Origin of the sequence: Vibrio sp. ZOR0018 (assembly GCF_963865925.1) — a bacterium.
In the GTDB taxonomy this organism is placed as follows: domain Bacteria; phylum Pseudomonadota; class Gammaproteobacteria; order Enterobacterales; family Vibrionaceae; genus Vibrio; species Vibrio anguillarum.
Genome location: NZ_CAWMCN010000118.1, coordinates 1 through 115,343 on the forward strand (window position 1 = coordinate 1; position 115,343 = coordinate 115,343).

The 115,343-nt window shown below is 45.2% G+C and carries 116 protein-coding genes (1 of these 116 running past the window's edge); 83 read left to right on the forward strand and 33 right to left on the reverse strand.

Annotation, left to right across the window (positions count from 1 at the left end):
- From ychF to lolB, 5 genes are all read right to left on the reverse strand, one after another.
- A partial coding sequence (gene ychF, locus AACR75_RS11565) for a redox-regulated ATPase YchF (RefSeq protein WP_047687793.1) occupies window positions 1-891 on the reverse strand: 891 nt, incomplete at its 3' end.
- Between the two features lie 10 nt (window positions 892-901).
- Entirely contained in the window at window positions 902-1,492 is a 591-nt protein-coding gene (gene pth, locus AACR75_RS11570; protein WP_013856262.1) for an aminoacyl-tRNA hydrolase, read from the reverse strand.
- A gap of 149 nt (window positions 1,493-1,641) precedes the next feature.
- Window positions 1,642-2,586, reverse strand: coding sequence for a ribose-phosphate pyrophosphokinase (locus AACR75_RS11575; protein WP_010320509.1), 945 nt, complete (start codon window positions 2,584-2,586; stop codon window positions 1,642-1,644).
- 29 nt (window positions 2,587-2,615) lie between these two features.
- Entirely contained in the window at window positions 2,616-3,488 is an 873-nt protein-coding gene (gene ispE / locus AACR75_RS11580) for a 4-(cytidine 5'-diphospho)-2-C-methyl-D-erythritol kinase (RefSeq protein WP_047687794.1), read from the reverse strand.
- Window positions 3,485-4,117: a lipoprotein insertase outer membrane protein LolB gene (gene lolB, locus AACR75_RS11585; protein ID WP_047687795.1), complete on the reverse strand. Its 633-nt coding sequence runs from the start codon at window positions 4,115-4,117 to the stop codon at window positions 3,485-3,487. The genes ispE and lolB overlap by 4 nt, the downstream gene beginning before the upstream one ends.
- 161 nt (window positions 4,118-4,278) lie before the next feature.
- On the opposite strand from lolB, the gene hemA reads away from it, so the two are divergent.
- The 8 genes from hemA (at window position 4,279) to ybaK (ending at window position 12,218) form a co-directional block, all read left to right on the forward strand.
- On the forward strand, window positions 4,279-5,538 hold the full coding sequence (gene hemA, locus AACR75_RS11590) for a glutamyl-tRNA reductase (RefSeq protein ID WP_047687796.1): 1,260 nt from the start codon (window positions 4,279-4,281) through the stop codon (window positions 5,536-5,538).
- A 30-nt stretch (window positions 5,539-5,568) separates the two neighbouring features.
- Entirely contained in the window at window positions 5,569-6,657 is a 1,089-nt protein-coding gene (prfA, locus tag AACR75_RS11595) for a peptide chain release factor 1 (RefSeq protein WP_013856266.1), read from the forward strand.
- A 4-nt stretch (window positions 6,658-6,661) separates the two neighbouring features.
- Window positions 6,662-7,543: a peptide chain release factor N(5)-glutamine methyltransferase gene (gene prmC / locus AACR75_RS11600; protein ID WP_047687797.1), complete on the forward strand. Its 882-nt coding sequence runs from the start codon at window positions 6,662-6,664 to the stop codon at window positions 7,541-7,543.
- Window positions 7,528-7,911, forward strand: a complete 384-nt coding sequence (locus AACR75_RS11605) for a SirB2 family protein (RefSeq protein ID WP_013856268.1) — start codon at window positions 7,528-7,530, stop codon at window positions 7,909-7,911. The genes prmC and AACR75_RS11605 overlap by 16 nt, the downstream gene beginning before the upstream one ends.
- An 18-nt stretch (window positions 7,912-7,929) precedes the next feature.
- Window positions 7,930-8,739 (forward strand): SirB1 family protein, encoded by an 810-nt coding sequence (locus tag AACR75_RS11610; protein ID WP_017048839.1) that lies wholly within the window; start codon window positions 7,930-7,932, stop codon window positions 8,737-8,739.
- A gap of 22 nt (window positions 8,740-8,761) precedes the next feature.
- Window positions 8,762-9,613 (forward strand): 3-deoxy-8-phosphooctulonate synthase, encoded by an 852-nt coding sequence (gene kdsA / locus AACR75_RS11615; protein WP_026028071.1) that lies wholly within the window; start codon window positions 8,762-8,764, stop codon window positions 9,611-9,613.
- A 360-nt stretch (window positions 9,614-9,973) separates the two neighbouring features.
- On the forward strand, window positions 9,974-11,635 hold the full coding sequence (gene ushA / locus AACR75_RS11620; protein WP_047687798.1) for a bifunctional UDP-sugar hydrolase/5'-nucleotidase UshA: 1,662 nt from the start codon (window positions 9,974-9,976) through the stop codon (window positions 11,633-11,635).
- Window positions 11,636-11,741: 106 nt separating this feature from the next.
- Entirely contained in the window at window positions 11,742-12,218 is a 477-nt protein-coding gene (ybaK, locus tag AACR75_RS11625) for a Cys-tRNA(Pro) deacylase (RefSeq protein ID WP_047687799.1), read from the forward strand.
- 45 nt (window positions 12,219-12,263) lie between these two features.
- Here the strand turns inward: ybaK and AACR75_RS11630 are convergent, their stop codons facing one another.
- Window positions 12,264-13,523 carry a uracil-xanthine permease family protein gene (locus AACR75_RS11630; RefSeq protein WP_010320498.1) on the reverse strand — a complete coding sequence of 420 codons (1,260 nt, stop codon included), beginning with the start codon at window positions 13,521-13,523 and terminating at the stop codon, window positions 12,264-12,266.
- A gap of 189 nt (window positions 13,524-13,712) precedes the next feature.
- On the opposite strand from AACR75_RS11630, the gene AACR75_RS11635 reads away from it, so the two are divergent.
- Complete coding sequence (locus AACR75_RS11635; protein ID WP_041769128.1) at window positions 13,713-14,858, forward strand: DUF2066 domain-containing protein; 1,146 nt, start codon at window positions 13,713-13,715, stop codon at window positions 14,856-14,858.
- Between the two features lie 101 nt (window positions 14,859-14,959).
- Here the strand turns inward: AACR75_RS11635 and AACR75_RS11640 are convergent, their stop codons facing one another.
- From AACR75_RS11640 to AACR75_RS11655, 4 genes are read right to left on the reverse strand one after another with little or no spacing between them, the layout of a single operon-like run.
- Window positions 14,960-15,385, reverse strand: coding sequence for a DUF2069 domain-containing protein (locus AACR75_RS11640; protein WP_026028353.1), 426 nt, complete (start codon window positions 15,383-15,385; stop codon window positions 14,960-14,962).
- 8 nt (window positions 15,386-15,393) lie between these two features.
- Window positions 15,394-15,966 (reverse strand): NAD(P)H:quinone oxidoreductase, encoded by a 573-nt coding sequence (gene wrbA, locus AACR75_RS11645; RefSeq protein WP_013856276.1) that lies wholly within the window; start codon window positions 15,964-15,966, stop codon window positions 15,394-15,396.
- On the reverse strand, window positions 15,963-16,313 hold the full coding sequence (gene arsC, locus AACR75_RS11650) for an arsenate reductase (glutaredoxin) (protein WP_017042768.1): 351 nt from the start codon (window positions 16,311-16,313) through the stop codon (window positions 15,963-15,965). The genes wrbA and arsC overlap by 4 nt, the downstream gene beginning before the upstream one ends.
- Window positions 16,314-16,336: 23 nt before the next feature.
- Complete coding sequence (locus AACR75_RS11655; protein WP_026029005.1) at window positions 16,337-17,794, reverse strand: beta-barrel assembly-enhancing protease; 1,458 nt, start codon at window positions 17,792-17,794, stop codon at window positions 16,337-16,339.
- 194 nt (window positions 17,795-17,988) lie between these two features.
- On the opposite strand from AACR75_RS11655, the gene AACR75_RS11660 reads away from it, so the two are divergent.
- The 3 genes from AACR75_RS11660 to AACR75_RS11670 all read left to right on the forward strand — a co-directional run bounded on the left by AACR75_RS11660 (window position 17,989) and on the right by AACR75_RS11670 (window position 21,379).
- A complete protein-coding gene (locus tag AACR75_RS11660) occupies window positions 17,989-18,216 on the forward strand; it encodes a sulfurtransferase TusA family protein (protein ID WP_017042766.1) in 228 nt (75 codons plus the stop codon).
- On the forward strand, window positions 18,217-19,293 hold the full coding sequence (locus tag AACR75_RS11665; RefSeq protein ID WP_017042765.1) for an AI-2E family transporter: 1,077 nt from the start codon (window positions 18,217-18,219) through the stop codon (window positions 19,291-19,293).
- Between the two features lie 214 nt (window positions 19,294-19,507).
- On the forward strand, window positions 19,508-21,379 hold the full coding sequence (locus AACR75_RS11670; protein WP_017045754.1) for a methyl-accepting chemotaxis protein: 1,872 nt from the start codon (window positions 19,508-19,510) through the stop codon (window positions 21,377-21,379).
- An 81-nt stretch (window positions 21,380-21,460) separates the two neighbouring features.
- Here the strand turns inward: AACR75_RS11670 and bcp are convergent, their stop codons facing one another.
- A complete protein-coding gene (gene bcp, locus AACR75_RS11675) occupies window positions 21,461-21,928 on the reverse strand; it encodes a thioredoxin-dependent thiol peroxidase (protein ID WP_013856283.1) in 468 nt (155 codons plus the stop codon).
- Window positions 21,929-21,941: 13 nt separating this feature from the next.
- The gene (locus AACR75_RS11680; RefSeq protein ID WP_013856284.1) at window positions 21,942-22,484 is read right to left on the reverse strand and encodes a glycine cleavage system protein R; all 543 of its coding nucleotides are present in this window, start codon (window positions 22,482-22,484) and stop codon (window positions 21,942-21,944) included.
- Between the two features lie 282 nt (window positions 22,485-22,766).
- Here AACR75_RS11680 and dapA point away from each other — a divergent pair, with 282 nt between their 5' ends.
- Together dapA and bamC are read left to right on the forward strand one after the other, a co-directional pair.
- Window positions 22,767-23,645 carry a 4-hydroxy-tetrahydrodipicolinate synthase gene (dapA, locus tag AACR75_RS11685; RefSeq protein ID WP_026028067.1) on the forward strand — a complete coding sequence of 293 codons (879 nt, stop codon included), beginning with the start codon at window positions 22,767-22,769 and terminating at the stop codon, window positions 23,643-23,645.
- A gap of 51 nt (window positions 23,646-23,696) precedes the next feature.
- Window positions 23,697-24,716 (forward strand): outer membrane protein assembly factor BamC, encoded by a 1,020-nt coding sequence (bamC, locus tag AACR75_RS11690; RefSeq protein ID WP_017045751.1) that lies wholly within the window; start codon window positions 23,697-23,699, stop codon window positions 24,714-24,716.
- Between the two features lie 43 nt (window positions 24,717-24,759).
- Here bamC and AACR75_RS11695 read toward each other — a convergent pair whose 3' ends face one another.
- The 4 genes from AACR75_RS11695 to AACR75_RS11710 are packed head-to-tail and all read right to left on the reverse strand — an operon-like array spanning window position 24,760 to window position 27,125.
- Window positions 24,760-24,939, reverse strand: coding sequence for a DUF2897 family protein (locus AACR75_RS11695; RefSeq protein WP_170906945.1), 180 nt, complete (start codon window positions 24,937-24,939; stop codon window positions 24,760-24,762).
- 1 nt (window position 24,940) lies between these two features.
- Complete coding sequence (locus tag AACR75_RS11700; protein ID WP_019281605.1) at window positions 24,941-25,624, reverse strand: M15 family metallopeptidase; 684 nt, start codon at window positions 25,622-25,624, stop codon at window positions 24,941-24,943.
- Between the two features lie 3 nt (window positions 25,625-25,627).
- Complete coding sequence (gene dapE / locus AACR75_RS11705; RefSeq protein WP_017045749.1) at window positions 25,628-26,761, reverse strand: succinyl-diaminopimelate desuccinylase; 1,134 nt, start codon at window positions 26,759-26,761, stop codon at window positions 25,628-25,630.
- 16 nt (window positions 26,762-26,777) lie between these two features.
- Entirely contained in the window at window positions 26,778-27,125 is a 348-nt protein-coding gene (locus AACR75_RS11710) for an ArsC family reductase (RefSeq protein WP_017047857.1), read from the reverse strand.
- 203 nt (window positions 27,126-27,328) lie between these two features.
- Between AACR75_RS11710 and AACR75_RS11715 the strand changes: the two genes are divergently transcribed.
- Entirely contained in the window at window positions 27,329-27,616 is a 288-nt protein-coding gene (locus tag AACR75_RS11715; RefSeq protein WP_010318729.1) for a winged helix-turn-helix domain-containing protein, read from the forward strand.
- A 21-nt stretch (window positions 27,617-27,637) separates the two neighbouring features.
- On the opposite strand, the gene AACR75_RS11720 is transcribed toward AACR75_RS11715, so the two are convergent.
- Both AACR75_RS11720 and AACR75_RS11725 read right to left on the reverse strand, forming a co-directional pair.
- Window positions 27,638-27,991 (reverse strand): DUF4156 domain-containing protein, encoded by a 354-nt coding sequence (locus AACR75_RS11720; RefSeq protein WP_017047856.1) that lies wholly within the window; start codon window positions 27,989-27,991, stop codon window positions 27,638-27,640.
- A 4-nt stretch (window positions 27,992-27,995) separates the two neighbouring features.
- Window positions 27,996-28,337 (reverse strand): DUF2956 domain-containing protein, encoded by a 342-nt coding sequence (locus tag AACR75_RS11725; RefSeq protein ID WP_017045746.1) that lies wholly within the window; start codon window positions 28,335-28,337, stop codon window positions 27,996-27,998.
- A gap of 179 nt (window positions 28,338-28,516) precedes the next feature.
- Here AACR75_RS11725 and AACR75_RS11730 point away from each other — a divergent pair, with 179 nt between their 5' ends.
- The 27 genes from AACR75_RS11730 to flhB all read left to right on the forward strand — a co-directional run bounded on the left by AACR75_RS11730 (window position 28,517) and on the right by flhB (window position 54,636).
- Complete coding sequence (locus AACR75_RS11730) at window positions 28,517-28,984, forward strand: DUF2919 domain-containing protein (RefSeq protein WP_081989639.1); 468 nt, start codon at window positions 28,517-28,519, stop codon at window positions 28,982-28,984.
- Window positions 28,985-29,050: 66 nt separating this feature from the next.
- Complete coding sequence (locus AACR75_RS11735; RefSeq protein ID WP_047687801.1) at window positions 29,051-29,953, forward strand: Dyp-type peroxidase; 903 nt, start codon at window positions 29,051-29,053, stop codon at window positions 29,951-29,953.
- Window positions 29,954-30,078: 125 nt separating this feature from the next.
- A complete protein-coding gene (locus AACR75_RS11740; RefSeq protein WP_047687802.1) occupies window positions 30,079-31,212 on the forward strand; it encodes a flagellin in 1,134 nt (377 codons plus the stop codon).
- 243 nt (window positions 31,213-31,455) lie between these two features.
- Window positions 31,456-32,589, forward strand: a complete 1,134-nt coding sequence (locus tag AACR75_RS11745) for a flagellin (protein WP_013856299.1) — start codon at window positions 31,456-31,458, stop codon at window positions 32,587-32,589.
- Between the two features lie 286 nt (window positions 32,590-32,875).
- Complete coding sequence (locus tag AACR75_RS11750; protein ID WP_047687803.1) at window positions 32,876-34,006, forward strand: flagellin; 1,131 nt, start codon at window positions 32,876-32,878, stop codon at window positions 34,004-34,006.
- Between the two features lie 74 nt (window positions 34,007-34,080).
- Complete coding sequence (flaG, locus tag AACR75_RS11755; RefSeq protein ID WP_013856302.1) at window positions 34,081-34,509, forward strand: flagellar protein FlaG; 429 nt, start codon at window positions 34,081-34,083, stop codon at window positions 34,507-34,509.
- A 22-nt stretch (window positions 34,510-34,531) separates the two neighbouring features.
- Window positions 34,532-36,532 carry a flagellar filament capping protein FliD gene (gene fliD / locus AACR75_RS11760; RefSeq protein ID WP_047687804.1) on the forward strand — a complete coding sequence of 667 codons (2,001 nt, stop codon included), beginning with the start codon at window positions 34,532-34,534 and terminating at the stop codon, window positions 36,530-36,532.
- A gap of 1 nt (window position 36,533) precedes the next feature.
- Window positions 36,534-36,839, forward strand: coding sequence for a flagellar protein FliT (locus tag AACR75_RS11765; RefSeq protein WP_013856304.1), 306 nt, complete (start codon window positions 36,534-36,536; stop codon window positions 36,837-36,839).
- 10 nt (window positions 36,840-36,849) lie between these two features.
- A complete protein-coding gene (gene fliS / locus AACR75_RS11770; protein ID WP_010318718.1) occupies window positions 36,850-37,260 on the forward strand; it encodes a flagellar export chaperone FliS in 411 nt (136 codons plus the stop codon).
- 248 nt (window positions 37,261-37,508) lie between these two features.
- Window positions 37,509-38,975 (forward strand): sigma-54 dependent transcriptional regulator, encoded by a 1,467-nt coding sequence (locus AACR75_RS11775; protein WP_017045739.1) that lies wholly within the window; start codon window positions 37,509-37,511, stop codon window positions 38,973-38,975.
- Window positions 38,976-39,104: 129 nt separating this feature from the next.
- Window positions 39,105-40,163 carry a sensor histidine kinase gene (locus AACR75_RS11780; protein WP_047687805.1) on the forward strand — a complete coding sequence of 353 codons (1,059 nt, stop codon included), beginning with the start codon at window positions 39,105-39,107 and terminating at the stop codon, window positions 40,161-40,163.
- Window positions 40,163-41,572 carry a sigma-54-dependent transcriptional regulator gene (locus tag AACR75_RS11785; RefSeq protein ID WP_026028065.1) on the forward strand — a complete coding sequence of 470 codons (1,410 nt, stop codon included), beginning with the start codon at window positions 40,163-40,165 and terminating at the stop codon, window positions 41,570-41,572. The genes AACR75_RS11780 and AACR75_RS11785 overlap by 1 nt, the downstream gene beginning before the upstream one ends.
- An 84-nt stretch (window positions 41,573-41,656) precedes the next feature.
- The gene (gene fliE / locus AACR75_RS11790) at window positions 41,657-41,968 is read left to right on the forward strand and encodes a flagellar hook-basal body complex protein FliE (protein WP_026028064.1); all 312 of its coding nucleotides are present in this window, start codon (window positions 41,657-41,659) and stop codon (window positions 41,966-41,968) included.
- A gap of 14 nt (window positions 41,969-41,982) precedes the next feature.
- Window positions 41,983-43,725, forward strand: coding sequence for a flagellar basal-body MS-ring/collar protein FliF (fliF, locus tag AACR75_RS11795; RefSeq protein WP_019281597.1), 1,743 nt, complete (start codon window positions 41,983-41,985; stop codon window positions 43,723-43,725).
- Window positions 43,718-44,767, forward strand: coding sequence for a flagellar motor switch protein FliG (gene fliG / locus AACR75_RS11800; protein WP_013856310.1), 1,050 nt, complete (start codon window positions 43,718-43,720; stop codon window positions 44,765-44,767). The genes fliF and fliG overlap by 8 nt, the downstream gene beginning before the upstream one ends.
- Window positions 44,768-44,797: 30 nt before the next feature.
- The gene (gene fliH / locus AACR75_RS11805; RefSeq protein ID WP_047687806.1) at window positions 44,798-45,601 is read left to right on the forward strand and encodes a flagellar assembly protein FliH; all 804 of its coding nucleotides are present in this window, start codon (window positions 44,798-44,800) and stop codon (window positions 45,599-45,601) included.
- Window positions 45,601-46,923: a flagellar protein export ATPase FliI gene (gene fliI, locus AACR75_RS11810; RefSeq protein ID WP_013856312.1), complete on the forward strand. Its 1,323-nt coding sequence runs from the start codon at window positions 45,601-45,603 to the stop codon at window positions 46,921-46,923. Before fliH ends, fliI begins: the two co-directional genes overlap by 1 nt.
- A gap of 3 nt (window positions 46,924-46,926) precedes the next feature.
- A complete protein-coding gene (gene fliJ, locus AACR75_RS11815; RefSeq protein ID WP_010318709.1) occupies window positions 46,927-47,379 on the forward strand; it encodes a flagellar export protein FliJ in 453 nt (150 codons plus the stop codon).
- Window positions 47,380-47,551: 172 nt separating this feature from the next.
- Window positions 47,552-49,105 carry a flagellar hook-length control protein FliK gene (locus AACR75_RS11820; protein WP_047687807.1) on the forward strand — a complete coding sequence of 518 codons (1,554 nt, stop codon included), beginning with the start codon at window positions 47,552-47,554 and terminating at the stop codon, window positions 49,103-49,105.
- A 33-nt stretch (window positions 49,106-49,138) separates the two neighbouring features.
- Window positions 49,139-49,636, forward strand: coding sequence for a flagellar basal body-associated protein FliL (gene fliL / locus AACR75_RS11825; RefSeq protein WP_013856316.1), 498 nt, complete (start codon window positions 49,139-49,141; stop codon window positions 49,634-49,636).
- 7 nt (window positions 49,637-49,643) lie between these two features.
- Window positions 49,644-50,696, forward strand: coding sequence for a flagellar motor switch protein FliM (fliM, locus tag AACR75_RS11830; protein WP_013856317.1), 1,053 nt, complete (start codon window positions 49,644-49,646; stop codon window positions 50,694-50,696).
- 17 nt (window positions 50,697-50,713) lie between these two features.
- On the forward strand, window positions 50,714-51,124 hold the full coding sequence (gene fliN / locus AACR75_RS11835; protein ID WP_010318705.1) for a flagellar motor switch protein FliN: 411 nt from the start codon (window positions 50,714-50,716) through the stop codon (window positions 51,122-51,124).
- 33 nt (window positions 51,125-51,157) lie between these two features.
- The gene (gene fliO, locus AACR75_RS11840) at window positions 51,158-51,538 is read left to right on the forward strand and encodes a flagellar biosynthetic protein FliO (protein ID WP_013856319.1); all 381 of its coding nucleotides are present in this window, start codon (window positions 51,158-51,160) and stop codon (window positions 51,536-51,538) included.
- Between the two features lie 46 nt (window positions 51,539-51,584).
- The gene (gene fliP / locus AACR75_RS11845) at window positions 51,585-52,424 is read left to right on the forward strand and encodes a flagellar type III secretion system pore protein FliP (RefSeq protein ID WP_017048873.1); all 840 of its coding nucleotides are present in this window, start codon (window positions 51,585-51,587) and stop codon (window positions 52,422-52,424) included.
- Window positions 52,425-52,435: 11 nt separating this feature from the next.
- A complete protein-coding gene (fliQ, locus tag AACR75_RS11850; RefSeq protein ID WP_013856321.1) occupies window positions 52,436-52,705 on the forward strand; it encodes a flagellar biosynthesis protein FliQ in 270 nt (89 codons plus the stop codon).
- An 8-nt stretch (window positions 52,706-52,713) separates the two neighbouring features.
- Complete coding sequence (gene fliR, locus AACR75_RS11855; protein ID WP_013856322.1) at window positions 52,714-53,496, forward strand: flagellar biosynthetic protein FliR; 783 nt, start codon at window positions 52,714-52,716, stop codon at window positions 53,494-53,496.
- Window positions 53,497-53,505: 9 nt separating this feature from the next.
- Complete coding sequence (gene flhB / locus AACR75_RS11860) at window positions 53,506-54,636, forward strand: flagellar biosynthesis protein FlhB (RefSeq protein ID WP_013856323.1); 1,131 nt, start codon at window positions 53,506-53,508, stop codon at window positions 54,634-54,636.
- 56 nt (window positions 54,637-54,692) lie between these two features.
- Here flhB and smrB read toward each other — a convergent pair whose 3' ends face one another.
- Entirely contained in the window at window positions 54,693-55,223 is a 531-nt protein-coding gene (smrB, locus tag AACR75_RS11865; protein ID WP_013856324.1) for an endonuclease SmrB, read from the reverse strand.
- A 63-nt stretch (window positions 55,224-55,286) separates the two neighbouring features.
- Between smrB and prmB the strand changes: the two genes are divergently transcribed.
- Together prmB and aroC are read left to right on the forward strand one after the other, a co-directional pair.
- A complete protein-coding gene (gene prmB, locus AACR75_RS11870; protein ID WP_013856325.1) occupies window positions 55,287-56,219 on the forward strand; it encodes a 50S ribosomal protein L3 N(5)-glutamine methyltransferase in 933 nt (310 codons plus the stop codon).
- 184 nt (window positions 56,220-56,403) lie between these two features.
- Window positions 56,404-57,489, forward strand: a complete 1,086-nt coding sequence (gene aroC / locus AACR75_RS11875) for a chorismate synthase (protein WP_026028357.1) — start codon at window positions 56,404-56,406, stop codon at window positions 57,487-57,489.
- A 151-nt stretch (window positions 57,490-57,640) separates the two neighbouring features.
- Here the strand turns inward: aroC and AACR75_RS11880 are convergent, their stop codons facing one another.
- Window positions 57,641-58,264, reverse strand: a complete 624-nt coding sequence (locus tag AACR75_RS11880) for a trimeric intracellular cation channel family protein (protein WP_026027295.1) — start codon at window positions 58,262-58,264, stop codon at window positions 57,641-57,643.
- A 234-nt stretch (window positions 58,265-58,498) separates the two neighbouring features.
- Between AACR75_RS11880 and AACR75_RS11885 the strand changes: the two genes are divergently transcribed.
- The 3 genes from AACR75_RS11885 to AACR75_RS11895 all read left to right on the forward strand — a co-directional run bounded on the left by AACR75_RS11885 (window position 58,499) and on the right by AACR75_RS11895 (window position 59,967).
- Window positions 58,499-59,029, forward strand: a complete 531-nt coding sequence (locus AACR75_RS11885) for an elongation factor P hydroxylase (RefSeq protein ID WP_017045732.1) — start codon at window positions 58,499-58,501, stop codon at window positions 59,027-59,029.
- Window positions 59,030-59,061: 32 nt separating this feature from the next.
- Window positions 59,062-59,325: a YfcL family protein gene (locus tag AACR75_RS11890; RefSeq protein WP_013856329.1), complete on the forward strand. Its 264-nt coding sequence runs from the start codon at window positions 59,062-59,064 to the stop codon at window positions 59,323-59,325.
- A gap of 117 nt (window positions 59,326-59,442) precedes the next feature.
- Window positions 59,443-59,967: an NADPH-dependent FMN reductase gene (locus tag AACR75_RS11895; protein ID WP_026028358.1), complete on the forward strand. Its 525-nt coding sequence runs from the start codon at window positions 59,443-59,445 to the stop codon at window positions 59,965-59,967.
- Between the two features lie 114 nt (window positions 59,968-60,081).
- Here AACR75_RS11895 and mnmC read toward each other — a convergent pair whose 3' ends face one another.
- The gene (mnmC, locus tag AACR75_RS11900) at window positions 60,082-62,109 is read right to left on the reverse strand and encodes a bifunctional tRNA (5-methylaminomethyl-2-thiouridine)(34)-methyltransferase MnmD/FAD-dependent 5-carboxymethylaminomethyl-2-thiouridine(34) oxidoreductase MnmC (protein ID WP_017050946.1); all 2,028 of its coding nucleotides are present in this window, start codon (window positions 62,107-62,109) and stop codon (window positions 60,082-60,084) included.
- 127 nt (window positions 62,110-62,236) lie between these two features.
- On the opposite strand from mnmC, the gene fabB reads away from it, so the two are divergent.
- The 3 genes from fabB to AACR75_RS11915 all read left to right on the forward strand — a co-directional run bounded on the left by fabB (window position 62,237) and on the right by AACR75_RS11915 (window position 65,817).
- Window positions 62,237-63,448 (forward strand): beta-ketoacyl-ACP synthase I, encoded by a 1,212-nt coding sequence (gene fabB / locus AACR75_RS11905; RefSeq protein WP_013856332.1) that lies wholly within the window; start codon window positions 62,237-62,239, stop codon window positions 63,446-63,448.
- Between the two features lie 226 nt (window positions 63,449-63,674).
- The gene (locus AACR75_RS11910) at window positions 63,675-64,820 is read left to right on the forward strand and encodes a 4-phosphoerythronate dehydrogenase (RefSeq protein ID WP_047687809.1); all 1,146 of its coding nucleotides are present in this window, start codon (window positions 63,675-63,677) and stop codon (window positions 64,818-64,820) included.
- Window positions 64,804-65,817 carry an aspartate-semialdehyde dehydrogenase gene (locus tag AACR75_RS11915; protein ID WP_013856334.1) on the forward strand — a complete coding sequence of 338 codons (1,014 nt, stop codon included), beginning with the start codon at window positions 64,804-64,806 and terminating at the stop codon, window positions 65,815-65,817. Before AACR75_RS11910 ends, AACR75_RS11915 begins: the two co-directional genes overlap by 17 nt.
- Before the next feature lie 115 nt (window positions 65,818-65,932).
- Here the strand turns inward: AACR75_RS11915 and fcrX are convergent, their stop codons facing one another.
- Window positions 65,933-66,382 carry a ferric iron uptake transcriptional regulator FcrX gene (fcrX, locus tag AACR75_RS11920; RefSeq protein ID WP_010318689.1) on the reverse strand — a complete coding sequence of 150 codons (450 nt, stop codon included), beginning with the start codon at window positions 66,380-66,382 and terminating at the stop codon, window positions 65,933-65,935.
- Window positions 66,383-66,596: 214 nt separating this feature from the next.
- On the opposite strand from fcrX, the gene AACR75_RS11925 reads away from it, so the two are divergent.
- On the forward strand, window positions 66,597-67,115 hold the full coding sequence (locus AACR75_RS11925) for a DUF4442 domain-containing protein (RefSeq protein ID WP_010318688.1): 519 nt from the start codon (window positions 66,597-66,599) through the stop codon (window positions 67,113-67,115).
- On the opposite strand, the gene AACR75_RS11930 is transcribed toward AACR75_RS11925, so the two are convergent.
- Window positions 67,112-67,996 carry a LysR family transcriptional regulator gene (locus AACR75_RS11930; protein ID WP_026028359.1) on the reverse strand — a complete coding sequence of 295 codons (885 nt, stop codon included), beginning with the start codon at window positions 67,994-67,996 and terminating at the stop codon, window positions 67,112-67,114. The two genes, AACR75_RS11925 and AACR75_RS11930, sit on opposite strands and share 4 nt — an antisense overlap.
- Window positions 67,997-68,112: 116 nt before the next feature.
- Between AACR75_RS11930 and AACR75_RS11935 the strand changes: the two genes are divergently transcribed.
- Window positions 68,113-68,559: a CidA/LrgA family protein gene (locus tag AACR75_RS11935; RefSeq protein ID WP_013856338.1), complete on the forward strand. Its 447-nt coding sequence runs from the start codon at window positions 68,113-68,115 to the stop codon at window positions 68,557-68,559.
- Window positions 68,556-69,257, forward strand: a complete 702-nt coding sequence (locus AACR75_RS11940; RefSeq protein ID WP_017048877.1) for an LrgB family protein — start codon at window positions 68,556-68,558, stop codon at window positions 69,255-69,257. The genes AACR75_RS11935 and AACR75_RS11940 overlap by 4 nt, the downstream gene beginning before the upstream one ends.
- 66 nt (window positions 69,258-69,323) lie before the next feature.
- On the opposite strand, the gene fldA is transcribed toward AACR75_RS11940, so the two are convergent.
- The 3 genes from fldA to AACR75_RS11955 form a co-directional block, all read right to left on the reverse strand.
- On the reverse strand, window positions 69,324-69,857 hold the full coding sequence (gene fldA, locus AACR75_RS11945) for a flavodoxin FldA (RefSeq protein ID WP_013856340.1): 534 nt from the start codon (window positions 69,855-69,857) through the stop codon (window positions 69,324-69,326).
- A 48-nt stretch (window positions 69,858-69,905) separates the two neighbouring features.
- On the reverse strand, window positions 69,906-70,127 hold the full coding sequence (locus tag AACR75_RS11950) for a DUF2788 domain-containing protein (protein WP_010318683.1): 222 nt from the start codon (window positions 70,125-70,127) through the stop codon (window positions 69,906-69,908).
- Between the two features lie 108 nt (window positions 70,128-70,235).
- A complete protein-coding gene (locus AACR75_RS11955) occupies window positions 70,236-71,006 on the reverse strand; it encodes an alpha/beta fold hydrolase (RefSeq protein WP_017045728.1) in 771 nt (256 codons plus the stop codon).
- Between the two features lie 92 nt (window positions 71,007-71,098).
- Here AACR75_RS11955 and seqA point away from each other — a divergent pair, with 92 nt between their 5' ends.
- Together seqA and pgm are read left to right on the forward strand one after the other, a co-directional pair.
- Window positions 71,099-71,644 carry a replication initiation negative regulator SeqA gene (seqA, locus tag AACR75_RS11960; RefSeq protein ID WP_010318681.1) on the forward strand — a complete coding sequence of 182 codons (546 nt, stop codon included), beginning with the start codon at window positions 71,099-71,101 and terminating at the stop codon, window positions 71,642-71,644.
- 110 nt (window positions 71,645-71,754) lie between these two features.
- Window positions 71,755-73,401, forward strand: a complete 1,647-nt coding sequence (pgm, locus tag AACR75_RS11965; RefSeq protein WP_026028060.1) for a phosphoglucomutase (alpha-D-glucose-1,6-bisphosphate-dependent) — start codon at window positions 71,755-71,757, stop codon at window positions 73,399-73,401.
- A 66-nt stretch (window positions 73,402-73,467) separates the two neighbouring features.
- Here the strand turns inward: pgm and AACR75_RS11970 are convergent, their stop codons facing one another.
- Complete coding sequence (locus AACR75_RS11970) at window positions 73,468-74,226, reverse strand: DUF1853 family protein (protein ID WP_047687810.1); 759 nt, start codon at window positions 74,224-74,226, stop codon at window positions 73,468-73,470.
- Between the two features lie 86 nt (window positions 74,227-74,312).
- Between AACR75_RS11970 and AACR75_RS11975 the strand changes: the two genes are divergently transcribed.
- Window positions 74,313-75,068, forward strand: coding sequence for a Nif3-like dinuclear metal center hexameric protein (locus tag AACR75_RS11975; RefSeq protein WP_017042720.1), 756 nt, complete (start codon window positions 74,313-74,315; stop codon window positions 75,066-75,068).
- Between the two features lie 85 nt (window positions 75,069-75,153).
- Here AACR75_RS11975 and AACR75_RS11980 read toward each other — a convergent pair whose 3' ends face one another.
- Window positions 75,154-76,443 (reverse strand): citrate synthase, encoded by a 1,290-nt coding sequence (locus tag AACR75_RS11980; protein ID WP_017042719.1) that lies wholly within the window; start codon window positions 76,441-76,443, stop codon window positions 75,154-75,156.
- A 396-nt stretch (window positions 76,444-76,839) separates the two neighbouring features.
- On the opposite strand from AACR75_RS11980, the gene sdhC reads away from it, so the two are divergent.
- From sdhC to sucD, 8 genes are all read left to right on the forward strand, one after another.
- Window positions 76,840-77,232, forward strand: coding sequence for a succinate dehydrogenase cytochrome b556 subunit (sdhC, locus tag AACR75_RS11985; protein WP_010318676.1), 393 nt, complete (start codon window positions 76,840-76,842; stop codon window positions 77,230-77,232).
- Window positions 77,226-77,573, forward strand: a complete 348-nt coding sequence (gene sdhD / locus AACR75_RS11990) for a succinate dehydrogenase, hydrophobic membrane anchor protein (protein WP_010318675.1) — start codon at window positions 77,226-77,228, stop codon at window positions 77,571-77,573. The genes sdhC and sdhD overlap by 7 nt, the downstream gene beginning before the upstream one ends.
- On the forward strand, window positions 77,574-79,340 hold the full coding sequence (gene sdhA / locus AACR75_RS11995) for a succinate dehydrogenase flavoprotein subunit (RefSeq protein ID WP_013856347.1): 1,767 nt from the start codon (window positions 77,574-77,576) through the stop codon (window positions 79,338-79,340).
- Between the two features lie 15 nt (window positions 79,341-79,355).
- The gene (locus tag AACR75_RS12000) at window positions 79,356-80,069 is read left to right on the forward strand and encodes a succinate dehydrogenase iron-sulfur subunit (protein WP_013856348.1); all 714 of its coding nucleotides are present in this window, start codon (window positions 79,356-79,358) and stop codon (window positions 80,067-80,069) included.
- An 89-nt stretch (window positions 80,070-80,158) separates the two neighbouring features.
- Window positions 80,159-82,969 (forward strand): 2-oxoglutarate dehydrogenase E1 component, encoded by a 2,811-nt coding sequence (gene sucA, locus AACR75_RS12005; protein ID WP_017042518.1) that lies wholly within the window; start codon window positions 80,159-80,161, stop codon window positions 82,967-82,969.
- A 30-nt stretch (window positions 82,970-82,999) separates the two neighbouring features.
- Window positions 83,000-84,208, forward strand: coding sequence for a 2-oxoglutarate dehydrogenase complex dihydrolipoyllysine-residue succinyltransferase (odhB, locus tag AACR75_RS12010; protein ID WP_013856350.1), 1,209 nt, complete (start codon window positions 83,000-83,002; stop codon window positions 84,206-84,208).
- A gap of 201 nt (window positions 84,209-84,409) precedes the next feature.
- Window positions 84,410-85,576 carry an ADP-forming succinate--CoA ligase subunit beta gene (gene sucC, locus AACR75_RS12015; RefSeq protein WP_047687811.1) on the forward strand — a complete coding sequence of 389 codons (1,167 nt, stop codon included), beginning with the start codon at window positions 84,410-84,412 and terminating at the stop codon, window positions 85,574-85,576.
- On the forward strand, window positions 85,576-86,448 hold the full coding sequence (sucD, locus tag AACR75_RS12020) for a succinate--CoA ligase subunit alpha (RefSeq protein WP_013856352.1): 873 nt from the start codon (window positions 85,576-85,578) through the stop codon (window positions 86,446-86,448). Before sucC ends, sucD begins: the two co-directional genes overlap by 1 nt.
- Before the next feature lie 77 nt (window positions 86,449-86,525).
- Here sucD and znuB read toward each other — a convergent pair whose 3' ends face one another.
- The gene (gene znuB / locus AACR75_RS12025) at window positions 86,526-87,305 is read right to left on the reverse strand and encodes a zinc ABC transporter permease subunit ZnuB (protein ID WP_026027242.1); all 780 of its coding nucleotides are present in this window, start codon (window positions 87,303-87,305) and stop codon (window positions 86,526-86,528) included.
- Window positions 87,298-88,080, reverse strand: a complete 783-nt coding sequence (znuC, locus tag AACR75_RS12030) for a zinc ABC transporter ATP-binding protein ZnuC (protein WP_013856354.1) — start codon at window positions 88,078-88,080, stop codon at window positions 87,298-87,300. Before znuC ends, znuB begins: the two co-directional genes overlap by 8 nt.
- Window positions 88,081-88,164: 84 nt before the next feature.
- On the opposite strand from znuC, the gene znuA reads away from it, so the two are divergent.
- The 5 genes from znuA to AACR75_RS12055 all read left to right on the forward strand — a co-directional run bounded on the left by znuA (window position 88,165) and on the right by AACR75_RS12055 (window position 96,115).
- Window positions 88,165-89,043 (forward strand): zinc ABC transporter substrate-binding protein ZnuA, encoded by an 879-nt coding sequence (znuA, locus tag AACR75_RS12035; protein WP_047687812.1) that lies wholly within the window; start codon window positions 88,165-88,167, stop codon window positions 89,041-89,043.
- 172 nt (window positions 89,044-89,215) lie between these two features.
- Window positions 89,216-92,578, forward strand: coding sequence for an AraC family transcriptional regulator (locus AACR75_RS12040; protein ID WP_047687813.1), 3,363 nt, complete (start codon window positions 89,216-89,218; stop codon window positions 92,576-92,578).
- A gap of 809 nt (window positions 92,579-93,387) precedes the next feature.
- Window positions 93,388-93,615 (forward strand): FeoA family protein, encoded by a 228-nt coding sequence (locus AACR75_RS12045; protein ID WP_013856356.1) that lies wholly within the window; start codon window positions 93,388-93,390, stop codon window positions 93,613-93,615.
- Window positions 93,615-95,888, forward strand: coding sequence for a Fe(2+) transporter permease subunit FeoB (gene feoB / locus AACR75_RS12050; protein ID WP_047687814.1), 2,274 nt, complete (start codon window positions 93,615-93,617; stop codon window positions 95,886-95,888). The genes AACR75_RS12045 and feoB overlap by 1 nt, the downstream gene beginning before the upstream one ends.
- Window positions 95,885-96,115, forward strand: a complete 231-nt coding sequence (locus AACR75_RS12055; protein WP_047687815.1) for a FeoC-like transcriptional regulator — start codon at window positions 95,885-95,887, stop codon at window positions 96,113-96,115. Before feoB ends, AACR75_RS12055 begins: the two co-directional genes overlap by 4 nt.
- 96 nt (window positions 96,116-96,211) lie before the next feature.
- Here AACR75_RS12055 and AACR75_RS12060 read toward each other — a convergent pair whose 3' ends face one another.
- Window positions 96,212-96,640: an HIT family protein gene (locus AACR75_RS12060; RefSeq protein ID WP_013856359.1), complete on the reverse strand. Its 429-nt coding sequence runs from the start codon at window positions 96,638-96,640 to the stop codon at window positions 96,212-96,214.
- Between the two features lie 83 nt (window positions 96,641-96,723).
- Window positions 96,724-98,460 (reverse strand): arginine--tRNA ligase, encoded by a 1,737-nt coding sequence (gene argS, locus AACR75_RS12065; RefSeq protein ID WP_047687816.1) that lies wholly within the window; start codon window positions 98,458-98,460, stop codon window positions 96,724-96,726.
- Between the two features lie 205 nt (window positions 98,461-98,665).
- On the opposite strand from argS, the gene AACR75_RS12070 reads away from it, so the two are divergent.
- Entirely contained in the window at window positions 98,666-99,262 is a 597-nt protein-coding gene (locus AACR75_RS12070; protein ID WP_047687817.1) for a VOC family protein, read from the forward strand.
- Window positions 99,263-99,288: 26 nt separating this feature from the next.
- Here the strand turns inward: AACR75_RS12070 and AACR75_RS12075 are convergent, their stop codons facing one another.
- Complete coding sequence (locus AACR75_RS12075) at window positions 99,289-102,066, reverse strand: insulinase family protein (RefSeq protein ID WP_047687818.1); 2,778 nt, start codon at window positions 102,064-102,066, stop codon at window positions 99,289-99,291.
- Window positions 102,067-102,280: 214 nt separating this feature from the next.
- Between AACR75_RS12075 and sixA the strand changes: the two genes are divergently transcribed.
- From sixA to AACR75_RS12140, 13 genes are all read left to right on the forward strand, one after another.
- Window positions 102,281-102,745 (forward strand): phosphohistidine phosphatase SixA, encoded by a 465-nt coding sequence (gene sixA, locus AACR75_RS12080; RefSeq protein ID WP_013856363.1) that lies wholly within the window; start codon window positions 102,281-102,283, stop codon window positions 102,743-102,745.
- A 181-nt stretch (window positions 102,746-102,926) separates the two neighbouring features.
- Window positions 102,927-105,020, forward strand: a complete 2,094-nt coding sequence (gene flhA, locus AACR75_RS12085) for a flagellar biosynthesis protein FlhA (RefSeq protein WP_013856364.1) — start codon at window positions 102,927-102,929, stop codon at window positions 105,018-105,020.
- 52 nt (window positions 105,021-105,072) lie between these two features.
- The gene (gene flhF / locus AACR75_RS12090; protein WP_017042531.1) at window positions 105,073-106,560 is read left to right on the forward strand and encodes a flagellar biosynthesis protein FlhF; all 1,488 of its coding nucleotides are present in this window, start codon (window positions 105,073-105,075) and stop codon (window positions 106,558-106,560) included.
- Window positions 106,561-106,573: 13 nt separating this feature from the next.
- Window positions 106,574-107,461, forward strand: coding sequence for a MinD/ParA family protein (locus tag AACR75_RS12095; RefSeq protein WP_010318888.1), 888 nt, complete (start codon window positions 106,574-106,576; stop codon window positions 107,459-107,461).
- Entirely contained in the window at window positions 107,454-108,188 is a 735-nt protein-coding gene (locus tag AACR75_RS12100; RefSeq protein WP_010318887.1) for an RNA polymerase sigma factor FliA, read from the forward strand. Before AACR75_RS12095 ends, AACR75_RS12100 begins: the two co-directional genes overlap by 8 nt.
- A gap of 44 nt (window positions 108,189-108,232) precedes the next feature.
- The gene (gene cheY / locus AACR75_RS12105; protein ID WP_033197405.1) at window positions 108,233-108,601 is read left to right on the forward strand and encodes a chemotaxis response regulator CheY; all 369 of its coding nucleotides are present in this window, start codon (window positions 108,233-108,235) and stop codon (window positions 108,599-108,601) included.
- A gap of 57 nt (window positions 108,602-108,658) precedes the next feature.
- A complete protein-coding gene (locus tag AACR75_RS12110) occupies window positions 108,659-109,375 on the forward strand; it encodes a protein phosphatase CheZ (protein ID WP_017045236.1) in 717 nt (238 codons plus the stop codon).
- Between the two features lie 9 nt (window positions 109,376-109,384).
- A complete protein-coding gene (locus tag AACR75_RS12115) occupies window positions 109,385-111,679 on the forward strand; it encodes a chemotaxis protein CheA (RefSeq protein WP_017048523.1) in 2,295 nt (764 codons plus the stop codon).
- A gap of 25 nt (window positions 111,680-111,704) precedes the next feature.
- A complete protein-coding gene (locus AACR75_RS12120) occupies window positions 111,705-112,820 on the forward strand; it encodes a protein-glutamate methylesterase/protein-glutamine glutaminase (RefSeq protein ID WP_017045237.1) in 1,116 nt (371 codons plus the stop codon).
- Between the two features lie 10 nt (window positions 112,821-112,830).
- Window positions 112,831-113,607: a ParA family protein gene (locus AACR75_RS12125; protein WP_026027244.1), complete on the forward strand. Its 777-nt coding sequence runs from the start codon at window positions 112,831-112,833 to the stop codon at window positions 113,605-113,607.
- A complete protein-coding gene (locus AACR75_RS12130) occupies window positions 113,597-114,586 on the forward strand; it encodes a chemotaxis protein CheW (protein ID WP_013856371.1) in 990 nt (329 codons plus the stop codon). The genes AACR75_RS12125 and AACR75_RS12130 overlap by 11 nt, the downstream gene beginning before the upstream one ends.
- Before the next feature lie 40 nt (window positions 114,587-114,626).
- Window positions 114,627-115,121: a chemotaxis protein CheW gene (locus AACR75_RS12135; RefSeq protein ID WP_013856372.1), complete on the forward strand. Its 495-nt coding sequence runs from the start codon at window positions 114,627-114,629 to the stop codon at window positions 115,119-115,121.
- Window positions 115,097-115,343: the 5' end (the start) of a DUF2802 domain-containing protein gene (locus AACR75_RS12140; protein ID WP_081989641.1), read on the forward strand. Its footprint extends 278 nt past the window's final position; 247 of the gene's 525 nt are visible here — the first part of the coding sequence; it begins with the start codon at window positions 115,097-115,099; the stop codon falls past the right edge of the window. The genes AACR75_RS12135 and AACR75_RS12140 overlap by 25 nt, the downstream gene beginning before the upstream one ends.

Consider the following 115,343-nt stretch of genomic DNA (forward strand, 5'->3'; position numbering starts at 1 on the left):
GACCGGAATCGTCCAGGCACGCACTTCTTTTACGCCTGCGGTGAAGTAGGTTTGCAGCGTTAGCAGTTCGTAACCGGTACGAATCACGCGGTTTAGACCGGGTTCTTCAATGCCTAAATCGGCTAAAAACTCGGCGCGATCTTCTTCTTCAAGTTCAGATAGTTCAGCTTCAATGGCTGCGCAAACAGCAACCACAGAATTGTTCTCTTTTTCTGCAAACTCTCTGACAGCATCAAGGTACGGATTATTTTCAAAGCCATCTTCGCTCACGTTGGCGATATACATGGTTGGTTTCAACGTTAAGAAGTTGAGATAATCTACGGCGGCTAGCTCTTCTTTTGAGAGTTCAACCGTGCGAGCCATACCACCTTCCGTTAATACAGGGAGTAGCTTCTCTAATACGGTGATTTCAAATTTAGCGTCTTTATCGCCACCTTTGGCACGTTTTGCTTGACGTTGAATGGCGCGTTCACAGCTATCAAGGTCGGCAAGGGCAAGCTCTAGATTGATTACTTCAATATCTTCAATTGGCGATACTTTGCCTGCTACGTGAACGATATTTTCGTTCTCGAAGCAGCGAACAACGTGACCAATCGCATCTGTTTCACGGATATTTGCAAGGAATTTGTTGCCTAAACCTTCACCTTTTGACGCGCCAGCCACTAGGCCTGCGATATCGACAAATTCCATTGTCGTCGGAAGGATACGTTGAGGGTTTACAATTTCTGCTAACGCATCGAGACGAAGGTCTGGAACAGGAACAACACCCGTGTTTGGTTCGATAGTGCAAAACGGGAAGTTTGCTGCTTCGATGCCCGCTTTAGTTAGTGCATTAAATAATGTTGATTTACCCACATTTGGTAAACCCACGATGCCACATTTAAAACCCATGACTGTAACCTTATTCAGCTTTGAACGTATGTAAGCGATTTTGTGCTTTAGTTAGACCATCTTTTAGTAAAATGTCGAAGCAACGAACCGATTCGTCAACCGCGGCATCTAGGCACTCTTGCTCTTTGGCGGGTGCTTTACCTAAAACATAGCCTGCTACTTTATCTTTGTGCCCCGGATGGCCGATACCAATCCGCAGGCGGTAGAATTCTTTGTTATTGCCGAGTTTGCTGATGGTGTCTTTAAGGCCATTATGCCCGCCATGACCACCGCCCATTTTGAACTTAGCTACCCCGGGAGGTAAGTCTAGTTCATCATGTGCCACCATGATCTCTTCTGGTTTTATCTGGTAAAACTTGGCGATGGCCGCCACGGCTTTACCGGATAAATTCATAAAAGTTGTTGGGATCAATAAACGCAGATCTTCACCATTAACCACGATACGTCCGGTGAAACCGAAGAATTTGGCTTCGTTTTTCAAGGTGACGTTATGAACTCGGGCTAATTCTTCTACTACCCAAGCGCCGGCATTGTGCCTCGTTTTGGCGTATTCAGGGCCAGGATTCGCTAGCCCGACAAGAAGTTTGATTGGTTGGCTCAAGGTTAGGATCTCTTTGCAATATCAAAAGCGCGGTATGATAGCACACAAAAGGGAAAGGGTGCGAGGCGCTAAAATAACAAAGGAAAAAGCACCTCATTTTTCAATGAAGTGCTTTAAAAGCATTTAAAAATCAGTAAATAAACTGAGTTTTAATTAAACATGGCAGAAATAGACTCTTCGTTGCTAATGCGACGAATCGCTTCAGCAAGCATGCTAGACAAGGTTAATTGTGTCACTTTGCCGGTTGCCGCCATCTCTTTAGATAGGGTGATCGAGTCTGTGACGATAACTTGGTCTAGTACTGAGTTTTTGATATTTTTCGCTGCGTTACCTGAGAATACCGCGTGCGTTGCGTAAGCAAACACACGTTTTGCACCACGTTCTTTCAACGCTTCAGCGGCTTTACACAAAGTGCCGCCAGTGTCGATCATGTCATCGACGATCACACAATCGCGACCATCAACATCGCCAATCAGGTTCATAACTTCAGACACGTTGGCGCGTGGACGACGTTTATCAACGATTGCGATGTCGATATCACCTAATGCTTTTGCAGTCGCACGAGCACGAACCACGCCACCAAGGTCAGGTGAAACCACAACAGGATCTTCTAACCCACGCGCTTTCATATCTTCAAGCAACACCGGCGTACCAAAGATGTTATCTACTGGGACGTCAAAGAAGCCTTGGATCTGTTCTGCGTGAAGGTCGATGGTCAAAACGCGGTCAACACCAACGTTTGAAAGGAAATCTGCAACAACTTTTGCAGTAATCGGTACACGAGCAGAGCGCACTCGGCGGTCTTGACGGGCATAACCAAAATATGGGATGACAGCAGTAATACGGCCTGCTGAAGCACGGCGCATTGCATCAATCATCACTACTAATTCCATTAAGTTGTCATTAGTAGGAGCACAAGTAGATTGAATAATAAATACATCGCTACCACGAACATTTTCGTTGATTTGCACTGCAACTTCACCGTCGGAGAAACGAGAAACAGTAGCATCACCAAGAGAGATGTATAGACGTTCAGCAATACGTTGGGCTAGTTCAGGTGTGGCGTTACCAGCAAATAGCTTCATATCAGGCACGGTGGAAACCTCAGGGTTGCGTCCAGTTTTTAAATAGGTCGGGTGTTGGCGAATTGGTATTCAGCCAGAGTCTTTTTCAGTGGCGAAATGTTACACCCTAAGGCGACAAACGCGAAGACTGTGTCAGGGAGCTTGGCAAGGACAGCTTCCGCTTCTACTTTGCTAGAAAATTCGGCAAAAACGCAAGATCCCGTCCCAGTCAATCTTGACGGCGCGTATTGTAGCAGCCATGAAAGTTGCTTATCAACCTCTGGGTACAGCATTCGGACAATTTTTTCGCAATCGTTTTCGTAAGGGTGTTCGAGAAGCGTTGCTAGCGCTCGTTTTGGCGTGTTCCTTATCAATTGGGGATGAGTGAAAATATCTTTCGTTGCAATGCTCACATTAGGCCGAACCACCAAATACCATTTTTGCTTTGGTTCGGTTTGGGTCAGTTTTTCACCTACGCCTTCAGCAAATGCGGCAAAGCCATGGACAAAAACGGGAACATCCGCCCCGAGTGTTAAACCGATCGTGGCGAGTTCTTGCTGTGATAGATTGGTTTGCCATAAGTAGTTCAGTGCAACAAGCACGGTTGCAGCATTGGAAGAGCCGCCACCGATGCCACCGCCCATTGGCAAAACTTTATTTAATTCAATGCTCGCGCCATAGCGGCATCCACTTGCCTTTTGTAAGGCGATGGCCGCTTTCCAAATCAAGTTGTCTTGTAGCGCAACGCCAGCAATGGCTGGTGTGAGAGTTATTTCGCCAGACTGATTGGCGGTAATGGTTAACTCATCACCAAAATCGAGAAATTGAAACAGTGTCTGTAATTCATGATATCCGTCGGCTCTTTGCCCGGTGATATACAGAAAAAGGTTGAGCTTAGCGGGTGATGGCCAGTGGGTTGGGGTGCAAATCATGGCGTTAAGGTCCACTTTGAAATGACGAGGTTTAATGAAACTTGATCTTGAGTCAGCTTCAGTTTGGTCGGAAGTGGCACTGAAGTGGAAGAAGCGGATGTTGAGACGAAGGGATAAGCTTGGTAGTTCAAATATTCCAAGTGCCAGCGGCTAAGCCCTAGCTGTTTATCTAACGATGCCAACAAATTATTTTGATTCAATTGAAAACCATCCGCCTCGGTTGGCAACCCAAGCAGCCAATCTTGTAGCTGCTCAATGGGGATCGATAACCCAGTTAACTCGTAAACTAAAGCATCCGCATTCTGCGCATCGATAATTTGATCATCATACGTTTTGACCTGGGCGCCCTGAGGCGAGATGGAGAGATTTAAAACGGTCTGCCCTAAAAATGTTGAGAGACGAAGCTGGCTATGGTCGGCGTTTTTTTGCCAATGAAAATTGAGGGATTGGCGCTGTTGTGGTGATATATAGCCGAGTTTTCCGCTGGCTTGGTACTCGCGGATCGTTTGCAATTGCTGTTGGTGTTGCTGCCAGCCGACGCTCTCGACCCTTGTTGAGGGTAAGTTTGTGCAACCAAAGAGTGTTAGCAGAGTGAGGAGAGTTAAAATCAGTCTATTCGCGCGTGTCATATCTGCCCATTATTTACACAGTGAAGGCCGTAAAAACGCCTCACTATATCATTGATATCACGAAGTCGGGAAAACAAATCCCTGTTGCCCTTTCATTAAAACAGGGCATCAAGTAAAATTCGGCTCCTATTTACATTTCCTGAACCGAGAAACCTCTATAGATGTCCTTGCTTGCTATTGGAATAAATCACAATACAGCGTCGGTAGAACTGCGAGAGAAAGTGGCGTTTGGTCCTGATAAATTATCAGAAGCCTTGCGACAACTTGCGTCCAGTTCCAGCGTTCAAGGTAGCGTTATTGTCTCTACCTGTAATCGCACGGAAATTTATTGTGATGTAAAATCATCGAGCAAAAGTAAGTTAATCGATTGGTTGTCTCAGTTCCATCATGTGAATCCTGAAGATCTTAAACCGAGTTTGTATGTACACGAAGAACAAGCCGCTATTCGTCATTTGATGCGAGTGGCTTGTGGTCTGGATTCACTGGTATTGGGTGAGCCGCAAATTTTAGGGCAGGTGAAGCAAGCCTATGCGGATGCTCGCGAGCATAACGCGGCTGATTCAGCGATTGAAAAACTGTTTCAAAAAGCATTCTCGGTAGCTAAACGTGTGCGCACCGAAACCGAAATAGGCGGCAGTGCGGTCTCGGTGGCTTATGCTGCTTGTACGTTGGCAAAGCAGATCTTTGAATCACTCTCGGATTCAACGGTAATGTTGGTTGGGGCGGGTGAAACCATCGAACTGGTTGCGAAGCATTTAGCAAGTCATCAATGTAAACGTATGATAGTCGCCAACCGAACCCGCGAGCGAGCGATGGGGCTCGCACAGCAGTTTGACGCTGAAGTGATTGCACTCAATGAGATACCTGACTATCTCGCTCACGCGGATATCGTCATCAGTTCAACCGCCAGCCCACTGCCGATTATTGGCAAAGGGATGGTAGAAAGTGCGATTAAAGTGCGCCGCCATCAACCCATGTTACTGATTGATATTGCCGTGCCTCGTGATATTGAATCGCAGGTCGGGGATTTAAACGATGCCTATCTGTATACGGTTGATGATCTTCAGTCGATTGTAGACAGCAATATGGAACAGCGTAAAGTTGAAGCCATTCAAGCTGAAGCGATTGTCAGTGAAGAGAGCGCTGCCTTTATGAGCTGGATGCGCTCCTTGCAAGCAGTAGACAGCATCCGAGAATACCGTCAATCGGCCAACGAAATTCGTCAAGAATTGCTCAGCAAAAGCTTGCAGGCACTGGCTGCAGGGGGCGATCCTGAAAAAGTGTTACTTGAGTTAAGTAACAAACTCACCAATCGATTGATCCACACACCAACCCGAGCATTGCAAAGCGCTGCCGAGTTAGGTGAACCGGCTAAATTGGCCGTGATTAGACAAAGTTTGGGTCTTGACGACCCTCGATAATATCCGTCACTCCGAATTAAAGAAGAAACTATGAAAGCGTCGATTTTAGTTAAGCTTGAATCCCTTGTTGAGCGTTACGAAGAGGTTCAGCGCCTGCTTGGCGAGCCTACCGTAATTAGTGATCAAAACAAATTCCGTACTTTGTCAAAAGAGTACTCTCAGCTTGAGGAAGTCACTAAATGCTTCCAAGCTTACCAACAAGCGCAAGAGGATTTGGTTGCCGCGGAAGAGATGACCAAAGAAGAAGACGCCGAGATGCGTGAGATGGCTCAAGAGGAAATCAAAATAGCCAAAGCGACAATTGAACGTCTCACTGATGAATTGCAAATTCTGCTGCTACCAAAAGATCCGAACGATGATCGCAACTGCTTCTTAGAAATTCGTGCAGGGGCGGGCGGTGATGAGGCGGGCATTTTTGCTGGCGATCTGTTCCGTATGTACAGCCGTTATGCTGAGAAAATGAGCTGGCGTATCGAAATTATGTCCGCTAGTTATGCTGAGCATGGCGGCTATAAAGAAGTGATTGCTAAAGTGAGTGGTGATGGCGCTTACGGTGTGCTTAAGTTTGAATCAGGCGGTCACCGCGTACAGCGTGTTCCGGCCACGGAATCTCAAGGTCGTGTGCATACTTCCGCTTGTACCGTCGCGATCATGCCCGAAATTCCTGAAGCCGAAATTCCAGAAATTAAAGCTAGCGATCTGAAAATTGACACTTTCCGCTCATCGGGCGCGGGTGGTCAGCACGTAAACACCACCGACTCTGCGATCCGTATTACCCACTTACCAACAGGCACGGTAGTTGAGTGTCAGGACGAGCGTTCACAGCACAAAAACAAAGCCAAAGCGATGGCCGTATTGGCCGCTCGTATTGCACAAGCGGAAGAAGCGAAGCGCGCAGCCGAAGTGTCCGATACTCGTCGTAACCTACTGGGTTCTGGTGATCGTAGCGACCGTATTCGTACTTACAACTATCCGCAAGGTCGCGTTTCCGATCATCGTATTAACTTAACCATTTATCGTCTTAATGAAGTGATGGAAGGGGATCTGCAAAGCTTGATTGATCCAATCATTCAAGAATATCAAGCAGACCAACTTGCCGCTCTTGCCGATCAACACTGATCCCATGACGTTATCTCGTATTGATGATGCGTTGAAAGCCGCGATTGCTCAACTCCAAGAAGGCGGCAGTGATTCGCCTTCTGTGGATGCAGCGGTGCTGCTTTGCCATGTACTGGATAAACCACGTTCTTATCTGCTGACTTGGCCTGAAAAGACCTTAAGCGAAATGCAGTCGCGGCAATTTTGCTCGCTGATTACGCGTCGAGTGACGGGGGAGCCTGTGGCCTATTTGGTTGGGGAACGTGAGTTTTGGTCGCTGCCACTGAAAGTTTCGCCTTCGACATTAATTCCTCGGCCGGATACTGAACGCTTGGTTGAAATTGCGTTAGAAAAAAGCCAGCAGACGCAAGGGGATATTTTGGACTTAGGCACAGGAACTGGCGCAATCGCATTAGCGCTAGCGTCCGAGCTACCTGAACGTCATGTGGTTGGTATCGACTTGCGCCCAGAAGCGCAAGCCTTAGCGTTGGAAAACGCGCAGCGTTTAACTATTACCAATGTCACATTTTTACAAGGCAGTTGGTTTGAACCTTTAAAGCTCGGTACAAAGTTTGCTTTAATTGTCTCCAATCCACCGTATATTGAAGAAAATGATCCCCATCTCACGCAGGGGGATGTACGTTTTGAGCCTTTAAGTGCGCTGGTGGCCAAAGACAAAGGCTTGGCTGACATTAAACACATTGCAGAGAATGCGCGTCACTATTTGCAGCAACAAGGCTGGCTGCTGTTTGAACATGGTTATGATCAAGGGGCGGCAGTCAGAGCGTTATTTGAGTCACTCGGCTATCACCATGTAGTGACAGAAAAGGATTATGCGGGTAATGACCGAGTGACACTGGGTCAATATTCGCACTCAGAAGAGAGAGCATCATGTACGAAGGATTAAAACATTTTCATCTACTGACCATTGCGATCAGTGCACTATTGTTGTCGGTACGTTATGCCTTGATGATGATGGATTCCAAATGGCTGCAACACCCTTTTTTGAAACGTTTTCCTCATATTAACGATTCGCTGTTGTTGTTATCGGGTATCGCGTTGATTGTGATGTCTGGTTTTATCCCATTTACCCCAGCCGCACCTTGGTTAACTGAGAAGCTGACTTGTGTGATGGCGTACATTGCGCTGGGCTTCTTTGCGCTCAAACTGGGTAGGAATAAGCTGTTGCGTACCTTTGCTTTTTTGGGCGCATTAGGTTGGCTTGCTATGGCGGGAAAAATCGCCATCGTAAAAACGGCTATGTTTTTAGGCTAACAGCATCCGAGCGGCATTATGTTTGAATGGTTCGATGAAGATTTTGATGCAATGGAATTGGTGGAAGGGGCGCTGATCTTAAACAAGGCCGTCAATCCTGAAACTGAGGATGAATGGGCACGCCAAGAGTTGGCCCGTTTGCTTACACAAGCAAAACACGAGTTAGCTAATGAACAGGATGAAAAACAGCGTTTCGAAGCGTTGTTGCATCTGTTTTACCAACAATGGGGTTTTCGCGGTGACAGAGAGGCTTATTTTGATTCACGTAATGCCTTCATCGATAAAGTATTGCAGCACCGCAAAGGTATTCCCGTCAGTTTAGGTGCGCTGTTGCTCTATTTTGCGCGCAAGCTAGGCTTTCCTTTACAAGGTATTACCTTTCCCACACAGTTTTTATTGCAGTTGCATTGGTGCGATGAATCACCGATTTATATTAACCCTTTTACTGGTGAAACCGTCTCATTACATATACTGCAAGCGTGGTTAGTTGGGCATAAAGGGGTCTTGTCTAAGCTGAAATCGAGTCATTTGGAAGTGACAGATAATCCGACGGTGATCGGTCGTTGGCTGGCACTACTAAAGAGCGCACTATTAAGAGAAGAGCGTTATACCTTAGCGCTGCGTTGTACTGATTTAGCGCTGACTTTTGTTCCTGATGATCCGTATGAGATCCGCGATCGCGGCTTTATCTATCAGCAACTGGATTGTCACCAAATTGCCTTATCCGATTATCAATACTTTATTGATCATTGTCCGAATGATCCGGCGGCTGAGTTATTAAAAAATCAAGTTAATGCATTAAGCTTTGAAGCTATTACGCTGCATTAACCGCTAAATGAGAGAGAATAAAATGGAACAAAAAATCGTCCACGTGGGTGATATTCCCGTTGCCAACGACAAACCGTTTACTCTGTTTGCTGGAATGAACGTCCTTGAATCCCGTGATTTAGCGATGCAAATCTGTGAGCATTACGTGAAAGTGACCGATAAACTCGGTATCCCTTATGTGTTTAAAGCTTCTTTTGATAAAGCCAACCGCAGCTCTGTTCACTCTTATCGTGGCCCTGGCTTGGAAGAGGGAATGAAAATTTTCCAAGAGCTAAAAGAGACCTTTGGCGTCAAAATCATCACTGACGTGCACACGGAAGCTCAAGCTCAGCCTGTGTCTGAGGTGGTTGATGTGATTCAACTGCCAGCGTTTCTTGCTCGTCAAACTGACCTTGTCGAAGCGATGGCGAAAACAGGTGCAGTGATCAACGTGAAAAAACCACAATTTATGAGCCCTGGCCAAGTGGGCAATATCGTGGAAAAATTTGCAGAGTGCGGCAACGACAAAGTGATTTTGTGTGAACGTGGTGCTTGCCATGGCTATGATAATCTGGTCGTTGATATGTTGGGTTTTGGTGTGATGAAAAAAGTATCAAACGGCAGCCCAATTATTTTTGATGTGACCCATTCACTGCAAATGCGCGACCCTTCTGGCGCAGCTTCTGGTGGGCGTCGTGAACAGACAGTTGAGTTAGCAAAATCAGGTCTTGCTGCCGGGATTGCGGGCCTTTTTATTGAAGCGCATCCAAACCCAGATAAAGCGCGTTGCGATGGTCCATCGGCACTGCCTTTGGATAAACTTGAACCTTTCCTTGCACAAATGAAAGCGTTAGATGATTTGATCAAGAGCTTTGCTCATATCGATATCCGCTGATTTTTTGTTGGATCTATCACTCATGATTTGGCCACCGCAAGGTGGTCAAATTTTATCGAATGTTTCCCAAACCTGTTTATCTTGTCTAAGTGCTCACTTTTCCTTATTTTTTCGTGTTTAGGAAAGAAAACGATTGCCTGTGATCCATTAAAATTTCACGTGTAACCTGTGGCAACCGTTACATTTTTGAATTGATTTTATAGTGATCAATTCTACATAAATATGAAATCAATCTGTCACCTTTGAGATGTTAATTTAAACTGGGTCAAGTTTATTGGTATGGCTTGATTTTGTGTTTGCAACGTTGACCATGACCTCCCCCTCACAAGCAGTGGATTTTTCAAGTTCAAAGGTATGATAATGAAACAACGTCTTATTCTAAAAACAGCGCTCAGCGCGGCCATTCTTACAGCCCTTGTGGGTTGCGCAACTCAACCCACTCATGAGTGGAAAGAAGATACGACTTATAAACTCACCGTGTTGCACACTAATGACCACCACGGTCGTTTCTGGCAAAACAAATATGGCGAGTATGGTATGGCGGCACGTAAAACGCTGATCGACGATCTTCGCTCTGATATTGAAGCTGAAGGCGGCAGCGTACTGCTTCTTTCTGGTGGCGATATTAATACCGGAGTTCCTGAATCTGATCTGCAAGATGCAGAGCCTGATTTTAAAGGCATGAGCAAGATTGGTTATGATGCGATGGCGTTAGGTAACCATGAATTCGATAACCCGCTCGAGGTGCTGTTTAAGCAAAAAGAGTGGGCGAATTTCCCAATGCTGTCGGCCAACATTTACGATAAAGCGACCGGAAAACGTCTATTCCAAGCCTACCAAATGTTTGATAAACAGGGCGTGAAAATAGCGGTTATCGGTTTAACGACTGAAGATACCGCTAAAATCGGCAACCCTGAATACATTGGTGGTATTGAGTTTAGAGATCCAAAAGAAGAAGCGAAAAAACTGATCGCAGAAATTGAGAAAACGGAAAAGCCGGACCTTATTTTTGCCGTTACCCACATGGGCCATTATGAAAATGGTCAACGTGGTGTGAATGCACCAGGTGATGTTGCGCTTGCACGATACTTGGATGAAGGTTCTCTCGATATGATCGTCGGCGGCCACTCTCAAGAGCCTGTCTGCATGGAAGGCCCTAACGTGGTGAAGAAAAACTTCCATCCGGGAGATGAATGTAAGCCTGATATGCAAAACGGTACTTATATAGTGCAAGCGCATGAATGGGGTAAGTATGTTGGCCGTGCGGATTACGAATTCCGTAATGGTGAACTGAACATGGTGAGCTACAATCTGATCCCTGTAAACCTGAAGAAAAAGGTGAACGTGAATGGCGAGAGTAAGCGCGTACTGATTCAAGATCAAATCGCTGAAGATTCAGAAATGCTTAACTTTTTGCGCCCATATCAAGAACAAGGTCAAGCGAAACTGAATGTAGTCATTGCACAAAGTAATGGTAAGTTAGAAGGGGATCGCAACGTTGTGCGTTTCCAACAAACCAATTTAGGTCGTTTGATTGCACTTTCTCATATGGAACGCGCAAAAGCCGACTTTGCGGTGATGAATTCTGGCGGCGTGCGTGATTCGATTGATGCAGGAAAAATCACTTATAAAGATGTGCTCAAAGTACAACCTTTTGCCAATATTCTCACTTATACCGATATGACCGGGGCTGAAGTGTTGGATTACCTCAATGAAGTGGCGACCAAACCTGTTGATTCTGGCGCTTATGTACAATTCGCGGGGATTTCGATGACAGTGGCCAATGGTAAGGTATCGAACGTCTTTATTGGTGATAAGCAGCTCCGTTTGGACGAAACGTATCGCTTCACCGTGCCTAGCTACAATGCAGCAGGTGGTGATGGTTATCCAAAAATCTCCGATCATCCAGGTTATGTGAATACGGGGTTTGTGGACGCGGAAGTATTGAAAGATTACCTCGAAGCACACAGTCCAATTGATGTGAACCAATATGCGCCAGCGGGCGAAATTGTCTATAAGTGATAGTGCGATAAAGAGTTTGACTCATTGTGATCAATCATTTTAACTAAAGGCGGTGCTTAGGCATCGCTTTTTTATTGGCACTAACGGTTACTTTGAGATAAGCACGATGACACCTGCGATTGATTTGGCGAAAAAGAAAAAAATCCCTCACACTCTCCATCAATATCAACATGATCCTAATCACAGCAGTTATGGTTTAGAAGCGGCTGAGGTTTTGGGACAAGATCCGAAAAAAGTGTTTAAAACACTGCTGTTTTGCTTAAATGGCGAGCCGAAAAATCTCGCTGTCGCGATTATTCCAGTTGATCAAAAACTAAATTTAAAGCGTGCGGCCAAAGCGGCTAAGTCGAAAAAAGCGGAAATGGCTAATCCAGACATAGCGCAAAAAACCACAGGTTATGTGGTGGGGGGCATTAGCCCACTTGGGCAGAAAAAAGCACTACCGACCTTCATTCATCTCAGCGCAGCAGATCAAGCGACTATCTGTGTCAGTGCAGGTAAGCGCGGTTTAGAGATTGAATTGGCACCGAGCGATCTTGCGTTATTAACGCGAGGTGAGTTTGTTGAATTGTGTCAAGAATAGAGAATGAAAATCCGGCCTCGATTGAGGCCGGATTGACTGGCAAAATTAGTTCTTCAGTTTGATCTCTTCTTCCATCTGGGCGTTATCCACCACATGGTTTTCTCCTAAGTCATTAGGAAGGATCAAGTTTAGAATAATGGCTACGATACCGCATAAGCTGACACCTTGTAGGCTAAACTCTCCGATACCAAAGGCCATGCCGCCGATACCAAACACTAATGTCACTGCCACAATCACTAAGTTGCGAGACTTGTGAAGATCGACATGATTTTTAATCAGTGTGTTTAGGCCAACCGTTGCAATTGAACCGAACAGCAAAATCATAATGCCGCCCATTACTGGGATTGGAATGGTTTGCAGTAGCGCGCCCAGCTTACCAACCAATGCTAATACAATCGCGGTGATCGCAGCCCAAGTCATGATTACTGGATTAAAGGCTTTCGTCAGCATTACGGCGCCCGTCACTTCGCTGTATGTGGTATTCGGTGGCGCGCCCAGCATCGAGGCTGCGATGGTGGCAACACCGTCACCCGCAATGGTGCGATGTAGCCCAGGTTTCTTGATGTAATCTTTTCCAGTGACGTTTGAGATCGCGAGCATATCGCCCACGTGTTCGACTGCCGGAGCAATTGCAACCGGGATCATGAACAAGATCGCGTTGATGTTGAACTCAGGGAAAGTGAAGTTCGGCATTGACAGCCAAGCCGCTTGCGTAACAGGAGTAAAATCCACTACACCAAAATAGAGGCCCAAAAGATAGCCTGCAAAAATACCGCCGCAGATCGGCAACAGTTTGAGAAAACCTTTGGCAAAAACGCTAATCGTGATGGTGGTTAACAGTGAAACGCAAGAGATCCACATCGCTACATCTGAGCTAATCAGTTGTACCGAACCATCTCCAGTTTTACCTAGCGCCATGTTTACAGCAACAGGCGCAAGGCCTAAGCCAATCACCATGATCACCGGGCCAACGACCACAGGAGGTAAAATTTTGTGGATGATTTCTACGCCACGGACTTTGATGATCGCTCCCAGTAGTATGTAGACAAAACCAGCGGCCACTAAACCGCCCATCGTCGAGGCGACGCCCCAAGTTTGGATGCCAAACATAATCGGTGCAATAAAGGCAAAGGAAGAAGCAAGAAAGATGGGGACAGAGCGGCGAGTAATAAGTTGGAATAAAAGGGTACCGACACCGGCGCCAAATAGTGCAACGTTAGGATCAAGCCCAGTTAACAGCGGGACAAGAACCAGCGCACCAAATGCGACGAAGAGCATCTGTGCGCCTTGGATGGCATTTTTCATCATGATTTCCCTGAAGCAAAATAAAAATTCGCGGGATTCTATCACTTTTGCAAACGATTGCCATTGAAACTAGATCAAATAAAGTCACAAATGTTGATGAAATTATCACCGAACTCTGCCGTGGATTCCTTGCCGCGGACCGGATAGTTGCTTATCATCGACGTTCACAAAACAGATCATAGGAACAGTATGCGCTATTTAGCTATGTTGGTGATGAGCTTACTCACTCTCCCTGCTTATGCCTTAACCAAGGTCGACTTATACCATACCGAAGTCGTGATTGATCAACAGCAAGACAATGCCGACGCGAATGCTCGTATCAAAGGGATGAGCGAAGTGATTGTTCGAGCTTCGGGTGATAGGAATGCGGTGAACAATGAGGTGATTAAAAAAGCCTTAAGGCAGAATTCGCAATATTTAGCGCAAATCAGTTATGGTCAAAATGGGGCGCAATCTTCGATTGTTATGGGGTTTAGCGCACCGCATATCCGCACATTATTAACTCAAGCTCAATTACCATTTTGGCCTGAAAACCGAGCTAATGTTTTAGTCTGGTTGATTGAAGAGTCAGGTTATGACCGCAGTATCGCTTGGGAACATTCTGACACGAGTACGCTAAAACAGCTTAAAGGCGCGACTCAAACTCGCGGTTTGCCTATCACAGTGCCTGTGGGTGATTTTGATGATATTACCGGTGTGGAAGTATCGGATTTGTGGGGCGGTTTCGTACAGCCTATCAGTATGGCTAGCCAACGTTATCCAACCGATGCTGTATTGGTGGTCAGAGTGCAAAGTAATGGTGTGCGTTGGAGTTTGTATGATCAACCCGCCGCTCAAATGGCACAAGCCACGAAAGCGCCACTGTCTGGTCAAGCGTCTGGTGACGATGCCATTGAACAAATGGTCGATCAATTGAGTGATTACTATGCAAGAAAGAGCTCGGTTATCGTGGCCAGTGAATCCTCTTCTTCGCTGCTTGCTCGTTTTAGCCCGATTGATGATGCAATGGATTTCTTTACCTTGGAGAATAAGTTGAAGCGCTTAAGTTCTGTTGCTTCTTTGGACATTCTCAAGATTCAAGGTGAGGAAATCACTTTCGAAGTGCATTTGTTGGCTTCAGAGTCCGAGTTTGAGCAAGAAGTGCTACGCATGGGCAAAGTCGCTAAAATTGATGACCCACAGCCAGAGAGTGTGCCAACACAGCTTACCCCAGCAGCAGAGGTTGATGATTCTGCTGTGGAGTCAGGCTCTTTGCAAGTCACACCTGAACCGTCATTATCTCAGGCCATCACTGAACCAGTGAAGCGAGTGCTCTCTTTTGAGTGGCAAGCGTAAAGTACTCAGTCACCCCTTGAACAAATGCTGAGATAATCAAAAAGAGCCCATCAGGGCTCTTTTTGCATGAGAAGAATAGGCAATCCTGTCATGGATTGACTCTATGGTTGATTATCGTGGGTAAAATTGGCTTTCTCTTGCTTTTCGACTTCAGATAGACGCTTGAGTTTCAGTCCGAGCTCTTTACCGCGATGGCGAGCATACAAGGTATTACCGACAAAAGCGGCAAATGTCAGTAGCAGTTCTACTACCGCTAACCAGCGCTCCCCTCCATCAACATAAATCAGCGTTAACGCGTGTAGAAAGTAGAGCATTAAAACAAAGTTGGCCCAGGCGTGAGTGTAGGGTTTTCCGGCCAAAATTCCCGGTAATGGTAAAAGCAGTGGGATAACCCATGCAATGGCCAATGCAACATGATTAAGATGAGGGTGAGGAGAGAGCGAGAATTGCCATAAAACCACCCATATAATTAGGGATAAGTTACTCAGTAAAGCTAGCCATCGGTACTGCTTGGTGTTTGGCATCATTTCTGCCGTCATAATCTGTCCTTTAATCGGCTGGCTAGCATTGCCAGCCGTTTTCCTAAATTTTTAGCCAGTTCACTTTCGTGCGTAGTGAGTTGTGGCGAGTGTGTTGCGACATGGCTTGCACCATATGGCGTGCCTCCAGAGGTTGTGGTATGCAGTGTAGGCTCTGAATAAGGGATGCCAACGATTAGCATGCCATGATGCATCAGTGGCAGCATCATACTCTGTTGCGTACTCTCTTGGCCGCCATGCAAAGAGGATGAAGAAGTAAACACGCAAGCGGGTTTATCAATTAATGCGCCGCTAATCCATAGAGGGGTCGTTTGGTCCCAAAAGTGCTTCAGTGGCGCGGCCATATTGCCAAACCAGACTGGGCTGCCAAAAGCCAAACCATCACATTGCTTTAACTCATCCAGAGTCAGGTAGGGATCGGTCGTTTGCTCTGCATGATTGTCTAGCGCCGGAACGGTGCGCAAGAGCGCTGTCGCGCCTTGTGCTTCAATTCCGCGTGCGATTTGCCTTGCCAGTGCTTGCGTTGAACCGTGCCTACTGTAATAAAGTACGACGACTTTAATACTCATAAAATCTCAAGTACTTGCTCTGGTGGACGGCCGTGGCGCGCTTTACCATTGGCGACAACAATGGGACGCTCAATCAACTTAGGGTGCGCGGCCATGGCTGAAAATAGTTGATCATCAGTAAGTGCATCATCACTTAGGCCAAGTTCTTTATAGAGATCTTCTTTGGTGCGCATCATATCACGAACCTGTTGTAGCCCGAGTTGAGCGTACAAGGTTTTCAACTGTTCGATGGTTGGCGCTTGGTCTAAATATTTGATGATCTGTGGCTTTAACTGGCGGTCTTCCAGCAGTGCCAGAGTTTCACGACTTTTTGAGCATTTAGGGTTGTGATAAATCACGACTGACATAACTTCTCCTCGTTGTATTGTGATTATTGGAGTGATAAGAATCGGTCTCGTTGCACCATCAATTGGTCAATGCGTGCATCGTAGCGAGCTTGTTCTAAGCTGCCAAGTTCGGCGAGTTGACTTGCTTGAGTGTAATATTGAATTGCTTTATTCCAATTGGCTTTGAGCGCTAGAAGCTCCGCCCGCGCAGCAAGATCTTCTTGGCTATTGCCAATGCCGATATTCGCTTCTGATAGCAAATGCCAGCCGTTGGTATCATTAGGGTTGTCATGGGTGTAGCGCTGCAATACCCGAATGGCATCAGACAATTTATCTTGTTTTAATAAGCTGTTGGCGTAGTTAATTGTTAAGGTTGGATTGTTCGGTTTCTGTTTAAGCGCCTTCTCGAGCAAGGTTTGGGCTTTGGCCGCTTGATTTAGAGCGATATCGAGATCGGCCATCGCATCAAGATAGAAATTGTTTGTTGGGTCTTGTGCAACCAGCTTTGATAAAATCGCCTCTGATTTATCAAATTGCTTGCTATCGAGATAAACCAAGGCTTTGCCATATTGGAAGGCTGGCGCGAGAGCTGCACTCTCTTTTTTCTCCGCACGCTTAAACCAATCAAGAGCGGCTTCATTATCAATCCCAGCATAGCGAGCAACAATTCGTGAGCGTGCTAAATGGTAATCCAATGAAGGTTGAAGGCGCATAGGCGGGTAGTGTTGGGCACGCTCACGGCTGTCGGTAATACGATCTTCTGGCAGCGGATGGGTTAGTAACATCGGTGGCGGTTTACTAGCGTAACGATATTCATCAGCGAGGCGGCCAAAAAACCTTGGCATGGCTTGGGCATCAAACCCCGCTTTGGCTAGCGTTGCAATACCAAATCGGTCAGCCTCTTTTTCATTACTGCGCGTATAGTTTATTTGGCTTTGCATACTGCCTGCGGTGGTGGCGGTAATGGCGGCAATGCCCACTTCAGGTGCCGCAATAGCCAGTAACAAAGAGCCTGCCAATGCGGCGATTGTTGCTGGTGAGCGTCTGGCTTGGTCTTCCATACTGCGTGCTAAATGGCGCTGCGTGACGTGGGCAATTTCGTGCGAAAGAACCGAAGCGAGTTCGCTTTCTGTTTGTGCATGCAAAAACAACCCAGAGTGCAACGCAACATAACCGCCAAAGAAGGCAAACGCATTGATATTGCGATCGCGGATCATAAAAAAGGTGAACGGCGTTTTTACATCGTTGGCATTGGCAACCAATTTATGCCCTAGGCTATCGATGTACTCGTTGATCACCGGATCATTGACGATAGGCTGGCTGTTACGCAGCATGCGCATATAAGCATCACCATAAATAAGCTCTTGATCAATCGTCAAGGTCGAACCTGCTACTGTCCCAATGTCCGGTAGCTCGATGGTGTCGGCATAGCTCAAGGAAGGGGCGTTTATCGCCACAGTAATACAGAGGCAAAGTAAGGATCGAGCGCGTTTAAACTTCATATTTGTCAGTGATATTCCGTGATCTTCTTGTCTGTATGACATTGAATGTGTGAATTGGTTTCCAACTCAAAATAACGGCCAAAAATTGTAGAGAGAGAAGAGTAAGCCAGCCGGTGTTTGAGTATCGATAAACACTGGCATGCCAGTCAAAACTCGATACAATGGCAGGCCTATATTAAGCATTGAGCAGAAGAATGGAACCAAATATTCTGGATTTACGCCAGCAGCGTTGTCCGATGGCTTTATTACTTGCGAAGCGTCACACTGTTCAATTGGTTTTGGGTGAGGTATTAGACATTTGGCTTAACGACGTCAGCTCAGGACAGGATATAGAAAAATATTTGTCTGCTCATGGCTTTCGTTGCCAGTGGAACACGTCACCCGGCTATTTTTGGCTAAAAGTAATTAAGGAACTCGATTAAATGTTTGAAATGGTAACTCGTTGGTATCAAAGACGCTTTTCTGATCCTCATGCCGTTAGTCTGGTTGCTATTCTGTTTTTTGGTTTTGTAACGATATATTTCTTCGGCCATTTGATTGCGCCGCTGCTTGTGGCCATTGTGCTGGCGTATTTACTTGAGTGGCCAGTAATGCAATTGCGCCGTTTTGGGCTTCCTAGGTCCGTTTCCGTAATTTTGGTGATTTTGCTGTTTGTCGGTTTGATGCTGCTGGCTATCTTTGGTTTAGTCCCAACCATTTGGAAACAGGTTGGTAATTTAATCAATGACATTCCTAACATGTATGCAGGGTTGCAAAGCTTCATTTTGAGTATTCCTGAACGTTACCCTGAACTCGATAACTTACAGATTGTTGAGTCGGTGATAAGCAATGCGAAGAACCAGGCTTTAGGTATGGGGGAAAGTGTCGTTAAAGGGTCACTTGCTTCTCTTGTGAGTTTGGCCACCTTGGGTGTCTATCTCATTTTAGTGCCGTTGCTGGTCTTCTTTTTATTGAAAGATAAGAATGAAATGCTGCGAATGACCAGTGGGTTATTGCCACGTAACCGTAAACTCGCGGCTAAAGTATGGCAAGAGATGAACCAACAAATCTCAAACTACATCCGTGGAAAAGTGTTAGAAATACTGATTGTTGGTAGTATCAGTTACGTCACTTTCGCCATTCTTGATTTACGTTATTCGGTGTTGCTTGCTGTGGCTGTGGGTCTATCGGTTTTGATCCCTTATATTGGCGCGGCCGCTGTGACGGTGCCAGTTGCCATCGTCGGTCTCTTCCAATGGGGCATGACTCCTCCGTTTTACACATTATTAATTGCTTATGGCATCATCCAAGCTTTGGATGGCAACGTATTGGTTCCCGTTCTATTTTCTGAAGCCGTTAATCTACATCCCGTTGCTATCATTGTCGCGGTGTTAGTCTTTGGTGGGCTATGGGGGTTTTGGGGCGTATTTTTTGCAATTCCTCTTGCCACTCTAGTAAAAGCAGTATGGCATGCTTTGCCCAGCACTGATGAACCTGTTGTTGAGGCTGAATCACCCTAAAATCACTGAATTATAAATAAAAAATAGAGAGTAAACAGAATCTCTAAGGAAGCCTAAACCGTAATCGTTTTGGGCTTTTTTTTTGCCAAATAGTAAATATTGATTAGACTGAACTAAGTGGATGTGTAAAAAAGCTATAGATTTTTTGTAACTTGGCGATAACTAACTATAACCACAAAAATGATAATTAATTTGGCATCAATGAGGGATACTTATGAAGTTTAGCCAAAAAATAGTTGCAGCTTCTTCTGCACTTCTGCTTGTTACCGTCTCGCTTATTTCTATTCAGCAACTGAGCATTGTGCGCTCGGAAATAGAATCCCTAGTTACAAAAAGTCTGAATGAAATGGAAGCAGGGGTTAAAAACACCATTGTTTCTGAAATGGAAAGCAAAAAATCCTTAGCTCAGTCAATGACAGAGGTGATTGAGCTTGATCCGCTCAACCGGGATTACGTTAAAAACATTCTTGAAAAACCGAAGTTGAAAAAAAGCTTTTTAGCCATAGGGTTAGGGTATGAATCCGATGGTAAAGTGGTGGAGAATGATGACGGTTGGGAGCCAAGCGCCGATTACGATCCTCGCAAGCGCCCTTGGTTTGTGGATGCTAAAGCATCGAAAAAACTTATCGTTACAGCGCCGTATGTCGATATTTCTACCAAAAATGTGATCATTTCTATTGGTACGCCTATTTACGATCAAGGCCGATTCTCTGGTGCCATGTTCTACGATATGGAATTGACGGGTTTAGCTGAATTGGTGAACTCTATTAATTTATTCGATGCGGGTTACCTCTTTATTGTTTCAGGTGACGGAGCGACGATTGCTCACCCTGATACCAAAAATAATGGTGAGAAGTTATCGACTTATTTACCGCAAGTGACTCTGAAAGAGGGGGACCAACAGATTGAAATTGATGGTACCCGTTATCTCGTCAGCTTCACTCATATTCCAAGTGAGAACTGGTACATCGGTGCGATTGTTGATGAATCCATCGCCTTCAATGCGATTGGCGTATTACGCAATAGCTCTATTATCTATACGTTAATTGGGCTTGTGTTGAGTGTGATTGGCTTGACGCTACTGATTAAAGTGTTAATGCGTCCATTAGGTGTGCTCAATGAAGCGATTCAAGATGTCGCCTCAGGGCAGGGGGATTTAACCAAACGCTTGGATACCAATACGGACCAAGAGTTTGCTCAACTCGCATCAGGGTTTAATACCTTTACCGAGACGCTGCAAAAGCAGATCACGCAATCAAAAGCGATTGGTGAAGAGATCATGCGTGGCACAGAGCTCACGGTGCAAGGTGCTCATGAGTCAGCAGAAGCGATGCGCACTCAGTTACAAGAGTTAGAGCAACTAGCCACTGCAATGCACGAAATGGCAGTGACATCGACAGAAGTCGCCAATAATGCGCAAGGTGCAGCAGCAGCGGCGAAAGAAGCCGATGAAGCAACGCAAGATGGTTCCAGTGTGGTCAGTGAAACGACATTGTCGATCGACAATTTATCGGCCCGCATTGACCAAGCGGTGGAAGAGGTGAAAGGCCTAGAGTCCGCGACGGCAAATATTGAAACTATTTTGAAAGTGATTAATGACATTGCTGATCAAACTAACTTGCTTGCCTTAAACGCGGCGATTGAAGCGGCTCGAGCGGGTGAATCTGGCCGTGGTTTTGCCGTTGTTGCTGATGAAGTGCGTACACTAGCTCAGCGCACTCAGCAATCGACCACCGAAATTCGCAGTATGATTGAGCAATTACAAGCAGGAGCGAGTTCGGTTTCTTCGGCTATGAATGAAAGTAAAACGACGGCTGTTGATGCGGTGAATAAAGCGAAAACGGCAAATTCGGCATTGAACCGTATTCGTGATGCGATACAAGTGATTTCGGACATGAATATCCAAATTGCATCTGCGGCAGAAGAGCAAAGCCTTGTGGCTGAAGAGATCAACACCAATACAGTGAAGATTAAAGATTTGTCGACGCAAGTGGCACAATCTGCTGAAGAAGCCAATATCGCAATGCAGGTTCAAACGGAAAACGTTCGTGAGCAAGATGCTCTGCTCAATAAGTTCATTGTGTAATTACACATCAACTTTTGATTAGCCGTGTTACAAAAATGCCAGTATTAAGAACTGGCATTTTTTATTTCAGTCGAGTTTTGATTATTGGGCGTTTAGATAATCAAGTACCACTTCATGGTGATCTTTGGTTTTGAATTTATCAAAAACCTGTTCAATGATACCTTGCTCGTTGATTAAAAAGCTAATCCGGTGTAGGCCATCATAAACTTTGCCCATGAACTTCTTCTCACCCCATACGCCAAACTGCTCAGCAACCACGTGGTCTTCATCGGATAATAAAGTAAAGTTTAAGTGATCACGTTCAATGAACTTACCTAAACGCTTCACGGGATCGGTGCTGACTCCGAGTACCACTACGTTGTGAGCATCGAGTTCCGCTTTTACATCTCGAAGGCCTTGAGCCTGAACAGTACAACCTGGTGTCATGGCTTTAGGATAAAAGTAGAACAACACCTTTTTCCCTGAGAAATCAGCAAGGGAAACGGTATTTCCATCTTGATCTAAAAGTGAAAAAGCAGGTGCTGGCGTGCCTGCAGTAAGCGTTTTCATTATTCTTCCTTTTTTATTGACTGTTTTTTATAAAGTTGAGCGAACCTTGTACATCCAGTGTCTTGCATAAACTGTCAAATTCTTCTTGTAGTTGCATTAAGTTACACCCTGAATCGACACTGGCGGTAATGGCAATATGAAATTGGTCGTGATCAAGATGTAACTTCGATTTATGAATCGTCTGCGCACTCAGTGAAGCCATACCAATATTACGATTGGCAAAAAATTGAGTGAATTTCTCTGTTAGGCCAATTTTGTCTTCAGACTCAACAAACACTTCAACCGTATAGGCATTATCTTGATAATCATGCGGTGATGTACGTTTCATGATGGTGATGAGATCATGTTGTTGGCCTAATAAAGGTAAGGTTGTCTCTACTCGGGTGATGTGGTTTGTATTGCCAGAGACCAGCATGATGAGCGTGAACTCTTTGCCAAACAAAGCAATTCGGCTATCGATGATATTGCAGCCTGATTGCGTAACTAAACGTACCACTTCATTACAGATACCAGGGCGGTCTGTCCCTACAGCAGTGATCACTAGATGCTGAGTCATAATATCGCTTCACTTTTATCGTTTTGGGCATGTTATCACAGTTAAATTATAGAGGAACGGTGGTGGAATAGCTTTTTAAGAACTCCGTCTTGAAAATAACGTGTTGTTGACATCGACATATTCAGATCCGCTATAAAGTTTGCCCTTAATTGATGTTGTTTGTTAAACCTCTAACATCTGATAAATATTCATCCAAATGGGCTGATTAAGCGAATTTAATCCCTTGTGTTTTTCAATCGCCTTACAGTACCATGCAGAAAGTAACAAATTAGGGAGATGGACATGTTTTCAGGAAGTATCGTAGCGCTCATTACACCGTTTAATCATGATGGTGAGGTTGATTTTGTTAGTTTGAAGAAGCTGGTGGACTTTCACGTGACAGCCGGAACTGACGCCATTGTTGCCGTCGGAACAACGGGTGAATCTGCCACGCTAACCGTTGAAGAGCATGTCAAAGTTGTCGCAAAAACCGTCGAATTTGCCGAAGGACGTATTCCTGTGATTGCGGGAACGGGTGCGAATGCTACTCATGAGGCGGTAACGTTTAGCCGTTTATTAAATAACACAGGTATTGCTGGCTGTTTAAGTGTGACTCCTTATTACAATAAACCAACCCAAGAAGGTTTATTTCAACACTACAAAGCAATTTCTCAAGAGACTGATATCCCTCAGATTCTCTATAATGTACCAGGCCGTACAGCGGTGGATTTGCGTCCTGAAACCGTCGCTCGCCTTGCTGAAATTAAAACGATTGTCGCTTTGAAAGATGCAACGGGTGATTTGAGCCGAGTGGCTCTTCATCGTGAGCTTTGTGGAAAAGACTTTATTTTATTAAGTGGCGATGACGCGACAGGTTTGGAGTTTGTTAAATTAGGTGGACAAGGTGTTATTTCGGTGACGAATAATATTGCCGCTAAAGATATGGCGCAGATGATGCACTTAGCATTAGAAGGCCGATTCGACGAGGCTGAGCTTATTAATCAACGTTTAATGCCTTTGCATAAAGGTCTATTTGTTGAGTCGAGCCCGATCCCAGTGAAATGGGCTGCTCACAAAATGGGATTGATTACAAATGGTGATCTACGTCTACCTTTGACTGAACTGTCTGAACCTGTACGTTCAACGGTTGCCCAAGCCATGACCGAAGCTTGTATCTTCTAAATCGATTCAATATTGTGCCGAGGCTTTTTCCTCGGCAGTCTAGGAGTTTGAATGAAATTTACTCATCAGCTAGTTATCAGTTCACTAGCTGTTTTTGTTTTAAGCGCATGTGCTGGTAACGCTTCTCAGCGTCGCCAAGCAAAAGATGATTTTGCTTATTTAGAAACCCCGGCTCTAAAAGAGTGGCAACTTCCTGAAGGAGCAACTCCGCAGTTTTACCCTAATTACCAGATCCCTGAAGGTGACTTCCAAGGTGGCATTGGCCGTACTGTGGATATTCGTCCTCCTCAACAAGTCTTAGAATTGATCCCAGGCGCGCGTGCCGAGCGCCAAAATGGCGAAGTGACATTATGGATGATCAAGCAAGATGAAGCCGATAAGGTGTGGCAAACCGCGTTAGCCATGCTTAAAGAGCGAAACATTGGTATCGCTGCACAAAGTGAAAACCAGATTGATACTGATTGGGTGACTTGGGTTTCCGAAGATGAAGAAGTTGAGATTGGTAGCCGCTACCAAATCTCACGGGTGATGGCGAATAATCGTTTTGGCTTTAAGATTTCATTGACTGGTTGGCGTGAAGGTGGCAAAGAGATGCCAGTGAGTGCTACTAATAAAGAGCGTTATAATGCGTTCATGACCAATTTGGTCACGGCTCGTTACGATACCGATCTACGTCAAGAAGCAGCACGTAAAGCTCAACAGTTGGTTAAACAGATCCCCATTACGATGGGCAGTGACCGTAGTGGTTTCCCTGTAATTATTGCTCGTACCTCTTACGATGTTCTGTGGCAACGTTTGCCTAATCTTATGCCGCAGATCGGTTTTACGCTCGAAGAGCGCAACCAATCTCAAGGTACAATAAAAGCGAAATACTCCGCGCCAGATGACGCCTTTTGGCAAGACATTGGCGTGAAACCTATCTCGCTAAAAAGTGGAACTTACACCTTCTTGTTAGGTGATTTAGGTAACCGTACCTCGATCAACGTGACCAATTCAGCCGGCAAGCCGGTGGAAGAAGAACTACTGAAAGATATGGTACCTGTACTGTCGGCGATTGCCGAGCGTCAGTAATTGTGATGACGAATCCATGAAAAATAAAGGGACGAAAGTCCCTTTATTTTTGCTCTGAATCTGAGTCTTCGTGCTTATCAAGTTCGTTGAGTTTATCCAGATCACTCTTCTTCCCTTTCAAGCCAAATTTCATGTTAGCCGTGTATTTCAGCGCGGCAATATTACCGATAAACACCGCTAAGATTACAATAGTGATAACCCAAGGGTTGGTAATGAATTCCATATCAGGACTCCGGTTGGCTGATGTTAACAATGTACTGAGTGTAGATCCGATCTAAGTTCTCTTGTACCGTCGACACACCTAGGAGCGGCATGTTTTCAAGCTGTGTCGCCAATATGCTTGGCGTCAACAGGTTAAGACAGTCTTTAGCCGCTGTTTTGTGGCTAATATGCCAAGGTTCAAACGCAACACCGCCTTTCTTTCCTTGGTAGGGGAAGAAAAAACCAAACTTAGGTAAATGCTCTTTCATCCATTGATAAAAAGGAGCTTGGTGGCCTGAGAGATATTCCCACGGTTCAAGCTTGAGTGTGACACCTGTCGGTAATGCTTTGCGATCAAAAACATCAAAGTCACACCCCCAATGGTGGCGGCTGCTACCGGGCAGCGCTGACCAGCGCAAAATCGTGAATATCTTTTGTTCTTCGCTTAACTGAGCAGGGTTTACCGGTTGACTGTTATTATCAAGTAATTCGGCTTGCCCTGACATTTTCCGATTCCAGATGTTCAACTGGCGTTCAAAATCACGAAACCCACTGGCGATATGGAAATCAAAACCAGCGTCGTCAGCCGCTTGCTTTAGAGCGAGCAAATCTTGGATCACCCCGGGGTGAACCAAGAAAGATTTCTGCCCAATCAGCACTGATGTTAAATGGGAGTCGGTTTGTCCGGTCAACTGCTCTGGAGTCATGGGTTACACCAATAAATTCTCTAGGGTTTTTTGGTACATATCCGTTAGTTTCTCTAAATCGGCAATCTTAACGCACTCGTTAACTTTATGAATTGTCGCGTTAACAGGACCAAGTTCGACCACTTGTGCGCCCATCTGGGCAATAAAGCGTCCATCAGATGTGCCCCCTGTCGTCAATAGCTCTGGGGATTTGTGGTTCACCTCATCGACGGCTTTAACGACGGCAGTCAGTAATGAGCCCGTATCGGTCAAGAAAGGTTGGCCGCTTAATGTCCAGCGTAATTCATAATCCAATCCATGGGCATCTAAGATAGAATGCACGCGGCGCTTGATCTCTTCATCGGTTAACTCGGTACTGAAACGGAAGTTAAACTGCACGTCAAACTCACCGGGGATGACGTTTGATGCTCCCGTGCCAGCTTGCAAGTTTGGAATTTGGAAGCTGGTCGGTGGGAAATAAGCGTTCCCTTCATCCCATTTTATTGCCGCAAGTTCGGCTAACGCAGGCAAGGCTTGGTGAATCGGGTTATTAGCAAGGTGAGGATAAGCAACGTGTCCTTGAATCCCTTTAATCTGTAGATCGCCTGTAATTGAGCCACGACGGCCATTTTTTATCACATCGCCCACATTTAATGTACTCGATGGCTCACCGACGATACACATATCAATTGGCTCATTACGCGCCATTAACGTATCGACTACGCGAGTGGTGCCATTGATGAATGGCCCTTCTTCATCTGAAGTGATCAAAAAGGCAATCGAACCTTGATGGTTAGGGTGCTGTTCAATAAAGCGCTCGACAGCGACAACCATGCAAGCAAGCGAGCCTTTCATATCTGCCGCCCCGCGCCCATGTAAATAACCATCAATTACAGTCGGTTCAAACGGCGCTGTATGCCACTGCGCTAAAGGGCCTGCGGGAACGACATCCGTATGGCCAGCAAAGGCAAAAAGAGGCGATTGAGTGCCGCGGCGAGCCCAAAAATTAGTGGTATCTTCAAAGACCATTGTTTCCACTTCAAACCCTAGCGCTTGTAAGCGTTTAATCATCAGGTCTTGGCAACCTGCATCCTCAGGAGTTACTGATTGGCGACTAATGAGATCTTTTGCGAGCGCCAGTACAGGGCTGTCTGTCATCCTTGAAATCCTTGTATTAAGAGAAAATAGCAGCGTATTGCTGAGCATTGAAACCGAGATGGTAATGGGTATCGACCAATAAGATAGGTCGTTTGATCATAGCTGGTTGTTCAACCAACAAAGTCACAACACTGTGAGCATCTAACGACTCTTTTTGTGACGGCGTGAGCTGACGAAAGGTTGTACCGCGTTTATTGAGTACATTTTCCCAACCAAGTGCTTGGCAAAACTGAGCCACGAGCTCGGCATCAATACCTTGTTTACGGTAGTCATGAAATTGGTAATCCACCCCCGCAGCTTCCAACCATTTCCGTGCTTTTTTAATGGTGTCGCAGTTGGGAATGCCATACATGGTGATCGTCATAAAAATCCTTGTTGAGGCGTATTATTTTTTTAATGGTCAAATCCTATCAGGAAGCGCTGTGGCTTACAAAATAGAGATGCTTTTATTTCGTTGTTTAAAAAAAATGTGTTTCAGTTGCTTACGATTGGAAAGTTATTGATCGAACGCAACACTCTAAATGTGAAAACAGAAATAATGAAGCGGCACAGTAATAGGAGGTGTCAATGGAACTGAGTCCTGTTTTTGCAAGGCGACTGTATTTAGCTTTGTTAGTAGAAAGCCTTGAAAGACCAAACGTGCCCAAACTCATCGAAAAAACGGGGTGGCCTCGCCGTACGATTCAGGATGTCCTGAAAGCACTGCCAGGAATAGGGATTGAACTGATGTTTGTTCAAGATGGAAGGCGTCACAATGATGGTTACTATCAACTCTCTGATTGGGGGCCATTTGATAGTCAATGGGTATTAGATCGTCGCTGTGATATTGCGACTAGCCTTGGATTTAGTGCATAAGCCAGCATTTGCTGGCTTTTTTTATGGTGTTTTCATATCCACATTGGGTAAGCAACGATAAACAGTACCGAAAATCGTGACAGAGGTTTTGAAATAATTGGAGTAGTCGAGCGTTACTGTATCGCCTCCCAGTTGATGAGCGTGAGTTTTTAGCTCGTTTACCGCCCTTCGAATCAATTTGTCATTGGGAATGAGCCAAGAGCTGAACCAGTAACCTTCACTGCCTGTTACATCCCCTAACCAGTCACACTGACCAGCATCAAATCCGGCATCAGTACGAATCTGAATGCGATCTGCATCGTTTGGGAGTGGGCTGTGTGATGAGCTACAGCCTATCATTAGCGCTGCCAGCAATAATATAGACAGTCTTTTCATCAGTTTAACCTTTCAGAACTAGATAAGAGATAAAACCAAGCCAGCTCACGATCAGCAGTGCCCAAGGTAACCATGAGGTCGATACCAAGCTTGATGAAGTTTCAATGTGTGCGGGTTCTTCTTCCGTATTTTGTGCGGTTTTCTTTAGCTGCAATGCTCTTTTTTTAGCTTTATCTGCCTGTCGGCTTTTCTCTTTTTGCTGCTTTTTATACAAGGCTATGCCTTTCTCAATGCCTTGAGCGATCAGCTTGGTTTGTTCTTTCGTTTGCCCCTGCTTTTGAGTGGCTAAGGCGACTTTCATGGCTTGTTGCTGAGTTTGTTCTGAGGGAATAATCGTTTTATTCATAACGTTTACAAGCGGCTATAGACAGGCGCTCACCCTATCACGTATCGTCATCCTTCACTATTGAGATTGATCACTATGCGTGATGTTCAAGTTAGAAACTGGTCAAGAGCAAAAGATCTGGCTAGCTATTTGAAATCGATTCGCTAAAGTAAAAACGTTTTTTTAAAAGAGCGAAGGTATTGATGCGTTATGCGTTAGAGCGATACGACCAACATGGTTTTCTTAAAGCCCCTAAACTTATCTGGCTTGGTTGGTTATTTTTGGCAAAAGCTTGGATTGTTTTCGTGGTGGCAGGAGCAAGCCGAGATAATGGTACGACGATTTTAACCATTGTTTACCCAGACCATTCGATGCTTTATTTGGGGTTGATTATAGGGTTGCCAAGTATCATTCTGATGTGGCTTATCAGCTTACGTGCTCCTGAACGATCGTGGCTAAACCGCATCGTCAGCATGGGAAAACCGCTGACGTTACTTATGGTTATCTTGCAATTTATACAAACGCTTTATCATATCTATTTAGAGCACGGCGTTTTTAATTGGGCCAATGCAAGCACACTGTTGGTGCTGTTATGGTTTGGTCTATATCTACTGAAGAGTAAAAGTGTGCGTGATTGTTTTTCTATCCCGCTCATAGACAAGGCGTGATCCCAATCAAGGTCGCCCCAAAAAACTGAATTACACTGAGCAAAAATAAGTAAGTGAGGATATTTTATGACACAACCTCAAACCGCGATTCTGCCTGAAGCAGGTCCGTTTGCACTGTTTAGCCTTTTAAAAGTAAAGCAAAATCCGGCGCATGTTTTAGCGCAATTAAAAGCATTGCCCGCTTTAGTCAATGAGATAAATCAACATCAACCCGGCGCTGAATTAACCGTGTCGGTCGCGTTTACTCGCACCTTTTGGCAGCGTTTAAACCAAAGCATACCACAAGAGCTGATTGATTTTCCTGAGCTTGGTAAAGGCGAAACCATAGCACCAAGTACCGAGGTGGATGTGTTGATTCACTGCCATTCTCAGCGTCATGACTTGCTGTTTTATGTGTTGCGTAAATGGATGGAACCCGTGGCAGAGTTGGTTGAAATGGTGGATGAAACCTACTCATTTCGTTACTTAGATGCGCGAGATATGACGGACTTTATCGATGGCACTGAAAACCCTAAAGCCGAAAAACGTCAAGAAGTTGCACTGATTGCTGATGGTGAATTTGCTGGCGGCAGCTATGTGATGTTGCAGCGTTTTGTGCATAACCTTCCAGCTTGGAATCGCTTAAATGTGGCGGCGCAAGAAAAAGTGATTGGGCGCACTAAGCCTGATTCGATTGAGCTTGATAATGTACCTGCAGCGTCTCACGTTGGCCGTGTCGATATCAAAGAAGAGGGGAAAGGGCTAAAAATTGTTCGTCATAGCTTACCTTACGGTACGGTGAGTGGTGAGCACGGTTTACTATTCATTGCTTATTGCCATACGCTGCATAACTTTAAAGTGATGTTGGAAAGTATGTATGGTGTGGCGGATAGTAAAACAGATCAACTGCTGCGCTTTACCAAGGCCGTAACGGGTGCGTACTTTTTTGCCCCTTCAGCTGAGATGCTGCAACGTCTTGAACTAAAGTAAGTTTCAATACTGACCTACTATCGGACCGAGCCTTGTGCTCGGTTTTTCTTTTTTAAGCATTTTATGTAAAGAAAAGCGTCTACTGTCCGATAAAGAGATCATTCATTCTATGGCATGGGTCTGTTATGGCAATTACCGTTAATACCAATGTTTCTGCTTTGATTGCGCAGCGCAACTTAGGCTCAGCAAGCGAAATGTTGAATCAATCTTTGGAGCGTCTTGCTTCCGGGAAGCGTATTAATAGTGCCAAAGATGATGCTGCGGGTTTACAAATTTCGAATCGCCTTGAGTCGCAAATGAGGGGCTTAGATGTCGCTGTACGCAATGCTAATGATGGCATTTCAATCATGCAGACTGCTGAAGGTGCAATGCAAGAGACCACCAGCCTGCTTCAGCGTATGCGAGATCTCTCTTTGCAGTCGGCGAATGGCGCGAACAGTAAAGCGGATAGGCAAGCTTTACAGGAAGAAATGAGCGCCTTGAACGATGAATTAAACCGAATTGCTGAAACCACCTCTTTTGGTGGTCGTAAGTTACTGAATGGTTCGTTTGGGCAATCCTCATTTCAGATAGGGGCGAGCTCTGGCGAAGCAGTGCAAGTTTCGTTAAAAAATATGCGTTCAGACAGTTTGGATATGGGGGGCTTTAGCTATGTTGCGGCAGGCATGGCGGATAGCCAGTGGCGGGTGACACAAGATAATCGGCAGCTCACCATGAGCTATACCGATGCCAAGGGAAAACAGCACAACATTCAAATCCAAGCAAAAGTAGGGGACGATATTGAAGAGTTGGCAACCTACATCAATGGGCAAACCGATAAAGTATCGGCGTCAGTCAACGACAAAGGACAGCTACAGCTGTTCATGGCGGGTAAAGAAACCTCTGGGACTATTGATTTTAAAGGTAGCTTAGCCAATCAGTTGCAAATGAATGTGACGGGATATGAAGCAGTAGACACTCTTGATATTACCGAAGTCGGTGGTGCGCAGCGGGCGGTTGCCATCATTGATACCGCAATGCAGTACGTTGATAGCCATCGCTCTGAGTTAGGCGCGTTGCAAAACCGTTTTAACCACGCCATCAACAACCTCGACAACGTACACGAAAACCTCGCTTCTTCAAACAGTCGAATTAAAGATACGGACTATGCGAAAGAGACCACCCAAATGGTAAAACAGCAAATCCTACAACAAGTCAGTACCTCTATTCTTGCGCAAGCCAAAAAACAGCCAAACCTAGCATTGGCCTTACTTCGCTAGCGATAAAAAGCAACACTTATCGACTTTTAATAACAAATCTTTAGCGAAATTATTACCTTTTTGGTGGGTTTTTGACCTCTTGTCCTGTTTTTTACACTAAACACATTTTTTTTAAGAAAATCGAAAAAAAATCCTCAAGCTTTGGAAAATACCGCCGCTATAAAAAGTAACTTTGAGAGAACTATTTGGTTTTCCGAGACGTCGGAAACCGGAAACATCGGAAAATCAATTGGAGTAATCACCATGGCAGTTAATGTAAATACCAACGTATCAGCGATGACAGCACAGCGTTACCTAAACGGCGCTAGCAATGCACAACAAACATCAATGGAACGCCTATCTTCTGGCTTTAAAATCAACAGCGCAAAAGATGATGCGGCAGGCCTACAAATCTCTAACCGTTTGAATGTTCAGAGCCGCGGTCTTGACGTAGCAGTACGTAATGCGAATGACGGTATTTCTATTGCACAAACCGCTGAGGGTGCGATGAATGAAACGACCAACATTTTGCAACGTATGCGTGACTTGTCACTGCAATCAGCTAACGGTTCAAACTCAAAAGCAGACCGTGTAGCGATTCAAGAAGAAGTCACCGCTCTGAATGACGAGTTAAACCGTATCGCAGAAACCACATCATTTGGTGGTAACAAATTACTTAACGGTACTTTTGAAACTAAGTCATTCCAAATCGGTGCGGATAACGGTGAAGCCGTCATGCTTAGCCTAAACAACATGCGTAGTGACAATGCTATGATGGGCGGCACAAGCTACCAAGCGGCGAACGGCAAAGATAAAGATTGGTCAGTTCAAGCCGGCAGCAACGATCTACAAATCACACTGAAAGATACTTCAGGTACAGATCAGACTATCAATATCTCAGCTAAAGAAGGCGATGATATTGAAGAGTTGGCGACTTACATCAACGGCCAAACTGATATGGTGAAAGCATCAGTTGATGATGAAGGAAAACTACAAGTCTTCGCTGGCAGTAATAAAGTAGAAGGCCCTGTAACATTCGCAGGCGGTCTTGCTGGTGAGCTCGGCATGCAAGCTGGTCAAGCTGTTACCGTAGATGTCATTGATGTGACCTCTGTGGGTGGCGCTCAAGAATCGGTTGCCATTGTTGATGCTGCACTGCAATTTGTAGATAGCCATCGCGCACAATTAGGTGCATTCCAAAATCGCTTTAGCCATGCAATCAGCAACTTAGATAACATTAACGAAAACGTGAGTGCTTCTAAGAGCCGTATTAAAGATACTGACTTTGCCAAAGAAACAACAGCGCTTACTAAGTCGCAAATTCTTTCTCAAGCATCAAGCTCAGTGCTGGCTCAAGCAAAACAAGCGCCACAAGCGGCACTTAGCTTACTTGGCTAAAAGAGCCCAATAGCTCAAGAGTTATCCTTAATGAAAATCCAGCCTCGGCTGGATTTTTTTTGCTTAGTGGCAAAGTGGAAAAAGTGTTAGTCGATGCAGCATTATCTTTCTTACTTTTTGACGCTAATCACATTTCTCATGCTCGCTGCATAAATTTTAAAAAAAGGCTTATTTTTTTCTAAAGGATATAAATCTTTCGCCGTTAAAGGATACGAGAGAAATGAGGTGTACCGACGTGAGGTGAGAGACACGGAAGTACATCAACACAATGCCTAAGGAGATCAATATGGCAATTAATGTAAGCACTAACGTGTCTGCAATGACCGCACAGCGTTATTTAAATAACGCCGCTGATGGTACGCAGAAATCGATGGAGCGTCTGTCATCGGGCTATAAAATCAATAGCGCGCGTGATGATGCAGCGGGTCTACAAATCTCAAACCGTTTAACGTCACAAAGCCGTGGCTTAGATATGGCGGTAAGAAACGCAAATGATGGTATTTCCATTGCACAAACCGCAGAGGGTGCAATGAATGAAACCACCAATATCTTGCAACGTATGCGAGATCTTTCTTTGCAATCAGCAAACGGTTCTAACTCAAGTTCAGAACGCCAAGCGATCCAAGAGGAAGTCTCAGCACTCAATGATGAATTAAACCGTATTGCTGAAACAACCTCGTTTGGTGGTAATAAACTGCTAAATGGTTCGTTTGGTAATAAATCTTTCCAAATTGGTGCCGATTCTGGTGAAGCTGTGATGCTTTCCATGAGCGACATGCGTTCTGACACAAAAGCGATGGGCGGTAAGAGCTATGTCGCGACAAATGGCAAAGCGCCTGACTGGTCAGTCACCAATGCGACGGATCTGACTCTGAGCTATACTGATAAACAAGGAGAAGCTCGCGAAGTCACCATTAACGCTAAAGTGGGTGATGACTTAGAAGAAGTCGCTACTTACATTAATGGCCAAAATGGTGACATCAAAGCTTCAGTCGGTGATGAAGGTAAACTGCAACTGTTTGCCGCCAATCAAAAAGTCTCAAGCGATGTCACTATTGGTGGTGGACTGGGTACTGAAATTGGTTTTGCTGCAGGTAAAGACGTAACCGTCAAAGACATCAATGTCACAACGGTTGGCGGCTCCCAGGAAGCTGTAGCTTTGATTGATGGTGCACTAAAGGCCGTTGATAGCCAACGTGCCTCGTTAGGTGCATTCCAGAACCGTTTCGGTCATGCCATCAGTAACCTTGATAACATCAACGAGAACGTCAACGCTTCTCGTAGTCGAATTAAGGATACTGATTATGCCCGTGAAACAACCCAAATGACGAAGTCGCAGATTTTGCAGCAAGCGAGTACGTCAGTTTTGGCACAGGCGAAGCAGTCACCATCTGCAGCTCTTAGTCTATTGGGTTAACCGATAGGCGAATGGAGCTTTGTGGGGAAAGCAGTGTTTTCACTGCCAACCTATGAGGTGGAAGGGAGATTGTTATGGAAATACCATCCTACACATCGAACATCCAGCCTTACGGCTCGCAAAGTGGCATTAAATTTGCTTCAGAAAACGATGGCGCGACACGCGCTTCCTCGAAACAAAATGAGGTGAATCGTACTGAACAGTTAAGAAATAGGCAAAACCAAAGCGTTGAAGCGGCAATCGAGCTTGCACAGCAACGAGAGCAGATCAACAAATCGGAAAGAGCCAAGATGGTAGAGCAGATGAATGAATTTATCTCATCTATCAACAAAGACTTAGCGTTTAGAGTCGATGAAGAATCAGGACGGGATGTTGTGACGATTTATGAAGCCAGTACTGGTGACATTATTCGTCAGATCCCGAACGAGGAAATGCTAGAGGTTTTGCGACGCCTTGCCAGACAAAAAGACCACAGTACAGGTTTATTGGTTGCTAAGGTGTAATCGTAGTTTTTGAGGTGATTTAATGAGCTTAGGCCCGATGGGTATGAATACTGGCATGGATATCAATTCCTTGGTCAGCAAAATTGTCAATGCAGAGCGCGTTCCTAAGCAGCAACGTATTGATAATGAGCTTGGCCAAATTGATGCCAGTATCAGTGCCTACGGCCGGCTCAAAGAGTCGCTGGATACGATGAAAAATCTTATGACGAATTTTCGTCAGGAGAAGGCTTTCGCTTTGCGAAAAGTCGATACTACTGATGAAAATGTCGTCTCCGCGACAGCCACCACTGACGCAATAGCAGGTAAATATGCTATCGATGTGTTGCAGCTTGCACAGAGCCATAAAGTTGCCTCGGATGTTTTAGAGAAAGAGGCAAAGTTTGGTCCTGGTAAGCTGCAGATTTCACTTGGTGATCAGAAGTTTGATGTTGATGTCCAAGCCAATTCAAAATTGATTGATATCGTTCGCGGTATTAACAGCACTAAAACCAATCCCGGAGTTCGTGCTTCGGTAATCAATGATGTTGAAGGGCCACGTTTGATTGTGGCCTCTAATCTATCTGGAAAAGATCATGACATTAAAATTAATGCTCAGTCTGATGCCGGAAATCCGCTCAAAAATCTAGAGTACAAAACGCTGGAAGAACGCGTTAAAGATTTAGAAAAAGCACGCGCTGCAGCGCAACAAATCATTGCACCACTCACGCCAGCTCAACAAGCTATCGCTGCAAAAGTCGCCGAGAAAATAGGTGCGGCGGCACGCGAAGTTGACCAAAGTATGGCGAGTGGTGTTCAAGAAGTCGCCGGGCAAGTAGCTGCCGACGGTAAAGTCGCTAATGCTGCCGGTGAATTAACCGACGCCGCCGTCAAAGCTGCTGCTGCCGCCGGTGTTGCTGCCAATAAATATCTGAAACCGCAAGATCGTATTCCAGGGTGGACTGAAACCGCCTCTGGCACCTTGCTCGATTCCTACTATGAACCTGAGCCAGAGCTTGATGCAACTGCGTTAGAAAAAGCGCCAGATGTGCCCGGTTGGACCAATACCGCTTCTGGTACTTTGGTTGACTCCTATGTCACCCCCAAAGAAGCGCAAGCCAAGCTTGAACAGCAATTAGCAGCTGAAAAAGCCGCGGTTGCGGCGGCGGTGCGTAGTGGTGAACTGACGCCAGAGCAAGCCAAGCAGAAAGAGCGTGAAAAGCTTGACCCGCAAGAGCGTGAGTATTTAGATAAAGTGGACAAAGCAGATGCTGAGCTTAGAGCGGCACAAGCATCGTTTGACGCCTATCAAGGTATGACTCAAGTACAAGCAGGCCAAGATTCCGTGGTGGTTTTGGACGGTGTGGCGACCCTTTCTAGCAACAACAACGTGATTGAAGATGCGATTGAAGGGGTTGATTTGACCCTTAAAGGGCAAACGGCCAAAGGCAAACCACCGGCTGAAATTGGCATCGAATATGACCGCAAAACCGTGCGCGATGATATTGAACAATTTGTCGCGGCGTATAATCAGTTTTATCAGGTCTCTAAAGAACTTGGAGGCGTTGACCCTCGGACTGGCCAAGCTGGGCCACTGGCGGGTGACAGTATTGTGCGCAGTGCAGACTCTCGCCTACGTAGTGTTTTTTCGACTAGAATTGAGCAGGCTCCAGAAGAGATCAAAAGTCTGATTGAGTTTGGTATTACCACCACACGCCAAGGGACACTTGAAATTAACTACGACATGCTAGATCGCCAACTCAATAACAACTTTAATAAGCTAGGTGAGTTCTTTGGTGGAAACCAAGGATTTGCCAAACGGGTTGAAGATGCTATTCAGAGCATGACGGGGGTGACAGGGTCGATTCGCACACGCGAAAAAAGCTTAGTAGAACGCAACTACCGTGTGGTGGACGACCAAGCGGCACTTGATCGCCGCATGGACAGTTTGGAGAAGCGAACGCATTCTAAGTTTTCAGCAATGCAAGACGCGACCAGTAAAATGCAGAACCAATTAGCTGGTATGATGAATGCGTTAGGCGGCTGATATGGAACAGCAACTCGACCTTTTAAGTGATCTAGATCACCAAATAAGAGCAATGCTTGTCATTGATGAAATTAATACTGAAGAAATCAATCATCTTGTCGATAAAAGGGAACGGATATTGCAAAACTTACTGACGCATGCGTCAGAAAATCCACAGTTTGCAATGTCGAGCCAATGGCGAGAGGCTATTGATGAAACTAAACATCTTGTTGAACTGATGCAGTCAAAAACGGTCGAGATCGGTAGAACGCTCCAAAAATACCGACACGGTAATAAATCCGTTCAGCAATACAAAAAGTTTTTATAAGAGGAAGACTATGCGCGGTTCTTTACAGGCATACAAAAAGGTATCAGTGGATAGCCAGCTCAGTGCGGCCTCGCCGCATAAAGTCGTACAAATGTTGATGGCGGGTGCCATTGAACGCCTTATTCAAGCAAAAGCAGCAATGCTACAGGGGAATATTCCAAGTAAGGGTGAACGCCTTGGTAAAGCATTGGATATCATTATTAGCTTACGCAGTTGCTTATCGATGAGTGATGGCGGGGATATTGCAAAAAATTTAGATCAGCTTTATGAATTTATGATCACTCAGATCACCGAAGCGAATCATCAAAATGACCCGCAACCACTGGATGATGTGATCGACATCATTCGAGAAATTAAATCAGCATGGGATCAAATCCCTCCTGAATACCACAATCTAACGGCAAGCGAAGTGGGCATATAAGTTATTTATAAAACTTTAGGCACTTATTTTTTAAAGTTTTAACTGATGTCACACCAGCTCATTGCTTGGTTGCCTTATTTTTTTTATTCCATAGAATAGAAGCCATTACTAGCCTAATGGCTTTTTTTGTTGCTGAATTCCACAAATTGTCTATCGTTTAATCAAGTGATTATAGAAAAACAAAACTGAATAACGATTTTCAGAAGTGCGGCCACAATTTCTCTGATTTAAGGCAAATATTCTCACCTATGCAAGGTTTAGCAAAACTGCTTGTGATAGAAGACGATCCGCAGATCCGTCTCAATCTAAGTAACATTTTAGAATTTGTTGGAGAGCACTGCGAGGCGATCGAGTCATCCCAAATCAAGGATATTGATTGTTCAAGATTGTGGGGGGGCTGCATTATTGGATCGCTAAAAAGTGAGCAGTTAACTGATGAGATAGCTCAGTGGTTGACTAAGGCCAATTATATTCCACTTCTAATGGCAAACAAGCAGCCATATTCATTGGAAGAATTTACTCAATACGTCGGTGAACTTGAGTCACCTCTTAATTATCCTCAACTGAGTGACGCATTACGACATTGCAAAGAATTTTTAGGACGCAAAGGCGTGCAAGTTCCCTCTACATCGCGTAAGAATACCTTATTTCGTAGCCTTGTAGGCCAAAGTCATGGTATCCAAGAAGTTCGCCATTTGATTGAGCAAGTCTCAGGCACAGAAGCCAATGTGTTGATCTTAGGTGAATCTGGAACGGGCAAAGAAGTGGTTGCGCGTAACATCCATTATCATTCTGCACGCCGCAACGGTCCGTTTGTGCCGATTAACTGTGGTGCGATTCCGGCTGATTTACTTGAAAGTGAATTATTTGGTCATGAAAAAGGGGCGTTTACCGGAGCGATAACCGCGCGTAAAGGTCGTTTTGAGCTTGCCGAAGGCGGTACTTTATTTCTCGATGAGATCGGTGATATGCCGATGTCGATGCAGGTAAAGTTGTTGCGTGTGTTACAAGAACGCTGCTTTGAACGTGTGGGCGGTAACACCACCATTAAAGTGAATGTGCGTGTGGTGTCAGCGACTCACCGCAATTTAGAAAACATGATTGATGATGAATCATTTCGTGAAGATCTTTACTATCGACTCAATGTTTTCCCAATTGAAATGCCAGCGCTAAAAGATCGCAAAGACGACATCCCATTGCTGTTACAAGAACTCATGACACGTATGGAAGCGGAAGGTGGACAGCCATTTTGTTTTACCCCGCGAGCAGTCAATTCGTTAATGGAACACAATTGGCCGGGCAATGTTCGTGAGCTAGCGAATTTAGTTGAGCGGATGATCATTCTCTATCCAAATAGTCTCGTCGACGTCAATCATTTACCAACTAAATACCGCTATAGTGATATTCCAGAATTCCAACCAGAGCACAGCTCCTATGGTTCTGTTGAAGACCAAGAACGTGATGTGCTGGCGGGTATTTTCTCTGAAAACTTCAGTTTTGAAGACGTCGAAGAGATGCACGAAAATCTCAACGCACCGCAGTCATTGCCTCCTGAAGGTGTGAATTTGAAAGAGCTATTGGCGGACTTGGAAGTCAATATGATCAACCAAGCCCTTGAAGCTCAAGGCGGAGTGGTAGCGCGTGCCGCTGATATGCTGGGTATGCGCCGTACGACCTTGGTTGAAAAAATGCGTAAATACAATATGCAACGGTGATTCAAAAACAGCATGGGTAAAGTTTAGTCAATATATTGGCAATGGATTAATTCTTTGATTTTAAAGAAAAATAGCCTGGCATGTATTTTGCGTGTTAGGCTATTGTTGTTTTATAGGTAGAATTTCGACATGCAGTCTCCTGACACACCCATTAATCAATCTCACTTAGATTCTGTAGAGGATCAAGTTGAGCGCTATAAACAGGTTCTTGATGTGATGCCTGCTGGCGTCATTTTGCTCGATACTCAAGGCGTAGTCAGAGAGGCTAACCCTGAAGCTCAGCGGTTATTGCAAGTCCCATTGGCAGGTGAAAAATGGTATTCCGTCATTCAAAGTGCTTTTGCGCCGAGAGAAGATGATGGGCATGAAATCTCGCTGCGCAATGGTCGTAAAGTTAGATTAGCCATTTCAGCATCAGCAACAGGCCAATTGATATTAATCACCGATTTAACCGAAACTCGGTTACTTCAATCACGCATCAGTGATTTACAGCGCTTATCCTCACTCGGTCGAATGGTGGCGTCTTTGGCACACCAAGTTCGCACACCGTTATCCAGCGCTATGCTCTATGCCTCAAATTTAGGTGCGCCTAACTTGCCAAACGCTACAAGAGAGCGTTTTCAGTCTAAGCTGATGGATAGGCTTCATGATCTTGAAAAACAAGTCAATGATATGTTGTTGTTTGCCAAAGGTGGTGACAATAAAGTCATTCAGCCGTTTACAGTGACAGACTTGGTCAGCGAATTTGTTCCCATGGTGGAAACGGCATTAAAAAATAGCGCAATTGATTATCATCAGGAAGTGGAACAAGAAGGGATTGTGGTGTTAGGCAATGCAAATGCCATTGCCTCTGCACTGAGTAACTTAGTGATGAACGCAATACAAATTGCGGGTAAGGCGTCGCAAATTGATGTCTTTTTTCGCCCGGTAAATGGTGAGCTGAAAATCTCGGTACAAGACAGTGGCCCGGGAGTCCCTGCTGCGCTGCAAAGTAAAATTATGGAACCGTTTTTTACCACTCGCTCACAAGGAACGGGGTTAGGGTTAGCGGTGGTACAAATGGTCTGCCGCGCCCATGATGGGCGATTGGAATTAATTTCAGAAGAAGGGGAGGGTGCTTGCTTTACTATGTGCATTCCACTCGAGCGTCATGCCCCTTCTTCACCAACAGAGACTGGAGAAGGATGATGGCTCAAAGCAAAGTCTTAATCGTTGAAGATGATGAAGGTCTACGCGAAGCGTTAGTCGATACTTTGGCGCTGGCCGGTTATGAATGGCTGGAAGCTGATTGCGCCGAAGATGCACTGATTAAACTCAAAGCACATCCTGTTGATATTGTTGTCTCTGACGTTCAAATGGCTGGCATGGGTGGCCTTGCACTGCTGCGCAACATCAAACAGCATTGGCCCAATTTACCCGTGTTGCTGATGACGGCGTACGCCAATATTGAAGATGCGGTCTCGGCGATGAAAGAGGGCGCCATTGATTACATGGCAAAACCCTTTGCCCCCGAAGTGCTACTCAACATGGTTAGCCGTTACGCGCCAGTGAAATCGGATGATAATGGTGATGCGGTTGTTGCCGATGAGAAAAGCCTGCGCTTATTGTCACTTGCCGACAAAGTGGCAAAAACCGATGCTAACGTCATGATTTTGGGCCCAAGCGGCTCTGGAAAAGAGGTCATGTCTCGCTACATTCATAACTCATCTCCGCGTAAAGATGGGCCATTTGTGGCGATCAACTGCGCCGCCATTCCAGACAACATGCTCGAAGCCACCTTATTTGGTTATGAAAAAGGGGCATTTACAGGAGCGGTACAAGCTTGTCCGGGTAAATTTGAACAAGCACAAGGTGGGACCATTTTACTCGATGAGATCAGCGAGATGGATCTGAACCTACAAGCAAAACTGCTGCGTGTACTCCAAGAGCGTGAAGTGGAACGCTTGGGGGGGCGTAAAAGCATTAAGCTTGATGTCCGCGTATTGGCGACCAGCAACCGCGACCTAAAGCAGTATGTGCAGGAAGGCAATTTCCGTGATGATTTATATTATCGCCTCAACGTCTTTCCAATCTCATGGCCAGCGCTACGTGACCGCAAAGGGGATATTGAACCGCTGGCTCACCACCTTGTAGAGCGTCACTGCACTAAACTTGGTTTACCTGTGCCTCGTATCGCGCCGCAAGCCATTAACAAGTTGCTTAGTTACGCTTGGCCGGGCAACGTCCGTGAACTTGATAACGTCGTGCAACGCGCGCTGATTTTGAGCGAGCAAGGAGACATTGCAAGTGAACATATCTTGTTGGAAGGGGTTGATTGGCAAGATGCTAGCAGCCTGCAACAAGTTGTAGAGCGCAGCGATATTGCCACACCAGAGATTAAGCCTGTAGCACAAGCCGAAGTGAACAAGTTGTTTAATAACAATGGCGCTGCATTGGGTGATGAGCTGAGAGATCAAGAGTACACCATTATCATGGATACTTTAGTCGAGTGCCAAGGCCGCCGTAAAGAGATGGCTGACAAGCTCGGAATTAGCCCTAGGACACTGCGTTATAAATTAGCGAAAATGCGTGATGCAGGAATTGATATCCCGAATTAACCCCAAAGTGGGTGATGGCATATAAATTGCTGCATCACAGAAAGAAGCAGCACAGCAGTCAAAGATTTGGCGTTAGAGGTAGCAATGAGACTTGATGGTTTAAACAGCGAAATGCAAACAATGATGTTGGAAGCAACCAATGCTCGTCCTACGGCAACTGGACAAAGTGTGAGTGCTGATTTTGGCGACATGCTTTCCAAAGCCATTAATAACGTGAACAGTTTGCAAAAGACCTCAGGTAATTTACAAACCCGCTTTGATCGGGGAGATGAAAATGTCTCACTATCGGATGTGATGATTGCTCGTAATAAGTCGAGTGTAGCCTTTGAAGCGACGATTCAAGTTCGGAATAAACTTGTCGACGCCTACAAAGAACTCATGAATATGCCCGTATAAATTAGGTAGCCGCCGTGGCAGAAGATAAGCAAACAACCGATCTTACCGTGACCAGTGGTTCTGACCACGCTTTAATGGCGAGCTCAGATCTAGACATGGACACGCAAAACCCAGATCTTGAAGAGAAGAGTTCATCCAAAAGTGATTTTGCGATGGGCGACTTGGACTTGTTGCGCCAGGTGGTGTTAGTCCTCTCTATTTCCATCTGTGTGGCACTGATTGTCATGTTGTTCTTTTGGGTTCGAGAACCTGAAATGCGCCCGCTTGGCGCTTATGAAACCGAAGAACTTATTCCTGTCCTCGATTATCTTGATCAGCAGAAACTGACCTACAAATTAGATGGTAATACTATCTTAGTGCCATCCAGTGAATACAACAGCTTAAAACTCAACCTCGTCCGTGCAGGGTTAAATCAAAACAAGCAAGCGGGCGATGAAATCTTGATGCAAGACATGGGCTTTGGTGTTTCTCAGCGCCTTGAGCAAGAGCGCCTTAAACTTAGCCGTGAACGTCAGCTTGCCAAAGCGATTGAAGAGATGAAGCTCGTCAACAAAGCTCGTGTGTTATTGGCACTGCCTAAGCAAAGCGTATTTGTTCGTCATAACCAAGATGCTTCTGCCTCCGTATTTCTTACCTTACGAACTGGCGCGAACCTCAAACAAGAAGAGGTCGACTCTATTGTCGATATGGTCGCCAGTGCCGTGCCAGGGATGAAACCCAATCGAATTACCGTGACTGATCAACATGGTCGGCTGCTCAGCTCAGGCTCTCAAGATCCTGTGTCGTCAGCCCGTCGTAAAGAACAAGAACTTGAACGCAAGCAAGAAGAGGCGCTACGTGAAAAAATTGATTCGGTATTAATCCCTATTCTAGGTTTTGGTAATTACACCGCCCAAGTGGATATCCAACTGGATTTCAGTGCCATTGAACAAACGCGTAAACGCTTTGACCCGAATACGCCAGCGACACGCAGCGAATATACGCTTGAAGACTATAACAACGGCAATGTGGTGGCTGGCGTTCCAGGTGCATTAAGTAATCAGCCACCTGCGGATGCTTCGATCCCACAAGACGTCGCGCAGATGAAAGATGGCTCGGTACTTGGGCAAGGTTCGGTCCATAAAGAAGCCACGCGCAATTTTGAACTCGATACCACCATCAGTCATGAACGCAAACAATCGGGTGTGGTGAATCGTCAAACCGTTGCGGTGGCGATTAAAAACCGACCATCGGTTAACCCAGAGACTGGCGAAGTCACCTATACTCCCTTGAGCGAAAGTGAAATTAGCGCCGTGCGACAAGTATTGATTGGGACGGTTGGCTTTGATGAAAACCGTGGCGATTTGTTGAATGTCTTGAGCATGCAATTTGCCGTGCCTGAAGTTGAGTCAATGGTTGATGTCCCTATTTGGGAGCATCCAAACTTCAATGATTGGGTACGCTGGTTTGCTAGTGCCTTGGTTATTGTGGTTGTGGTGCTGGTGCTGGTTCGCCCTGCGCTGAAAAAACTGCTCAACCCTGCTGCGGATGATGATGATCCAATGTACGGACCTGATGGTTTACCGATTGGTGCTGATGGTGAAACCAGTTTAATTGGCAGTGGTATTGACGGCGGTGATCTCTTTGAGTTTGGTTCCGGTATTGATTTGCCAAACTTACACAAGGATGAGGATGTACTGAAAGCGGTGCGTGCTCTAGTGGCCAATGAGCCTGAACTTGCGGCTCAAGTAGTGAAGAATTGGATGCAAAATGCCTGATAATAAAAATAAGAGTGGAACAGAAGTGACAGAATCATCGGTTGATATTTCAACAATTTCTGGTGATGAAAAAGCGGCTATTTTGTTGTTGAGCTTAAACGAAGAGGACGCCGCTGGCATCATCCGCCATCTTGAACCTAAGCAGGTACAACGAGTCGGTAGCGCGATGGCGAAGGCGAAAGAGCTTAGCCAAGAGAAAGTGGGCGCGGTGCATCGTGCTTTCCTCGAAGATATTCAGAAATACACCAATATCGGTATGGGCAGCGAAGACTTTATGCGTAACGCGCTTATCGCTGCATTAGGTGCCGATAAAGCCAATAACTTGGTCGATCAAATTTTGCTTGGCACGGGTTCAAAAGGGTTGGATTCATTGAAATGGATGGACCCACGACAAGTGGCGAGCATCATTGTTAATGAACACCCACAAATCCAAACCATTGTTTTATCGTATTTAGAACCGGATCAATCGGCTGAAATTTTGGCGCAGTTTGCTGAACGTGACCGTTTAGACTTATTAATGCGCATTGCCAACCTTGAAGAAGTACAACCTTCGGCATTGGCTGAGTTGAATGAAATCATGGAGAAACAATTTGCCGGTCAAGCGGGCGCGCAAGCGGCGAAAATTGGTGGCTTGAAAGCCGCGGCTGATATCATGAACTACCTCGATAACAATATCGAAGGCATCCTCATGGATCAGATGCGTGAGCAAGATGAAGACATGGCAACACAGATCCAAGATCTGATGTTCGTGTTCGAGAACTTAGTCGAAGTGGACGACCAAGGCATTCAAAAATTGCTGCGTGATGTACCGCAAGATGTACTGCAAAAAGCACTTAAAGGTGCTGATGACGCATTGCGTGAGAAGATCTTCAAAAACATGTCAAAACGTGCAGCTGAGATGATGAAAGATGATCTGGAAGCCATGCCTCCGATTAAAGTATCAGATGTCGAAGCGGCGCAAAAAGAGATTCTGGCGATTGCACGTCGTATGGCCGACAGTGGCGAAATTATGCTGTCTGGCGGCGCAGACGAATTCTTATAATCTAACCCTGACTCAACAATAGGTAGCATTATGTCTGGAGAAAGAAAACGCGGCTTTTTACGTTTAGATGCAGACGCTAATATTGAACAAGCCAAAAAGTGGGGGTTGCCGGACTACGGCGCAGAGATCAATAAAAAAGCCAAAGAAACGGCAATGAACTACGACCCCGGTTGGATGCCAAGTTTTGATGAGCCTGTGGTTGAAGAGCCGCTGCAACTCAGCGAAGAAGAGATTGGCCAGATCAAACAAGGGGCTTATCAAGAAGGTTTGCACCAAGGCCAAGAAGCCGGATTCAAACAAGGTTATGAAAAAGGTAAAGAAGAAGGGCTGATTGCAGGACACCAAGAAGGTGTTGAGCAAGGCAAAACCGAGGGTGTCGCTGAAGGGCAAACCCTCATCCAGCAGCAGGTTGATATTTTCGTTGGTCTTGCCAATCAATTTGCTCAACCGCTAGAGTTGATGAATGCCCAAGTCGAAAAACAGCTGGTCGATATGGTTTTAACCTTGGTCAAAGAAGTCGTTCACGTTGAGGTACAAACCAACCCGCAAGTGATCTTAGATACCGTCAAATCGTCGGTTGAGTCCCTGCCTGTATCTGGTCATGCCATCACATTAAAACTCCATCCAGAAGATGTTGACGTGATTCATTCTGCTTATGGCGAAAAAGAGCTGGATTTCCGAAACTGGACATTGGTCAAAGAACCGGCATTAAATCGCGGTGACGTCCAGATTGAAGCAGGTGAATCGAGTGTGAATTATCGAATGGAAGATCGCATTCGTAGCGTGTTGAAAAGTTTTTGTGGCACCAATCGTCACCAACAAGGTGATCAATAGTGTTGTCTCTTGCCGATCGCCTTAGTCAATATAAAACCGAAGGGTTAACCTGCCGCCCAATGGCATCGGGCAAACTGGTCCGTGTGGTTGGTTTAACCCTTGAGGCTACCGGTTGTAAAGCCCCTATTGGTAGCTTATGTAAAGTAGAAACCATGTCCGGAGAAATGGAAGCGGAAGTGGTTGGCTTTTCTGGCGATAACCTCTATCTGATGCCCAGCGAACAGATAACAGGCGTACTGCCCGGAGCTAAAGTTACCCCAATGACAGGGGACGCTGGCCTACCAGTCGGGATGGAGCTGCTTGGACGGGTGATTGATGGTGTCGGTAATCCACTCGATGGGCTGGGGCCTATTTATACCGAAAAGCGCGCATCGTTTAATGCTGACCCCATCAATCCATTAGCTCGCAAACCCATAACAGAACCTCTGGACGTTGGCCTAAAAGCGATCAACGGTTTACTGACGGTGGGTAAAGGGCAGCGGATTGGTTTATTTGCCGGTTCTGGTGTCGGTAAGTCGGTAACGCTTGGCATGATGACTCGTGGCACAACCGCTCAAGTGGTGGTGGTGGGGCTGATTGGTGAACGTGGCCGCGAAGTAAAAGAGTTTATAGAAGAGATTTTAGGCGTTGATGGACGTCAACGTTCAGTGGTGGTAGCCGCGCCTGCGGACTCCTCACCGTTGATGCGTTTAAAAGGCTGTCAAACCGCGTTAGCGATTGCGGAATACTTTCGTGATCAAGGGTTAGATGTATTGCTACTCATGGACTCGTTGACTCGTTTTGCCCAAGCGCAACGTGAAATTGCGTTATCTGTGGGTGAGCCGCCAGCCACAAAAGGTTATCCGCCATCGGTGTTTGCTAAACTGCCCGCCTTGGTTGAACGAGCGGGAAATGGCGGTCCTCACCAAGGATCGATTACCGCTTTCTTTACCGTGCTCACCGAAGGGGATGATCTACAAGACCCGATCGCTGATGCATCGCGAGCCATTCTTGATGGTCACATTGTTTTATCACGTGAAATGGCCGATGCCGGACATTACCCAGCGATTGATGTAGAGAAATCGGTCAGCCGTGTCATGCCACAAATCACCACCGATGAACATCTGTTGATGTCGAAAGCGGTGCGTCAAATACTCTCCATCTGCCGGAAAAATCAAGATCTCGTCTCTATCGGTGCTTACAAGCCGGGGACGGACCCTGCGATTGACAGTGCATTTACGCTAAAACCTAGACTGGATGAATATTTGCAGCAAGGGATGAAGGATTCGGTTCCTTACGACATGTGCGTCAATATGCTCAAGCACGTTTTACAAGTGGGGTAATCGATGGATAACGCACTCGAGTTTTTGCTTGACCAAGCCAAAGACAAAGAGGAAAAAGCCGTGATGGCGTTATCTAAATCGCGTGATGAGTTAGAGAGTTATTACAAGCAGTTAGCGCAGATTGAACAATACCGACTGGATTATTGTCAGCAGCTTATGGAGCGCGGCATGTCGGGTTTGACGGCGAGCCAATATGGACACTTAAACCGATTTCTTACCCAGTTAGATGAAACCCTTGTCAAACAAAGAGATGCAGAACAACACTTCAAAAATCAGGTAGAGAACTGCCAAGAGCATTGGATGGAAGTGAGAAAACAGCGACGCTCTTACGAATGGCTCATTGAAAAAAAACAGATAGAAGCGCAACGTCTGCAAGATAAACGAGAGCAGAAGCAGATGGATGAGTTTTCTACACTGCTCTTTAGTCGGCAACGTTCTAATCAACACAAGTTTTAAGCAACATAAGTTTTAATCAAAATAAGTTTTAAGTCACTGACGCCTCAAGTCGTCAACGTGTCCAATAAGATGGGTGTCATACTTTCTTATCGATATTGAAGGCTTGGCTCATTTCTTGCTTCTGACTAATCACGGAGTTCATTAGGTTAATCCACTGCGCCATCGTCAAAAAATGATGAAACATGGCTTACTGGCCAATAATGAATCCGCGTCATCCTCTGTTTTTAGTGCGAGCATCATGGATATGAATGTAAATATTACAACACCATCCGACACCTCTAAAATGGCCAGCGTGAGTAAAGCAGGCTCTGATGCGGTGAGTGAAGGTTCTGAATCTCAAGGTTTTTTTGAAAAACTGACCGCCCTCATTATGGGTCGTAGCACTGAATCTTCGGCAGAAACTGACTTTAAGGCGCTTGATGAGGGAGCTGTGCTCACCGATGACGTTGCAGCCCAAAGTAGCGATGCCTTGTTAGATAAAGAACTTGGTGAGGCATTGAGTGAAGAGGCCGATGTTGATACCGCGCAAACAAAATCACCCCCTTCAGCAGAGGTTGATGACTCCGCTCTTCAGCAGAAAACAGCACAAGTGATGAGCGATGGCGATGAAATCCTTGGCCGTTTAAATAGCGCCAATCAAGCACTTGCTGACCAAAACGGCAAAACCTTGCCACAAAACACTCATCCGGTAGACGTGCAAATCGACGACAACGCAGGTGACTCCTCGGATCAAGTGGAGCAAAAAGCGCCAGCGGCTGCGCAAATATCAGCACAGGATGCATTCGCTAAACCCACTACTGAACCAGTAGCACTGACGTCAGTGAATGAGCAAGCTCCATTATCTGATCAGCACATCACGGAACAAGATGCAGAGCGTGTGCTGCCTATTCAGCAGGGCAAAGAGCGTTTGATGGCTGCGGAAGGGTCACCTACGGCATCAAGCTTAAGCGCAGAGACTGAAGAGAATGGTGAACTCATCCTGCCGGAATCAGTCCGAAAATTCATTCAGCCGCCTCAAGATACAAAGTCAGTGCAAGCAAGCGCTTTGTCGCAAGCGATAGAAGATGAGGCCACGATACCAGCTGCAACCCATGCAGAATTGCCACTCAACCCCGCGTTATTCAAAGCCGGATTAGGCGCGAAAGCGTTATCGAGTGTGAATGATGCAGGGTCGGCTCAAGAGCAAAAAGAGGGTACATTAGCGCAGCAGCTTTCGAGTGCTTTGGGGCAACATGGTTTGAACGCGACGCAGAGCCGTGCTGACAACTTGCAAGCCGCGCAACAGCCTCCTTTGTTGCTTAACCGAGAAATGGCCAGTGAGCAAATGGCGGAACGGCTGCAAATGATGATGTCGAAAAACCTTAAACATGTCGATATTCGCTTAGATCCACCGGAATTGGGGCGTTTACAAATTCGTATGAATATGAATGGTGATCATACGACGGTTCATTTTACGGTCGCTAACCATCAAGCACGTGATGTGATTGAACAATCTATGCCAAGGCTACGAGAAATGTTGGCACAACAAGGTGTGCAGTTGGGTGAGACCTCTGTCCAACAACAGAGCGCTGGTCAGCAACAAGCGCGCTACACTGCCGACGGGGATGCCCAATCTGGTCAATTGGCGCGCAACGGAAGCTATTTAGACGAAGAAAACCTTGATACAGACGTCAAACTTGATTTGAATGTCGCATCAAAGCGTGATGGAATCAGTTATTACGCTTAAACTAATATTAAAAATAACGACATAGAGAACATTATGGCCGATGAAGAGTTAGGCGCGGAAGCCCCCAAAGGGAAGAAAAAACTGCTGATTATCATTATTGCTGCCGTAGTGTTACTGCTTGGTGGTGGTGCAGCTTTCTTTTTGATGAGCGGAGATGAGGGTGAAGCCACGAGTGAGCAAGCCCCCGCAGCGCAGCAAGCTTTGCCAACGGATCCTGTGGCTTACGTTAATATTGCACAGCCGTTTGTGTTTAACGTCACAGGTGATAAGAAAGATCGTTTGGTGCAAATCAAAGTGCAGTTGATGGTGCGAGGTTCAGAAAACGAAAGCCTTGCACGTTACCATTCACCTTTAGTGGAAAGCTCTTTACTGGCCACTTTTGCGTCTGCCACTGTGGAACAGCTTCGTAGCCCTACCGGGCGAATTGAGCTGAGAGATAAGGCGACCGATGACATTAAAGCGGCACTCACTAAAGCGGTTGGGCAACCTGTGATCGAAAAAGTGTTGTTTACTGATTTTGTAATGCAGTAGGTGAGAAGTGACTGATTTATTAAGCCAAGACGAAATTGATGCCCTGCTTCATGGTGTAGACAGTGTTGATGAGGCGGAAGACGATGACGATGTTGCCGATAAATCGGCGATTAACTTTGACTTCTCTTCACAAGACCGTATCGTCCGTGGGCGCATGCCTACGCTGGAGCTTATCAACGAACGTTTTGCTCGTCACATGCGTATTAGTTTGTTCAACATGCTGCGTAAAACGGCTGAAGTGTCGATCAACGGCGTACAGATGATGAAGTTTGGTGAATACCAAAATACGCTTTATGTTCCGACTAGTTTGAACATGGTGCGTTTTCGTCCGTTAAAAGGGACCGCGTTGGTCACGATGGAAGCGCGTTTAGTCTTCATTTTGGTGGAAAACTTTTTTGGTGGCGATGGCCGTTTCCACGCTCGAATTGAAGGGCGCGAATTTACGCCAACAGAACGACGTGTCATTCAATTACTGTTAAAAATTGTTTTCGGTGACTACAAAGAGGCTTGGTCACCGGTGATGGGCGTTGAGTTTGAATATTTGGATTCAGAAGTGAACCCAAGTATGGCTAACATCGTCAGCCCAACGGAAGTGATCGTAGTGAGCTCGTTTCATATCGAAGTCGATGGCGGCGGCGGCGATTTCCACGTGGTCATGCCTTATTCGATGGTTGAACCCATTCGTGAGTTACTCGATGCGGGTGTCCAGTCGGATAAAATGGAAACCGATGTGCGTTGGAGTTCTGCACTGCGCGAAGAGATCATGGATGTACCCGTCAATTTCCGAGTCAATTTATTAGAACAAGACATTTCATTGCGTGACTTAATGGATCTACAAGTAGGCGATATCATCCCAATTAAAATGCCCAAAAACGCAACGATGTTTGTTGAAGAGCTGCCTACTTACCGAGTGAAAATGGGCCGCTCTGGTGAAAAACTGGCGGTTCAAGTCTCTGAAAAAATTAAACGCCCTGATGTAGTAAAAACGGATCTCGCCTTTTTAGGCAAAGACATCATGTCTGAATTTGAAGATGATGACGAAGAAGATAACGAAGAATAATAGAGTAGGTAACGAAGATGGAACCAAGTGACGACCAAAGATTGGCAGACGAATGGGCAGCCGCATTAGGGGAAGACCCCTCCGCGCCTAGTATTGATGTAGATGAAATTCTGGCCGCGCCTCTTGATGAATTGAAAGACACTTCGCCACCGATCACCGAAGATGAGCGCCGCAAACTTGATACGATCATGGACATTCCGGTGACCATTTCGATGGAAGTGGGACGTTCGAAGATCAGCATTCGTAACTTACTGCAATTGAACCAAGGCTCGGTGGTTGAGCTTGATCGCATCGCGGGTGAGTCATTGGATGTGATGGTGAACGGCACCTTGATTGCTCATGGAGAAGTGGTAGTGGTTAACGATAAATTCGGTATTCGTTTAACCGATGTAATCAGCCAGACTGAGCGTATTAAAAAGCTGCGTTAGCATAACGTCAGTTTACGAAAAAGAAGTATTTGGATGAAAAAACTGATCGGTTTATTGCTCTGTTCAAGCCAGGCGATGGCAGCGCCGAATGATCACTTAGATTTAGCGACCACTTTCGGGTCGCTTTTGTTCGTTATTGCGCTAATTCTCTTTTTGGCTTGGGTGTTAAAACGCATGCGAGTGCCCACGTTCGGTAATCAAAAAGGGCTGAGCATTGTACGTCAACTGCCGGTGGGTACTAAAGAGCGTATCGTTATTGTGCAAGCGGGAGAAGAACAATTTCTCGTCGGAGTCACGTCACAATCCGTCCAATTGATCGCCAAATTAGATGCCCCACTCAAACAGGAGGAGGCTGAGGTCAGTCCGTTTGCCGGTCAACTGACTCAGCTGCTAAAGAAAAATGACAAGAAATAGTCGCACGGCCTCATTGGGTTACCTTGGTCATCTATGGCATCTTTCTATGTTGCTGGTGGCATTATTGTTTACCCCGTTTGCGTTTTCAGAGCAAGAGTTAGCCACGCCAATTCCTTCCAGCGCCGTAGGCGCAGAAACGGTGACAGTAACGGCGATGAATAAAGACAGTGGCGCCTCTAAAACGATAGCCGCTGGTAGCGTCAGTGGTGGTGGCGGTATTCCAGCATTTACCATGACGACCAATCCAGATGGCAGTCAAGATTACTCGATCAATCTACAAATTTTAGCCTTGATGACCATGTTGGGTTTTTTGCCTGCCATGGTCATTTTGATGACTTCCTTTACACGTATCGTGATTGTGATGTCGATCTTGCGCCAGGCAATGGGCCTGCAACAAACGCCGTCAAACCAAGTAATCATCGGCATCGCTATTTTTCTCACTTTTTTCATTATGTCACCAGTCATCAACGCCATTAATGAGCAAGCTGTGCAGCCATATCTCAATGAGCAGATGACGGCGCGTCAAGCGTTTGATACGGCTCAAGAGCCACTAAAAGCCTTCATGCTGAAACAGACGCGAGTCAAAGATTTAGAAACCTTTGTTGAGATATCGGGCTCTGACGCAACCAACCCTGAAGAGGTCTCGATGGCGGTGCTGATCCCTGCGTTCATCACCTCGGAGCTAAAAACAGCGTTTCAAATCGGCTTTATGCTATTTTTACCCTTTTTAATCATTGATTTAGTGGTGGCGTCTGTTTTGATGGCGATGGGTATGATGATGCTTTCGCCGATGATCGTCTCGCTGCCTTTTAAACTCATGCTGTTTGTACTAGTGGATGGATGGAACTTGATCCTCTCAACGCTAGCCGGCAGTTTTGCTTTATAGCGAGGGCGCGAATGACTCCTGAAGTCTTTGTTGAGCTGTTTCGAGACGCACTGTGGATGGTGCTTATCATGGTGTGCGCCATCATCATCCCGAGTTTGTTGATTGGTTTAGTGGTCGCCATTTTCCAAGCCGCGACCTCAATTAACGAACAGACGTTGAGCTTTTTACCGCGTCTCATTGTGACGTTACTGGCACTGATGTTCTTTGCCCATTGGATGACGCAGATGTTGATGGAGTATTTCTTCTCTATCGTTGAACGGCTACCACAGGTGCTGTACTAGGAGCTTGAATGGAGTACCCAACAAGCCTCGTTTTAGAGTGGATTGCTAGCTATTTTTGGCCCTACACTCGTATTTCCGCCATGCTGATGGTGATGTCAGTCACTGGGGCCCGCTTTGTTCCGACCCGAGTGCGGCTCTACTTAGGTTTAGCTATTACCTTCGCCGTGATGCCCGCGATTCCTGCCGTTTCAGAGACCGTTGAACTACTTTCATTTAAAGGTTTTTTGACCACCTTTGAGCAGATTATTATTGGCGTTGCAATGGGCATGATCACCCAGTTTATAATCCAAACCTTTGTTATGCTTGGCCAAATATTGGGTATGCAAGCCAGCTTAGGTTTTGCTTCAATGGTCGACCCCGTAAACGGGCAGAACACCCCTTTGCTTGGTCAATTGTTTATGTTTTTAGCGACCTTGTTCTTCTTAGCAACCGATGGTCATTTAAAGATGATCCAACTGGTGGTATTCAGTTTCAAAACCTTGCCTATTGGCGATGGGGCATTAACGACCGTGGATTTTCGTGAGCTCGCATTGTGGCTGGGAATTATGTTTAAAGTGGCGTTGAGTATGTCTCTTTCTGGCATCATTGCGCTATTAACCGTCAACTTATCATTTGGTGTGATGACTCGTGCAGCCCCTCAGCTCAACATTTTCTCGTTGGGTTTTGCGTTTGCACTTTTGGTCGGCTTGCTACTCTGTTGGTATATTTTAGGCGGCCTGTATAGTCATTACGAACTATTCTGGTTAGAAGGCGAGCAACAAATTTGTCGCCTTATCCGTATGAACTGTTAGGAGGCGCGTTTGGCAGAGTCAGACGGTCAAGAACGTACCGAAGACGCCACGCCCAAGCGATTGGACGAGGCGCGAAAAAAAGGTCAAGTCGCTCGTTCAAAAGAGTTAGCGTCCGTTTCGGTACTGGTAGTGGGTGCGATTGCATTGATGTGGTTTGGCGAATCGTTAGCCCGAGCCTTGTACGCTTTGATGGGTCGAATCTTCAACTTAAGCCGAGAAGAAGTGTTTGATCTCGGAAAGTTGTTTGATATTGCGGCTGGTTCTCTTGCGACCCTGATATTGCCACTCTCGCTTATCTTAATCACGTTATTTATTGCTGCATTAATTGGCGCGGCTGGCATTGGTGGAATTAACTTTTCTGTCGAAGCTGCGATGCCAAAGCCCTCCAAAATGAACCCGCTCAGTGGCTTAAAACGTATGTTCGGTTTGCAAAGTTGGGTTGAGTTATTTAAGTCCATTTTAAAAGTACTGCTTGTTTCTGGCGTTGCTTTTTATCTGATCAATGCATCGAAAGAAGATCTATTTCAACTGAGCATGGATGTCTATCCACAAAATATTTTCCATGCGCTCGATATTTTGCTCAACTTCGTGTTGCTGATCAGTTGTTCTTTATTGGTCGTGGTCGCTATCGATATCCCATTCCAAATCTGGCAGCACGCTGACCAATTAAAAATGACCAAGCAAGAAGTAAAAGACGAATACAAAGATACGGAAGGAAAACCTGAGGTTAAAGGCCGAATTCGGATGTTGCAGCGTGAAGCGGCCCAGCGGCGGATGATGGCGGAAGTGCCACAAGCGGATGTAATCATCACCAACCCAGAACACTTCTCAGTTGCGCTGCGCTATAAACAAAATACGGATAAAGCACCGATTGTGGTGGCTAAAGGCGTCGATCACATGGCGATGAAAATTCGTGAAGTAGCACGTGCGCATGATATACACATCATCCCCGCACCGCCTTTGGCTCGAGCGCTTTATCACACAACCGATCTTGAGCAGGAGATCCCCGACGGGCTTTTCGTGGCGGTTGCGCAGGTACTGGCTTATGTCTTTCAGCTTAAGCAGTATCGTAAACGCGGTGGCCAAAGACCCAAACTCGATGAAAATAACATGCCGATTCCACCGGATTTACGACATTAATCCTCATCGTTATGCTGGAGCAAAAGCGTTAATGCTGAAGTTAGCGTCAGTTTAAATCACTTATCAGGAATAGAAAGCAGCACCAATACCGCGCCATGCCCGCCAAATTCAAGGGGGGCTTGATGAAACGCCATCACATCAGGATGTTGAGCGAGCCAGAGAGGAACTTTTTGTTTGAGAATGTGTTTACCAATCCCATGTTGGACACAAGCGCAGTGAATATTTTCCTTCACACAATAAGCAACCATCGCCCCGAGTTCTCGTTTCGCTTCTTGCTGCGTCATGCCGTGCATATCCAAAAATACATCCGGCACATAGACGCCACGTCTTAACCGTTTAACTTCATATTTCGACACATCATCACGAGCATAGCGTGTCGGGCCTTCATCGCTGAGTTTTGGTATAAACTCATCGGAAAAATAAAATTCGGTATCGCTGGCTTCCCGCGCAATACGGCGGATTTCTTTTTGTTTGGGGTTTCTGTTTGGCGGCTGGATTATGGTATCCTGTCGCAACTTTTTAACGCCCTTTACTGCATCCCGAAACAAGTCGAAAGCGTCATCGTGTTCGGTCTCTTTTTGGCTCATTGGGTTTGGTCATTTTCTAACAGATCGATATTGGCAGTATTGTAGCGCTTTTCGGAGGCAATTTTGGATAAGATTTTTGTAGAAGAGGCGGTTTCTGAACTTCACACGCTTCAAGATATGATTCGTTGGACGGTCAGTCGTTTTAATGCCGCCAACTTATTTTATGGTCATGGGACCGATAATGCGTGGGATGAAGCCGTTCAGCTAATCCTACCGACACTCTATCTTCCGATTGATGTTCCTCCGCATGTACTGAATTCTCGTTTAACAGGCAGCGAACGTCTGCGTATTGTTGAACGGGTGATTAAGCGCATTAATGAACGTACTCCTATCGCCTATTTAACCAATAAAGCCTGGTTCTGTGGCCTTGAGTTTTATGTGGATGAGCGAGTACTGGTGCCACGTTCACCGATTGGCGAATTGATTGAAGCGCAGTTCCAACCTTGGTTGATCGACGAGCCTGTACGCATTATGGATTTGTGTACTGGCAGCGGTTGCATCGCCATTGCGTGCGCCCACGCTTTCCCTGATGCTGAAGTGGATGCGATTGATATCTCAACCGACGCACTGCAAGTGGCAGAGCAAAATATTCAAGATCACGGTATGGAGCAACAAGTTTTCCCGATCCGTTCCGATCTATTCCGTGATTTGCCAAAAGAGAAATATGACCTAATCGTGTCGAATCCACCGTATGTGGATCAAGAAGATATGAATAGTTTGCCCAAAGAGTTCAAACACGAACCAGAACTCGGCTTAGCCGCCGGTACCGATGGTTTGAAATTGGTGCGTCGTATTTTGGCCAATGCGGCGGGGTACCTCACTGATAACGGTATTTTGATCTGTGAAGTGGGCAATTCGATGGTGCATATGATGAACCAATATGACCACATTCCGTTTACTTGGCTTGAGTTTGAAAATGGTGGGCATGGCGTATTCATGCTGACTCGCCAGCAGTTGGTTGATTGCGCTAGCGACTTTGCGCTTTATATCGACTAATGCCGTACGCACAATAAAAACGCCAGCCACAGTGCTGGCGTTTTTTTATCCATTAGAAAAATACACATTGCTTTATTTTGGGGCTTTACATCATTTCGTAATAAAGCCACTATGAATCCACGAACAATAGAATGAAGCGGTGATAGGGAGCATGTCGCTCTGTGTCATCAATATTGAGGAAGTAATGGCAGGAAACAGTATCGGACAACATTTTCGGGTGATGACATTCGGAGAAAGTCACGGTATCGCACTAGGATGTATCGTCGACGGATGCCCTCCGGGCTTAGAAATTACAGAAGCTGACTTACAGATAGACCTAGATCGTCGCCGTCCTGGCACATCTCGCTATACAACGCAGCGCCGTGAAGCGGATGAAGTCAAAATTCTTTCTGGTGTATTTGAGGGGAAAACCACAGGTACATCGATTGGTCTATTAATTGAAAATACCGACCAACGTTCAACCGATTATTCAGACATTAAAGACAAGTTTCGCCCCGGTCATGCCGATTATACCTACCATCAAAAATATGGCATTCGCGACTATCGTGGTGGTGGCCGTTCATCAGCACGTGAGACAGCGATGCGAGTGGCAGCGGGAGCCATTGCGAAGAAATATCTCAAACAAGAATTTGGGGTTGAAATTCGCGCTTACTTGTCACAAATGGGTGATGTTTGTATCGATAAAGTGGATTGGAATGAAATTGAGAATAACGCCTTTTTCTGTCCAGATGCAGACAAAGTGGCGGCATTCGACCAACTGATCCGTGATTTGAAAAAAGAAGGTGATTCGATCGGTGCAAAGATTCAAGTTGTCGCGACCAACCTACCTGTTGGTTTAGGTGAGCCGGTATTTGATCGTCTAGATGCGGATATTGCACATGCTTTGATGAGCATTAATGCGGTGAAAGGGGTAGAGATTGGTGACGGTTTTGATGTCGTGCAGCAAAAAGGCAGCCAGCATCGAGATCCTCTAACACCGAACGGCTTTCGCTCAAATCATGCTGGCGGTATTTTAGGCGGTATTTCGACTGGACAAGATATTGTTGCCAGTATTGCACTTAAACCCACGTCAAGTATTACAGTACCTGGCGATACCATTACTCGCACGGGTGAACCCACACAACTTATCACTAAAGGTCGCCATGATCCTTGCGTTGGTATTCGCGCTGTGCCCATTGCCGAAGCAATGCTGGCGATTGTGTTGATGGACCACTTACTTCGTCATCGCGGGCAGAATTTTGCGGTTCAAACAGAAACGCCTAAAATCTAATCCAGCATAACCGAATTAAAATGAAAAGCGCCCTTCTTGTTAGGGCGCTTTTGTTTTAATCAATTTTCTGTTTGGCTAATTTCCGCGGCTGAATGAATTTTTTATCGAAACAAGTCAGCTAACTAACCAAATATCTAACATCGGATTATGGCTAATGAATCTGATTTTCAGCATCAAGCTGGAAAGAAGGCAAACGCCATTTAAAACGCACTGCCGCCATACGCAATAAATAACCCACAATAAGCGTTACTATCGTGCTGGTGACATCATTGATGCCGAATGCGAGTAAGGTTAAATAAAGCCCTGAAGCGACTAATGAAACCGAAGCGTAGAGTTCTTCATGCAGTACCAGTGGCGTTTGTCTGCAGATTAAATCGCGTAATAACCCACCAAACACCCCAGTGACCAATGCAGAAACCATACAAATGCCGGGATGCAAACCCATGCCCATTGCGACTTTTGTGCCTATGATACTGAACACAATTAGCCCCAATGCATCTAAACGAATGAACAACCCTTTGAGTTTGATTACCCATTTAGCTAAGCCTGTGGTGAGAACGCCTGCGATACAGGTAATGGCTAAAAACTCCGGATTCTTCACCCAACCTAGCGGATAATGGCCGAGTAAAATATCCCTCACCGTACCGCCTCCAATCGCAGTGGCACTCGCTACTAACATCACACCGAACCAATCCATTTTTCGACGGCCTGCACTCAATGCGCCAGTCATCGCTTCGGCAGTAATACCAATAATATATAAAACACTGAGCAACATAATGCGGTACTCCGACAGCACTTCCTTAGGTATATAAGAACCGAGAAAGCGGTTGAACTTAAAAATGGAGGCGCAAGTGTAGTAGTAAAGTCAGGCGATGGCGAATGAGATTTTATGCCAAGAAACCGTTTGACCGATTAATAAAACTAATGAAATGGGGCGATTGAATGGCTTTACCTGACTACAGAAAAATAAGAGAATGCGTTGAGAAATTTTTGCCTGCATGACTGAGTGATGACACATCAATACCAAGACTTGATCTCCCTGTTCAATGACACTTTTTTTGAGCCATTCAATACGCGTTTAGAGCTCGGTGGTGATGAGCCGATTTACTTGCCTGCTGATGCGCAAATTAATCATCACCGCATCATTTTCGCACGGGGATTCTTTGCCTCGGCACTGCACGAAATCGCGCATTGGTGCGTCGCCGGCCCTGAACGGCGATTGATGGAAGATTTTGGCTATTGGTATCAACCAGACGGGCGAACCGCGCAAGTCCAAGCCGAATTTGAAAAAGTAGAGGTGCGCCCTCAAGCGTATGAGTGGATTTTATCGGTCAGTGCTGGCTTTCCTTTTACTGTGAGTTGTGACAACCTACACGGCGATTTTGAACCAGACCGTATCGCCTTTATGACTCAGGTACATCGTGAGGTAGTCGCTATCTTACAGGTTGGGCTTCCACCCCGAGTGAAGATGCTGTCAGATGCATTACGTGCTTTTTATGGTACGACAGAATTAAGGCTAGAGCACTTTATTATCAGGTAACTAGCTAAATAATAAGAGAAAATGAGAGTTGTATGATTATTGGATTTGAAGAAAAACTGCTGGAAATGATTGATGCACGTATTGCGACGGCATCGGACGATGAATTGTTTGCGGGTGGTTATTTGCGAGGTCATATTTCTTTGTCTGCAGCCGCGTGTGAAGATGAAGGAATTGACGATCTATCTCTGTTTAAAGCACGAATTGAGCAAAGCCTAGAGCAAGCGCGCACAGAGCTTACGCCTGCAGACCGTGTGATTGTGTTCGATTTATGGACCGAGCTTCACAACCAAGCTTAAGATGAGCACACTTAACTCATTCGAATTCTTTGAATGAGTCCGTAAAATTTTTATGGTTGTTGTTAATTTGTGCGATCGCTATGCTTAAGCCATATTCGAACACACAAGGGCAACACCATGAAAGTCATCGCATTTGGAGCATCAAACAGCTCAACTTCAATCAATAAAGCATTGGCCACTTACACCGCTCACCTCATCGAAGGTGCAGACGTGGTGGTGCTTGATATCAACAACTATACCGTTCCTATGTTTAGCGAAGATCTTGAAAAAGAGCTTGGTCAAGCCGAAGGCGCTCAAGCTTTTCTGCGTGATCTTGCTCAAGCGGATGCGTTTGTTATCTCTTTTGCTGAGCATAATGGCCACTACCCAGCGGCGTACAAAAATTTATTTGACTGGGCAACACGCATTGACCGTGAACTATTCAAAGGTAAACCTGCTGTTTACCTAGCCAGCTCTCCAGGTCCTGGTGGCGCGCAATCGGTTTTGGCGGCGGCAAATAATTCTGCTCCTTATTTTGGTGGTAATGTAAAAGCGTCTGTCTCGGTACCGAGTTTTTATGACAATTTTGACTTGGCTACGGGTCAAGTGACTAACCCAGAAGTGGCGGCACAATTGAAAGACGCGATTGCGAAGCTCGTATAGCTTTCTTGTCTCGTTTTAAGTTCGTCTCACCTTAAGTCTCACGCCTTTTCGCGTGAAAAAGTGAGCATTAAAAAAGCCTTGCTGGATAAGTAAGGCTTTTTTCTATGACGGGTTTTATCGAGGAGTACGTTCGGTGATGGCTTTGCCTTTTTTGAGTTTTCTCACCCACATTCGACTTGGATGAAGCGTTTCGAGTACATCAACAGCAAGTGGTAGCGGATCGCCATTCATTTGTGAAGCCAGCAACTCAGCCATTAATGGCGCAGAACTTAGTCCTCGCGATCCTAGCCCGAGCATGCAGTACAAATGAGGATAGTGAGCCACAGATGGAGTCTGTTGCGGATCTTGTGACGGTAACGGCTGGTAGTCGATCTTGATCTGTTCAAAGTTGCCCACATTCCCGACAAACGGCAAATGATCGCGGCTGACACAGCGAACGCCTTGGCGAGATTGATTGCTAGATGTATCGACTTGCTGTGTCCAGTTTTGGTCGTTAATACAACGGGTTAAGTGTTGTCCATTCTCTTGCTGCGCCGCCGCATCGAATGCTTGGTTGATTTGACTTCGGTCATAGCTTGCGCCAATGCAGTGCTGTTGAGTGTTGGGGTTGTGCGGTGTCATATAGCCGTCGTAACACAACACGCTGCTCAGCTTTTGCAATGTTTCTGAGGTTGGAATATGGCTTACTTGTCCTTTCACTTTGCCAAGTGGCAACGCTTGTGTTTGCTCGAAATGGTCAAATTGATGACCGTTTGCAATGACCACACACTGATGGTGCTTTTCGTTACCATTAATACTTAATGTCCACTGCCGCTGTATTTCATCCCAGTGCAAAGACTCCACCTCGTGATTGAAATAGGCGTTGAATCGCTCACTTTGGCTTAATTGGTCAAACAGGCCTTGTGTCAGTTGAGCAGGGCAAAGCCATCCTCCGAGTGGGTAATGTAAGCTGACCATGTCAGTCGGTAAGCCGACGTTTTGTAACGTTGCTTGTTGATCGCAGTAGTGCATTAGCTGAGGGTTAAATTTCCCTTCAAGCATCGCCATCTGTTTTTGGGTCGATTTTTCATCCCACATCAATTGGGTCACACCACACCAATCATGATCAAAAGGGACGGTTTGCGCCATTTGCTCAACAAATTGCCGAGCAAACAGAAAAGCGGACGCAAAAACACGCGATACACCACTGTGGTTTTTATTCAGCAGTGGGTAAACCGCACCTTGTCGGTTACCTGAAGCACCTTGAGCGGCCTGAGGATCGGCGCAATACAGGCTGACATTGATACCGCGGCGATTGAGCATTTTAGCTAATGTGGCACTAGCAATGCCGCCGCCGATGATCGCCACGTCGGTAACATTGGTTGTCGGCGCAATCGCAAACCAAGGTTTTATATTGCTGTACGGCGTTTTGTGTTCCAGTTGACCAGCAATCATCTCTCTTTTGGTGCCAAAGCCTTTCACTTTTTTCATCGAAAAGCCTGCTTCTATCAATCCGCGTCGTACAAAACCTGCGGCGGTAAAAGTGGCGCACGTGGCTTTGTGTTTCGCCAGTTTGGCCATATTCTCAAACAGTGTTTGATTCCACATTTCAGGGTTTTTACTGGGAGCAAAACCATCCAAAAACCATGCGTCTACCACGCCTTGCTCAGTCGTGGGAACTTGCGGCATACACTCTTTGATGTCACCGAACCAAAGATCAAGGGTAATGGCGCCATCATCAAGAACAATGCGATGACATTCTGGTACTGCAATCGGGTAGTGTTGTTGAAGCTTTTTCGCATAAGTCGCTAATTCAGGCCACGCTTGGTGCGCTGTTATCAAGTCGTGTTTATTGAGCGGATATTTTTCAAAACTGATAAAATGCAGCGCTTGCAATGGCGCATTTGGGTTTTGTTGCCTAAACGCATCAAATTCTTGCCATACAGCGAGAAAATTTAACCCAGTGCCAAACCCCGTTTCGGCAATGACGAATCGTTTTTGGTCATATTGGTGCCATCTTTGTGGTATATGATTTTGGGAAAGAAACACGTAACGCGTCTCTTCTAGGCCGTTAACGTTGGAAAAGTAAACGTCATCGAATTGGTCGGAAACGGGTGTGCCCGCTTCATTCCAACCCAGTGTTGCGTTGGTTATGCTGGTCATAATGGTGTAATTCTGTGAAATCGGGCGATATATAGCTCGAGATTGTACGAATTTCTGGGAAAGCTGACCACTTTTGTTATTCTTCTTAGTTATTATCTAAGCGAATTTTGAATTATAGGAATGTCACATGAAACGAGTCGTAATCACCGGTATGGGTATTGTTTCAAGTATCGGTAACAACGTCGAAGAAGTTTTAGCGTCTCTAAAAGCAGGCAAATCAGGTATTACCGCTTCTGAGCAGTTCAAAGAGAACGGTTTACGCTCTCAAGTGTGGGGTAGCCTGAAAATGAACCCTGCTGACCATATTGATCGCAAACAGATGCGTTTTATGGGTGATGCGGCCGCGTTTGCATACCTATCAATGGAACAAGCGATTGCCGATTCAGGTTTAGCACCAGAGCAGGTCTCTAATGACCGCACTGGTATTGTGGCTGGTTCTGGCGGTGCGTCGTCGTATAACCAAGTTATTGCTGTCGACACATTGCGCACAAAAGGCGTGAAGCGCGTTGGTCCTTACATGGTTCCACGTACTATGTCTTCGACTGTTTCAGCCTGTCTTGCTACGCCATTTAAAATCCGTGGCGTCAACTACACCATGAGCTCCGCTTGTGCGACGTCGGCTCACTGTATTGGTCACGCAATGGAACTTATCCAATTGGGTAAGCAAGATGTTGTGTTTGCAGGTGGTGGTGAAGAGCTCGATTGGTCTTTAACTATGATGTTTGATGCAATGGGTGCGTTGTCAACTAAGTACAACGAAACACCAGAAAAAGCGTCACGTACTTACGATGCTGACCGCGATGGTTTCGTGATTTCAGGCGGCGGCGGCATGGTTGTGGTTGAAGAGCTTGAGCATGCACTGGCTCGCGGCGCAAAAATTTACGGTGAAATCGTCGGTTACGGTGCGACATCCGATGGCTACGACATGGTGGCTCCATCAGGTGAAGGCGCTGTGCGTTGCATGAAGATGGCAATGCAAGCGGTAGATAGTGTGGATTATGTCAATACACATGGTACTTCCACACCTGTCGGTGATGTAAAAGAGTTGGGTGCCATTCAAGAAGTGTTCGCTGGCAACAGCCCAGCTATCTCGGCAACAAAAGCAATGACTGGCCACGCATTGGGTGCGGCAGGTGTGCATGAAGCCATCTACTCTACCTTGATGCTTCACCACGGCTTTATCGCGCCAAGCATCAACATTGACAATTTAGATCCAGCGGCTGATGGCCTTGATATTGTGACCGAAATGCGCGAGCAAGAGCTAACCACTGTGATGTCTAACAGCTTTGGTTTTGGCGGTACGAACGCGACGCTAGTGATCAAAAAGTATCAAGGCTAATGAGTCTACACACCTCTAATAAAAAGGTTTCCAGAGCGGGTCAGCTTAGCTGATCGAACAGACGCAGACTCTGTCCCATGGAGAGCGGGACGGGATCCTTTTGTTCTGGGTTTTTGCCCGGTTTCCGTGAGGAGCCGGGCATTTTTATGGAAAGCGGGATTTCTTCTCGACAGTCTGTGCGCTTTTCTGCACAATTCCTTCAATTTCGAAAATTGTGAACTCCGCTATGAAAATCCTTATTGATGAAAACATGCCTTATGCTGAATCGTTATTTAGCCAGCTTGGTGAGGTGGTGTTGAAACCCGGTAGAAGCTTAACAGCTGATGATCTTATCGACGTTGACGCCTTGATGATTCGTTCTGTTACGAAAGTAAATCAAGCACTATTAGCGAAAGCCAATAAATTAAAGTTTGTTGGTACAGCGACGGCAGGTATGGACCACGTTGATCAAGCGCTTTTGGCTGAAAGAGGCATCTTTTTTACTGCCGCACCGGGGTGTAATAAGGTGGGAGTGGCTGAGTATGTTTTCAGTGTATTGATGGTGTTAGCACAGCAGCATGGTTTTTCTGCCTTAGAGAAAACCGTTGGCATTATTGGTGCTGGTCAAGTCGGCAGCTATTTAGCCGAGTGTTTAGCGGGGATTGGCATTAATGTGCTGCTCAACGATCCCCCAAAACAAGCACAAGGTGATTGCCGCGAGTTTACTCATCTTGATGTTTTACTTGATAAAGCGGATGTCATTACGCTGCATACACTAATTACTAAAAGTGGTGAATGGCCGACTCATCACTTGATTGATGAAGTTCGACTTGCCCAGTTGCGCAGTGATCAGATCTTGATCAATGCGGCTCGTGGCCCTGTGGTGGATAACCAAGCGCTGAAACAACGCCTACAGAAAAATGATGGTTTTATTGCCGCTTTAGACGTGTTTGAATTTGAACCTGAAGTGGATATGGAACTGCTGCCTTTGCTCGCCTTTGCGACGCCACATGTGGCTGGCTATGGGTTAGAAGGTAAAGCCCGAGGCACGACCATGATTTTCAATAGTTTTTGTGAGTATCTTGGCGATGACCATTGCGCGAATGCCAGTAGTTTATTACCCGAGATTCCCATTGCCAAAGTGTATTTATCACGCGGTTGGGATGAGGAAACATTACACAGTTTAACCCAATTGATTTATGACGTACGCAAAGATGACGCCTTGTTTCGCCGTGAAATTGGCAAACCAGGTGCTTTTGATCAAATGCGTAAACTTTATTGGGATAGAAGAGAATATAGCGCGATGACTGTCGTCGGTAGTGAGTCGTGTGATCTCACTCCCTTAGCTAAATTAGGTTTTAAAACAGAGGTAACAAATGAGCCAAGAATTTAATATCGCTATTTTAGGAGCAACCGGCGCGGTTGGTGAAACCATGCTTGAAGTGCTCAAAGATCGCAAATTCCCCGTTGGTGAACTTTACCTACTTGCCAGTGAGCGTAGTGAAGGTAAATTCTACCGCTTCAATGGTAAGACCATACAAGTACAAAATGTTGAAGATTTCGATTGGTCACAAGTTCAGATTGCACTGTTTTCCGCTGGTGGTGAATTGTCCGCAAAATGGGCACCTATTGCCACAGAAGAAGGCGTGGTAGTCATCGATAACACCTCACATTTCCGCTATGAGTACGATATCCCACTTGTTGTGCCTGAAGTGAACCCTGAAGCGATTGCGGATTTCCGTAACCGCAATATTATTGCGAACCCAAACTGCTCAACCATCCAAATGTTGGTGGCGTTAAAGCCGATTCACGACGCTGTGGGTATCGAGCGAATTAACGTATCAACTTATCAGTCCGTTTCAGGAGCTGGGAAGTCAGGCATTGATGAGTTGGCGGGACAAACCGCAAGGCTGTTAAACGGTGTTTCGGCCGATCCTGATGTGTTTAGCCAGCAAATTGCGTTTAACTGCATCCCACAAATCGACCAGTTTATGGATAATGGCTACACCAAGGAAGAGATGAAAATGGTGTGGGAAACGCAAAAAATATTCAATGACTCAACCATTATGGTCAACCCAACTTGTGTACGCGTGCCAGTTTTTTACGGCCATGCTGAGTCACTGCATATTGAAACACGCTTACCGATTGATGCTGAGCAAGTTATTGAGTTATTAGAGAAAACTGAAGGTATTGAAGTATTCAGCGGGAATGATTTCCCCACGCAAGTTCGCGATGCGGGAGGGAAGGATACGGTTCTTGTAGGGCGTATTCGCAACGATATCAGTCACCACAGTGGCATTAACATGTGGGTAGTGGCAGATAACGTGAGAAAAGGCGCTGCAACAAATGCGGTACAAATTGCGGAAGTGTTGATTCGAGATTATTTCTAATTCATACCTAGTAAAAAGGAGTGGCTTACCACTCCTTTCTCTCTACACAAAAAAGCCGAGTGATTGATTCACCCGGCTTTTTTATTATCGTCCAGCTCAAGGCTGAGAATGATGGCTATCTTTTTGACTTGTGCGCGTTAGGGTTCTGCTTGCAACTGCCGTCGGCACATTTACCATATAGATAAAGGCTGTGATTGGTGAGCTGTACATTATATTGCTCAGCAATCTCTCTTTGGCGTTGTTCGATCACCTCATCTGAAAACTCAATCACTTCACCACAATCTAAGCACACTAAGTGGTCGTGGTGGTGTTGTGTTGAAAGTTCAAAAACGGATTTTCCACCTTCAAAATGGTGACGAGTGACAATACCCGCATCATCAAATTGGTTTAATACTCGATAAACAGTCGCGAGACCGATTTCTTCACCAAGATCAATCAATTTCTTATACAGTTCTTCAGCGCTGATATGTTGGCATTCAGGCTGCTGTAGCACTTCTAAAATTTTTAGCCTAGGAAGGGTAACTTTAAGACCTGCATCCTTGAGCGCTTGGTTATTATCTGACATACACTTTCCTGTTGATGATCTGCAGCAGTTAACAGAATTCATAATTGCGATCATTATAGGGGAGTCACTGCTAACAATAAACCACGAAGTTCAAAGGGTTACTTTATATTTGTCACAAAGCCGCGCAATATCACTGATATAACAGCTCTTACCAGTTACAATTGCGTAACATTTATTAGTGATTGAGTCGATAGGTTTAAAAGGTGAGCACGGAATGAATCACTCTTTAGCAAGATTTTATAAGCCAAATATTGTTAAGTGGGCGTTAAATAGCTGGCCTCCTTTTTGGGGCGCTGGTATCCACATTGATGAAATTAGTAGCGACTTCCGTCAGGTGAAAATGCGCTTAAAGCTGCGGTGGTGGAACAAAAATGCCAATCGCACTCAGTATGGTGGCAGCATTTTCTCTCTTACTGACCCTGTTTACTCTTTGATGTTAATGGGGATTTTGGGTGAGCAATATTATGTATGGGACAAAGAGGCCAGCATCAACTTTATCAAACCGGGCCATTCTGATTTGTATGCGGAGTTTCTGATAACGCAAGACCAACTGGATTCAATCTTAGTGAGCACGGCCAATGGGGATAAATGCTTTCCGGAATTTGTTATCCATGTTAAGGATGCCAAAGGCGAAGTGGTCTCTGAAGTGCAACGTAAATTGTACGTGCGCAAAAAACCTAAATACAGAGAAGAGAGTGATGCAGACAAAATGGTTACTTTTTGTGACCGCTAAGGCTGTTCATTCTGCATTTGGCACAGCTCAATCCAAGCTTCGGCGGTGCGAGAAACGTACCGTTCCGCGTGCCATATTAATCCTAAGTGCCAATCAATACTGGGTGTCATCGGTTTGACTAAGACGCCTTCTCCTTGAATTCGTCGACAAAGTGGTTCGGGTAGAAAAGCAACGCCTACGCCACTTTTGACCAACGCGACTAAAAAATCCCATTGGCTACTGCGCGCTGCAACTTGTGGTGTAAATCCGTGTTGTAGGCAGAATGAGTGGATGTAGTCACTCAGCGTAAAATCATGGGTATAGAGGTAAAATGGCTCATTTTGTAGTTGCTCCCAACCGATGGCTTCTTGCTGCTTCCAAGGAGATGAATCGGGGAGTACGGCGCAAATGGGGTAACTGTCTAAGGAGAGTGACCGCAGATTGTCAATCGGATGAGGCGAAAGCATGGTGACGGCTACGTCAATTTCGCCATTGAGAATAGCTTGCTCTATTTTACGTCCGCCATACTCAACGATGGTGAGCTCTACATGAGGGTAGGTTTGACGGTATTGGCGGATCAGACCTGCGTAAAGGTGTCCAACCATTGGTGGAATACCGAGATGCAGTTGTCCCCGCTTTACCTGATTGAGATCGACCAATTCGGCTTCTAACTGAGACATCTGCGCTAAGATCTCTAGCGCTCTTTGATAGACAACCTCTCCTGCATCGGTAAGCCAGAAACGTCGACCTTCACGATGTAATAGTGGCTGTTCAATTTCCTGCTCTAGACTGCGGATCATCTTACTGATGGTGGGTTGGGTGACGAACAGTTGCTCGGATGCGCGGGTAAAGCTTTGTTGATTGACCAATTCAACAAAATAGCGCAGTGCTTTAATATCCATAATATCTCCTTTTATCATTCCATTTTGGCATGAAAATGATAATAAAAAGTCATTTTACGATGGTTTTATGGCTTAATATAATGTGACTAATTTCACAAAACGGCATTAGTCTCATCATGCAAAGAATAAGAAACAGCCAAAGAGTAAAAAACAATCTGCAAACAGTGGTACAAGTTGTTGCGCTATCAATGATCTGGTTTTTGGCGGATTTTCTAGTCAGCACTTTTCATATTCCTTTACCAGCAAATTTAACTGGCATGCTATTGCTGTTAACTTTAGTGATTATGCGAGTTGTAAAAGTTGATTGGCTGCGCAAGGGAGCAACTTGGTTATTGGCGGAAATGCTGTTGTTCTTTGTACCAGCGGTCATTGCGGTCGTTAACTATCAAGAGTTAATGCAACAGCAAGGGTTACGAATTATGGCGGTACTTGTCATCAGTACCATCATGGTCATTGCTATTACTGCTTGGACCGTTGATAAAATGTATCGTTTAGAGCTGATACTAGCGCGTAGAAAAAGCAACCGGGCAATACGCCTAACTAAAGTGGAGCGTTCATCATGAGCTCACTACTTACCTCAACGCTGCTTGGTGTATTTTGCTTGCTGTTAACCTTGGCCTTTTACTATGGCAGCAAGTGCCTTTATCAACGTAAACGTTCTATTTTCTTAATGCCGCTGCTATTGGCCCCTATATTGTTAGTGGCTGTTGTGATGATCTTTCACATCCCTTACCAAACCTATATGGCAGAATCTCATTGGTTATTGTGGCTACTTGGTCCGGCGACAGTGGCTTTTGCTATTCCTGTCTATGACAACCGATTGTTGATCAAGCGCCACTGGCTCTCTCTATCCGTGGGAGTGATCGTATCGGTTGTGGTGGCTGTGGGGAGCACGGTTTTGTTGGCTCGTTGGTTTGAATTACCCGATATGCTTCAGCGCAGTTTAGCGATGCGCTCGATTACCACGCCTTTTGCTGTTGAGGCGACGAAGTCAATTGGTGGGCAAAGTGATCTGACTGCTCTGTTTGTGGTACTTACTGGGGTGATAGGCATGGCGGTAGGTGAAGTGGTGTTAGCGTTATTATCCATTCGCTCTGGGCTTGGTAAAGGAGCCAGTCTTGGCGCTTCCGCGCACGGTGCAGGAACGGCAAAAGCGTATCAAATTGGCAATGCTGAAGGGGTAGTGTCGAGTGTGGTGATGATGATTGCGGGCATGGTCACTGTGTTGCTTGCTCCATTTATCGGTCTTCTACTTTGGTAAAGCAAAGTGCTTGAACATGGACCAATAAAAAATCCCCTCGCAAGGGGATTTTTTATGTTTAAGAGATTAGCCTTCAAGTTCGGCTAAACACATCTCTTCATAAATCTGCTTAACCCATGTGCTGACGCGCTGTTCAGTCAACTCTGGTTGACGATCTTCATCGATGCATAAACCAATAAAGTGGCTATTGTCACCCGCAACCAAGGCTTTAGAGGCTTCGAATTCATAACCTTCAGTTGGCCAGTGGCCAATAATCGTTGCACCTTTGCTTTCGATAATGTCACGCACTGTACCCATCGCGTCACAGAAGTATTCAGCGTAGTCTTCTTGATCGCCGCAACCGAAAATAGCAACTAATTTCGTCGAGAAGTCGATCGCTTCTAACTCTGGGAAAAAATCATCCCAATCACACTGCGCTTCACCGTAGTACCAAGTAGGGATACCCAGTAACAATAAGTCAAAATTATCAATGTCTTCTTTGCTGCTTTTCGCAATATCTTGAACGTGAACGAGCTGCTTACCCAGTTGCTTTTGAATCATTTTCGCAACGGCTTCAGTATTACCGGTATCGCTACCAAAGAAGAGGCCTACACTTGCCATAGAATCATTACCTTTAATTTGTCATTTTCTGGCGGATGAGCGTGTTCTTTACCCCAGTCCGGTGCCTTCCCAACTGAGTTGGATAAGTCCTTTAAGGATAAAACCAGCACAACCTAAAAACAGAACTAGCCATACAATACGGCGCCCAAATGGCGGTACATTACCTTGCTTAAGGACATCTTTTATTGCCATACCGATAAGGAAAAATATAGACGCAAAAAGAAGATCGAGTCCAATCGACTCAAGCATGTTCATGTAGTCGTACAGCATGGGTATCCTTTATGCCAATTTGCTTGAGCGCACTATAACACTGTTATTCGTCAAAGTTAATGCGCGCATTGGTACCTATTTCACACTTGTTGTTTCACAGTAAAGCGGCTAGCTGCCAATGAACTTCCTGATCGCTCGTAAAACTTCAACGGGCTTTTCTGCGTGTAGCCAGTGCCCTGTGTTGGCGATGACGTGCGCTTTCGCTTGGCTAAACTGCTGCTGGATCATTTCTTGGTGTTCCGCTAGTAGATAGTCAGAGTTGCTGCCTTTAACCAATAAGGTTGGAACAGAGCTGCAAGGGATTGGTTCCCAGCCTAAAATATTCCAGTAATTTTTTTCAATGGCGGGAACATTAAAACGCCAGCTCATTACACCATCTTCTCGTTTAAATAACGATTTACTGAGAAATTGTCGTACGCCTTCTAGCTCAATATGTTGCGCTAAAATGGCCATGACCTCTGCTCGCGAGGTAGGCTGCTGCGCAATAACCGCGTTGAGCCCCGCCAGTACGTTATCATGTTTCCGATGCTGATAGCTGACGGGTGCCATATCTAAAACCACCAGTTTGGCGACTTTGGATGAGGCGATGTCAGCCAGCTTCATGGCAACTTTACCGCCCATTGAATGACCAATCAGCGTGACAGAATCACAAGCTAACTCTTCGAGTAAACTAGCAACATCGAATGCCATGCTCGCGTAATCATGTTCCTCACTGTGAAATGATTGACCGTGATTACGCAAGTCAATACTCAATACTTGGTGATCGGCTTTTAGGTCTCTTGCAAGTAAACCTAGGTTGTCTAAATTGCCGAATAAACCATGGATCAAAACAACGGTGTGACCTTCACCTTCGAGTTTGTAATTAAGAAGTGCTGACATTTTATCTTATTAGTGATTGGTTTAACGTAGAGTATCAGTGAAGATCTCGCTATAATCCCTCAGAGTTTAAACATTGAGATTGTGAAAAGCGAATGAAAACAATTGAGGTTGATGAGGATCTATACCGTTATATTGCCAGCCAAACCCAACATATTGGAGAAAGCGCGTCGGATATTTTACGCCGTTTGCTCAATGTTGACGGTAAAGTGTCTGCAGCAGCGGTCGTGACGCAAGTAAGTACCGAGCCCAAGGGCATTGTTGTGAGTAAAGATGCCGTACAAGAGATACAGATTGATAGCGTAAAAGAGATGCGTTCTTTGCTCATTTCTGATGAATTTGCGGCTTTGAAAAAAGCAATTGATCGTTTTATGTTGGTGCTTTCAACCTTATACCGTATCGATCCAGTAAGTTTTGCTGAAGCGACCTTAGTGAAAGGACGTAAGCGTGTGTATTTTGCTGACAACGAGCAAACCTTGCTTGCTAGTGGGCAGACAACCAAGCCAAGAGCGATTCCAAACACACCATTTTGGGTCATTACCAATAACAATACTAGCCGCAAACAACAGATGATCGAGCAGCTGATGGTATTGATGAATTTCCCGAGTGACATTATTGAGAAAGTGACGCACTCAATCTGATTTGTGCCCATTCATAGATAAAAATCTGATTCAAGCCTCATACTGCGGACCACTAAGTCCGTATCATGAGGCTTTTTATTTCGTTGTTATTTTAAGAAAGGATGTCAAAAATGGCTATGCACCCACGCGCCGGACAAAAAGCACGGCAGGAAGACTTACATAATATCCCTGCGCTCGTTGCAAACTACTTTTTACTTCAACCTGATGCGGCTAACCCAGACCATAAAGTGCAATTTGGTACTTCGGGGCATCGTGGTTGCGCGGATAAATCGACATTTAACGAAAACCACATTCTTGCTATTGCTCAAGCGGTAGCAGAAGTGCGCGCTCAGCAAGGAACCACTGGGCCGATTTTTGTCGGAAAAGACACGCACGCACTCTCTGAGCCTGCTTTTTCTAGTGTACTTGAAGTACTGATCGCTAATGAAATTGAAGTGATCGTTCAACAGGATAATGGCTATACGCCAACGCCGGGTATTTCACACGCAATCTTGACTCATAACTTGAAGCACGCGCAAAAAGCTGATGGCATTGTGATCACGCCTTCTCATAATCCACCACAAGATGGCGGTATTAAATACAATCCTACCCATGGCGGCCCTGCTGAAGGGGAAATCACCCAAGCGATTGAAAACCGTGCCAATGAGATCATTGCAGAAGGCATGCAAGGCGTGAAGCGTCTGCCTATTATGTCGGCAAAGCAATCGCCGCTGTTTAAACAAGTTGATCTTGTGAAACCTTATATTGATGACTTAGTGAATGTGATTGATATGGAGGCCATCCAAAAAGCCAATCTAAAACTGGGTGTTGATCCGCTCGGTGGCAGTGGTATTGATTATTGGCGTCAAATTGGCAAAGCGTATCAGCTTGATTTAACACTGGTGAGCGAAGCGGTGGATCCGACATTCCAATTTATGTCACTCGATAAAGATGGTGTAGTGCGTATGGACTGTTCTTCTCCTTATGCAATGGCGGGGTTATTAGCGTTAAAAGATCAGTATGATCTCGCGTTTGGTAATGACCCTGACTACGACCGCCACGGCATTGTCACTCCGAAAGGTTTGATGAACCCAAACCATTTCTTAGCCGTATGCATCGATTATCTGTATCGTCACCGCAAGCAATGGCGTAAAGAAGTAGCTGTTGGTAAAACGTTAGTATCAAGTGCATTGATTGACCGTGTGGTCGCCGATCTTGGCCGTGAGCTGTGTGAAGTACCTGTCGGCTTTAAGTGGTTTGTTGATGGCTTATACAGTGGTCACTTCGGTTTTGGTGGTGAAGAGAGCGCAGGTGCGTCATTCCTGCGTAAAGACGGAACGCCTTGGTCAACGGATAAAGACGGTATTATTCTTTGCTTACTGGCGGCGGAAATCACCGCTGTCACAGGTAAAAATCCGCAGCAATATTATGAAGATCTGGCCGCGAAACATGGAGAGTCTAAATATAGTCGTATTCAAGCTGTCGCAAATGGCCCACAAAAAGCAGTGCTGAGCAAATTATCACCAGAGATGGTCTCTGCGCAAACATTAGCGGGAGATGAGATCACAGCCCGCTTGACGCATGCTCCCGGCAATGGCGCAGCCATCGGTGGATTAAAAGTGACCACTGATTATGGCTGGTTTGCTGCTCGTCCATCAGGCACAGAAGATATTTATAAGATCTATTGTGAAAGTTTTAAGGGCGATGAGCACCTCAAGCAAATCGAAGCGGAAGCGCAACAGATTGTTAATCAAGTCTTTGCCGACGCTGGTTTGTAAGCAAACTTATCAATTAAAATAGGCGGCCAGAGGCCGCCTATTTTATTTAGTCGTCTATTATCTTGCTTAAAGCTGAGGCCAACTGTCGGGAACGATGAACCAGAACTTTCCGCTGTCACTTTGGCAATGCACAAAACCATGCTCTTCATTTGCTGTGTAACGCGTGCAGTTTTTACCTTTCCCGCTAATCCATTGAGGCTTTTCCAGTAAGAATAATGCTTCATCTATTTGATGTGACTGGCTTTGATAACACCAAAAACCAGCAATTTGTGACAGATTGAGTTTATAACCTAGGCATTCACTAGGAACAGGCTCATCGTGAAAAGGGTTTACATACAAGCGCCCTTGCATTAGTAAATGACGGCTAACGTCACGCCAAAGTGGGTAAGCCGCACTAAATTGGGCTGATTGGGAAAGGGTCAATTGGTGGTTCAACATATGTTCAAGTTTGAGATCTAATCGATCTTGAGCATTGGGACCATACCACAGCCCTTGATGTAGCAGGTAAAACTTCACTGCGACTTCCCAATGCTCATAACGCTGACTGCGTTTATTTTTGATGACAAAATCTAGCGAACCTAGTGTACTTCCTGCTTCGTTCAATTGAATTTCTTCAGAAACGGCGGAATAAGTGGGGTTTAGCGTAAACAATAAAGAACATAAATGCTGGTAGAGAAAGCCTAATCTAGGGTTCCCTCTGTATTCTTCTTTCAATATCGGAACATTGGGTAAAAAAGGAGTACGCGCCGCGACCACACCCTCTCCTTGGAAAAGAGTAGGGGTTGTCGACACCCAGTGTGCCAGTGTGTTGAGGTCCATTGTCATTAATTGTTCTCGTCCTTATTTTTCGACATTCTAGCTTGAAATTGTTATAACCACGCTAATGATAAAACTCAATTTTGGAATGAAAGATGGATAATTTAAAACTTGAAGCTCTGCTCAATCAAAAGCTTAATCCTCAATTGATTAAAGACTATTGCCCTAATGGATTGCAAGTTGAAGGTCGCACTGAAATCAAAAAGATTGTGACGGGTGTGACGGCCTCGCAAGCGCTGATTGAACAAGCAATTGAACGAAATGCTGACGCTTTATTAGTGCATCATGGTTATTTTTGGAAAAGTGAGCCTGAGTCCATCCGTGGAATGAAAGGCCACCGGATCCGAGCTTTGATACGAAATGATATAAATTTATACGCATATCACTTGCCGTTAGACATCCATCCAGAATTAGGTAATAACAAATTGCTAGCTGATTTGTTGGGGATTCATGTTGATGGCGGATTAGAAGGGCACCCGCAGTCGGTCGCCATGTTCGGCCATTTTGAACAAGCGTTGACAGCCGATGAGCTCAGTCAACGAATCGAGCAAGCTTTACAACGACGGCCACTGCACGTAGCTCCGAGCTCAAACAGAATCATCAAAACGGTGGGTTGGTGTACTGGTGGTGGGCAAGATTTCGTCGATCTAGCGGCGCAGCACGGATTAGATGCGTTCATCTCTGGTGAAATATCAGAGCGGACTACCTACTCAGCAAGAGAGCAAAATATTCATTATTTTTCTGCAGGGCACCATGCCACAGAGCGTTATGGTGTGAAGGCACTGGGAGAATGGTTAGCGAGCGAATATGGCTTTGAGGTTGAGTTTATCGATATCAATAACCCTGTGTAGTGGGCTTGTTTCTGATCAATGTATCAAATGAAAAAAGAGCGAGTGGGAACTCGCTCTTTTCTATTAGGTACTATGACTGGGTTTGCTATTCGCGTTCGTGTAACGGTTTAAAGTTACGCATTTTTTGACCAGTGTAAAGTTGGCGAGGACGGCCAATTTTATTATCTGGATCACTGTGCATTTCATTCCAGTGGGCAATCCAACCGATAGTGCGAGACATTGCGAAGATAACGGTAAACATAGAGATTGGAATACCGATAGCCTTCAGAATAATACCTGAGTAGAAATCCACGTTAGGGTAGAGTTTTTTCTCAACAAAGTATTCGTCAGAAAGCGCGATGCGCTCAAGTTCCATCGCCACATCCAATAGTGGGTCCTGAATATTCAGCTCTTTGAGCACTTCATGACAAGCCTCACGCATTACCGTCGCTCTTGGGTCGTAGTTTTTATAAACTCGGTGACCAAAACCCATCAAGCGGAATGGATCATCCTTATCTTTTGCTCTGACGACATACTCAGGAATGTTATCAACGTTGCCTATCTCTTCTAGCATACGCAGACAGGCTTCGTTAGCACCCCCATGAGCAGGCCCCCACAACGAGGCAATGCCAGCCGCAATACAGGCAAACGGGTTAGCACCAGAAGAACCGGCAAGGCGAACCGTTGAGGTTGACGCGTTTTGTTCATGATCGGCATGCAGTGTGAAAATTTTATCCATCGCGCGTGCAACCACAGGATTCACTTCATACTCTTCACACGGCGTTGCAAACATCATGTGTAGGAAGTTCTCGGCATAGCTTAAGTCATTACGCGGGTAGATAAATGGTTGGCCGACAGAATACTTGTAGCACATCGCCGCCAATGTTGGCATTTTTGAGAGTAGGCGGTAAGCCGCTATTTCTCGGTGTATATCATTATTAATATCAAGTGAATCATGGTAGAACGCAGCAAGCGCTCCAACCACACCACACATTACAGCCATTGGGTGAGCGTCACGGCGGAAACCGTGGAAGAAACTTGCGATTTGCTCATGAACCATAGTGTGACGCGTCACTGTATGTTTAAACTCTTCATATTGCTTACGATTAGGGGCTTCACCGTAAAGAAGAATATAACAAACTTCCAAGTAATCAGCGTTATTGGCTAATTGATCAATAGGGAAGCCGCGGTGCAGTAACACCCCTTTTTCGCCATCGATATAAGTGATTTGAGATTCACAAGATGCAGTGGCAAGAAAACCAGGGTCAAAAGTGAAGTATCCGTTGGCTCCTAGTTTACGAACGTCGATTACTTGTGGGCCTACAGTCCCATCCATAATCGGCAGCTCGATTGGCGCTTTACCTTCAATATGAAGGGTCGCTTTCTTATCTGCCATAACAATCTCCTTTGTTTATTATTTAATCCGTCCAGGATGTTTGTGTGACATTTTTTTACGTGTGTTCTTAATTAAAGTCAATTTTTCTCGTCTGATGTGTGCACTTGTTTTGATTTTTTATACATATAAAGTTAAAAATCTGTTCTGTGTAGCAAAAATTGTTACATCAATTGTATTAGAATGTTGCGAGCCGTATAGTGGCACTGAAAATTTTGGTGAACACCTTATAAATAAAAGGCTAGAAACTGTATTTCAGTATTGCATTCTGTCTTTGTTGTTAACGGAATTATTACATTTAACTGCGCGATATCGGGCTTTTTATGTTAAAATAGTGTTAACTTTTATGGGTTTTACAACCAAAATTCATTTATAACTATAAATGCTCAATGGAGCTGAGTGAGCAAGCCCGTGAAAGAAAGAAAGTCAAGACCTGTTAATTTAGATTTACAGACCATTCACTTTCCGATCAGTGCGATTGCATCCATCCTACACCGAGTGTCTGGGGTGATGATGTTCGTTGCGGTCGGAATTTTGCTGTGGTTACTCTCCCTCTCGTTAAGTTCTCCGGTAGGTTTTATGGAAGCCAGCAACATTGTTAATGGCTTTTTCGCAAAATTTATTTTATGGGGAATTTTAACAGCGCTGTCTTACCACATTGCAGGTGGTATACGCCATTTGCTGATGGACCTGGGCCACTTTGAAGAGTTGGAGTCAGGGGCTATGAGTGCCAAAGTCGCCTTCATCGCAACAGCAGTGCTTTCAGTTTTAGCGGGAGTATTGGTATGGTAAAACATGTTTCTTCTTTTGGTCGTAACGGAGTGCATGATTATCTGCTGATCCGTGCTTCTGCGATCATTATGACTCTTTATACTATCTACCTAGTCAGCTTCTGTGCTTTCTCTGGTGATATCTCCTATGTTTCATGGACACAGTTTTTTGGTGGAACCTTTACCAAAGTCTTCACAATGCTGGCGTTAGTCTCTGTCCTTATCCATGGTTGGATCGGTTTATGGCAAGTATTAACGGATTACATTAAGTGTTCTAAATTGCGTGGTGGCCTGCAATTGGTCGTTATCGCAGTGCTCTTTGGATACTTCTTCTCTGGCTTATTTGTATTGTGGGGTGCGTAAGTGACTATTCCAGTTCGTGAATTTGATGCCGTAGTGATCGGCGCTGGTGGTGCTGGCATGCGTGCAGCACTGCAAATTTCAGAGCAAGGTTTATCCTGTGCTCTGCTTTCTAAAGTTTTTCCAACACGTTCTCACACGGTTTCGGCTCAAGGTGGTATTACCGTTGCGTTAGGCAACGCGCATGAGGACCACTGGGAACAACATATGTATGACACGGTGAAGGGCTCCGACTATATCGGTGACCAAGATGCTATCGAGTACATGTGTAAGAATGGTCCAGAGTCGGTGATTGAACTAGAGAAAATGGGTTTGCCTTTTTCTCGTTTTGACAATGGCACCATTTATCAGCGCCCATTTGGTGGTCAATCCAAAAATTTTGGCGGTGAACAAGCGGCTCGAACCGCTGCTGCCGCTGACCGTACTGGTCACGCACTACTTCATACCTTGTATCAACAAAACATTAAATATAAGACCACTATTTTCTCTGAGTGGTACGCACTTGATTTAGTGAAAAATGAAGAGGGTGCAGTACTTGGCTGTACCGCCTTGTGTATGGAAACAGGCGAAGTTTGTTATTTCAAATCTAAAGCCACAGTATTAGCGACTGGCGGAGCTGGCCGTATCTATGCTTCAACCACCAACGCGCACATCAATACGGGTGATGGCGTGGGCATGGCTATCCGCGCTGGCGTCCCGATGCAAGATATCGAAATGTGGCAATTCCACCCAACAGGGATTGCTGGTGCTGGCGTTCTTGTGACGGAAGGGTGTCGTGGTGAAGGTGGCTATCTTTTAAATAAAGATGGTGAACGTTTCATGGAACGTTATGCACCAAACGCGAAGGATTTGGCTGGTCGCGATGTAGTAGCCCGCTCAATGATGATTGAGATCCGTGAAGGTCGTGGTTGCGATGGTCCATGGGGTCCGCATATCAAGCTTAAACTGGATCACCTTGGCAAAGAAACTCTGGAATCTCGTCTGCCGGGCGTATGTGAGTTGTCACGTACGTTTGCTCACGTCGATCCAGTTAAAGAACCGATTCCAGTGATCCCAACTTGCCACTACATGATGGGAGGAGTACCGACTCAAGTTTCAGGTCAGGCGATTAAGCAAGATGCTAAAGGCGCTGATGTGGAAGTTCAAGGTTTGTTTGCGTGTGGTGAAATTGCATCAGTATCGGTGCATGGCGCGAACCGTTTGGGTGGTAACTCTCTACTGGATTTAGTGGTCTTTGGCCGAGCAACAGGCTTGCATTTGGGCGAAACGTTGAAAAAGCAAGCGGACGCAAAACCTGCCACAGAAGCGGACATTGAAAAATCGCTAGAACGTTACAACCGCTGGGAAAACAGTACAGGTGGTGAAGATCCCGCGCAAATTCGTAAAGATCTGCAACGTTGTATGCAAAATAACTTCTCGGTGTTCCGTGAAGGTGAAGCGATGGCTAAAGGTCTTGAAGAGCTTAAAGTGATTCGTGAACGTTTGAAGAACGCACATCTTTCAGACAAGTCAACCGAGTTCAACACTCAACGGATCGAGTGTTTAGAGCTGGAAAACTTGATGGAAACAGCATTTGCTACCGCGGTTGCTGCAAATTATCGTACCGAAAGCCGTGGAGCCCACGCTCGCTTTGACTATCCTGAACGCGATGATGCTAATTGGTTATGCCATTCAATTTACAACCCTGAGACTGAAAGCATGTCGAAGCGTAGCGTAAATATGGAACCAATTTATCGTGAAGCGTTTCCGCCTAAAGCGCGCACATACTAAGGAGAAGGCACTATTATGAAATTGAAATTCTCTTTGTATCGCTATAATCCGGATGTCGATCAAAAGCCTTACATGAAGGATTATCTGCTTGAAGTCGAAGAGGGCTCTGACATGATGTTGTTGGATGCACTCATTTTGCTGAAAGAGCAAGATCCCACCATTGCTTTTCGTCGCTCGTGCCGTGAAGGGGTGTGTGGATCTGACGGTTTGAACATGAATGGTAAAAATGGATTAGCGTGTATCACTCCATTATCTGCGCTTTTGGCCAAAGGCACGATCGTTATTCGACCTCTGCCGGGGCTACCAGTCGTCCGTGATTTAATTGTCGATATGGCCCAGTTTTATGAAAATTACGAGAAAGTTAAACCTTATCTTGTGACTGACGGAAACTTGCCTCCGGCTCGTGAGAACTTGCAATCACCAGAAGAGCGAGCGCATTTAGACGGTTTATATGAGTGCATTATGTGCGCTTGCTGCACAACTTCATGCCCTTCTTTCTGGTGGAACCCGGATAAGTTTATCGGCCCAGCAGGTTTGTTGGCGGCTTATCGTTGGCTAATTGACAGCCGAGATACCGCAACAGATGAACGTTTATCTAATCTTGATGATGCTTTTAGCGTTTTTCGTTGCCATGGCATCATGAATTGTGTAAGTGTTTGTCCTAAGGGATTAAATCCGACGAAAGCCATTGGACATATCAAATCAATGCTTGTGAACCGTTCGGTTTAAAATGAATGAAAATTGCAGGTCTTCGGACCTGCCTTTTATAGCTCGGCATAGACCGAAGCAAACGTGAAAACTACTGGTTAAGGGAAAATATGCACAACGGCGTGATGAAGGCATGGCTCGAGTCTTCACACTTGGCTGGCGCCAATGCAACTTACGTAGAGGACCTCTACGAACTGTATCTAAGTGATCCTGATCTGGTAAGTGAGGAGTGGAAACGTGTTTTTGACGGCTTGCCTGCGCAAGCTGACAATGTGGTTGAACAGCCACATTCACGTGTCCGTGACTACTTCCGACGACTCGCGAAAGAAACAAAGCATTACAATGTCCAAGTTAGTGATCCAGATGTCGATGCTAAGCAAGTAAGAGTCTTGCAGCTGATTAATGCTTACCGTTTTCGCGGTCATGAAGCGGCTCAACTCGACCCCCTAGGTTTATGGCAACGCCCATTAGTGGCAGAATTAGACCCAGCGTTCCACAATCTTAACGAAGGTGACTTCGAAGAAACTTTCAATGTCGGCTCTTTTGCTATCGGGCAAGAGACAATGAAATTGAAAGACATTTATCAAGCCCTCAACAAAACCTATTGCGGTTCCATCGGTGCAGAATACATGCACATTATCGACACTGAACAAAAGCGTTGGATACAACAACGTCTTGAATCAGTCGTTGGTCAACCTTCTTTCAGCAAAGAAGAAAAACGAATTTTCCTCGAAGAATTGACAGCCGCAGAAGGCCTTGAGCGTTATTTAGGCGCGAAATTCCCCGGTGCTAAGCGTTTTTCTTTGGAAGGTGGTGACGCGCTCATCCCAATGATGAAAGAGTTGATCCGTCATGCTGGTAGCACAGGTATGCGTGAAGTTGTGATTGGTATGGCGCACCGTGGTCGTCTTAACATGCTCGTCAACGTCTTGGGTAAAAAACCTCAAGATCTGTTCGACGAGTTTGCAGGTAAGCATGGTGAAAGCTGGGGAACGGGTGATGTTAAATATCACCAAGGTTTCTCTGCTGACTTTGCGACACCCGGCGGTGATGTGCATCTAGCCTTAGCATTTAACCCTTCGCATCTTGAAATTGTTAACCCAGTCGTAATTGGTTCAGTTCGTGCTCGACAAGATCGATTGGGAGATGAAGACGGTTCGACAGTGCTACCTATTTCGATTCATGGTGACTCTGCTATCGCTGGCCAAGGTGTCGTTGCCGAGACATTTAACATGTCTCAAGCGCGTGGCTATTGCGTGGGAGGGACGGTACGTATTGTTATTAACAACCAAGTTGGTTTTACCACGTCAAACCCTCGTGATACACGCTCGACTATGTATTGTACTGACATCGCTAAGATGGTTCAGGCCCCCATTTTCCACGTCAATTCTGATGATCCAGAAGCAGTTGCTTTCGTCACCCGCATTGCACTCGATTATCGTAATGAATTTAAGCGTGATGTCGTCATTGATCTGGTTTGTTATCGCCGTCACGGCCATAACGAAGCCGACGAGCCAAACGCAACTCAACCGCTGATGTATCAAAAGATCAAAAAGCATCCTACGCCGCGTAAGCTTTATGCCGATGTTTTGATAGAGCGTGGTGAGTTTGATATTGAGATTGCCACACAGTTAGTCAACGAATATCGTGATGCTCTGGATCATGGTGAAGTCGTGGTGAAAGAGTGGCGTCCAATGGCACTGCATTCTGTTGATTGGTCACCGTATATTGGCCATGAATGGGATATGCCATGGAATAGTAAAGTTGACCTTGAGCGTTTAAAAGAGCTGGGTAACCGAATTTGTCAGTATCCAGAAAGCCATAAACTGCAAAGTCGTGTGGATAAAATCTATACCGACCGACAAGCGATGGTTAATGGAGAGAAGCTTCTCGATTGGGGTATGGCTGAAACGCTGGCTTATGCAACCTTAGTTGATGATGGAAAGCGAATCCGCATTTCGGGGCAAGACTCTGGGCGTGGAACCTTCTTCCACCGTCACTCGGTATTGCATAACCAAAGTGACGCAAGTACCTATATTCCATTGGCGAATATCCATGATAAACAGGGTCCTTTTGAAGTATTGGATTCGGTTTTGTCGGAAGAAGCAGTGCTAGCTTTTGAATATGGCTACGCGACAGCGGAGCCGAGTGGTTTGACGATTTGGGAAGCTCAGTTTGGTGATTTCGCCAATGGAGCTCAAGTCGTGATTGACCAGTTCATCTCTTCCGGTGAACAAAAATGGGCGCGTTTGTGTGGTTTAACCATGTTGCTACCTCATGGTTATGAAGGACAAGGCCCGGAGCACTCATCAGCACGCCTAGAGCGTTATTTGCAACTGTGCGCCGAACAAAACATGCAAGTGGTGGTTCCCTCTACGCCAGCGCAGGTATACCACATGCTGCGTCGTCAGGTCGTTCGTCCAATGCGTCGACCATTGATCGTTATGTCACCAAAATCGTTGTTGCGTCACCCACTATGTATCTCAACACTGGAAGACTTGGCTGACGGATCGTTTTTGCCGGCTATCGGCGAAGTTGACGATCTCAACCCAGCGAATGTCAAACGTGTTGTGTTCTGCTCTGGTAAGGTTTACTACGACCTGCTTGAACAGCGCCGCAATAACGAACAAGGTGATGTTGCTATCGTCCGTATTGAACAGCTATATCCATTCCCGAAAGAAGAAGTGGAAGCGGTTATCGCTCAATACACTAATGTTGTTGACTATGTATGGTGCCAAGAAGAGCCTCAAAACCAAGGTGCTTGGTACAGTAGCCAACATAACTTCCGTTCTGCCATTCCAGCCGGTGCTGATCTGAAATACGCAGGTCGCCCTGCATCAGCATCACCAGCCGTTGGTTATATGTCGGTACACTTGAAACAACAAAAAGCGTTGGTTGAAGACGCTCTGACCCTAGCTTAACGAACTAGAAGTAAAAGGAAGACACAGATTATGACAATTGAAATTCTGGTTCCAGATCTACCTGAATCAGTGGCTGATGCAACAGTCGCGACATGGCATAAAAAGCCAGGTGAAGCCGTCGCTCGTGATGAAGTACTCGTTGAGATTGAAACTGATAAAGTAATTCTTGAAGTGCCAGCGCCTGAGGCGGGTGTTCTCGAGGCCATTATCGAGCAAGAAGGTGCGACGGTGCTTTCGAAACAGTTATTGGCGAAATTGAAACCCGGTGCCGTTGCAGGTGAACCGACGAAAGATACCACCAACGATACAGAGCCGTCTCCTGATAAACGCCACAAAGCCACACTGACAGACGAAACGAATGATGCGCTTAGCCCTGCGGTACGCCGTTTACTCGCCGAGCATGGTTTGGAAGCAAGCCAAGTGAAAGGCTCTGGTGTGGGTGGGCGTATCACGCGTGAAGATATTGATGCTCATCTAGCGGCTGCAAAATCAGCGTCAGCAGTTGCTTCAAGTCAACCTGAGCCTGTCGTTGCGATGGCGCGCAGTGAAAAACGTGTACCGATGACGCGTTTGCGTAAACGTGTTGCGGAGCGTCTGCTTGAGGCAAAAAATAGCACGGCGATGTTGACGACGTTTAATGAAGTTAACATGAAGCCTATCATGGATCTTCGTAAGCAATATCAAGGTCTGTTTGAAGAGAAACACGGTATTCGTTTAGGCTTTATGTCTTTCTACGTAAAAGCAGTAACAGAAGCGTTAAAACGTTATCCAGAAGTGAATGCATCTATTGATGGCCAAGATATTGTGTATCACAGCTATTTTGATATTAGCATGGCAGTTTCAACGCCTCGTGGCTTAGTGACTCCGGTTCTTAAAGATTGCGATACGCTAAGCCTTGCCGAAATTGAGAAGGGCATCAAAGAGCTTGCACTCAAAGGAAGAGATGGCAAATTGACGGTTGAAGAACTGACTGGCGGTAATTTCACGATTACGAATGGCGGTGTGTTTGGATCGTTAATGTCAACACCGATCATTAATCCGCCGCAAGCGGCCATATTGGGTATGCACAAAATCCAAGACCGCCCAATGGCTGTGGATGGCAAAGTGGAAATTTTACCAATGATGTACCTAGCACTTTCTTATGACCACCGTTTGGTGGATGGCCGTGAGTCAGTTGGTTTCCTTGTGACAGTAAAAGAGCTACTTGAAGATCCAGCACGTCTGCTACTGGACGTGTAACCTCACTGAACGTTGTTCAGTGAATTTAAGGCTAGGCAGGCTCACGTCTAGCCTTCATTTAAGCAAAAGGCTACAAGCTATCCTCTTGGATAAATTGCAGCCGCTTAATTTGAGAAGCACCCTACAGATATATGGCGCAGCATAGCTGCCGCTTTATGGAAATAATAAATCCCTTAAGGGATAAACAAACGGAAGAACATAATGAACTTGCATGAATATCAAGCCAAACAGCTGTTTGCAGAATTCGGTTTGCCTGTACCGGAAGGTTATGCCTGTGATACTCCACAAGAAGCTTTTGAAGCGGCGGGTCGGATTAGTACAGCGAAGAAAGTTGTTAAGTGTCAAGTGCATGCTGGTGGTCGCGGTAAAGCGGGTGGCGTTGAGTTGCACGACACTAAAGATGGTGTCAAAGAGTTTGCTCAAAAATGGCTAGGTAAAAATCTGGTTACTTATCAAACGGACGTAAATGGTCAGCCAGTATCAAAAATTTTGGTCGAAGAAGCCTCTAATATCGCGAATGAGCTTTACTTAGGCGCAGTCGTCGATCGTGCGACTCGTCGTGTCGTGTTCATGGCCTCAACAGAAGGCGGCGTGGAAATTGAAAAAGTAGCGGAGGAGACTCCTGAGCTGATTCATAAAGCCGCGATTGATCCTTTGGTTGGTCCGCAAGCCTACCAAGGCCGAGAACTTGCTTTCAAACTTGGCTTGGAAGGTGACCAAATTAAGCAATTTGTGAAGATCTTTCTAGGTCTTGGCGCTATGTTTACCCAGTATGATCTTGCATTGCTAGAAATCAACCCATTAGTTGTCACCGCTGAAGGGAACTTGTTGTGCCTTGATGGCAAGATCAACATCGACTCAAACGCACTTTATCGTCAACCTAAACTTCGCGAAATGCACGATCTCTCACAAGAAGATGAGCGCGAAGCTCATGCTGCTCAGTGGGAACTGAACTATGTTGCTCTTGATGGCAATGTTGGCTGCATGGTGAACGGTGCTGGTCTTGCAATGGGAACGATGGACATCGTTAACCTTCATGGCGGCAAACCTGCAAACTTCCTTGATGTTGGTGGTGGTGCAACCAAAGAGCGTGTTGCTGAAGCGTTCAAAATCATTTTGTCTGATGACAACGTGAAAGCAGTATTGGTGAATATTTTCGGCGGTATCGTACGTTGCGATATGATTGCAGAAGGCATTATCGGTGCGGTGAAAGAAGTTGGTGTAACGGTTCCCGTAGTCGTGCGTTTGGAAGGTACAAATGCGGAATTAGGACGCGGAGTACTTGCAAATTCTGGTCTTGATATCATTGCAGCTGAGTCGTTAACGGACGCAGCTCAGAAAGTTGTTGCTGCGGCGGAGGGTAAATAATGTCGGTACTTATTAATAAAGACACCAAAGTAATCTGCCAAGGTTTCACTGGTGGTCAGGGAACTTTCCACTCCGAACAGGCGATTGCCTACGGTACACAAATGGTCGGTGGGGTTTCTCCGGGTAAAGGTGGTCAAACTCACCTTGGTCTGCCTGTATTTAATACGGTGCGTGACGCAGTGAAAGCAACGGGTGCAACGGCAACCGTTATTTATGTACCTGCACCATTTTGTAAAGACGCTATTTTAGAAGCAATTGACGCTGGTATTGAACTTATTGTGACGATCACGGAAGGTATACCGACTACCGATATGATTGACGTAAAAGTGAAGCTTGAAGAGACTGGTGTGCGCATGATTGGCCCGAACTGTCCGGGTGTGATTACACCGGATGCGTGTAAGATCGGCATCATGCCAGGCCACATTCATAAGAAAGGAAAAGTGGGTATTGTTTCACGTTCAGGAACGCTAACTTATGAAGCCGTTAAGCAAACAACAGATGAAGGCTTTGGTCAGTCAACGTGTGTTGGTATTGGCGGTGACCCAATCCCGGGCTCTAACTTCATTGATATCTTGAAACTATTCCAAGACGATCCTGAAACTGAAGCGATTGTGATGATTGGCGAGATCGGTGGTACAGCCGAAGAAGAAGCTGCGGCATTCATTAAAGAGAATGTCACGAAACCGGTGGTGTCTTATATTGCTGGTGTGACCGCGCCTCCGGGTAAACGGATGGGCCATGCTGGCGCTATCATTTCTGGTGGTAAAGGAACAGCTGATGAGAAATTTGCAGCGCTTGAAGCCGCGGGTGTGAAAACTGTCAAAAGCCTTGCTGATATCGGAAAAGCATTGCGTGAAGTGACGGGTTGGTAATCACGCCTCCCTCAGTTTGAAGACAAACCCCGAACCTTGTTTCGGGGTTTTTACTTTAGATTCAATAGGTTTTGATACTAGCGTTTTACAAGTTGACTGCACATAAACATCGTTGTAGCCGTCACGACAACCGAAGGGCCTGCAGGTGTGTCAAAATGCCACGAGAGGATTAGCCCGCCCAGCACAGCTAAAGCGCCGACCAAAGAAGCCAATATTGCCATCTGCTCTGGGGTTTTTGTGAGTCGCCTAGCGGTCGCTGCGGGAATAATCAGCAGCGATGTCATAATCAGAGCACCAACAAATTTCATTCCTAGTGCAATCACCACCCCAATCAATAGCATCAGCAGCAAACGCATTAAATCAACGTTGATGCCTTCAACAAACGCAAGTTCTTCGTTCACTGTAGTTGAAAGTAATGGCCGCCAAAAAAGAAATAGCAGTGCACTTACTGCAATTGCTCCTCCCCAAATGAAGGCTAAATCGGTAAAGTTCACTGCCAATAAATCGCCAAAGAGATAGCTCATTAAATCGATGCGAACGTTATCAAGGAAGCTTACTGCAATGAGACCAATAGATAACGAGCTGTGAGCGAGAATGCCGAGCAAAGTGTCTGTCGCCACAAGCTGCTGTTTCTGCATAGTAACCAAAATGATTGCAAGCCCAAGACAGCAAACGAGCAACGCAAGATAAAGGTTGATATCAAGCAAAAAGCCTAGCGCCAATCCCATCAGCGAGGCGTGTGCGAGGGTATCGCCAAAATAAGCCATTTTTCGCCAAACCACGAATGACCCAAGGGGACCTGCGATAACGGCAATACCAAGGCCTGCTAATATTGATGGAAGAAGAAATTCAATCATGATGGTGACCGTGTGAATGATTTGAACAGCAAGTTGCATCTCCTTTCACAGGTTGGCCTGCTAAGTCGTGATGATGCTGATGTTTGTGATGGTAAAAAGCTAAGGCTTCGCGATTGCGCGTACCAAATAAAGCGATATAGCTTGGGTGTTGAGTAATCGTTGCAGGTGAACCGAAACAGCAAACATGGTGATGAAGACAGATAACATCATCCGTTTTTGCCATCACCAGATGCAAATCGTGAGAGACCATGAAGACACCACAGCCGAAACGATGTCGTATGGCATCGATAAGATCATACAGATCAATTTGCCCTTGCACGTCAACACCTTGGGCTGGTTCATCAAGAATTAGAATATCTGGGCGCTGTAGCAATGCACGGGCGATAAGAATCCGTTGCGTTTCACCACCGGACAGCTTATGCATATCATAATCAAGAAGATGCTCGGCCCCGACTAGTCTGAGTGCGTCTAGCAACTCTTGTTGACTAAAACGTCCGGCCAAACTTAAAAATCGTTTAACGGGGAGTGGTAACGCGTCATTAAGTTTTAACTTTTGAGGAACATAACCAATTTTAAGGTTTTTTACGCGCGTCATCGTTCCGCTATGGACGGGCTGTAGCCCGAGCAATACTTTAACGAGCGTCGACTTGCCCGCACCATTAGGACCTATCAGTGTGGTAATCTTCCCTTTTTCTAGGTTGATACTGACATTGTCCAAAACACGGCGGTTGTTGAATTCGACACAAATGCCTTGCAGCTGAATTAAGTTGGACATGAATGGAACTTATTTGCAATTCGGAAGTGTTATAATGTAACATTTCGTTCCCTTTAACGCTATATACCGAATGGAAAAACCATCATGTTGCGTCAGATTATGCTCCTTCTTTGCTTAATAACATTATCGCCTTTGGCGTGGTCTACGGTCATTTTGACCAGCATCAAGCCGATTCAGATGATTACATATGAATTGACTCTCGATGTGAATGAACCAGAAGTACTACTGGGGGCAAATACCTCACCGCATGACTATGCGTTGCGCCCTTCTGATGTTAAAAAAGTCAGAGCGGCGGATTTAGTGATTTGGTATGGAAAAGACCTTGAGCCATTCTTAAGTAAGACATTAGCGAGTCACCACAACGTTTTGACCATCAGCCAAATTGATGGCCTGACACTGAGAGAGCTCAGTGGCGAACAACACGATCATGATGGGCATCACCATGGTATGTATGACCCACATTTTTGGCTTGGAACAGATCAAGCCAAGCAAGTGGCAGCGGCGATTACCGCAAGTTTAGTGAAAAGTGATAGCGCTAATGCCGAGCAGTATAAAGTAAACTTAGTCCGCTTTTTGGCTCAATTAGACTCGACTCATCAAGCAATCATGCAGAAGATGAGCAAAATTAGTGATAAAGGATATTATGTTTTTCATGATGCATATGGTTATTTTGAACAGCAATATCATTTGAATAACCTCGGCCATTTTACCGTTAGTCCTGACAGAAAGCCGGGTGCTAAAACCCTAATCACCATTAAAAATTCAATCATTAATAATGAAGCGAAATGCGTGTTTTCAGAACCTCAGTTTACCCCGGCGGTGATTGATACTGTGACTCGTGGCACTAAGGTTAAAACGGGAGTACTTGATCCATTAGGCGCAGATATCAAAGTGAAAAGTGGCAGCTATTTTGAGCTGTTAAATCAGCTGAGCAACAATTTTTACACTTGTTTGTCTCAATAGATGTACGCTGTATTGTATGTTGTACGATCTGCACTGAAATCTAGGATAAAGATTCACAGATTGTCGCTTTCTTAGCTTCAAAAAGCCTTATCTTTGGTTAGAATGTTTTGATAATTATCGCCACGAAAAAACAGTTTGCAATTTGGCGTGATATTGATTGAGGCCCTGTCTGTTGAAAGGAAAGAACGACTATTTTAAACCTTTGCTCTGGATCTTGGGTTTTCTGACGCTTTTATTAGCGCAGGGGACACAAGCTCTAGACAAAGCACCTTCTATCTTCTATCCATTGCCAGCTCAGGCTCAAGGGAAAATTTTTGCCGCACAAAATTTGTTTTTAGGTGAAGAAGGGGGAATTTGGATACACGATGTGCATGGCAAAGTGGTTTTCTTTGATGGACAAAACATCCTTCCCCGGCGTGGCTCAGTGCTTTCACAAGAGAGCGAAAATATTACCTATCTTAATAACGCTTTTTGGACGTTCATTGATAATGAACTTTATCGAACTTATCCCGCACAAGATCGCGAATTAGTATTTAGCTTAACGCCTGGAATCATCATAAAAAAAATAGGTTCGTCAGGTAATTTCATCTGGTTAGCCGATGAGACGCACTTTTATACATACCATGCGCAAACCCACAAGTTAGTTACTTATTCTTTTAAAGAAATGTATCAATTAAATCAAGCAAGTCGATTAATCGTTAATGATGCGAAGTTTGTGCTTTCTAAATGGGTATTAGCCACTAATGCTGGAGTCTATCTATCAGATGGAGAGAGTTTTTCTCACGTGCTCAGCTCTGGTAAAAACTTCATTGAGAAACTCTATTTTTCCGAGAAACGTAGAGAGCTTGTGATTGGAATGCTCAATGGTGGGCTGATTATTGATGTCGAGGACCCAAAGCGCCAGCAAAAGTTGGTTGGAGATTCCCATGTATTATCTGTTGCTGAGACAGATCAAGAGTATTGGATTGGTACTGAAGACGGATTATTTGTTCATTCATTTTTGACAGGTAAAACCGTCAAGTTAGAAAGTAATGACCAAGACAATAATGGGTTACCAGGCAATAAAATTTATTCATTGGTCAATGACTTACAAGGTGGAATTTGGATCGCAACGGATAAAGGCATTCGTTACTTTTCTCTGTTTGGACAAAAATTTAAGCGCCATTCCATTGCACCGCTCAACAATAATTCCATAACAAAAATTGTGACAAGGTCAGATAATAAAGGGTATTTGTTTTTAACTCGACAAGGGTTATACCAAGTCGATGCTGAAGATTGGCAAGAGCCTAAACTTATTTTCCCAGGAGAAGTGCATGATTTCGCTCAAATAGATGATCACTCTTTATGGATAGCTACACATACAGGCATCGTTATTTATCACTTGCAGACAAAAAAGATGATAGAAACGAGCGTTTTACCTCTGAAGCTGCGTTCGAATGATACTAAACATCTTGAATTTGATCATGAAGGACTGTTGTGGGGAGCAACAGGTAACCATTTGTGGTCATATCAGTTGGCCGATAACTCGCTAACCGATTTCGGTTCTGAATGGTTTGTTGATGCATTTTTACCTGCAAAAATAATAAAACTTAAGTCAACTCGGCGAGGGGTATTTATCGGCACTGACCATGGTGTTTATCTTTTTGACAAAGGCAAAATTGTTTTTCTCCGAGCGACTAGTCATTATGGACAAAGCATTGATATATTTGAGAGTAGCAAGGGCGATGTTTGGTTTGCTAGTGCTTATGGCGTCTTTGTTTTGGCACATGATCGTAGTGATATTCGATCTATTGATATGGTTGAAGAGAATATTAGCCCCAAATGTTTAACTGAAACGGGCAACGGTATTTGGCTGACTTCCTCACAAGGAATCTCGCTCTATAATCCTATGGGTGAGATGGTAAAGCATTTTGGTGATCCACACGGATTGATGAATAATGAATTTAAAAGTGGAGTTTGCGAATCAAGTATTATCAATAACCAACAGCAGTTGCTGCTAGGTTCCCGTTTTGGCTTAGTGACAGCATGGTCCTCTGAACTCACGGTTGCTACCCCTCCTAATACCAATATTATCTTTAGCCAAGTGAATGTCGATCACATTCCTGTCATGTTCGGTCGTGGTCGTTTTCAGACACTAGAATTGGAATATGGAAGTTCGATAAGCTTTTTATTTGGTGCATTGCCAGAATCGAGAGCCTTATCATTGGAGTATCGTATTGCAGGGGATAAGGAGTGGCAGAGATTAGAAAGCGCTCAGTTGACACTTGATCACCTGTTACCTGGACACTATCGTTTGCTGGTGAGAAATTACAGTCCAAATCCGCAAAACAGTATGATAAACAGTCTATCATTTATTGTGGATAACCCGTGGTATTGGTCTTCATGGGCTATTGTTCTTTACCTTTGCCTTTCTATAGGCCTTATTGCTTTTGCTTCATGGTGGCGTTCTCGTTGGGTTACCAAAGTAAACCGAAAGTTAAAAGCTCAGGTGGCCTTGAAAACGGATCAACTACGGCATCAAAGCAAAATTGTTTTGACTAATAACCAGCAGTTGCGCAAGCAATTACAAATTCGCCATATCGTTGTTGAACAGATGTTAGATTCTATTACTCCTACATTAAATCAGCTGATTTATCGCTCCCAACTCCATCAACTCGCGCGACTTGAGTCTTTAGCTTTAAAAGTAAAACGTGAACTGGCGTTACTTCGTAACGTAAGAAATGATAAAACAGCGACTCAGTTGCTCTACGACCTATCGATAATCTTGAACTCTTGTGTGGACGGATGGCGTGAAGAGTTCGCGAAAGCGAATATTTCGTTGGCGGTGAACAATGAGCTTAAACAAGCTTATATTGAATCTGCCCATTTTAACCTAGACATCATTTTCAATACGCTACTGTCTGATGCGGTAAAACGTCTTTACAGAAATCAAGAGCTACAAATTCATTGTTATGAAAGGGAGAAAAGACTGTTTATTGTGATGATTGACTGTGGCGATCAGGTGCAATCTATCAATAGTGATAAGCGTATCTCTGGTTTTGAACTAGAGGAAATGCAACTGTTAGTACAGCGCAGTGGTGGGGAAATACATATTTTTTCATCGCCAGAACGAAATTTAGTTGAGCTTTCTTGGCCATCAGTTGAGCTTGTGAGTGATGCACCTGAAATGATCGTCGTAGAGGAGCATTCAGAGGACAAGTTTATTGATGTAACGGAAAAAGAGTGGCTTAAAAAAGTCGAAAAATTGGCACACAATCACTATTCAGATCCTGAATTTAGTACCTCTAGTGCGGCCAAATCACTCTTCGTATCGGAGCGTAGTTTGCAGCGTCGTTTTAAAGCGATCACCAATAAAACATTCAAAGAGTATCTAAATGAGATCCGCTTAGAGAAAGCGTGCCAATATTTGCTCGCAGGAGGAAAAGTCGCCCAAGTCGCTTTTGATTGTGGGTTTAATGATCCGTCTTATTTCAGCCAAAGATTTAAACATCACTTCGGTTTATCGCCAACCCAATTTGTTGATGATAACGAGTAATACCGCCCCTGATAATAGTGATAACTTTCCTACTTGAAGACTTGAAGACTTGAAGACTTGAAGACTTGAAGACTTGAAGTTGCAGCGATGTTCGCGACATTCAGTCACCCTAATCACAAAGCTTATTCAGGTGTGTGGAGATGAACTCACTTTCCGCCGACCTGCAATCAAGCTGTATCTCCCTTCTTGATTAGATTGGCTGCTGTGTTAGCTACGCATATTTGTCTATGCTTGCGTAGATACACTCATTAATACTCAAAGTCGTAATATCAATTTATTTTGGGAATAGCACTTACTCAATAAACAGGCTGGGTCGGTGATTGTGTTGCGGTAAAGATGAGATGAGTAGAAAAAAAAGATCGTGGTATAGCCGGGGGGACTATACCACGGGTGTCAATGACACCTTCGCTTGCTGCCGGAGTGATACGAGTAACACCCGTACCACCTCTGGAATTTGTATCTAAGGAGTAATTCCTTTCGATGGATTTACTATATGGCAAAGGACTTATTTCATTTATAAAATTAACGACAACCTAGTATAAGAAAAACGACAAAATACATAATTAACATTAACTGATTGATTTTAATGGTTTATTTTGGCTTTTCCTGTTTTTGTTTATTTTTTTATGTTGAGCTCATTTGTGCCTGATAATTTTTTAACGTTTTTAACGTCAGTTTATTTACCGAAAACAACGTGATGGATTTATGCAATCTTTGATTTCACGCAATAAAATAGAGGGTTAGCGCGTGTATCATTCGCCTGTTAATAAAAATATTTCTCATTACCACTACCATTGAGAGCAAGATAGATGAAATTATCTCAATTAAATGAAGGGGATAGTGCGAGCATTGTCGCGTTCAATCAACTTCCAAATGACATTCGTAAAAAATTGATGGTGATGGGCTTGCTGCCTCTAACTACTGTTACGTTAATCAGAAGAGCTCCTATGGGAGATCCACTTCAACTTGAAGTGAGAGGCGTCTCTTTAGCGGTACGTGAAAATATAGCCGCTTGTATTGAAGTGGAGAGAGCGTAGTGCGATATCAAATTCTAACCGTTGGTAACCCTAATAGTGGCAAAACAACGTTATTTAATGGGCTGACTGGTTCTAAGCAACAAGTCGGTAACTGGGCTGGTGTTACAGTTGAGAAAAAAACGGGTCGCTACACTCATTCTGGAGATGAATTCATACTAACGGATTTGCCGGGCATCTACGCACTTGACAGCGGGAATGACAGTAACAGCATTGACGAATCCATTGCCTCTAGAGCGGTTCTTACACATCCTGCTGATTTAATCATTAACGTTGTGGACGTGACGTGTTTGGAGCGCAGTCTCTATATGACGCTTCAATTGAGAGAGCTCGGGCGTCCAATGATTGTGGTTTTGAATAAAATGGACGCTTTAAAAAGAGAGCGTCAAAGCCTAGACATTCAACAACTTGAGAAAGTTCTAGGTTGCCCCGTTTTTATGCTTTCGGCTACCAGTAAAGAGCAGGTGAGTCGATTCAAAGAAAAGCTGCATAAAGTACTGCTGCAAGGCGTAGCTCTTAAAGAACTGCTATTGGATTACGGTAGTGCATTTGAACAATCGATCGGAAAATTAGCCACTATTTTTCAACATAAGCAAGTGGCACCTCGCGCATTGGCTATTCGTGCTTTAGAAAATGATCTTTTGGTGATTAATGGATTACCAGAAGTGCAGCGTGAGCTTATCCAGAAAGAGCAATTGCAAAGTGGTTTGGATATTGATCTGCATGTCGCTGATACCAAATACACATTTTTGCATGAACAGTGCCAGCAGATCCGCAAAACAGAAGGGAAACTAAGCCACAGTTTTACACAAAAAGCGGATAAGCTGATTTTAAATAAATGGGTGGGTGTACCGTTTTTCTTTGTGGTTATGTACTTAATGTTTATGTTCTCGATCAATATTGGGAGCGCTTTCATTGATTTCTTCGACATTGGCGTCGGGGCGTTATTGGTTGATGGTGGGCACCACTTACTGGATGATCATTTGCCTATTTGGCTAGTGACATTATTAGCCGATGGCCTTGGCGGAGGTATTCAAACCGTCGCCACATTTATCCCAGTTATCGCTTGTTTGTACTTATTTTTAGCTGTACTCGAAAGTTCAGGCTATATGTCTCGCGCGGCTTTTGTTTTAGATAAAGTGATGCAGAAGATAGGCCTACCGGGTAAAGCGTTTGTTCCGCTTGTTTTAGGATTTGGTTGTAACGTTCCCGCGATTATGGCGACCCGAACTCTAGATCAAGAACGTGAACGTAAATTAGCGGCATCGATGGCACCCTTTATGTCATGTGGTGCACGTTTGCCAGTGTATGCGCTATTTGCTGCGGCGTTTTTCCCTGAAAGCGGTCAAAATGTAGTTTTTGCTCTTTATTTATTGGGCATTTTAGCCGCAGTGTTCACTGGTTTGGTTTTGAAGCATACGCTCTATCCGGGTTCAAGTGACAGCCTAGTGATGGAGATGCCAGATTACGAGATCCCAACGGTACAAAACGTCATGATCAAAACATGGCAGAAATTAAAACGTTTTGTTCTCGGTGCAGGGAAAACGATTGTCATCGTCGTTATGATCTTAAGCTTCCTCAATTCAGTTGGTACTGATGGTAGCTTTGGTAATGAAGATAGTGACAACTCCGTGTTATCAAAAGTGGCTCAAGTGGTTACTCCGGTATTTGCTCCTATTGGTATCAATCAAGATAACTGGCCAGCGACAGTGGGTATCATCACGGGTATTTTTGCAAAAGAAGCGGTAGTCGGAACATTAAACAATTTATATACCTCTGCTGAAGGTGATGAAAGTGAATATGACCTAATGGCGAGCCTACAAGAAGCGGTTATGTCTATTCCAGAAAACCTAACGGGATTAAGCTTCTCTGATCCGCTCGGTATCGAAGTCGGAGACTTGACAGACAGTAGCGCAGTGGCTGAAGAGCAAGCCGTAGATGCCTCAATCTTTGGTAATTTGAAACAGCACTTTGTCACTGGTCATGCCGCATTTGCCTACCTTCTCTTCATTTTGCTTTACACGCCTTGCGTTGCAGCCATGGGGGCTTATGTTCGTGAGTTTGGGGCAAATTACGCTCGTTTTATCGCAGTATGGACGATGGGGCTTGCGTATGGTGGCGCCGCGCTTTATTACCAAGCGACAAGGATCACCGAAACCCCTGTCGAAAGTTTAACGTGGATTATTGCCATTGTTATGGCGAGTTTGTTGACCTTTAAAATGCTTAAGCGAAAAGGACTCCAGCAGAAAACGGTGCTTGAGGTACAAGTGGCATGATATTAAATGAGTTAAAGCGCTACATTGAAGATAATGGGATCGTTAGCCGCTCGGCGATTGCGAAAAAGTTTTCGCTCAGTGAGGACGGCGTTGACGCTATGTTAGCCGTGTGGATACGAAAAGGTGTGTTGTCGCGCACTATCGATACCAACAAGGCTAACCGCGTAACAAGAGTGCGTTATGGGCTTAACCGAAATAACGGGCTGTCTTTGACTGTCGTACTTTAGTCATAATTGATGCTAGGCATTCTGTCTGATAAACGAAAGCCGCTGATGTCAGCGGCTTTCAAACTTTTACCTAATATATGGTGTGAGAGACGACGTTTATCCTTTTCTAAAAATAGAACTCAGTGATAGAACATTTTGGATTCTGGTTAAGATCGCTTGCTGTTCTTGTTCGGCTCTCACTATCCCTTGAGTATTGCCCCAGATAGGCCCAGGCCATGCTATGTCATTTTTAAATCGAGCAACATGGTGAATATGGAGCTGAGGAACCATGTTACCCAGCGCACCTAAATTGAGTTTATCTGGACAAAACGTGGCTTCAAGAGCTTGGCTAACGGCTTGAGATTCGCATAAAAATTGTTGCTGTTCCTGCATTGGTAGATGATGCAGCTCTTTCAAATTGGCACGTTTAGGCACCAGAATAATCCAAGGTACGGCATTATCTTTATGGAGTAAGGCTAAGCAAAGAGGAAATTCACCAATGACGGAAGTGTCTTTGGCCAGTTGCGGGTGGAGTTCAAAATTCATGTCAATCTCACTTGCACGGATGTTATCACCGATAAAAGAAAAGGCTGACCATGGTCAACCCTTTCATTCACTCATAGCTGTCGTTACATACGTTCTAATGTATTAATACCGAGTAGCGACAAACCTTGCTTGATGGTTTTTGCTGTCAACGCAGCCAGTTTTAGGCGGCTTTGTTTCACACTTTCATCTTCAGCGACTAAGATTGGGCATGCTTCATAGAAGCTAGAGAATTGGCCAGCTAATTCAAATAGGTAGCTACACATAATGTGAGGTTGGCCTTCGCGGGCAACAGCTTGTACCGCTTCTTCAAACTGCAGAAGTTTCGCAATCAAAGCTTTTTCTTTCTCTTGTGTGACTTTAATTTCACCTGTCAGGTTATCCATCGATACGCCTGCTTTAGCAAAAATTGACGCAACACGTGTGTAGGCATACTGCATGTAAGGTGCAGTGTTACCTTCAAATGCCAACATGTTGTCCCAGTCAAACACGTAATCGGTAGTACGGTGCTTAGAAAGATCAGCGTATTTCACTGCGGCCATCGCGACAGTATTGGCAATGTTGGCTTTTTCTGCGGCGTCTAAATCAGGGTTTTTGGACTCAATTAATTTAGCGGCACGCTCTTGAGCTTCATCGAGAAGATCGGCCAGACGAACAGTACCGCCAGCACGAGTTTTGAAGGGGCGGCCATCTTTGCCTAGCATCATACCAAAGGCGTGGTGCTCAAGAGTCACTTCGTCAGGTACATAGCCCGCTTTGCGGACAATCGTCCATGCTTGCATTAGGTGCTGATGTTGACGCGAGTCGATAAAGTACAGCACACGGTCCGCACCCAAGGTTTCATAACGGTATTTTGCACACGCGATATCGGTTGTGGTGTATAAGAAGCCGCCATCACGTTTTTGGATGATAACGCCCATCGGCTCGCCATCTTTATTTTTGTATTCTTCAAGAAAAACGACTTGTGCGCCATCATCTTCTTGCGCCAAACCTTTTTCTTTTAAATCGGCTACGATGCCGGGCAACATGTCGTTGTACATGCTTTCGCCCATCACATCATCGCGCGTGAGCGAAACATTCAAACGATCATAGTTACGCTGGTTTTGGATCATGGTGATGTCCACCAATTTTTTCCACATTTGAGCGCAGAATTCGTCACCGCTTTGTAGTTTGACCACATAATTTCGTGCTTTAGCGGCAAACACTTCATCTTCGTCGTAGAGTTTTTTTGACTCACGATAGAAAGCTTCAAGATCGGAAAGTTCCATTGAAACTTCGTTACCAGATTCTTGCTGCACACGTTCAAGGTTGGCTATCAACATACCAAATTGCGTGCCCCAGTCACCGATGTGGTTGGCGCGGATCACTTTATGGCCTAAAAATTCCAAGGTACGCACAACAGCGTCACCAATAATGGTTGAGCGTAAGTGACCTACATGCATCTCTTTGGCAACGTTAGGCGCTGAGTAGTCTGCGACGATCGTCTTCTGCGCTTCTTTTGTTACGCCAAGGTGCTCATCTGCTAGGGCGATATCAGCTTGTTTAGCAAGAAACGCTTCACTGAGGAAAATGTTGATAAAACCTGGGCCTGCAATTTCCGTTTTGCTCGCAATGCCATCGAGGTCCAGAACATCCAATACTTTTTGAGCAAATTCTCGCGGGTTGGTACCCAGTTGCTTAGCTACGCCCATAATGCCATTGGCTTGATAGTCACCAAATTGCGCTTTGGCCGATTGGCGAACAGCAGCAGGACTGCCAGCTGGTGCGCCTGCGGCTTCAAGAGCCTGAGATACTTTGTCATTAATCAGTGCTTGGATATTCACACGCGTTTCCTTTAATTCTTGGAATTGCAAAGGTATGCATTTTATTCACCATTTAGTGCCAATACATATCTTAATTTTGTTCATCATTTGGCGCACATAATACCAATTTTATTGAGGCGCTTATAGGGACTAAATTAGGAAATTTTCTACTTTTCGAAGAGTTGTTGGTACTATTAGACGATAATCATCATTTTGGACCATTTAAATGCTTGAACCATTAAAGAATGCAGCGCTTCATCCTGAACAGCTTAAGCAGAATTTAGATAAATTTATGCATAAAATTCAAGAATTAACCAAAATTTTGCATATTGATTTATCCACAAATCAAGCTGACCACATTGCACTGCGCATTAATGATCGTAAATTAGCGTCATTAGCACATGCGGCATGGCTGGAGGAAGGACGAGAAATATCGAGTGCTCAGATAAATGGCCGTCCTATCATTGTGATTGAATTTGCGGTACCGCTATCGGCTAATGGTTGGTCAATAGAATGTTTGGAATTGCCTTACCCTGCCGAGGGGAAAATTTACCCAGAGCAGAGCTGGGAGCATGTGGAATTTGTGGTGCCATCTGAGGCACAAACCGCGCAAGCCTATTTGCAGGATATACTGTCGGTTTACCCACGATTAAAAGAATGCTGGACAACATTAGACACTCAAGGTGTTCAAGTTAAATTGTCCAGTCCAAAAGGGGAAGGAGAGCGATTACATAACCCGACGGTTGCATTTAAGTGGCAAGGCGTGTGTATTAAACTGCATCCCCACTCTTTAAAAGAGATCGTAAAATCAGAGCAAAGATAAATTGCTCTGATGGCGATGAAGTACTGTTACCCTAAGTTATAGCTTTTAGGCCGAAGCTGGAACGCTTCAATTGAGCCAATTTCTTGCCCTAAACTGAGTTTCTGAACCGTTTGATGTGCGTTTCCTTGGCTGTGCATGATCAGTCGATTGGCGGTCCTTGGTTTTAGCTCATTGACCACAAAGCGAATCATATCACTGCGGCTGAGTGATTTCAGTTCACTCAAAACCTGCTCTCTTTGATCAAAGCCCGCATCTTTATTGCCGATAGCAACCCAAAGTCTTTGCGCACGGCTGCGAAGGGTGGGGTCGGGGGTTGAAATTTGATTCCATAAACCACGTTTACTGCTGTGCCACTGGTATTCGTTGAGCTCCAGCAGCACCATGTAAAAAGCATTTAAAAATTCATCTACAGCGCTAATCAGCTCATAAGGCGCAGCATTCGGTGACTGGACGTAGAGTACGATGCCTGGGTGACGGTTTAATGGCATGTTGCCCGTTCCGACCATATAACCAAGTTGCTGCTTAGTACGAATTTCATGAAAAAATGTAGCGGACATCAAGTGATTAGCTAATGAATATAAGGCGATGCTGCGCGGTGCGGCATCATTGCACTGATAATAGACCACCACAGCAGAATCTTCTTGATCGCAGTGAACCTCTTTTTGAAAAGTCCCACTCTCTCCGAGCATGACGAGTGGTCTTAATGATTCCTCGTACTGTTGATCTTTGACTCGTAATGCATTTTTAAGCGTATCTGCCATCGCTTGTGCATCACTTCTTAACCAGTCGCCATAGACAAACATCTCAACATGAAGTTGCGCTAATATTTGTTCTACGAAATCACTGAGCTCATCGACTTCTATCTGTTTTAAGGCACCAAGTAGCGTTTCATAAGGAGGGTTGTTGGGTTGTAAAATACCCGTCATTGCATTGAAAAGCTGCGAAATTGGACGATCTTTAGTGGTGTTTTGCCAGTTACGAAGCAGTTGTTGCTTGATGGTGTTAAAGCGTTTTAGGCTAAAATCACGTTTAGCAAAGCGTGCGAGAATCATCTCCATTAACTGTGGTTGTTTTTCGCTAAAACCAGAAAGCATCAGGGTGACGCCGCCTTGATGAGCGTACATGTTGTAACTCATCCCAGCAATTTCTGCTTGATAAGTTTCCGTGGCCAGCGAGTCTAAAAACATTTCCACACAGAGACGTGTTTTAACAATATTTCGAGCAGTGGCTACCGAGATGGGGCTATCAATCGCGATGTAAATTACCCCTTTAGGCACTCTAAATTCATGGTCTTGTAGATGCCATAAACGAAAGCCTGGTAACTCTTCAATGATTTCCGGGTGTAAAGACGTTGAAGGCTCTAACGGTTTTGGGTCTAAGTCGTAACAGATAAAAGGATTGAGTGGCGGTAAGTTTGTTTCAATGTCGCAAGGGGTTGCGAATGCTGCAAGTTGTGACGCCGATAATGGAGTAATTGAATAAGGTGTAAAATACCATTTCGCTTTCTTATCGTAATACCCATCTTTAGCAATTAACGTGGCGCGTAGATTTTCAGGAGTTAAATAATGAAGTGCTTGCTTAAGTAGCGATTCGTTGTAGCCCGCCATCATGTAATCGCCATAGATGGTGTCTTGCGGCTGATAGTGCTGCATATTAACCACTAAATGGCTGACCATGTCTAATGGCCTTGTCGTTTCTTGAAAGCGAAAAGCCGATTCAAGCACCGCTCTTTTCTCAAGGTAACGCCATTCGTTTAGCCCCTGATCTGCGATTAATTTAATCTGAGTAAAGAGTGACTGGATGATGTTATCGACCTGTTTTACGCCTTCATGTGTCAGGCTAAAACTTATCGAAAACTCACGATAATTGCTGCCACTCGCGCCGCCTCCAGCCGATAAGGACGTGATCCAACCTTTCTCTTTTAATGCCAGCATTAAACTGCCTTCACCTTCGTAACCGATGAGATGGGCGAAATAAGAGAGAGGTTTGACATGATAAAAGTCATCCGTGCTTGGGGCAGGGAAGCTTAAAATCAGTTTGCGGATCTCTTTTCGTGGCTCGATTTGAATCAAGACGCCTCGGTGCGCGTCTAAAACAAAAGGCACCTCTATTTTTTTCGGGCCGAGCTGTTTATTTGGGATGGAGGAAAATTCATCTCTTGCCCACTGCTCTAACTCATCAAGTGTCTGTGGGCCTGCTAGCGAGAGCGTCATCAAATCAGCCGAGTAATTTTCATGGTGAAAACGGACAATTTCTTCACGGATAGAGACACCATTTCTATCACACAGCGTTTCTAAATTACCCACTGAAAATTTAGCAAACGGGTGTTGCGGATTAATGGTTTCTTTTTGAACCTGATAGAGCCTTCTCGAATCATCATTCTGTTTGAGTTTAAATTCAGAATCCACCGCTTGACGTTCTTTATCCAGAGCTTCTTCATTAAACAAGGGGGCACAAAAGAATTGGCTGAATCGGTCCAAGGCTTTTTCAAAATGATTTGGGCTTACATCAAAGAAAAAACAGGTGTGCTCTGTACCAGTCCATGCGTTATTGCTGCCACCATGTTGATTAATAAAACTTTGAAACTCACCAATTTTCGGGTACTTTTCTGTGCCTAAAAACAGCATGTGTTCCAGATAGTGGGCAAGACCTTCTCTGTCTTCAGGGTCATCAAAATGCCCCACATTAATCGCTAAAGCAGCGGCTGACTTTTGTGCATCATCCGCTTGAATAAGTAATGTTCTCAGACCATTAGTTAACGTAATGTAGCGGTATTGGTTGGTGTCGTTAGGGCTTAAATGCACAGTGACTCTCCACAGAAAAGGCTTTTTTAATTATGGCGTTGAAACGGTTAGGTGCAAATTTCAAGCAATGATTTTATGAGCGAAGTGCCATTTTAGTCCTTCAGGAGACTTTTTAATAGACTGTTAACAGTGTCGAAGTCTTTGCTTGGTTGCCTGATATAATCGAGAATAAAGCCGCCTAGACGGCATAGATAATAACCACTAGGAATGAGTAATGAAGATTTTTATTATGCGTCACGGAGAAGCTGAACATTATGCAGCGAGTGATGCACAAAGGGCCTTAACCGAAAGAGGTCTTCGTGAGTCTGTTGCTGTGGCTCGCGCTTGTGAAAAGCAAGATCTTCGCCATGTAGATAAAGTATTGGTAAGCCCTTACTTACGGGCGCAGCAAACTTGGGCTGCGATAGCCTCTTATTTTAATGCCGATGATGTTGTGACCTGTGATGACATCACACCTTATGGGAAAGCGGAAGTGGTATTTGAGTATGTCTCTGCCTTGGCCGATGTAGAACAAATCGAATCAGTGCTGCTGGTGTCTCATTTACCGTTAGTTGGCTATCTCGCGGCTGAATTTGTTACCGATTTAGTCCCTCCAATGTTCCCCACATCCGGCCTGATTGGTATCGAATATGATAGAGAGTTGTGTAAAGGACAGCAGATCTGGAGTATTAATCCTTAAACCACCATTCAAAGTAAAAGAAGTTCACGTAATTTGAATAACTAGGCTACGTTAAGTGAAGGGTTATTGCCTTTACTAATGTAGCCATTATTTTGACTGTTTTGCTGGACTAAAAATTGCATCGCCGAGTTAACGCATTGTCGCATTTATAGATATTTATCAACAGATTGCTTGCTAACCTATGAAATTTACTCTCCCATTTGCAGATAAATTGCCATCAATACCGCAGCGAAGTATGCCAGCAATCGGTGCGCCGGTTATGGTATTGGCCACGTTGGCTATGGTCGTTTTACCGATCCCAGCCTTCCTATTGGATCTGTTTTTCACTTTTAACATTGCCTTATCGATGGTGGTGTTACTCGTCACTGTCTATACCCGTAGACCGCTTGATTTTGCTGCTTTTCCTACGGTTTTGCTTATTGCAACCTTACTTCGACTAGCCTTGAACGTTGCTTCAACCCGTGTGGTTTTATTGTATGGTCATGAAGGCCCTGGGGCGGCTGGTAACGTCATTGAAGCGTTTGGTAGTGTGGTGATCGGTGGTAACTACGCCGTTGGTTTAGTGGTGTTTTTGATCTTGATGATCATCAACTTCATGGTAGTAACCAAAGGTGCGGGACGTATTTCTGAGGTGAGTGCTCGCTTTACCCTAGATGCCTTGCCGGGTAAGCAAATGGCCATAGATGCGGACTTAAATGCGGGTTTAATCGATCAAGACCAAGCGCGGCTACGACGTTTCGAAGTAACCAAAGAAGCGGATTTCTACGGTTCAATGGACGGTGCGTCAAAATTTGTTAAAGGGGATGCGATTGCTGGGATCTTAATTTTGTTCATCAACATTATTGGCGGCTTATCGATTGGTATGGCGCAATATGGGTTGGGGTTTAAAGAAGCGATCCAAATCTACACACTGCTGACCATTGGTGACGGCTTAGTGGCTCAGATCCCCTCATTGCTGCTTTCGATTGGTGCTGCCATGATGGTTACCCGTCAAAATACCGATGAAGATATGGGAGAGCAAGTCGTCTTCCAACTGTTTGACAACCCTAAAGCATTGATGATTACCGCTTGTATTCTCGGCATCATGGGCATTGTGCCGGGTATGCCTCACTTTGCTTTCTTACTGCTAGCCGCATTAGCGGGTGGTTGCGCGTATTGGATGATACGCAAACAGAAAAAAACCGCCGATGAAAAGAAACTGCCTGCAAAAGTGGACAACGAAGCACCCACTCAAAAAGAGCTCTCTTGGGATGATGTTCAACCCGTTGATGTGATTGGCTTAGAAGTGGGCTATCGATTGATACCGCTGGTGGACCGAGATCAAGGTGGAGAGCTGCTCGAACGCGTAAAAGGTGTTCGGAAAAAACTGTCGCAAGACTTTGGCTTTCTCATCCCCGCAGTGCATATTCGTGACAATTTAGAATTAACACCCAATAGTTATCGCATTACCTTAATGGGGGTTGCTGTTGGTGAAGCGGAGATCCGCCCAGATCAAGAACTGGCGATTAACCCTGGTCAAGTCTATGGTGTTATTGACGGTGAACGCACACTCGACCCTGCATTCGGCCTTGAAGCGGTTTGGATCCGTGAAGAACAACGTGAACACGCACAAGCTCTCGGTTACACAGTTGTGGACTCATCGACCGTACTCGCCACTCATTTGAGTCAGCTTCTCACTAATAACGCCTCGCAACTGATTGGTCATGAAGAGGTTCAAAACTTAATTGAAATGCTGGGTCGCTCAGCGCCAAGGCTAGTTGAAAATTTCGTTCCAGATCAACTGCCGTTGGGTACAGTCGTTAAGGTACTGCAAAACCTACTCAATGAAGCGATTCCAATCCGAGATATTCGAACCATAATACAAACTTTGGCGGAGTATTCTGGGCGGAGTCAAGAACCTGACATCCTAACGGCTGCCGTTCGAATCTCATTGAAGCGTTTAATCGTCCAAGAAATCAATGGTATAGAACCTGAACTACCAGTGATAACACTGATTCCTGAGCTGGAACAAATATTGCATCAAACCATGCAGGCGTCAGGAGGAGAATCGGCAGGTATTGAGCCAGGCTTAGCAGAGCGTCTACAAGCTGCACTGAGCCATGCAACGCAAGAACAAGAATTGAAAGGTGAGCCCGCCGTGTTACTCACGTCTGGTGTGCTTCGTTCAACTTTGGCGAAGTTTGTGAAAAACACGATACCTAATTTGCGTGTGCTCTCTTATCAAGAAATACCTGACGAGAAACAAATTCGGATTGTTCAAGCCGTTGGTAACTAACGAAACTGTTGTTACCTAATCGGGCTTTAGCCATTTAACACGGATATCTGCTTTGAAAATAAAACGATTTTTTGCCAAAGATATGCGAACAGCGCTGCTGCAAGTGAAAGAAGAGCTTGGTGCGGAAGCGGTGATCATGTCGAATAAAAAAGTCGCGGGTGGTGTGGAAATCGTTGCCGCTGTGGATGGTGAACAGCCCACCCAGCAAAACAGTGCCAAGCGCTATAATTCGCAGCCTAGACAACAAGGTTACACCCAAGTCACCCCGTCTTTGAACAAATCCTCTCGTGAGTTGGATGATGATCGAGTCAGCCTGCAAAACAGCGCAGATTCTGGGCGTTCAATGACCAAACGTTTTGCAAATATGTTAAAGCAGTACAGCGCACCAAGTGGCTCAGATTCGGACTATCACGCCGAAAATGAAGATTCGCTCTCTGCATTATTGCAACGTCAATCGGGTTCATCTAACACCAACTCAGGACACGGTAGTGCAGAGTTACGAGCCGATTCGCCATTAGCGAAGTTAATTGCAGAGGATAGAAGAGCGTCCACCCGTCAAACGCCGAAGCTAGATCCGTCGCGTTATGATCGTTACCCAACGCAAGAGGCGAGTGTTTCGAACCCAGAGCTGGAAAACATGCGTGAAGAGATGACCTCAATACGCCGCTTGTTAGAACATCAAGTTTCAGGATTAATGTGGCAAGAAGTTGAGCGTCGAGAGCCTTTGCGTGCCATGCTCATTAAAAGACTTGAGCGTATGGGGGTTTCACAAGAACTGGCTGACCAGCTTGCGTGCTATATCCCAGAAGATACGGCTCCAACTAAAGCTTGGAAGGCGCTGCTTGGCTTAGTGGCTGATCAAATCCCTGTTTCCAAACAAGATATTCTGAAACGTGGTGGTGTGGTTGCGCTATTAGGCCCAACAGGGGTTGGTAAAACCACCACCATTGCTAAACTAGCCGCTCGCGCCGCTATGGAGTATGGCGCTGATAACGTTGCTCTAGTCACCACAGATACCTACCGTATCGGTGCTCATGAACAGCTCTCTATTTATGGCCGAATTATGGGTTGTCCAGTAAGAGTTGCTAAAGATTCAAGTGAGTTAGCCGATGTAATATATCAGCTAAGAAATCGGCGTTTAATTTTAGTTGATACCGCGGGGATGGGGCAGCGTGATGTTCGGTTATCAGAGCAGCTCGATACCCTGATGCAAGAGAGTGGCGAAATCATCCACAGTTACCTTGTTCTGCCTGCAACGGCACAAAGAAAAGTATTACAAGAAACAATCGAGCACTTTAGAAGGATCCCTCTTTCAGGGTGCATTATGACTAAGCTTGATGAGTCATTGAGCTTAGGGGAATTTGTGAGTGTCGTGGTTCAAAACGCACTGCCCGTTGCTTACATCGCGAATGGCCAGCGTGTACCAGAAGATATTGTGATTGCCCAGCCGAAGTACATGGTTGCAAAGGCAAACGAATTGCTAGAGAAGTCGACAGAGAATGAACCTCACTATTGGAGCAGCGACTCCGAGAGATTCTAGGCGGCGGACAAATATGGCGAATAATATGATATATGACCAAGCGAGCGGTTTACGCCGCTTAACTCAACCGTCACTGACCAAAGTCATATCTGTGACTGGTGGTAAAGGTGGTGTGGGTAAATCTCACGTGACACTCGGCATGGCGATCTGCATGGCTCGTCAAGGCAAAAAAGTCATGGTGTTGGATGCAGACTTAGGTTTAGCTAACGTGGATGTTATGCTTGGCATACGCCCGAAGCGAAACTTAGGGCATGTACTGGCTGGCGAGTGTGAACTCAAAGATGCCATCGTCGAGGGGCCTTTTGGGATACGAATAATTCCAGCGACCTCGGGCACACAGTCGATGACAGAGTTGTCACACGCCCAACATGTTGGTTTAATACGCGCCTTTGGCAGTTTAGAAGATGAGATGGATATTCTGCTCATCGATACAGCCGCAGGTATTTCTGATATGGTCGTGAGCTTCTGTCGCGCCGCACAAGATGTAGTGATCGTGGTATGTGACGAACCGACATCCATCACCGACGCTTACGCGCTGATCAAGCTCTTAAGTCGTGAACACCAAGTGCAACGTTTTAAAATTGTGGCCAATATGGTGAGAAGTTATCGTGAAGGACGGGAATTATTTGCTAAATTAACTTTAGTGACAGAAAGATTCCTAAATGTGAGCCTTGAACTTGTTGCTTGCATACCTTTGGATGATAAAGTGCGACAAGCAGTAAAAAAACAAAAAATAGTGGTCGATGCGTTTCCACGGTCACCTGCGGCACTGGCAATCAGCTCGTTGGCAAGTAAAGCGTTAACGTGGCCAATTCCAAGAACGCCGACAGGCCATCTGGAATTTTTTGTCGAGCGTTTGCTAAATAGAACAGAAAGTGTAGGGGAACCATTCGGTGAATAAAGCGCTTACTTATGACCAACACGGAAACCTAAAGAGCCAACAAGCATTTTTAGAAAAATACTCTGTATTGGTTAAGCGTATTGCACACCATTTAGCAGGTCGCCTGCCACCAAACGTATTAGTCGAAGATCTAATACAAGCCGGTATGATAGGCCTACTTGAAGCACAAAAAAATTATGATGGGAGTAAAGGTGCAAGCTTTGAAACCTACGCAGGAATTCGAATTCGTGGAGCTATGCTCGACGATATTCGGCGTGGTGATTGGGTTCCACGCTCGGTTCATAAACACAACCGAGAGATAACCCATGCAATTTCAGTTCTAGAAGGTGAGCTAAACCGAAACCCAACTGATACAGAAGTTGCGAAGTATTTAGGCATGTCGCTGGATCAGTACCATACTGTATTAACTGACATTAATTGCTCACGGATTGTCGGAATCGAAGATTTAGGTATTTCTGATGATGCAATTTCTCCTCTGGATGACGATGAAGACAACTCGCCATTTAAGGGAGTCGCCGATGAATCGTTTCGTAAAGCATTGGTTGAATCAATAAAATCACTTCCAGAACGTGAAGCTTTGGTACTTTCGCTCTATTATGATGAAGAGCTAAACTTAAAAGAAATTGGTGAAGTTCTAGGTGTTAGCGAATCCCGCGTTAGCCAGATACTAAGCCAATCTATGCAGCGACTAAGAACGAAGTTAAGTTCTTGGACGCAAAATGACTAATATCACTGATTTCGAGCTCAGTGGAGGCAATTTTGAATAAAAACATGAAGATCCTTATTGTTGACGACTTTTCAACAATGCGCCGTATTGTTAAGAATCTACTTCGTGATTTGGGCTTCAATAATACCCAAGAAGCAGATGATGGCCTGACAGCGTTGCCTATGCTAAAGAAAGGTGATTTTGAGTTTGTGGTTACAGACTGGAATATGCCGGGCATGCAAGGCATCGATTTGTTGAAAAATATCCGAGCAGACGCAGAACTTAAGCATCTGCCTGTTCTGATGATCACCGCAGAAGCAAAACGCGAACAAATCATCGAGGCTGCTCAAGCAGGTGTGAATGGTTATATCGTAAAACCTTTTACTGCTGCTACGCTTAAAGAAAAACTGGATAAAATTTTCGAGCGTTTATAAAGCGTGTGGTCACAGACAAAAGGTGCTCTATTCATTTATGCGCGAAAAGGCTAATCGATGATTTCATTAGAACAAGCAAAAGAACTCGTTCAGCTACTGGAAAATGGACAGCAAGATCAGGCGAATCAACTCTTTAAAGAGACCTACGACAAAGCAAGCAATCCAATGCTGCAAGAAATAGGCACTTTGACAAGGGAACTGCATGAATCGCTCAAACAGTTCAACCTTGATGAACGCATGGCTGAGATTGCAAATGACGAAATTCCAGATGCAAGGGATCGTCTTCAATACGTAATTGATAAAACGGAAGTGGCTGCGAATAAAACAATGGATGCAGTGGATCGATGTATGCCGATCGCTGACAGCCTTCACGAAGGTTTGTTAAAAGTGCGTCCACAATGGAATGAGTTGATGCATGGGCGTATTGATCTCATTGAGTTTAAAGCACTTTGTCACCGTATTGATGATCTATTATCACAAGTTGAAGGCAACAGCAGCGAATTGCGAGGTCAGTTAACTGAGATATTGATGGCTCAAGACTTTCAAGATCTCACTGGCCAAATAATTCGGCGTGTTATTACGCTGGTTAATGAAGTTGAGAAACGCCTAGTTGAGATTCTCACTGCCTTTGGGGCTAACCAAATAGAACAAAAAACAGACAAGAAGAACCCATCTATCGAACCTGAAGGTCCTATTTTGAACCCTCATGAAAGAGCCGATGCGGTTTCATCTCAAGACGAAGTCGATGATTTGTTATCAAGTCTTGGTTTTTAGGGGTAACGTATGAGCTACGAATTAGACGACGACATTCTTCAGGACTTTTTGGTTGAAGCAGGTGAAATTCTCGAATTGCTCTCAGAGCAATTGGTTGAACTTGAGAACAACCCCGAAGACAGGGAGTTATTAAATGCGATTTTCCGCGGTTTCCATACCGTTAAAGGTGGGGCCGGGTTTCTTGCCCTCACCGAGCTGGTTGAGACGTGCCACGGTGCCGAGAACGTATTTGATATCTTACGCAATGGCCAAAGAAGTGTAACATCGAGCTTGATGGATACGATGTTACGAGCTTTAGACACCGTTAACGCACAGTTTCGCGCTGTTCAAGATCAAGAACCCTTAGAGCCTGCAGATCCCGCTCTACTCGATGAACTTCATAAATTGTGTCGTCCTGCTTCTGAAGATGAAATTGACGAAGTGGAGCCTGTTATTGCTGAAGTTGAAGTCGAGGAAGAGGCCGCTATCGAAGCGCCTGAACCGGAAGTCATTCAACCAGTGGCCTCAAAGGCTGTCGCGTCAAATTCTATCGATGAAATCACGCAAGATGAATTTGAAAAACTGTTAGACGAATTACATGGCAAGGGCACAGCGCCTAATGCTCATTCTGAAAATGCCGCACCGGCGGCCCCAGCGCCTAAAGCCCCAAGTGCATCAGTGGCTGCTAGTGGTGACATTACGGATGACGAATTTGAAAAGCTGCTTGATGAACTGCACGGCGTAGGCAAAGCTCCAACCGTTGAACCCGCTCCTGAGGTTACAGCGAAACCAACTACTCCGCCTAAATCAACAGCGGCACCTAAAGCTTCTGCTGGTGGTGGCGATGATTTGATGACGGACGAGGAGTTTGAAAAGCTTCTTGACGAACTGCATGGCTCAGGAAAAGGGCCATTGCCAGAAGAGTTGGAAATGGCAACCAGACCTGCTTCTGAAAATGTGAAGCCAGCAGAGCCTGTAAAACCAACAGAGACCGCAAAACCGAAAGCTGAAGCGGCGAAACCTACACCTGCTCCTCAGCCTAAAGTAACGGCTCCAGCCACCTCTTCCCCTGCGAAAGCTCCGGTTGCAGTGGCTGAGAAAAAAGAAGTATCAGCACCTGCTGTGGCTAAAAAAGCGCAAACTCAGCCGGAAACAACAGTCCGTGTTGATACATCAACGCTCGACATCATTATGAACATGATTGGCGAATTGGTGCTAGTGCGTAACCGCTTGCTGAGTTTAGGGCTTAATAGCAACGACGAAGAGATGGCAAAAGCGGTGGCTAACCTTGATGTAGTTACTGCGGATTTGCAAGGCGCTGTTATGAAAACGCGCATGCAACCGATTAAGAAAGTGTTCGGTCGTTTCCCTCGCGTGGTTCGAGACCTTGCACGTACCCTGAAAAAAGACATCGTGCTTGAAATGCGGGGCGAAGAAACAGACCTTGATAAAAACTTGGTTGAAGCGCTTGCAGACCCATTGATCCACTTAGTGCGTAACTCAGTTGACCACGGCATTGAAATGCCTGATGTGCGTAGCAAATCTGGAAAGCCAAGCACGGGTAAAATCATACTCTCAGCTTCGCAAGAAGGTGATCATATTGAGCTAGCTATCGTCGATGATGGCGGCGGTATGGACCCAGATAAGCTGCGTAGTATTGCGGTTAAACGAGGCATGATGGATGAAGATGCGGCGTCGCGTCTCTCCAATAAAGAGTGTTTCAACTTAATCTTTATGGCGGGATTCTCCAGTAAAGAGCAAATTTCAGACATTTCTGGGCGTGGTGTTGGGATGGATGTTGTAAAAACAGCCATCAATACACTCAATGGTTCAATTGACATCGATTCTGAGATGGGCAAAGGGACTAAGATTACGATCAAAGTGCCGCTAACACTCGCTATCTTACCGACATTGATGGTTGGGGTCGCAGGGCATCCATTTGCTCTACCACTTGCGAGCGTGAATGAAATCTTCCACCTTGATCTTAGCCGGACGAACGTCGTTGATGGACAACTGACCATCATAGTACGTAAAAAATCGATACCACTCTTCTACTTACAGAATTGGCTAGCACCTAAAGCAGGTAAAATAGAACTGCGTAAAGGTCATGGACATGTTGTTATTGTTCAGATTGGTAGCCAGCGAGTTGGTTTTGTGGTTGATACCTTAATTGGCCAAGAAGAAGTGGTAATCAAACCACTAGATAAGCTTCTTCAAAAAACACCGGGTATGGCTGGGGCAACGATTACCAGCGATGGACATATTGCACTAATACTAGATGTGCCAGATTTGCTTAAGCAGTATGCTGCTGCTTCCCGCATTTAAATGAGCACACAATATAAGGACACCCATGGCGATTAGAGTATTAGTCGTTGATGATTCGAGCTTTTTTAGACGGCGTGTGAGTGAAATTATTAACTCTGACACCCGTCTAGAAGTGATTGATGTTGCAACTAACGGTAAAGAAGCCGTAGAAAAAGCGAGAATCTTAAAGCCTGATGTCATCACAATGGATATTGAGATGCCAGTTATGGATGGCATTACTGCTGTCCGTGAAATTATGGCTGCGAACCCGATCCCGATCTTGATGTTCTCATCGCTGACTCATGATGGTGCCAAAGCAACGCTAGATGCTTTAGATGCTGGAGCGTTAGATTTCTTACCGAAAAAATTTGAAGATATTGCCCGTAACCGTGATGAGGCTGTCGCTTTATTACAACAACGGGTTATTCAAATCGCGTCCAAAAAAGGGATGCTGAGAAGACCTTTGGTTTCACGCCCAGTGCCGAGCACATCATCGCCGTTTGCCAATAGAACAGCGGCTACAACGGCGAGTTCCCCTGCGCCGAAATCAATGGGCACATTGGCTCGCTTTAAAGCTACAGGTAAAAAATATCAGTTGACTGCTATCGGTACCTCTACAGGGGGCCCGGTTGCGTTACAAAAAATATTGACGAAGTTACCTGCGAATTATCCGCATCCGATCGTACTCATTCAACACATGCCAGCCACTTTCACTGCTGCATTTGCAAACCGGCTCAACTCACTGTGTAAAATTGAAGTGAAAGAAGCAGAAGATGGTGATGCATTGCGCCCAGGTGTTGCCTATTTGGCTCCGGGTGGTAAACAGATGATGATTGAGGGCCGTCCGGGTAGTGCTAAATTGCGCATTATCGATGGTGGAGAACGTATGAACTATAAGCCGTGTGTTGATATAACATTCGGTTCTGCGGCGAAGATCTATGCAGATAAAGTGCTGTCAATGATATTGACTGGTATGGGAGCCGATGGTCGTGAAGGGGCTCGAATGTTACAAGCCGCAGGGGCAACCATTTGGGCTCAGGATGAAGAAAGTTGCGTGGTGTATGGCATGCCGCAAGCTGTCGCAAAAGCGGGGATCTCGTCTGAAGATTTACCGTTAGAGCGTATATCAGAACGAATGTTAGTTGAAGTTGGCCTCGCATAAAGGAAGTTCAATGATTGTATGGAGTATTGCAAACCAAAAAGGCGGTGTGGGTAAAACAACCACAACGATTACGCTTGCTGGTTTGCTAAGTCAGCAAGGCAAAAGAGTGCTGTTGGTCGATACTGACCCTCACGCCTCGCTTACTACATACTTAGGTTATGATTCTGATGGCGTGCCCGTCAGCCTGTTTGACCTATTTCAGCAACGTGAGTTAACAGAGCAAAGCGTTACCCCTCTTATCCTAAAAACCGATGTTGAAGGCATTGATCTCATCCCTGCCCATATGTCTCTAGCCACTTTAGATAGAGTCATGGGCAACCGCAGTGGAATGGGGCTGATTTTGAAACGTGCGCTTCTTGCATTGCGCCATAATTATGACTACGTATTGATCGACTGTCCTCCAATCTTAGGTGTAATGATGGTTAATGCATTGGCCGCCAGCGATCGTATCTTAATTCCAGTGCAGACTGAGTTTCTGGCTATGAAAGGGCTCGAAAGGATGATTCGCACCTTAGCCATCATGCAAAAATCTCGTAGTCGATCGTTTAAAGTGACTATCGTACCGACTATGTACGACAAGCGAACCCGGGCTTCTTTGCAAACGCTGAATCAACTTAAAAAAGATTACCCAGAGCAAGTTTGGAGCTCTGCTGTACCTATAGACACCAAGTTTCGTGATGCGAGTTTAAAGCGCTTGCCTGCTTCTCATTTTGCTGAAGGTAGCCGTGGTGTTTTTGCTTATAAGCAGTTGCTGATTTATTTAGAGAGGCTAGCTATTGATGAGTAGTGGGCCATTTTTATCCAGTGAACAAGCACTCGATGACTACTTTACAGCGTTACTAGATGAAGAAGCGATTGAACTTGAGCTGAAAGCGGAAGAGCAAAAAGAATTGTCCCTTGCTGAACCTGAGTTAGCGCTTTCGACATCGGTGCAATCTGTACCGGAAAAAAGTTATTACCATGCTGAAGTGGTTGAGTTTGAGCTGCCGAATTTAGATGATGTGCAGCGCTTATTAAGCCAGCTAGAATCAAGTAATCCAGTGGCAGAGTTAGAGCTGGAAGAGATCATGGAGCAAAACACCGTTCAGATCGCTTTAAAAACTCAACCAGTGACTGAAATTGTTGAAGAGATCCAAGAATGGGATATTCCCGCCGATACCTTGGAAACAGAACCTGAAGTTGAAATTCTGACTGCGGCAGACACTGTTGAAGAATTTGCTGTTGACGTGGAAGTGGTTGAGCAACCGACGGCTGAAGTCGAACTTGAAACGCAAGCGGGCTACTCTGGAATTGGTACATGGCAAAGCACTGCGAGAACACGAGATTTTCAAGTGCTCTATTTTGAAGTGAATGGCGTGACGTTTGCGGTGCCTCTTGATGAACTTGGGGGGATCCACCGTATGGCAACGCTCAATCATTTAATCGGTCGACCTGCTTGGTACCTTGGACTGCAAACTAATAAAGACAATCAGCTAGATGTTGTCGATACGGCAAAATGGGTAATGGCAGAAAAGCTCCATGATGATAGCTACAAAGAAGGTTATCAATACATCGTCATGCTTGGTGACAGTATGTGGGGGTTAGCAAGTACTCAGCTTATGGGTACAGAATTGCTAAGCTCAGAGAAGGTCCGCTGGCGAGAACAGGCAGGCAAAAGGCCGTGGCTTGCTGGAATGGTAAAAGAAAAAATGTGTGCTTTGATCCATGTTGAAGCATTGATAGCTATGCTTAATGCAGGGCTTGATGTAAAAGCACTAGAGAAATAATAATACATTGATGTCGGAATCGACTTAGAGAGGAAAAGGTATGTCTCAGACTAACGAAGTAGAAGTAAGAAAAGACAAGTCTAACGACGAAGTGCTTCAGTGGGTGACGTTCCAACTAGAAGAAGAAACATACGGAATTAATGTAATGCAGGTACGTGAAGTACTCCGCTATACAGAAATTGCACCGGTACCAGGTGCTCCTGATTATGTTCTTGGCATCATTAACCTACGTGGTAATGTTGTGACCGTCATTGATACACGATCTCGTTTTGGCTTAATGCAAGGTGAAATCACGGATAATACACGCATTATTGTGATTGAATCTGAGCGCCAAGTGATTGGTATTTTAGTCGATAGCGTTGCGGAAGTAGTTTACCTACGTTCTTCTGAAATCGATACTACACCAAGTGTTGGTACTGATGAGAGCGCTAAGTTTATCCAAGGCGTGAGCAACCGTGACGGTAAGCTATTGATCCTTGTTGACCTGAATAAACTGCTAACTGAAGACGAGTGGGACGAGATGGTCCACCTATAATGAGCGAAGCTATGTTGTTCAGTGCTCCTGTTATTCTTATAGGGAGCGCGGTTTTTGTTGTTGTATTTTTGTTGCTGGTGTTACTTCGTGTACGTCAGGGACTTGCCCAACAGATTGATCACCAAAGACAACAAGCCCGATCGTTAGATAAGGAGTTGCAAAAGGCGAATAGACAGCTGTTGGAAATACGCTCAGTTGCTATTGGTCTTGGCCAAAAAGTGA

Excerpts from the sequence above, each read along its gene's own strand:
- prmC (WP_047687797.1), top strand. The coding sequence starts at position 6,662 with ATGACGTTATCTCGTATTGATGATGCGTTGAAAGCCGCGATTGCTCAA.
- ushA (WP_047687798.1), top strand. The coding sequence starts at position 9,974 with ATGAAACAACGTCTTATTCTAAAAACAGCGCTCAGCGCGGCCATTCTT.
- arsC (WP_017042768.1), bottom strand. The coding sequence starts at position 16,313 with ATGTCAGTCGTGATTTATCACAACCCTAAATGCTCAAAAAGTCGTGAA.
- wrbA (WP_013856276.1), bottom strand. The coding sequence starts at position 15,966 with ATGAGTATTAAAGTCGTCGTACTTTATTACAGTAGGCACGGTTCAACG.
- AACR75_RS12055 (WP_047687815.1), top strand. The coding sequence starts at position 95,885 with ATGATATTAAATGAGTTAAAGCGCTACATTGAAGATAATGGGATCGTT.
- AACR75_RS11665 (WP_017042765.1), top strand. The coding sequence starts at position 18,217 with ATGTTTGAAATGGTAACTCGTTGGTATCAAAGACGCTTTTCTGATCCT.
- AACR75_RS11970 (WP_047687810.1), bottom strand. The coding sequence starts at position 74,226 with ATGACAATGGACCTCAACACACTGGCACACTGGGTGTCGACAACCCCT.
- AACR75_RS11735 (WP_047687801.1), top strand. The coding sequence starts at position 29,051 with ATGACACAACCTCAAACCGCGATTCTGCCTGAAGCAGGTCCGTTTGCA.
- fliN (WP_010318705.1), top strand. The coding sequence starts at position 50,714 with ATGGAACCAAGTGACGACCAAAGATTGGCAGACGAATGGGCAGCCGCA.
- AACR75_RS11880 (WP_026027295.1), bottom strand. The coding sequence starts at position 58,264 with ATGTTGCTCAGTGTTTTATATATTATTGGTATTACTGCCGAAGCGATG.
- AACR75_RS11710 (WP_017047857.1), bottom strand. The coding sequence starts at position 27,125 with ATGACGATCACCATGTATGGCATTCCCAACTGCGACACCATTAAAAAA.
- AACR75_RS11765 (WP_013856304.1), top strand. The coding sequence starts at position 36,534 with ATGGAACAGCAACTCGACCTTTTAAGTGATCTAGATCACCAAATAAGA.
- AACR75_RS11695 (WP_170906945.1), bottom strand. The coding sequence starts at position 24,939 with ATGGAATTCATTACCAACCCTTGGGTTATCACTATTGTAATCTTAGCG.
- kdsA (WP_026028071.1), top strand. The coding sequence starts at position 8,762 with ATGGAACAAAAAATCGTCCACGTGGGTGATATTCCCGTTGCCAACGAC.
- AACR75_RS12110 (WP_017045236.1), top strand. The coding sequence starts at position 108,659 with ATGATTTCATTAGAACAAGCAAAAGAACTCGTTCAGCTACTGGAAAAT.
- fliE (WP_026028064.1), top strand. The coding sequence starts at position 41,657 with ATGAGACTTGATGGTTTAAACAGCGAAATGCAAACAATGATGTTGGAA.
- AACR75_RS11935 (WP_013856338.1), top strand. The coding sequence starts at position 68,113 with ATGCAAAGAATAAGAAACAGCCAAAGAGTAAAAAACAATCTGCAAACA.
- AACR75_RS11930 (WP_026028359.1), bottom strand. The coding sequence starts at position 67,996 with ATGGATATTAAAGCACTGCGCTATTTTGTTGAATTGGTCAATCAACAA.
- AACR75_RS11925 (WP_010318688.1), top strand. The coding sequence starts at position 66,597 with ATGAATCACTCTTTAGCAAGATTTTATAAGCCAAATATTGTTAAGTGG.
- AACR75_RS11750 (WP_047687803.1), top strand. The coding sequence starts at position 32,876 with ATGGCAATTAATGTAAGCACTAACGTGTCTGCAATGACCGCACAGCGT.
- lolB (WP_047687795.1), bottom strand. The coding sequence starts at position 4,117 with ATGACACGCGCGAATAGACTGATTTTAACTCTCCTCACTCTGCTAACA.
- AACR75_RS12070 (WP_047687817.1), top strand. The coding sequence starts at position 98,666 with ATGCTTGAACCATTAAAGAATGCAGCGCTTCATCCTGAACAGCTTAAG.
- odhB (WP_013856350.1), top strand. The coding sequence starts at position 83,000 with ATGACAATTGAAATTCTGGTTCCAGATCTACCTGAATCAGTGGCTGAT.
- pgm (WP_026028060.1), top strand. The coding sequence starts at position 71,755 with ATGGCTATGCACCCACGCGCCGGACAAAAAGCACGGCAGGAAGACTTA.
- fabB (WP_013856332.1), top strand. The coding sequence starts at position 62,237 with ATGAAACGAGTCGTAATCACCGGTATGGGTATTGTTTCAAGTATCGGT.
- AACR75_RS12115 (WP_017048523.1), top strand. The coding sequence starts at position 109,385 with ATGAGCTACGAATTAGACGACGACATTCTTCAGGACTTTTTGGTTGAA.
- sixA (WP_013856363.1), top strand. The coding sequence starts at position 102,281 with ATGAAGATTTTTATTATGCGTCACGGAGAAGCTGAACATTATGCAGCG.
- hemA (WP_047687796.1), top strand. The coding sequence starts at position 4,279 with ATGTCCTTGCTTGCTATTGGAATAAATCACAATACAGCGTCGGTAGAA.
- dapE (WP_017045749.1), bottom strand. The coding sequence starts at position 26,761 with ATGACAGACAGCCCTGTACTGGCGCTCGCAAAAGATCTCATTAGTCGC.
- AACR75_RS11640 (WP_026028353.1), bottom strand. The coding sequence starts at position 15,385 with ATGATGCCAAACACCAAGCAGTACCGATGGCTAGCTTTACTGAGTAAC.
- ybaK (WP_047687799.1), top strand. The coding sequence starts at position 11,742 with ATGACACCTGCGATTGATTTGGCGAAAAAGAAAAAAATCCCTCACACT.
- fldA (WP_013856340.1), bottom strand. The coding sequence starts at position 69,857 with ATGGCAAGTGTAGGCCTCTTCTTTGGTAGCGATACCGGTAATACTGAA.
- AACR75_RS11725 (WP_017045746.1), bottom strand. The coding sequence starts at position 28,337 with ATGAATAAAACGATTATTCCCTCAGAACAAACTCAGCAACAAGCCATG.
- AACR75_RS12135 (WP_013856372.1), top strand. The coding sequence starts at position 114,627 with ATGTCTCAGACTAACGAAGTAGAAGTAAGAAAAGACAAGTCTAACGAC.
- AACR75_RS11950 (WP_010318683.1), bottom strand. The coding sequence starts at position 70,127 with ATGCTGTACGACTACATGAACATGCTTGAGTCGATTGGACTCGATCTT.
- AACR75_RS11700 (WP_019281605.1), bottom strand. The coding sequence starts at position 25,624 with ATGACTCCAGAGCAGTTGACCGGACAAACCGACTCCCATTTAACATCA.
- AACR75_RS11630 (WP_010320498.1), bottom strand. The coding sequence starts at position 13,523 with ATGAAAAATGCCATCCAAGGCGCACAGATGCTCTTCGTCGCATTTGGT.
- AACR75_RS11820 (WP_047687807.1), top strand. The coding sequence starts at position 47,552 with ATGATGAAACATGGCTTACTGGCCAATAATGAATCCGCGTCATCCTCT.
- fliG (WP_013856310.1), top strand. The coding sequence starts at position 43,718 with ATGCCTGATAATAAAAATAAGAGTGGAACAGAAGTGACAGAATCATCG.
- AACR75_RS11680 (WP_013856284.1), bottom strand. The coding sequence starts at position 22,484 with ATGACTCAGCATCTAGTGATCACTGCTGTAGGGACAGACCGCCCTGGT.
- prfA (WP_013856266.1), top strand. The coding sequence starts at position 5,569 with ATGAAAGCGTCGATTTTAGTTAAGCTTGAATCCCTTGTTGAGCGTTAC.
- AACR75_RS11885 (WP_017045732.1), top strand. The coding sequence starts at position 58,499 with ATGACACATCAATACCAAGACTTGATCTCCCTGTTCAATGACACTTTT.
- znuC (WP_013856354.1), bottom strand. The coding sequence starts at position 88,080 with ATGTCCAACTTAATTCAGCTGCAAGGCATTTGTGTCGAATTCAACAAC.
- sucD (WP_013856352.1), top strand. The coding sequence starts at position 85,576 with ATGTCGGTACTTATTAATAAAGACACCAAAGTAATCTGCCAAGGTTTC.
- bamC (WP_017045751.1), top strand. The coding sequence starts at position 23,697 with ATGAAATTTACTCATCAGCTAGTTATCAGTTCACTAGCTGTTTTTGTT.
- fliH (WP_047687806.1), top strand. The coding sequence starts at position 44,798 with ATGTCTGGAGAAAGAAAACGCGGCTTTTTACGTTTAGATGCAGACGCT.
- fliJ (WP_010318709.1), top strand. The coding sequence starts at position 46,927 with ATGGATAACGCACTCGAGTTTTTGCTTGACCAAGCCAAAGACAAAGAG.
- AACR75_RS11890 (WP_013856329.1), top strand. The coding sequence starts at position 59,062 with ATGATTATTGGATTTGAAGAAAAACTGCTGGAAATGATTGATGCACGT.
- AACR75_RS11785 (WP_026028065.1), top strand. The coding sequence starts at position 40,163 with ATGGCTCAAAGCAAAGTCTTAATCGTTGAAGATGATGAAGGTCTACGC.
- fliQ (WP_013856321.1), top strand. The coding sequence starts at position 52,436 with ATGACTCCTGAAGTCTTTGTTGAGCTGTTTCGAGACGCACTGTGGATG.
- AACR75_RS11660 (WP_017042766.1), top strand. The coding sequence starts at position 17,989 with ATGGAACCAAATATTCTGGATTTACGCCAGCAGCGTTGTCCGATGGCT.
- mnmC (WP_017050946.1), bottom strand. The coding sequence starts at position 62,109 with ATGACCAGCATAACCAACGCAACACTGGGTTGGAATGAAGCGGGCACA.
- dapA (WP_026028067.1), top strand. The coding sequence starts at position 22,767 with ATGTTTTCAGGAAGTATCGTAGCGCTCATTACACCGTTTAATCATGAT.
- flaG (WP_013856302.1), top strand. The coding sequence starts at position 34,081 with ATGGAAATACCATCCTACACATCGAACATCCAGCCTTACGGCTCGCAA.
- sucC (WP_047687811.1), top strand. The coding sequence starts at position 84,410 with ATGAACTTGCATGAATATCAAGCCAAACAGCTGTTTGCAGAATTCGGT.
- fliO (WP_013856319.1), top strand. The coding sequence starts at position 51,158 with ATGAAAAAACTGATCGGTTTATTGCTCTGTTCAAGCCAGGCGATGGCA.
- AACR75_RS11775 (WP_017045739.1), top strand. The coding sequence starts at position 37,509 with ATGCAAGGTTTAGCAAAACTGCTTGTGATAGAAGACGATCCGCAGATC.
- AACR75_RS11610 (WP_017048839.1), top strand. The coding sequence starts at position 7,930 with ATGTTTGAATGGTTCGATGAAGATTTTGATGCAATGGAATTGGTGGAA.
- fliL (WP_013856316.1), top strand. The coding sequence starts at position 49,139 with ATGGCCGATGAAGAGTTAGGCGCGGAAGCCCCCAAAGGGAAGAAAAAA.
- AACR75_RS11740 (WP_047687802.1), top strand. The coding sequence starts at position 30,079 with ATGGCAATTACCGTTAATACCAATGTTTCTGCTTTGATTGCGCAGCGC.
- AACR75_RS12125 (WP_026027244.1), top strand. The coding sequence starts at position 112,831 with ATGATTGTATGGAGTATTGCAAACCAAAAAGGCGGTGTGGGTAAAACA.
- smrB (WP_013856324.1), bottom strand. The coding sequence starts at position 55,223 with ATGAGCCAAAAAGAGACCGAACACGATGACGCTTTCGACTTGTTTCGG.
- cheY (WP_033197405.1), top strand. The coding sequence starts at position 108,233 with ATGAAGATCCTTATTGTTGACGACTTTTCAACAATGCGCCGTATTGTT.
- fliD (WP_047687804.1), top strand. The coding sequence starts at position 34,532 with ATGAGCTTAGGCCCGATGGGTATGAATACTGGCATGGATATCAATTCC.
- AACR75_RS11780 (WP_047687805.1), top strand. The coding sequence starts at position 39,105 with ATGCAGTCTCCTGACACACCCATTAATCAATCTCACTTAGATTCTGTA.
- fcrX (WP_010318689.1), bottom strand. The coding sequence starts at position 66,382 with ATGTCAGATAATAACCAAGCGCTCAAGGATGCAGGTCTTAAAGTTACC.
- AACR75_RS11910 (WP_047687809.1), top strand. The coding sequence starts at position 63,675 with ATGAAAATCCTTATTGATGAAAACATGCCTTATGCTGAATCGTTATTT.
- AACR75_RS12060 (WP_013856359.1), bottom strand. The coding sequence starts at position 96,640 with ATGAATTTTGAACTCCACCCGCAACTGGCCAAAGACACTTCCGTCATT.
- flhA (WP_013856364.1), top strand. The coding sequence starts at position 102,927 with ATGAAATTTACTCTCCCATTTGCAGATAAATTGCCATCAATACCGCAG.
- AACR75_RS11895 (WP_026028358.1), top strand. The coding sequence starts at position 59,443 with ATGAAAGTCATCGCATTTGGAGCATCAAACAGCTCAACTTCAATCAAT.
- AACR75_RS12045 (WP_013856356.1), top strand. The coding sequence starts at position 93,388 with ATGAAATTATCTCAATTAAATGAAGGGGATAGTGCGAGCATTGTCGCG.
- AACR75_RS11635 (WP_041769128.1), top strand. The coding sequence starts at position 13,713 with ATGCGCTATTTAGCTATGTTGGTGATGAGCTTACTCACTCTCCCTGCT.
- aroC (WP_026028357.1), top strand. The coding sequence starts at position 56,404 with ATGGCAGGAAACAGTATCGGACAACATTTTCGGGTGATGACATTCGGA.
- sucA (WP_017042518.1), top strand. The coding sequence starts at position 80,159 with ATGCACAACGGCGTGATGAAGGCATGGCTCGAGTCTTCACACTTGGCT.
- AACR75_RS12000 (WP_013856348.1), top strand. The coding sequence starts at position 79,356 with ATGAAATTGAAATTCTCTTTGTATCGCTATAATCCGGATGTCGATCAA.
- fliS (WP_010318718.1), top strand. The coding sequence starts at position 36,850 with ATGCGCGGTTCTTTACAGGCATACAAAAAGGTATCAGTGGATAGCCAG.
- fliP (WP_017048873.1), top strand. The coding sequence starts at position 51,585 with ATGTTGCTGGTGGCATTATTGTTTACCCCGTTTGCGTTTTCAGAGCAA.
- AACR75_RS11655 (WP_026029005.1), bottom strand. The coding sequence starts at position 17,794 with ATGAAGTTTAAACGCGCTCGATCCTTACTTTGCCTCTGTATTACTGTG.
- AACR75_RS11980 (WP_017042719.1), bottom strand. The coding sequence starts at position 76,443 with ATGGCAGATAAGAAAGCGACCCTTCATATTGAAGGTAAAGCGCCAATC.
- AACR75_RS11955 (WP_017045728.1), bottom strand. The coding sequence starts at position 71,006 with ATGTCAGCACTTCTTAATTACAAACTCGAAGGTGAAGGTCACACCGTT.
- znuA (WP_047687812.1), top strand. The coding sequence starts at position 88,165 with ATGTTGCGTCAGATTATGCTCCTTCTTTGCTTAATAACATTATCGCCT.
- AACR75_RS11720 (WP_017047856.1), bottom strand. The coding sequence starts at position 27,991 with ATGAAAAGACTGTCTATATTATTGCTGGCAGCGCTAATGATAGGCTGT.
- AACR75_RS11975 (WP_017042720.1), top strand. The coding sequence starts at position 74,313 with ATGGATAATTTAAAACTTGAAGCTCTGCTCAATCAAAAGCTTAATCCT.
- AACR75_RS12095 (WP_010318888.1), top strand. The coding sequence starts at position 106,574 with ATGGCGAATAATATGATATATGACCAAGCGAGCGGTTTACGCCGCTTA.
- bcp (WP_013856283.1), bottom strand. The coding sequence starts at position 21,928 with ATGAAAACGCTTACTGCAGGCACGCCAGCACCTGCTTTTTCACTTTTA.
- seqA (WP_010318681.1), top strand. The coding sequence starts at position 71,099 with ATGAAAACAATTGAGGTTGATGAGGATCTATACCGTTATATTGCCAGC.
- ispE (WP_047687794.1), bottom strand. The coding sequence starts at position 3,488 with ATGATTTGCACCCCAACCCACTGGCCATCACCCGCTAAGCTCAACCTT.
- fliR (WP_013856322.1), top strand. The coding sequence starts at position 52,714 with ATGGAGTACCCAACAAGCCTCGTTTTAGAGTGGATTGCTAGCTATTTT.
- AACR75_RS11915 (WP_013856334.1), top strand. The coding sequence starts at position 64,804 with ATGAGCCAAGAATTTAATATCGCTATTTTAGGAGCAACCGGCGCGGTT.
- AACR75_RS11940 (WP_017048877.1), top strand. The coding sequence starts at position 68,556 with ATGAGCTCACTACTTACCTCAACGCTGCTTGGTGTATTTTGCTTGCTG.
- znuB (WP_026027242.1), bottom strand. The coding sequence starts at position 87,305 with ATGATTGAATTTCTTCTTCCATCAATATTAGCAGGCCTTGGTATTGCC.
- sdhD (WP_010318675.1), top strand. The coding sequence starts at position 77,226 with ATGGTAAAACATGTTTCTTCTTTTGGTCGTAACGGAGTGCATGATTAT.
- AACR75_RS11715 (WP_010318729.1), top strand. The coding sequence starts at position 27,329 with ATGGAACTGAGTCCTGTTTTTGCAAGGCGACTGTATTTAGCTTTGTTA.
- AACR75_RS11745 (WP_013856299.1), top strand. The coding sequence starts at position 31,456 with ATGGCAGTTAATGTAAATACCAACGTATCAGCGATGACAGCACAGCGT.
- AACR75_RS12120 (WP_017045237.1), top strand. The coding sequence starts at position 111,705 with ATGGCGATTAGAGTATTAGTCGTTGATGATTCGAGCTTTTTTAGACGG.
- AACR75_RS11670 (WP_017045754.1), top strand. The coding sequence starts at position 19,508 with ATGAAGTTTAGCCAAAAAATAGTTGCAGCTTCTTCTGCACTTCTGCTT.
- AACR75_RS11605 (WP_013856268.1), top strand. The coding sequence starts at position 7,528 with ATGTACGAAGGATTAAAACATTTTCATCTACTGACCATTGCGATCAGT.